This window comes from Streptomyces boninensis, from assembly GCF_048572725.1.
GTDB lineage: Bacteria > Actinomycetota > Actinomycetes > Streptomycetales > Streptomycetaceae > Streptomyces > Streptomyces boninensis.
The window spans coordinates 3,326,988-3,442,330 of the sequence record NZ_CP183837.1 but is presented as its reverse complement, the minus strand read 5'-3'; the positions used below and the strand labels follow the sequence as shown (position 1 = coordinate 3,442,330).

The following is a 115,343-nucleotide window of genomic DNA, read 5'->3' as shown; positions in this document are numbered from 1 at the left end:
GCTTGCCGCGCCGGTAGACGAGGAGCGCGCCCAGCGCCGCCGCCAGGACGAGCAGCCCGAGCACCAGCCCCGCGCCCGTACCGACACCGCCGCTGTCGACCCCCCAGCCGGACGGTGCGCGGCCCCGGGCGTCCTTGGTCGCCTGGTCGACGAAGGAGGTGAGCTGGGCGGAGGGGTCGCCGCGCTCGCTGTCCCGTACGGCGCCGAGGAGGTTCTCGCGCGCCTGCGGGGACATGACCCGGGGGTCGGACCCCGCGCCGAACTCGCTGCCGCGCTGCACCGCATAGACCCCGGCGATCCCGGTGGTGGCGCGCAGATTCCGCGCCACCTCCCCGCGGAACGGCTCCTCGTCGGGCAGCACCGCCACGAACACCGGCTTGCCGGCGTCCTTGATCGAGTCCGCCATGGCATCCTGGCGGGCCCGCGACATCTGCCCCCGGGCGTCCGGGTGCACGTACACCGGGCTCTTCTTCAGCGCGTCGGCCACCGACCGCAGGTCGTCCTGGGTGGTCGTCTGCGCCTGCGCCGTGCCGCCGGCAAGGCCGCCGAGACCGGCGAGCAGCGCGAGCAGCAGAACCGGCAAAAACCGTACAAAACGCTTCATGAGTTCATCCTACGCAGGCTGCACCATCGTGTACCCCTCGTCGAGCAGTCGAGGCAGGTAGTGCTCGAGTGCGTTGACGGTCTGAAGGCGGTCCCCGCCGCCGTCGTGCGACAGCACGATCGCGCCGGGCTGGGCGCTGTCCAGGACCCTGCTGGTGATCGTCGTCGCGGGCGGCTGCGGCACGGTCCAGTCCAGGGTGTCGACGGACCACTGGAAGGGCTCCATCTGCAGCGCCGCGCAGATCTTCAGGCCGCGCGCGTCCCACATCCCGTACGGCGCACGGGCCAGTCGCGGCGGCTGCCGCAGCACCTTGTCGATCACGTCGCAGGTGCGGGAGAGCTCCGTGCGGACCCGGCCGGTCTCGATGAGATCCAGCTGGGGGTGGGTGTACGAGTGGTTGCCGATGACATGGCCGTCGTCGGCGATGGCGCGCAGCAGGTCCGGGTTGTCGGCCACGTTCTCGCCGATCACGAAGAACGTCGCGCGCACGCCGTGCTTCCGCAGCACCCGCAGCACCCCCGGCGTATTGCCAGGGTGCGGGCCGTCGTCGAAGGTCAGGGCCATCTTGTGGCCGCTTTCGCGGAGCGTCTCGAAGGCCTGGGGGCGGACGGCGACGGGGCGCCAGGGGGCGCCGAGGGGGGCCTGGGCGGGCTGGTGCATCGGGCCGCCGGTGTTGGGGGCGAGGCGGTAGGCGCTTTCCGGGTGCGCCGCGGCAGCGCGTGGGGCGGCGCCGCCGGGCTTGGGGTCCGTGGCGCCGCCGAGGCCGGCGTTGGAGCGCGGGGTGTGGGCGCTGCGGGCCTCGACGAGGCTGAAGCCGCCGGCGAGGCCCAGGGCGAGGGCGGTGCGGAGCGCCGTGCGGCGGCCGGGCAGGCGATCGGCCCATTTGTCATATTTCATGACGTATGGGTCTCACGGTGTGGCGGGGCGCGGGATGAGCGACACGCGTGTTATTGGCAGAGCACTCGGCTGGATGCGGTCGGCTTGCGGGAGCGGCGGGCTCGGTGTTCTCGCTCACAGTCGGCCGAGGGGTGGCTACCGGGTGGTTACTCTGACCCCCGTGTTCCGGACCATGCTCAAGTCGAAGATCCACCGCGCGACGGTGACGCAGGCCGACCTGCACTACGTCGGCTCGATCACGATCAGTGAGGACCTGATGGAGGCGGCGGACCTGCTGCCCGGCGAGCAGGTCGATGTCGTGGACATCAACAACGGGGCGCGGCTGACGACCTACGTGCTCACCGGTCCGCGGGACTCGGGGGTCATCGGGATCAACGGCGCCGCGGCGCGATTGATCAGCCCAGGCGACCTGGTGATCATCATCAGCTACGGCGTGGTCGAGGACGCGGAGGCCAAGGCGCTCCAGCCGCGCATCGTCCATGTGGACGGGGACAACCGGGCGGTGCTGCTGGGCTCGGACCCGGGCGAGCCGGCCCCTGGCGCGGACGCCCGCCGCGGAGACGTGCGCGAAGACTGAGCCCGCCCATCCCCGTCACTGACGGCAATGGGCGGGCGGGTGGGCTTGAAAGGTGCCGTCAGGCCCCCTGCACGGCCTCGATGTCGAGCGAGATGGTGATCTTCTCGCTGACCGCGGCGCCGGCCGGGCCGCCCGTGATGCCGAAGTCCTTGCGGTTGATCTCCGTCGAGCCGGACAGGCCGATCACCTTGCCGCCCTGGAGGCCGTCGCCGAAGCCGCCGAGCTCGACCTTCAGGGTCACCGGCCGCGTTACGCCGCGCAGCGTCAGCTCGCCGTCGACCAGGAAGGTCTCCTCGTCCTCGGCGCGGACGCCGGTGGAGCGGAAGGAGAGGGTCGGGTGGTTCTCGACGTCGAGGAAGTCCTCGGCGCGGACGTGCCCGTCGCGCTGCTCGTTGTTCGTGTTGACCGACGCCGCCGGGATCGTGGCCGTGACCGTGGACTCAAGGGGGTTCTCGGCGGTGACGATCGTGCCCTCGACATTGTCGAAGCGGCCGCGGACCTTCGAGATGCCCAGGTGACGGACGGTGAAGGAGGCGTCCGAGTGGACCGGGTCGATGGTCCAGGTGCCGGTCAGGTAGCCAGGAATGGTGGTAGCGGTGGTCATAATGAGCTCCTCGTGGTTGTTTAACTCTCATCTAACCTAACACTCGATGGTTGAGACTTCAAGCAGTGGTTATGCTGGACGCATGAATGAGAGTGAGACGCGCTGGCTGACAGCGGATGAGCAGAAGATCTGGCGCAGCTTCATGCAGGCGTTCAAGGACTTCAACGCGCACCTGGACCGGCAGCTGCGCCGCGATTCCGGGATGCCGGTGGCGTACTACGAGATCCTGGTGATCCTCTCCGAGTCGTCCGACCACAGCCTGCGCATGGGAGAGCTGGCCGAGCTGGTCCGCTCGTCGCGGAGCCGGCTGTCGCATGCGGTGGCCGCGCTGGAGAAGGCCGGCTACGTGAGCCGATGTCCGGCCGACGGCGACCGGCGGGGGGCCGTGGCGCGGCTGACCGCGGAGGGGATGTCGGCGCTGGAGGAGGCCGCGCCCGGGCATGTGACGGAGGTGCGGGAGCGGCTCTTCGACCCGCTGACGCCGGAGCAGGTGCGGGCGCTCGGGGAGATCGCCGAGGCGGTGGCCACCGGGATGCGGCCCGTGTGCGAGAAGGCGCTTGCCGAGGACGCCGAGGAAGCCGTGGCCGTTACGGAAGTCTGACGGCCTCGCGCGGGGGCTGGTGCCGGGCAGGGGGCGGTGCTCGAATCGAGGCATGGAGACAGAGCGGGGTGCACCCGTGGGGCGGCGGATCGTCCTCGGGATGCTGGGACTCGGGGCCGGGGCCGTGGTCGCGGCGCCGTTTCTGCAGCGGCAGGCCGAGCGGGGGCTCGGGGCCGTAGCCGACAAGGATCCGACCGGGGTGACCGGGCTGCTGCCGAACGGCGGCGGATTCCGCTACTACTCGGTCGCCAGCGGGGTGCCGCACCGGGGCGAGCAGGACTACCGCCTGGTGGTCGACGGCCTCGTCGAGCGGAAGGCCTCGTACACGCTGGGGGAGCTGCGCGCGCTGCCGCAGACGCGGATCGTGCGGGATGTGCAGTGCGTGACCGGGTGGCGGGTGCCGGAGACGCCCTTCGAGGGGGTGCGGCTGTCCCGCATCCTCGATGCGGCGGGGGTGCAACGGCGGGCCACGGCCGTGCGGTTCGAGTGCTTCGACGGCACGTACAGCGAGAGCCTGACGCTGGCGCAGGCGCGGCGGGCCGATGTGCTGGTGTGCCTGCGGATGCAGGACAAGGCGCTCGGCCATGCGCACGGCGGGCCGGTGCGGCTGTATGTGGCGCCGATGTACTTCTACAAGTCCGCGAAGTGGCTGAGCCGGATCGAGCTGACCGAGGACGTCGAGCCGGGCTACTGGGAGCAGCGCGGGTACGACGTCGATGCCTGGGTCGGCCGTTCCAACGGGCGCGACGATGCTCCAACGGTCTGAGCGGGTCCGGCGGTTCAGCGCCGGCGAGAGGTGGGTGCACCGCGGCACGGCCGGGCTGATGGGGCTGTGCATCGTGACGGCGGCGGTGTTGTACGTACCGGTGCTGGCGGAGCTCGTCGGGCGGCGGCGGCTCGTCGTGCTGGTGCACGAGTGGAGCGGGATGCTGATGTTCGCGCCTGTGCTCCTCGGGCTGGCCTCCCGTGCCTTCCGGGCGGACCTGCGGCGGCTGAACCGCTTCGCGGAGCACGACCGGCGGTGGCTGCGGGCGGCGCTGCGGCGGCGGATGGAGCGGGGCGAGGCGGGGAAGTTCAACGCGGGGCAGAAGGTCTATGCGGCGTGGGTGGCGGGGGCCGGGCTGGTGATGCTCGGGACGGGGATCCTCATGTGGTTCACGGACCTGGCCGGGCTGCGATGGCGGACCGGGGCCACCTTTGTGCACGACTGGCTGTCGCTGGGGCTCGGGCTCGCGGTGGTCGGGCACGTGTGGATGGCGGCGGCCGATCCGGAGGCGCGGCGCGGGATGCGTACGGGACGGGTGGACGCTGCCTGGGCGCGGCGGGAGCATCCGCTGTGGGAGCCGGACGAGCGCCCGGCCGTGGACTCCGGCGCGAAACCGGCCGTCACTTCCGGCGCGGAAGCAGACAGAACGGGTGGCCCGCCGGATCGGCCATGACGACCCAGCCCAAGTCCGGATTGTCCTGCAGCGGCGTCGCCCCCAGCGCCTCCGCGGCCGTACGAGCCGCGGGCAGGTCGCCGACCGCGATGTCCAGGTGCGCCTGCTGCGGATGCGCCGGGTCCGGCCAGCGCGGCGGACGGTAGTCGGCGGCCCGCTGGAAGCACAGCGGCAGGCCACCCGCCGGCGGGTGCAGCGTCGCGAAGTCGTCGTCGAGGCCCCAGCGCGGGTCGGGGCGGTTGACCTCGCCGCCGAGCAGCCCGCCGTAGAACTCCGCCAGCGCGCGCGGATCCGGGCAGTCGAGCACGATGCATTCCAACTCACCGATCATGTCCGGAGCGTATCTGGCTACCATCGGCGGGCATGACGATCGATACCAGCGCCATACCGCCCCACACCCTCCTCGCCGAGCGCCTGCCGGACGGAAACCGCAGGTGGCTGCACGTCGCCCCCGATGGTCTCCGCGAACTCCCCGATGCCCTCGGCCTCGGCGACCTGCTCGGCGGTGACGCCGACGCCTTCACGGCCGCCCTCGCGGCCGCCGCCCCCGTCGCCCACCGGGAGGTCGAGCCCGCCGCCCCCGTCGACCCCGACACGGAGGTGTGGGCGGCGGGTGTGACGTACACCGTCTCCCGCGAGGCCCGGATGGAGGAGAGCGAGCAGTCCGCTGACGTCTATGCGCAGGTGTACGACGCCGAGCGGCCCGAGCTGTTCTTCAAGGCGACCGGCTGGCGGGTGAGCGGGCCGGGGGAGGCTGTCGGCGTACGGGCCGACTCCACCTGGGATGTGCCGGAGCCGGAGCTGGCCATCGTCTGCGCCGCGTCGGGGGAGATCGTCGGGGCGACGGTGTGCAATGACGTCAGCTCGCGCTCGATCGAGGGCGAGAACCCGCTCTACCTGCCGCAGGCGAAGGTCTACCGGGGCTCCTGCGCGGTCGGCCCCTGGATCCGCCTCAACGAGGGCGTCGGCGACCTGCGGGCGCTGGCGATCGAGGCCGCCATCGAGCGCGAGGGCGCTCCGCTGTGGAAGGGCGACACCACGACGGCGCGGCTGCACCGGACCCCGGAGGAGCTGGCCGACTGGCTGTTCCGCGGCGACGACTTCCCGCGCGGCGTGGTGCTGTCGACCGGCACCTCCGCGGTGCCGGGCCCGGAGCTCACGCTGGAGGCGGGCGACCGGGTCACGATCGACATCGAGGGCATCGGCCGGCTGGCTAACCCGGTGCTGCGCGGAAAGGCCGGCTTCGGACGGTAATGCGGGGCCACGCTCACCGCGACGGTGAGCGTGGCCCACGACTAGTCTCCCGCCGGGGCGTCCCTCCGCGGCAGCACGAGCAGCGCCCCCGTCACCGGGTGCGGCAGGACCTCCACCGGCTGGCGGTAGACCTTGGTGAGCAGTGGCTCCTCGAAGACCTCCGCCGGTGGTCCGGCCGCGGCGACCTGGCCCTCGTGCAGCACGGCGACCCGGTCCGCGTACGCCGCCGCCAGGCCCAGGTCGTGCAGCACGACGACCACCGCCGCCCCCTCCGCGCGCCGGTCCCGGGCCAGCCGCAGCACCAGTTCCTGATGGCGAAGGTCCAGCGCGGCCGTCGGCTCGTCGAGGAGGAGCAGGCCGGTGCGCTGGGCCAGCACCCGCGCCAGCGCCGCCCGCGCCTTCTCGCCGCCGGACAGGGCGGTGAAGGGGCGGTCGGCGTAGTCCGTCAGCTCGGTCGCGGCCAGGGCCGCCGCCACCGCCGTATCGTCCTCGTCCTCCGCGGGCGTGCCGCTCCAGGGCGCCCGCCCCATCCGTACGACGTCCGCCACCGTGAACGGGAACGACACCGCCGCGGCCTGCGGCAGCACCGCGCGGCGCAGGGCGAGTTCGGGCGCGGACCAGGCGGCGGCGGGGCGGCCCGCGATGCGTACCTCGCCCGCCTCCGGGGCGAGGTCCCCGGCCAGGGCGGCCAGCAGCGTGGACTTCCCGGCGCCGTTCGGGCCGACGAGGGCCAGGACTTCGCCGGCCGATACGGACACGTCGACGCCGTGCAGGACCGTACGGCCGCCGAGGGCGACGCGCAGCCCGGCCGCCTCGGCCGCCACCGCGCCGGGGGCGACCGGCTCCGGAATCCGCCGGGACCGCCCCGCGGACAGCAGCGTGCGGATCATGCCCAACCCCCCTGCTTGCTACGGGTCCTGCGCAGCAGCCAGAAGAAGAACGGGCTGCCGAACAGCGCCGTCAGCACCCCGAGCGGCAGCTCGGCGGGCTCGGCCGCGGTCCGGGCCGCCAGGTCGGCGGCGACCAGCACCAGCGCCCCGCCGACCGCGCTGAACGGGACCAGGAACCGGTGCCCGGGGCCGGCCGCCATCCGCAGCAGATGCGGCACCAGCAGCCCGACGAAGGTGACGATCCCCGCCACCGCCACGGCCGCCGCCGTCAGCAGCGCCACCACGAGGACCAGGGTCAGCCGCAGCCGCTCCACGTCCACGCCCAGGTGCCGGGCGGGGCGTTCGCCGAGGGCGAGGAGGTCCAGCTTGCGGGCGTACCAAGGGGCGATGATCAGCCCGAGCGCCGCGCACGGCAGCACGGCGAGGACCTTCGGCCAGGTGGCCTGCGACAGCGAGCCGAGCTGCCAGAAGGTGATCTGGGTGATCTGGGCGTTGTCGGCGAAGAAGATGAACAGGCCGATCAGCGCGCCCGCGAAGGCATTCACGGCGATGCCGGTGAGGATCAGCGTCACGACCTCGGTGCGGCCGCCGGAGCGGGAGAGCACGTACACGAGCAGCACGGTGATCAGGCCGGCGACGAACGCGCAGGCGGTGATCGTCCAGTTGCCGAAGAAGTTCAGCCCGAGGGAGATCGCGCCCACCGCGCCCACCGCCGCGCCCGCCGAGATGCCGATCACGCCCGGCTCGGCGAGCGGATTGCCGAACACGCCCTGCATCAGCGCCCCCGCGCACCCCAGCGACGCCCCGACCAGCAGCGCGAGCACGACCCGCGGCAGCCGTACATTCCACAGCACGCTGTCCGGGACCCGGTCCAGCTGCGAGCCGCCGAGCCCGGCCCGGTGCGCCATCGAGGCGATGACATCGCCGGGCCCGATCGCGTACGCCCCCGTGCCCGCGGCCACCACGGCGGTGGCGAGGGTGACGGCGATCAGCGCGACGCCGAGGACCAGGGCGCGGCGGTTGCGCCGGGACGGCGCGGGCGCCTTAGGGCCTGGCGCGTCTTCCGGGCCGGTGCTTTTCTCCGCCACGACCGTCGCCATCAGCCGTCCTTGTGGATCTGCGCGACGAGGTCGGTGAGGACCTCGTCCGTGCGCGGGCCGTAGCTGAGCAGCACGCCGTCGTCGATGTGCGCGACCCGCTTGTCGATGCCGGCGGGGGTCTGGGCGATGCCGGGGATCTTCAGCAGCCCTTCCATGCCGTCGACCGACTCAAGTCCCTTGGTCATGACGAGAATCACATCCGGGGCGGCCTTGGCCAGCGCCTCGCTGGTGATCGGGGTGAAGTCCTTCTTCAGGCCCGACTCCTTGCCAGCGTCGATGCCGCCCGCGGCCTCGATCAGCGACGAGGCGCCGGAGTCGGCGCCGCCGAGGAGATAGACGGAGGCGGTGCCGCGCAGGTAGAGGAAGGCGACCCGGGGCTCCTTGCCCTGGTGATCAGGGATCTTCTGCTGCACCGCGGCGATCCGGTCCTCGCTGCGGGTGCGGAGCTTCTTGCCGTTCGCCGTGACGCCCAGCGCCTCGGCCACCGCGTCGATGCGCTTGCCGACGTCGGTGAGTTGCTTCGCGGGTTTGACGACCACGACGGGTATCCCGGCGGCCCGGATCTGCGAGATGGCTTCCTTCGGCCCGGTCGTGGTCTCGGTGAGCACCACGTCCGGGCGCAGCGACAGCACGCTCTCGGCCGACACATCGTGCCCGTGGGTGACCACCGGCAGCTTCTTCGCCTGCTCGAAGGTGGCCGTGATGTCGCGGGCCACCACCCGCTTTCCGAGGCCGAGCGAGTAGACCAGCTCCGAGAGCGAGCCGGTGAGCGGAACGATCCGGTCGGCCTTGGCCACCTTCACCTTGCGGCCGTCGGCGGAGTGCACGGTGGCGGGGAGGTCCGGCTTCGCGGTGGCGGCGATCGGCTCGACGCGGTCGGCACGCTGGTCCGTTTTGCCGCCATTGCCGCTCTTGCCGCCGCCCGCCGCGTCGGCTGACGCACCCCCGCCGCCGCCACAGCCCGCCAGGGCCAGCGCCAGCACGGCTGCGGCGGCAACGGCGCGCGTCATGCGCGCCGTTCTTGAGCAATTCAGCCGCTTCACCGGACCTCCACGTCACGTTCTCGGGGGCCGGGGCTTCCGGCCTGCCGCCGGATAGCTTAGGTTAGCCTTGCCTAAACGACCAGATCGGAGGGGTGATCCGATGCCGCGGCGCAGCCTGCCCGCCTTCCTCGCCACCGCGCTCGCCGCGCTCGTCCTAGCCGCCCTGCTCCCCGCGTCCACGGCGCAGGCCGAGTCCAGGACAGTCTCCGGTGGGCGGCTGGACTGGGGCATCAAGAGCTCGTTCCTCTCGTACGTCACCGGGCCCATCGCGCAGGGCAGATGGACGCTGCTCGACAATGCGGCGAGCGGCTTCCGCTTCCACTCCGCGACGGGCTCGTACGACCCGGACACCGGCTCGCTGACCGCGGCCTTCACCGGCGGTGTGCGCTTCACCGGGCACAAGAAGGGCGGTTCGTACCAGCTGGACATGACCCTCCGCCGCTTCACCGTGAAGATCGCCGGCGGCAAGGGCACCCTGCACGCCGACGTGACCAGCAAGGACCGCAAGAGCGGCCAGGTGAGCAGCCAAAGCCAGGTCGCGCTCGCCAACCTGGGCGTCTCCGGCGTGAACATGCGCGGCGGCGGCACCCCCATCGCCCTGAACCGCGTCCCGGCGACACTGACGGCGGCGGGGGAGAAGGCGTTCGCCGGCTACTACCCGGCGGGTACGGCAATGGACCCGCTGAGCCTGTCGGTGGACGTAAAGGCGGCCTCGAAGAAGAACCCGCCCAAGCCCTCCGCCTCACCCACCGACGAGGACAAGGACGCCAAGCCCGCGGCCGACGGCAAGCTCCACGACGGCGCCGTCGACTGGGGCGTCCGCCGCACCTTCCGCGAGTACGTGTCCGGGCCGGTCGCCAAGGGCAAGTGGGCGGTCAGCGACGGCGCCAGAGACGGCGGCGCGCTCTTCCGCTTCGGTGCGGGCGCGGGCTCGTACGACGCCAAGAAGCAGCGGCTCGACGCGGACTTCACCGGCAAGCTGCGCTTCACCGGCAAGCACCTCGACCTCGCGCTCAGCGGCGTCGGCGTCGAGGTAGCCAAGGGCAAGGGCACGCTCTCCGCCGACGTCACGGCGGAGGGGAAGACCGACAAGGGCGTGCCGCTGGTGACCTTCGACGCCGGTGCGCTCAAGGCCAAGGACGGCATGGTCGCGGTCACGGAGGCCAAGACCGAGCTGACGAAGCAGGGCGCGAAGGCCTTCGGCGGCATGTACCCGGCCGGGACCGCGATGGACCCGCTGACCGTCTCCGCCGCCCTGGACAAGGACGCCGAGCTGCCCGCGCTGCCGGACCTGGGCAGCGACGCGGCGCCGAGCGCCACGGCCAAGGCGAAGGCGCAGGCCGCGCCGAAGACCGAGCCCGCCGGCTCGTCCGGCTCCAGCGCGCTGCCGCTCTCGCTCGGCGGGGCGGCGCTGCTGCTCGCGGCGGCGGGCGCGGGCGCGTATGCCGTACGCCGCCGGAAGGCCGCCGCGGCGGGCGCCGACGGTGCCTCGGACCCCGGCATCAACTCCACCTCGACCGACGACTGACACCCAAGGAGCACCTCACCCATGACCGCCACCACCAGACGCCTCGCGATCGCCGTCGCCTCGGCCGCCGTCCTCGGCGCGGGCGCGCTCACGCTCCCCGCCGTGGCCGCCGACGCCCCCGCCGCCGGGCCCGCGGCGATCGACCTCACCGACGGCACGCTGAAGTGGGGGGTCAAGGAGTCCTTCCGCAAGTACGTCACCGGCATCGCGGCCGGCGAGATAACCGTCGCGGACGGCGCGGAACAAGCGGCGGACAACGGTCCCTTCACCTTCACCGGCGGCACCGGTTCGTACGACCCGGCGACGCACGCCGTCGACTCGGCCTTCAAGGGCAGCGTCCGCTTCACGTCGAAGGCCCACGGCTTCGACATCAAGCTCGCGGACCTGAAGCTCACGACGGAGAACGCGACCGCGGGGGCCATCACCGCCGACATCACGGCGGCTGGGGAGACGAGCGAGGACGTGGAGCTCGCGGACCTCGACCTGTCCGGCGTCAAGCCGGGGCAGGGCGAGGGCGGGGCGATGACCTTCGCGGACATCCCGGCGAAGCTGACGGCCAAGGGCGCGGCTGCCTTCAACAACATGTACGAGGAGGGCGAGACGCTCGACCCGGCGACGCTGAGCGTGAAGGCGGCCTCGGGCGGTTCGTCGGGCGGCAGCGGCAGCGGTGGTGCCACGGGCGGCAGCACGGGGGGCAGCACCGGCGGTGACGGTGGCGCGACCGGCGGCTCGACAGGCGGCTCGACCGGCTCCGGCGGCACGGACGCCACCGGCGGCTCCACCGGCGGCTCCGGCTCGACCGGCGGCGAGGAGCCCGAGCAGCCCGCCGACGGCGCGATCGTCGACGGCCGGCTGGACTGGGGCGTGAAGGAGTCCTTCCGCAAGTACGTCACCGGGCCCATCGGCGGCGGCAAGGTCGAGCTGGGGGACGGTGCCGCGAAGCAGGGCGAGGGGTACCGGTTCCCCGACGGGAGCGGCCAGTTCGAGGCGGAGACGCCCGGTCTCGACGCGCGCTTTGCGGGGACGGTGCGGTTCCTCGCGCACAAGGAGGGCGACGCGTACGCCCTGGACCTGAAGTTCAGCGACCTGCGGGTCGAGGCGGACGGGACGGGCGCGGCGCTGGTCGCGGACGTGTCGTCCAAGGACCGCGAGTCCGGCAAGGTCACCAACAGCAGCGACGTCGAGGTCGCCGACCTCTCCACGGACGCGGGCAAGCTGACGGCGAAGGACGACATCGTCGAGCTCAAGGCCGTACCGGCGAAGCTCACCGCCGACGGCGCGAAGGCCTTCGGCGGCTTCTACAAGGAGGGCGACGCCCTCGACCCGGTGAGCGCGGCCCTGTCGCTGGACGAGGACGCGCAGTTGCCCGGCGGCGGCTCGGGCGGCTCGGGGGGCTCCGGTGATTCCGGCGGCTCCGGCAGCGGCGGTACGGGCGGCGCAGGCACGGTCGGCGGGTCCGACCCGCTGGCGTCGACCGGCGCGGGCCTGCCGGTCGGCGGGCTGCTCGGCGCGGGTGCGGCGGCCGCCGCGCTCGGCGGGGCGGCGGTGTACGCGGCTTCGCGCCGCCGGAATCGCGCCGAGGCCTGAGACGCCGCCTTCGCGCCGGGTCCTGAGACTGCGAAGCGCGCCCGGTGATCCGACAGTCACCGGGCGCGCTTCGCGCGCTTCCGGGCGCGCAGGCCGTCAGCCGAAGGTCTTGCCCGCCGCCGCGATCAGCCGCTCCATCCGGTTCAGCTGGTCATCCGGCAGCACCGGCTCGTCATCCATGGACCAGAACGCCTCACCCACGCCCAGCTCCACCAGCCGCGGCAGATCGTTCTCCGCCACCTGCTCCGGCGACCCGGTGAGCGGCGCCCGCTCCCCCTCCGCCACATCCGCGTCGCTCAGCGAGCCATTGACCCGCACCAGCACCGGCAGCGCGCCCTCCTCGCGCCCCACCTCCCGCTCCGCGGCGCGGAAGGCCGCGATCCCCTGCGCCGGTCGAGCGTCGCGAAGCTCCGCGCGAGCGCGTGGACGTCCTGGCCGCCGCGAACGCGAGCACCTCCAGCGGTGAATAGACCTGGTGGTACGCCGCCGGGAGTTCGAATTGCTGCGCGCCCAGCCCCACCGGTCCGCGCCGCGGATCCCTCCCCGCACACATGTCGCACGCATGCCACCCGCACCCCCGGGGCAGGCGGCGCTTTGAGCCTGCTGGCCCTGGCCGCCCCCGCGGCCGCACCCCCAAAGGGCTGAACACAGGCCTATCCGGCATGTCACATGCACCGCGCGGGAGCTACCCGCCGTATGTCTGATCTGCCGAACGGATGAAAGGCAAGGCGAATAGTGACGGAAAAACGGGTGGAGGAAGCGTCGTCCGCCATGGCACACGGTAAGCCCCACACCGACATGGTGGTGTTCGGCGTGACCGCCGCGCTGACCCTGGCCTTCGTGGTCTGGGGCGGGGTGGCGACGGATTCGCTGGAGAGCGTGTCCACCACACTGCTCAACGGCGCGATCCACAACGGCGGTTGGGCATTCGTGCTGGCGGCGACGGGGTTCGTCATCTTCGCGCTGTGGCTGGCGTTCAGCAAGTACGGCAAGATCACGCTCGGGCCCGAGGGCGAGGAGCCGGAGTTCCGTACGGTCTCCTGGGTCGCGATGATGTTCAGCGCCGGCATGGGCATCGGCCTGATGTTCTACGGCGTGAACGAGCCGCTCACCCACTTCGTGGACCCGCCGCCGAGCACCCACGCGGCCGACGCCCCCGCGGCGCTGCGCGAGGAGACCTCCCTCGCCACCACGCTCTTCCACTGGACCCTGCACCCCTGGTCCATCTACGCCGTCGTCGGCCTCGCCATCGCGTACAGCACCTTCCGCCGCGGCCGGCGGCAGACGATCAGCGCCGTCTTCACCCCGCTGATCGGCGAGAAGCACGCCAACGGCGGCTGGGGCAAGGTCATCGACATCCTCGCCATCTTCGCGACGCTGTTCGGCTCCGCCGCCTCCCTCGGCCTGGGCGCGCTGCAGATCGGCAGCGGCGTCAAGGAGGTCGGCTGGACGAAGGAGACCATCGGGGAGAGCCTGCTCATCACGATCATCGCGGTGCTGACCGCCGCGTTCGTGCTCTCCGCGGTCTCCGGCGTGGAGAAGGGCATCCAGTGGCTGTCGAACATCAACATGGTGCTCGCCGCGCTGCTGGTCCTCTTCGTCTTCATCGCAGGGCCGACGATCCTGCAGCTCAACCTGCTGCCCACGTCGCTGGGTTCGTACTTCGGTGAGCTGCCACAGATGGTCTCCAGGACGGAGGCGACCGGCGGCAAGGCGGTCGCGGACTGGCTGACCAGCTGGACCGTCTTCTACTGGGCCTGGTGGATGTCCTGGGCGCCGTTCGTCGGCATGTTCATCGCGCGGATCAGCCGCGGCCGCACCATCAAGCAGTTCGTCGGCGGCGTGATCCTGGTGCCGAGCGTCGTCAGCCTGATCTGGTTCGCGGTCTTCGGCGGTACGGCGATGGACCTGGAGGCCAACGGCAAGAACCTGACGGGCGAGGCCACCGCCGAGGGGCAGCTGTTCAAGGTCCTCGACCAGTACCCGATCGCGGGTGTGACGACGCTGCTGGTGATGATCCTGGTCGGCATCTTCTTCGTCTCCGGCGCGGACGCGGCGTCCATCGTCATGGGCACGCTGTCGCAGAAGGGCACGATGGAGCCGACGCGGATGGTGGTCATCATCTGGGGCGTGCTCACCGGCGCCGTGGCCGCGATCATGCTGCTGATCGGCGGCGGCGGCGACCAGGCCCTGACCGGCCTGAAGAACCTCACCATCCTCGCGGCGGTGCCCTTCATGCTGGTCATGGTCGGCCTATGCGTCGCCTTGCTCAGCGACCTCCGCCACGACCCGCTGATCGTCCGCGGCGAACACGGCGAACGGCTGGTGGAGGAGGCGGTCTTCGCCGGACACGAGAAGTACGACGGCGACTTCGAGCTCACCATCGCCCCGACCGAGGGCGAGAACGGCGAGGTCGGCTACCCGCCGCCGGAGGACCGCCCGTAGCTTACCGTCATCTTGACGATAAGCGGGTCCCCCGCTACGTTCACCGGCAACACGAACGAGTGGGGGACCCATGGCCGACATCACCCGGCGCCTCGGCTGGCGCCACCTGCGCTCCGCGCCCACCGCCCACATCCGCCACCTGCGCCGCGGGCGCACGGTCCACGACGGTACGGGCCTCAGCTTCTGGTTCCGCCCGCGCACCGCCGCCCTCTCCGAGGTCCCGGTCGACGACCGCGAGCTGGCGATGACCTTTCACGCCCGCACCCGCGACTTCCAGGACGTCACCGTGCAGGCCACGGTCACCTACCGGGTCAGCGACCCGGCCGTCGCGGCCACCCGCATCGACTTCTCCATCGACCCGGACACCGGCGCCTGGCGCGGCAACCCCCTCGAACAGCTCGCCACCCTCCTCACCGAGACCGCCCAGCAGCACGCCCTCGACGTCCTCGCCCGCACCCCGCTCGCAGAGGCGATGGCCGACGGCGTCGCGGCCGTACGCAACCGGGTCAGCGGGGCGCTCGCCGACGAGCCGCGGCTGTCGGCGACCGGACTGGAGCCGGTGGCCACCCGCGTCGTCGCCATCCGCCCCGAGCCCGAGGTGGAGCGGGCGCTGCGCACCCCGGCCCGTGAGCAGATCCAGCAGGAGGCCGACCGGGCCACGTACGAGCGCCGCGCACTCGCCGTCGAGCGGGAGCGGGCCATCGCCGAGAACGAGCTCTCCAACAAGATCGAGCTCGCCCGCCGCGAGGAGCAACTGATCGCCCAGCAGGGCGCCAACGCCCGCCGCGACGCGGAAGAAGACGCGGCGGCCGACGGCGTCAGGGCCGAGGCCGAGGCGGCCCGCACCGTACGGCTGGCGCAGGCCCAGGCGGCCGCCGCCCGGGAGACCGGCGAGGCGAAGGCGCACGCCCAGGCCGAGTGGCTGCGCGCCCACACCGAGCTGAGCGACGCCACCCTCCAGACCCTCGCCACCATCCGCCTCGCCGAGAACCTGCCGCGCGTCCGCAGCCTCACCCTCACCCCCGACGTCCTCACCGGCCTCCTCAGCCGGCTCGCGAACGCCCCGGAGGAGGAGAGCCGCAGGTGAGCCTCGCGCCGCGCGCGGTGCTGGTGCACCGCACCACCGAGTACGCCAAGCTGCAGGCCCGGCACGGCAGTCCGGGCCAGGCGAAGTTCTTCCTCGCCTCGCGCGGCGAGTCCCCGGCCCCCGCCGCCGCGGCGGACTCGTCCGCCCGTACCGCCCTCGACGAGGTCGCCCACGCGATCCCAGCCGACTGGCGGCGGGCCCGGGTGGAGCGCTCCGACCTGGACCGCTTCCTGTTCTCGCCGGAGGACGTGGTCGTGGTGGTCGGGCAGGACGGGCTGGTGGCGAATGCCGCCAAGTACCTGTCCGGGCAGCCCGTCATCGGCATCGACGCGGAGCCGGGCCGCAACCCGGGCGTGCTGGTACGGCACCGGGTGGCCGACGCGGCCAAGCTGCTGCGCGCGGCGGCCCTCCCGCACCCCACGGCGGACGAGCTGACCATGGCGGAGGCGGTCGCGGACGATACGCAGCGGCTGCTCGCCCTGAATGAGATCTATCTCGGCCAGCCGACCCACCAGACGGCGCGCTACGTCCTGCACGCGCGGGGCGCGGACGACCCCGGCGAGCGCCAGGCCTCCTCGGGCCTGCTGGTCGGCACCGGCACCGGCGCCACGGGCTGGCTCCGCTCCCTCTGGCGGCAGTCGGGCAGCCGCCGGAGCCTCCCGGGGCCCACGGATGCCGAGTTGGCGTGGTTCGTACGGGAGGCGTGGCCGTCGCCCACGACCGGGGCCGAGCTCGTGCAGGGCGCGCTGGGCGCGGGGGAGCGGCTGCAGGTGACCGTCGAGTCCGATCGGCTCGTCGCCTTCGGGGACGGGATCGAGTCGGATGCGCTGACGCTGACCATGGGGCAGCGGGTGAGTCTTGGCCGGGCGCGTACGACGCTGCGGCTGCTCGTCTGAAGCGCCGCCATAGGCATTGACATGACACCGACAGGAGTGGCCTGATGGAGTCACGCCGGCGTGGGAGCGCTCCCACCCACCGGCGTACCCCCCAGTGAAGGAAGGTCACATGAGACCCAGAACCCGGTTAAGTGCCCTGCTCGCGGCCGTAGTCGCCGTCCTGTTCGGCCTGCAGCTGCTGCCCGCGCAGGCCGAGCAGGCGACCGGCCTCACCGTCCGCGACGGGCGGCTGGTCGAGAGCACCGGCAGCGACTTCGTCATGCGCGGCATCAACCACGCGCACACCTGGTATCCGGACCGTACGAAGTCGCTCGCCGACATCAAGGCCACCGGCGCCAACACGGTCCGCGTCGTCCTCTCCGACGGCCACCGCTGGTCCAAGAACAGCCCCGAGGACGTGGCGGCCATCGTCGCGCAGTGCAAGGCCAACCGCCTCATCTGCGTCCTGGAGGTCCACGACACGACCGGTTACGGCGAGGACGCCGCGGCCGGCACCCTGGACCACGCCGCCGACTACTGGATCGGCCTGCAATCCGTCCTCACCGGCGAAGAGAACTACATCGTCATCAACATCGGCAACGAGCCCTGGGGCAACACCGACCCCGCCGGCTGGACCGAGCCGACCAAGGCCGCCGTCAAGAAGCTGCGCGCCGCCGGCTTCGAGCACACGCTGATGGTGGACGCGCCCAACTGGGGCCAGGACTGGCAGGGCGTCATGCGCGCCAACGCCAAGTCCGTGTACGAGGCCGACGCCACCGGCAACCTGCTCTTCTCGATCCACATGTACAGCGTCTACGACACGGCCGCGAAGGTCGACGACTACCTGCAGGCCTTCGTGGACGCCGGACTGCCCATCGCCATCGGCGAGTTCGGCGGCCCCGCCGACCAGTGGGGCGACCCGGCCGAGGACGCCATGCTGGCCGCGGCCGAGCGGCTCGACCTCGGGTATCTGGCATGGTCCTGGAGCGGGAATACGGATCCGATCCTGGACATGACGACCAACTTCGACCCGAACCAGCTCACCGCGTGGGGCGAGCGTGTGATCAAGGGGCCGGACGGGATCGCGGCGACCTCCAAGGAGGCCACGATCTATCAGTGACGGCGAGAGGTGCCTGAGGGGCTGCGCGGCCCCTCAGGCACCCGCCCGTCACGCAGTCGCGAAGCGCGTCAGCACCCGCTCCGGCCGTACGGACGGCAGCGCCTTGCGGAAGGCGCGGTAGTACGCCAGCTCCTCCTTGGACCGCAGCTCGGTGCCGCCCGCGGCGCCGCGCCCGGCCGCGAACTCCGCCGCGCTGATCCGCTCTTCCCACACCGGCGCGAAGAGATCCTGCGCGCCGCTGCCCGTACCGAACTGCACCTTGCGCCGCCACAGCAGCGGCTCCGGCAGCCAGCCGGCGAAGGCGCGGCGGAGGTGGCCCTTTTCCATCGGCCCGGCCGCGTACTCCTCCATGCCCTTCATCGACGCCGGCAGCGACATTGCGTGCGCGATGACGGTGGTGTCGAGGAACGGGACCCGGGCTTCGAGGCCGTGCGCCATCGTCACGCGGTCGCAGCGCTGCAGGTTCAGGCCGTGCAGGCTGCGGAGCGTCCGCTCCAGCTCGCGTTCGAGCTCCTCCGGGGCGGCGTGTGCCTGGTGGTAGTAGTCGTATCCGGCGAAGAGTTCGTCCGCGCCCTCGCCGGTCAGGACGGCCTTTACGTGCCGGGAGGCGAGCTCCGACAGGAACCAGTTGGGGACCGCGCTGCGGATCAGGCTGGCGTCGAAGGACTCGACCGACGCCACCACCTCGTCGACGGCGTCGATCGCCATCCGCCCGTCGAAGACGGCCTCGTGGTGCTCCGTGCCGAGGAAGGCGGCGGCCTCGCGGGCGGCCAGGAGGTCGGGCGATCCCGCGGTGCCGACCGCGAAGGTCTTCAGGCGGCGGCCCTGCTCGGCGTATTCGTTGGCGGCTATGGCGGCGACCAGGCTGGAGTCGAGGCCGCCGGAGAGGAAGACGCCGACCTCCACATCGGCCATCAGATGCCGCTTCACGGAGTCGACGAGCACCTCGCGGGTCGCCTTCTCGGCGATCTCCGGTGCCAGGTCCGACCACTCGCGGGCCTGCGCGTCCCGCGTCACCGCGTCGGCGAAGCGGACCACGCCCTGCTCAGGGGTCCAGTAGCAGCCGGGCGGGAAGGACTCGACCGCGGGCTGCGCCGGGAGCGGGAAGGCACGGATCTCGGAGGCGAAGTACACGTGGCCCTCGTGCCGGGCCCAGTACAGCGGCTTGATGCCGAGGCGGTCGCGGGCGGCGACGAAGCGCCCGTCGGGGCCGGACGCGCACAGGGCCCACATGCCCTGCAGCCGCTCCAGGCCCGCGGTGCCCTGCTCGCTCAGCAGCGCGAGGGCGGCCTCGCTGTCGGAGGAGGTGGAGAAGTCGTACGCGGAGACCTTGTCGAGGGCGGCGCGGATGTCGGCGTGGTTGTAGATCTCACCGTTGCAGACCAGAGCCCAGGAGTCCGGGTCGCCGAGGGGCTGCCGGCCCCCGTCGAGGTCGACGATCGACAGGCGCGTGTGCCCGAGCCAGGCGCGCTCGCCGACCGTCCAGTGGTCGCTGTCGTCCGGACCGCGGTGCGTGATGCCCGAGAGCATGGGCACGCCCGCGGTCACGATATGGGAGGGATCACCACTCGTTTGATCAGCACAGTTAGCTTCGCTGTACACAGCTGCAATGCCACACATGCCCATCGACCTTAGCGGGTACAGTTACCGACAGATCGTCGGCAAAAGCATTGACTTAGGTAAGCCTAACCAAAGAAGATGGCCCTCATGGAGACGACGCCCTTTTCGGTCCGCCTGCGCACCGAGTCCCACGAACAGCACACCGAGGCAGAGACCTCGACCTTCATGTCCGACCTCCTCGGCGGCCGCCTCGGCGTCGACGCCTACGCCCGCTACACCGAGCAGCTCTGGCACGTCTACAGCGCCCTGGAGGGTGCCTCGGACCAGCTGGCGGACGACCCGGTCGCGGGTCCGTTCATCCAGCCGGAGCTCGCCCGCGTCCCGGAACTGGAGCGCGATCTCGACTTCGTCGCGCCCGGTTGGCGCGGCACGGCCCCGCTGCCGGCGACGCAGGCGTACGCGGACCGGATCGCGGAGTGCGCCGCGAAGTGGCCCGCCGGATATGTCGCGCATCACTACACCCGCTATCTCGGCGACCTCTCGGGCGGCCAGATCATCCGCGGCACGGCGGAGAAGACCTGGGGCTTCGAGCGCAAGGGCGACGGCGTCCGCTTCTACGTCTTCGAGCAGATCGGCAACCCCGCGGCGTACAAGCGCTCCTACCGGGAGCTGCTGGACCGGCTGCCCCTGGACGAGCTGGAGCAGCGCCGGGTGGTAGACGAGTGCAAGCGGGCCTTCGCGCTGAATACGGCGATGTTCCACGACCTCGGGGCGCAGTTCCCGCGGAGCGCGTAACGCGATAGGAGGATTGTTCAACGATTGGTAGAGTCGGCGGTCCGTCGCCCGCCGAGGAGCCCGATCGTGAACGACACCGACACCCTGGTCGCCGCCTGCGCCGAGCGCGCCAAGGCCGCCGCCGCGTCCCTCGTGGGCGCGGCGGACGCCGCCATCGACAGTGCGCTGCGCGGCATGGCCGAGCGCGTGCGCGCCGCGGAGGGGGCCCTGGCCGCGGCGAATGCCGAGGATCTCGCCGCCGCCGAGCGGAGCGGGATGTCGCCCGCGCTGCTCGACCGGCTGCGCCTCGACGCGCCCCGGCTGGAGGCGATGGCGGCGCAGCTGCTCGCCCTCGCCGACGTGCCGCACGACCCGCGCGACCGTGTGGTCGAGGAGCGCCCGGACGGGCTGACGCTCCTGGAGCGCCGCCTTCCCGTCGGCGTGATCGGCGCCAACTTCGAGGCCCGGCCGAACGTCACCGTCGACATCGCCTCCCAGTTCCTGAAGTCCCGTAACGCCGGCGTCCTGCGCACCGGCTCCGCCGCCCTGCGCTCCGCCCAGGCGCTGGTGCAGCAGGTCATCGCCCCCGCGCTGAGCGCCGCCGGGCTCGACCCGGACGCGGTGCAGCTGGTGCCGAGCGAGGACCGGGCGGCCGCGTACTCGCTGGTGCGGCTCCCCGGCACGGTGCCGCTGGTCATCCTGCGCGGCAGTGGCGACAGCACGCGCGACCTCGGCAATGAGGCCGCCAGGCACGGGGTGCGGACCCTCGCGCACGCCGACGGCGGCGGCGTCCTGTACGCGGGCGCGGCGGCCGACGCCAAGGCGCTGCACGAGCTGATCGCGGCGAGCCTGGACCGGCTGGGCGTCTGCAACCGGCTCAATCTCCTCCTGCTGGACCGCAGCCGCTACGACGAGCTGCTCCCCGGCGTCGTCGAGGTGCTGTCCGGGCTGGGCATCGATGCGTCCCTCCCGCCCTTCGACCACCCCCGCGGCTACGAGTGGGCGCTGGACGACGACCGCTCCGCGACGGTGACCATCGACGCCGCCGACGGCCCGCTCGACGCGGCCCGGATCGCCAACGAGGACACCTCGGGCCTCGCCGCGTCCGTGGCGACGGAAGACGCCCAGGCCGCCGCCGACTTCATGAACGCCTACACCGGCTCCGGCGTCTTCTGGAACTCCAGCACCCGCCTCCTCGACGGCTTCAAGCTGCTGCGGCTGCCCGAGACCGGCATCAACCTCGACCGGGTGCCCGGGCCGCGCGGCCCGGTGAGCTTCCGCGATCTGTATCTGCGGCAGCACGTCGTGGTCCCGACGGCGTGAAGCCGACCGACTTCACGGCGGCGCTGGCGGACGGCCGCGAGCAGCTGGCGCGGACCAGTACGGCGGAGCGGGTGGCGGGGATTCTCCGTACGCGGATCGCCGACGGGCTCTTCCGGCCCGGGACGCGGCTGTCGGAGGACGCCATCGGGGAGGCGCTGGGGGTCTCGCGCAACACGCTGCGGGAGGCCTTCCGGCTGCTCACGCATGAGCGGCTGCTGGTGCATGAGTTCAGCCGGGGCGTCTTCGTACGGGAGCTGACGGCGGCGGACGCCGCCGAGCTGTACCGGCTGCGGCGGCTGCTCGAGTGCGGGGTGCTGCGGGAGCTGGGGCCGGGGCCGTACGACGTGCGGGCGCTCGCGGCCGCGGTCGCCGAGGGGGAGCGGGCGGCCGCGGCGGCGGACTGGCAGGCGGTCGCCACCGCGAACATCCGCTTTCACCGGGCGCTGGTGGCGCTGGCGGGCAGCCCGCGCATGGACGAGCTGATGGGCGCGGTGCTGGCCGAGCTGCGGCTGGCCTTTCAGGTGGTGGCCGCGCCGCGGGAGCTGCACGAACCGTTCGTCGGGCGGAACGCGGCGATCCTCGCGGCCTTGCGGGCCGGGGAGGCGGGGCGCGCGGAGGCGCTGCTGGGGGCGTATCTCACGGAATCGGGGGAGCTGGTGGCGCGGCTCTTCGCGGCGGTGGGCTCGTAGCCGGGCGGGATTTCCCAGCTCTTAGAAGCCTCTTAAAGGCCGCCGCCAGCCTGGCGGCATGCCGAGTCCGCGCCATGCCCGCACCGCACGCCGACCGCGCCGACGCCTCGCCCTGTGGGGCGGCGCCGTGGCACTGCTCGCCGTGGCGGGCGGGGGTGCCGTGGCCGCGTATGCGGGGCTCAGCGGCAATATCGCCACCACCGATCTGCACGATCGGCTGGGGGCCGACCGGCCGCGGTCCGGGGCCGGGATGAACATCCTGGTGCTCGGATCGGATTCCCGGGCCGGGGCCAATAGCTCGTACGGGTCCGGGGTCGAGGGCGCCAGGTCCGACACCGCGATGCTGGTGCACGTCAACGCCGGGCAGCAGCGGGCCTCGGTGGTGAGCATCCCGCGGGACACCATCGTCCGGCGGCCGTCCTGCCCGCTGGACGACGGGAAGAGCGCGCCCGGCGAGCGGGCGGCGATGTTCAATACGGCCTACAGCGTCGGCGGGAACGCCTGCACCGTGAAGACGGTGGAGGCGATGAGCGGCCTCCGCGTCGACCATGTGATGGAGGTCGACTTCAGCGGCTTCAAGCATCTGATCGACGCCGTCGGCGGGGTGAAGGTCACGGTGGACCAGGACATCCACGACCCCAAGAGCGGCCTCGACCTCGACCGGGGCACCCACCGGCTGCATGGCGAGGAGGCGCTTGCCCTGGTCCGTACGCGCTACGGCATAGGCGACGGCAGCGACCTGGGGCGGATAAAGCTGCAGCAGAAGTTCATGGCGGCGCTGGTCAAGCAGCTGAAGTCCGAGGGCCTGCTCGCCAATCCGGTCCGGCTGTACAAGGTGGCGGACGCGGCCACCTCCGCGCTGACCACGGACGAGGAACTCGGCTCCCTGAGCGCGCTGGTGGGGCTGGGGCGCAGCCTCAAGGGCGTCGACCCCGACGACGTCGACTTCCGCACGCTGCCGGTGGGGCCGTATCCCGCCGACCCCAATCGGGTCGAGCCGCTGGAGCCGGACGCCGGCCGGCTGTGGCAGGCGCTGCGCGCGGACAAGAAGCCGTAGGGCCTCAGACGTCGCCGAAGAGACGGGGGCCCAGCTCGTGCCAGGTGTTCAGGCCGGGGAGTTGGCCGGCTCCTTCCGGGCCCCAGGTGCCGCGGGCGTACGGCGCGGGAGGGGCGGCCGGGTCGAGCACGGGCTCGGTGATGCGCCAGCACTCCAGGACCGTTGGGTAGAAGGCGAAGGTTTCCGGGTCGCCCTCGATCGCGCTGCTGAGGATGTTCTCGTACGGGAGCTGCTGCCGGCCCATCACCTTCGCGAAGTCGACGCCGACCGGGATGCGGACCGGCTTCATCCCGGCCTCCGGCTCGCGGACCATCAGGTCGGCGCGGAAGCCGGTGTCGCCGTCGATGCGGAAGCGGATCAGGTTCGGAGGGATGTCGCCGGCCGTGCCCGTGCCCGCGAACAGCTCCAGCGGCGGCCGGCGCAGCTCCACCACCACCTCGGTGGCGGTGACGGCGAGGGCCTTGCCGCTGCGGATGAAGAACGGGACGTCCGCCCAGCGCCAGTTGTCGATGAAGAGGCGGGTGGCGAAGTACGTCTCGGTCGTCGAGCCGGGGGCGACGCCTTCGACCTGCTGGTAGCCCTCGTACTGGCCGCGGACCGTGGCCGCCGGGTCCATCGTCCTGGCCGCGTGCAGCACGCGCCACTTCTCCAGGGCCTGGGCGCGGGCGTTGGCGACGTTCGGCGGGTCCATCGCCAGGTACGCCAGGACCTGCAGGAGGTGGTTCTGCACCACGTCGCGCAGGCAGCCGACGCCGTCGTAGAAGGAGCCGCGGCCGGCGACGTCGAAGTCCTCGGCGAGAGTGATCTGCACGTTGTCGACGTAGGAGCGGTGCCAGATCGGGGCGAGGAGGGTGTTGGCGAAGCGGGAGACCATCAGGGACTCGACCGCGGTGTTGCCGAGGAAGTGGTCGACGCGCAGCAGATGCGCCTCGTCGAAGTACCTGCTCAGCTCTACCTGCAACTGCTGCGCGGAGTCCAGGTCGTGGCCGAAGGGCTTCTCCACGATCAGCCGGGAGTTGCGGTTCAGGCCCGCCTTGGCGAGCGCGGCGGCGACCGTGGTGAAGAGGGACGGCGGGATGGCCAGGTAGTGGGCGAGGAAGCCGAGGCCGTCGACCGCGTCGCGGAGCCGTACGAAGGTGTCGTCGGCGGTGAAGTCGCCGGTGACGATGGACAGCTGGGGCGCCAGCCGGGCGAAGACCGCCTCGTCGAGGTCCGTGCCCGCGGCGATGATCGCCTCGCGGGCGTGCGCCCGCAGCGCGTCGTCGTCCCAGTCGCCGGCGGCGACGCCGATGACGGGGACGGTCAGCTTGCCCGCCTCGGTGAGGTGGTAGAGCGCGGGGAGCAGCATCTTCTTCGCGAGGTCGCCGGTGATGCCGAAGAGGACGAGCGCGTCGGCGTCCTCCAGGTCGGAGGCGGGGAGGAGGGCGTTGGCGGTCATCGGCGCGCCTCGTCTCCGGCCTGCCCGGCGTGCCCGGCGTGCCCGGCCTGCCCGGCGTGCCCGAAGCGCTCGTGCAGCGCCGTCTCGATCTCCTCCGGGTCGCGGCCGCGGGTCTCCGGCACGTACTTGCTGACGAAGAAGAACGCCACCGCGCAGATCGCCGCGAAGATCCAGAAGGTCTCGCCCTGGCCGATGGCGCTCGCCAGCGGCAGGAAGGCGAGGCTGACGATGAAGTTGGAGATCCAGTTGACGGCCGTGGAGGCGGCCGAGCCCTCGGCCCGTGCGGACGGCGGGAAGATCTCGCCGATCAGGGTCCAGAAGAGCGGGCCGAGGCCGCTCGCGAAGGCGGCGATGTAGATCACCATGAAGAGGAGGGTGAGGAGGGAGTTCATGCCCGTCACGAAGGCCAGGCCGAGGAGGAAGACCGAGATGGCCATCACGGCGAGCGACACCAGCAGCAGCGGGCGGCGGCCCGCCCTGTCGACCAGGCGGATCGCGACGATCGTCATCAGGAAGTTGATCACGCCGATGGCGACCGAGTAGAGGATCGAGTTCGAGGCGCTGAGGCCGGTCTGCTCGATGATGGTGGGCGCGTAGTAAATGATCGTGTTGATGCCGCCGAACTGCTGCACCGCGGCGAGCGTCAGCCCGACGATCAGCGCCGGGCGTACATCCGGGGCGAGCAGCCGCTTGCTGCCGGAGCCGGCCTGCTTCGCCGCCGCCTGGCTCGCCCGGTCGTCCGCGATCGCCTTCTCGGCGCGGGCGACCAGCCGGTCGGCGGTGGCGTCGTCGGTGAGCTTCGCGATGCCGCTGCGGGCCTGCTCCTTCTGGCCGTGGGCGATCTGCCACTGCGGCGACTCCGGCAGGAACCACAGCGCCGAGACCACCAGCACCAGCGCCGGGACCGCGCCCACCGCGAACATCGACCGCCACGCCTCGCTGCCCGCGAAGACGAGGTTGACGCAGTACGCGACCAGGATGCCGATGGTGATCATCAGCTGGTTGAGGGTGAGGAGGCGGCCGCGGATCTTGATCGGCGAGATCTCCGACAGATACACGGGCACCGTCGCGGAGGCGGCGCCGACCGAGAGGCCGAGCACGATGCGGCCCGCCATCAGCGTGAGGTAGCCGCCGGCCAGGGACACGATCGCCGTACCGATGAGGAACACGACGCCGATCAGGCCGAGCGCCTTGCGCCGCCCCAGCCGGTCCGACAGCTTCCCGGCCCAGGTGGAGCCGAGAGCCGCGCCGATCAGCAGGACGCTGACCACGCTGCCCTGCTGGAAGGAGTTCAGGCCGAAGTCGTCCTTGATGTAGAGCAGCGCGCCGGAGACGACACCCGTATCGAAGCCGAAGAGAAAGCCGCCGACCGCGATCGCGGCCGCCCAGGCGGTGATCTTCCGCTGCGCCGCCGCCGGGATCTCGATCGGCTGCGTCTGGGTGAGCGGCCCTTCGGTGCCGGGTTCCCGGGAGAAGCCCTGAACCATGACGCGTCCTCACTGCCGGCGGACACCCCCTGACGGTCATGGTCGCCGCGCGCGGCCGCCGCCGGGCAGCGGGGGAGGGCTGATCGGGTGACGGGGCGGGCATGTCACATCCGCGGCCGGTGACCCGTCTTACGGGCAGCGGGCACTGCGCGAAGGGCGGCGGCTATGGGGCGGGCGGCACAGGGGAACGGCCACGGGATCGTCATCGGCGGGAGCCTTGCCGGGCTCGCGGCGGCGCGGGCGCTGGCGAACTTCATGGACCGGGTGACCGTGATCGAGCGCGACCCGGTGCCGCGCGGGCGGCGGCGGGGCGTACCGCAGGCGCGGCATCCGCATGCCCTCACGACGGCCGCCCAGGCGGGGCTCGAGGTGCTCTTTCCCGGCATCCGCGAGGATCTGGTCCGCGCCGGTGCCGTGCCCATCGCGCTGCCGGAGGACGTGCTGGTGCTGGGTCCGGCCGGCTGGCTGCCGCGCTTCGACTCCGGTCTTACGCTGCTGAGCGCGGGCCGCGATGTCATCGACGCGACGCTGCGGGACCGGCTGCGCGCCGACCCCAAGGTGTACTTCCTGTCCGGACACGAGGTCATCGGCCTGCGCCCGGGACGGCAGGACACGGTCACCGGCGTGTGGGTGCGCGGGCGCGACCGGCACGCGCCCGACGGGTGGGGCCGGCGCGGCCTCATCCCCGCCGACTTCGTCGTGGACGCCTCCGGGCGGGAGTCCCGCAGCCCGCGGTGGGTGGCGGAGCTCGGCTACGAGCCGCCCGCCGAGACGCTCCACCCGGCGCGGGCCGTGCACGCCGCCGCGGCTTTCGCCCCGCCGCTCGGTCATGTCGCCGACTGGAAGGCGCTGTGGCTGATGGGCGGGCCCGGGCAGCCGGCGGCGGGCGTGCTGCACCCCGTCGACGGCGGCCGCTGGTCGGTCGCGCTCCGTACCCCGCAGGGCGCGCCGCCGCCCGCCGGTCACCGGGAGCTGCTGCGCGCCGCGGCCGGCCTCCGCCACCCCGTGCTCGGGGACGTACTGGAGTCGGCCACCCCGCTCGGCCCGGTCTACCGCTTCAGCGGCACCGACAGCCGCTGGCGGCACTACGAGAAGCTGCGCCGCTGGCCCGACCAATACCTCGTCGTCGGCGACGCCCTCGCCGCCCTCGACCCCGCCCACGGCCAGGGCATGACGCTCGCCATCGAGGCCGCGCTCATCCTCGACAGCATGCTGGCGGCGCACGGCACGGCGATCGGCATCACGTACCGCCTCCGCCGCGCCCTGGCCCGCGGCCTCGCGCCCGCCTGGCGCACGTCGATACGGCACGCGCGCCACGAACCGCGCCTCGCGACCCCCGCCACCAGAAGCGAGGCCGCCGCCCGCCTCCTCCTCGCCCACCAGGAAACCGCCACCACCCACCCCCTCCGCACCTCCCTAGCCTCCGCCCTGCGCCCCCTCACCCCACCGTCCACGACCCCACCCAGCCGCACCCACGGCCCGCCGGAACGACCTGTGGCTGCCGCCGACTTGCAGCGGCTAAGGTCCAGCTGAGCGATCGCTCAGGAAAGGCGGGGTCCGGTGGCAGTCATCGACGCATGGATGCAGCACCCGACGGTCCGGCACGCGAACCACGACATGTTCGCGTCGCTGCGCCGGTGGACGGGGATGGCGCTGCTGGAGGAGGAGCTGCCGGTCAAGGCCACGGTGGCGGCGCTGGCCGAGGCCGACGTCGAGGTCGGGCTCTCCTCGGCCTGGTACGGGCCGCAAGGGCCGCTGATCAGCAATGACGAGGTCGCCGCCTTCGCCGCCCGCTCGGACGGCCGGCTGCGCGGCGTGGCGGGCGCCGACCTGACCCGCCCCGTCCAGGCCGTACGGGAGCTGCGCCGGGCCGTCGAGGAGCTCGGCTTCGTCGCCCTGCGCATCGTCCCCTGGCTGTGGGAACTGCCGCCCACCGACCGCCTCTACTACCCGCTGTACGCCGCCTGCGTCGAGCTCGACATCCCGTTCTGCACCCAGGTCGGCCACACAGGGCCGCTGCGGCCGTCCGAGACCGGCCGCCCCATCCCGTACATCGACCAAGTCGCGCTCGACTTCCCCGAGCTGACCATCGTCTGCGGCCACATCGGCTACCCGTGGACCACGGAGATGATCGCGGTCGCCGACAAACACGCAAATGTCTACATCGACACCAGCGCCTACACCGCTCGCCGCTACCCGACCGAGCTCGTCGACTACCTCCGCGGCCGCGGCCGCCGAAAGGTGCTCTTCGGCTCGAACTACCCCATGATCATGCCCACCCAGGCACTGGCCGACCTCGCCGGCCTCGCCCTGGACGAGGAGACGACGGAGCTGTTCCTGTCCGGCAACGCGCGTCGGGTCTTCAAGCTGTGATGAGGGATGATCACGTCATGACCACCTCGAACGACGCCGCCGCAGCCACCGGCATACGCCACTACACCGCCTTCTCCACCACCCCGGCAGGCGGCAACCGCGCCGGCGTCCTCCTCGACGCCGCCGGCCTGGACGCCGCCGCGATGACGGCGATCGCCGCCGAACTCGGCTATTCGGAGTCCGCCTTCCTCACCCCCGGGCCCGACCCGGACGACCCCCGCTCCTTCACCCTCCGCTTCTTCAGCCCGAAGGCGGAGGTGGACTTCTGCGGCCACGCCACCGTGGCCACCGCCGTGGCGCTCGGCGAGGAGCACGGGACCGGCGATTTCGCGCTGCACACGCAGGCGGGGCTGGTGCCGGTCAGCGTCCGGGAGGAGGGCGGGGTGCTCAAGGCCACGCTCACCAGCGTCGCGCCGCGGGTGGACAAGGCCGAGCAGGCCGATGTCGCCGAGGCCCTGGCGGCGCTCGGCTGGCAGGCGGGCGAGCTGGACGCCGCGCTGCCGCCGCGCATCGCCTTCGCGGGCGTGCGCCATCTTGTCCTGGCCGCCGCGACCCGGGAGCGACTGGCCGATCTGGACTACGACTTCGACCGGCTGCTGGCCCTGATGCGGCGGCTCGGCCTGACGACGGTGCAGCTGGTGTGGCGCGAGTCGGCGACGGTCTTCCACGTCCGCGACCCGTTCCCCGTCGGCGGCGTCGTCGAGGACGCGGCCACGGGCGCCGCGGCGGCGGCCTTCGGCGCGTACGCCCGCGAACTCGGCCTGGTCGCGCCGGACGCGACGCTGACCCTGCACCAGGGGCACGACATGGGCCGCCCGTCGCTGCTGGAGGTCGAGCTGCGGGCGGGCGAGGAGCAGATCCGGGTGTCCGGGGCCGCGGTCCGGATCTGAATCGCAAGCACGCGAAAGGCCCAGCGGCCGCGAGCCGCTGGGCCTTTGTGCGCTTGTTGCGTCAGTTGATCAGCTGCCGTTCGCGACGCGGCGCCGCCGCCTCCCGCCAGGCCGGGTCAGCGGCCCGGTCCGTACGGGACAGCTTCGCGCCCTCCACATCCAGGTCGGGCAGCAGCCGGTCCAGCCAGCGCGGCAGCCACCAGGCGCTCTTGCCCAGCAGCGCGAACAGCGCGGGCACGATCGTCATCCGGACGACGAAGGCGTCGAAGAGCACCGCGGCCGCGAGGCCGAAGCCGATCATCTTCACGAAGTCGTTGTCCTCCACGATGAAGCCGGAGAAGACGCTGATCATGATGACGGCCGCCGCGGCGACCACCCGCCCGCCGTAGTGGAAGCCGGTGACGACGGCCTCACCGGGCCGCGCCCCGTGGACGTACGCCTCCCGCATCCGCGTCACCAGGAACACCTCGTAGTCCATGGCGAGTCCGAAGACCACACCGATCATGAAGATCGGCATCGTGCTCATGACCGGGCCCGGCTGGTCGACGCCGAAGACCTCCGCGAGCCAGCCCCACTGGAAGACCGCGACGACGGCGCCGAGCGCGGCGGTCACCGAGAGCAGGAAGCCGAGCGCGGCCTTCAGCGGTACGAGGATCGAGCGGAACACGACCATCAGGAGCAGGAAGGCGAGGCCCACGATCAGGGCGAGATAGGGCAGCAGCGCGTCGTCGAGGGTCTTGGAGAAGTCGATGAACATCGCGGTCTGCCCGGTGACCAGGACCTCGGCGCCGGTGTCGGAGCGGAAGCCGGGCGCGAGGCCGCGGATCGTACGGACGAGGTCCTCGGTCTCGGCGTCGGTGGGGCCGGTGTCCGGGACGACGTTGAGGATCGCGGTGTCGCCCGCCTGGTTGGCGGTGGCCGGGGTGACCGTGGTGACGCCGTCGACGTCGGCGAGGCGCTTGCCGATGGTGTCGGCCGCGGACTTGGCGTCCCGGCCCTCGACGGTGATCATCAGCGGCCCGTTGAAGCCGTCGCCGAAGGAGTCCGACAGCATGTCGTACGCCTTGCGCTGGGTGGTGTCCGCGGCCATCGTGCCCTCGCCCGGCAGGCCGAGCTCCAGGCTCGCGGCCGGTACGGCGACGGTGCCGAGGCCGACGACGGCGATCAGCAGCACGGCGACCGGGTGGCGCAGCACGTAACGGGCCCAGCGGGAGCCGAGGTTGGGCTTGCGGCGGGCCTCCTTCGCGGCCCGCTTGGCGGCCTTGCGCTGCTGGCGGGCGGTGAGCGGCTTGCCGGAGAAGTGCTTGCGGTCGCGCCGGCGCAGCACCTTGACCGGGGCGAAGGCGAGCAGCGCGGGCACGAAGGTGAGGGCGACGAGCACGGCGACGGCGACGGTGCCCGCGGCGGCGAGGCCCATCTTGGTGAGCATCGGGATGTTCACCACGGCCAGCCCGGCGAGGGCGACGATGACCGTAAGACCGGCGAAGACGACCGCGGAGCCCGCGGTGCCGACGGCCCGGCCCGCGGCGTCGGCGCGGTCGCGGCCCTCGGTGAGTTCGGCGCGGTAGCGGGAGACGATGAACAGGGCGTAGTCGATGCCGACGGCGAGGCCGAGCATCATCGCCAGGGTGGAGGTGGTGCCGGACAGGCCGAGGGTGCTGCCGAGAGCGGTGATGGCGCTGATCCCGATGCCGACGCCGATGAGCGCGGTCAGCAGCGGCATTCCGGCGGCGACCACCGAGCCGAAGGTGAGGATGAGGACGACGGCGGAGATGATGATGCCGATCTGCTCACCGGTGCCGCCCATCGCGGCGTCGACCTTGACGGCGTCGCCGCCGGCTTCGGCTGTGACGCCTGCTTTACGGGCGTCCGCCAGCGCGTCGTCGAGCGCCTCGTGCGCCTTGTCGCTCACCTCGGCGGCAGGAACCCTGTAGGTGGCGACGGCGTAGGCGGTGGAGCCGTCCTTGCTCACCGCCTTGGTCCGGTACGGGTCGGTGACCGACACGACCTGCGGCGACTTCTCCAGCTGCGCCACCAGCGCCGCGACGTGCTCGCGCTGCGCGGATCCGGCGATCTTCTCGCCCGCCGGCGCCCGGACCACGACCCGCGCGCTCGCTCCCTCGGCGCTCGCGCCGGGGAACTTCTTCTCCAGCAGGTCGAACGCCTTCTGCGACTCCGTCCCCGGCATCGAGAAGGTGTCGGCGGGCGGCGTCGGGGCCGTGGAGGCGGCGAAGCCGGCGCCGCCGAGGACCACCACCCACAGCAGCACCATCAGCCAGCGGCGCCGGAAGGCGAGGCGGCCCAGTTTGTAGAGGAAGGTAGCCATGGCAGGGAACTCCTGTCGGGTGGGGAGGTCGAGGTCCTGATGGCCACGGATCCTGCGCCCGGCCGCTTTCAGCGCGGTCTCAGGTGCCTTTCAGCGGGCGGGCGGCAACGGCGGTCCGCTGAAAGCGGGTTGCGAGCCACGCCAGGGTGAGCGCGGTCAGGGCGGCGCCGAGCCACAGCACGCTGGTGGCGGAGGCGGCGTTGACGGCGAAGCCGCCGAGGAGGGCGCCGAGGGCGATGGACAGGTTGAACGCCGAGACGTACAGCGAAGACGCGGCCTCCGTCGTGTCCGGGGCGGCCTTGAGGATCCAGGTCTGGAAGGTGACCGGGACCGCGCCGTAGCCCAGGCCCCACAGGACGAGGATCGCGGCGGCCGACACGGCGGTGGTGTCGGTGACAGCGAGGATCGCCAGTGCGGCGGTGATGACCGCGGTGAGGCCGAGGACGGTGTGCCGGAGCCGGCTGCCTATCAGGGCGCCCGCGACGAAGTTGCCCGCGATGCCCGCGATGCCGAAGGCCAGCAGCAGCGGACTGATCATGCCGTCGGCGATGCCGTCGCCGAGCAGCACGGGGCGGACGAAGGTGTACGCGATGAAGTGCCCGGTGATCACCAGGAAGGTCATGCCGATGCCGACGCGCACGGCGGCGTTCGTACGGAACACGCGGGCCAGGTCGCCGAAGCCGATGGTCTGCTCCGGCGTCACCTTCGGCATCAGGAAGACGATGAAGGCCAGGGAGATGAGCCCGAGCACGCCCACGGCCGCGAACGCCGTGCGCCAGCCGCCGAGATCACCGATCAGCGTGCCGGTGGGCACGCCGAGCACGGACGCGGCCTCGACGCCGCCGAAGATCACGGCGGTGGCGCGCGGCACCTGCCGCTCGGGCACCAGCCGTAGCGCGATGCCACCCGCCAGAGACCAGAAGCCGCCGACGCTGATGCCGATCAGGAAGCGGGCGGCGAGCACGACGGCGAAGCTGGTCGCGAAGGCGGAGGCGAGGTTGGCGGCGCCGACGAGGCCGATGAGGACGGCGAGGACGAGGCGGCGGTCGACCTTGCCGGTGGCGACGGTGACGACGGGCGCGGTGGCCGCGGCGACCAGGCCGGGGACGGTGACCATCAGTCCGGCGGTGCCCGCGGAGATGTCCAGGGAGGAGCCGATGGGGGTGAGGAGGCCGACGGGGAGCAGCTCGGAGGTCATCAGGGCGAAGATGCCGAGGGTGACGGCGAGGACGGCGAGCCAGCCTTTGACGGGGGAGGGAGCGAGCGTTGTCATGCCACGACCGTAGGAACGGAATCGCACCTCTGTATGGTTCATTTCCATGGCAGATTCATGGGTCAATTTGCATCTGGAGCTGGCCGGCCCCGGCACCGTACGGGCCCGCCTGATGGCCGCCCTGCGCGAGGCCATCCGCTCCGGGCGGCTGGCCCCCGGCACCCGGCTGCCCCCGTATCGCGCCCTGGCCACCGACCTCGGCATCGCCCGTAACACGGTCGCCAAGGCCTACGCCGAGCTGGTCGAGGAGGGCTGGCTGACGGCCCGGCAGGGCTCGGGCACCCAGGTCGCGCGCCGGGCCGAGCCGCTGGACCCGCGTCCCGTACGGGGGCCGGCGCGGCAGCCGCGGCGGCGCGTATCGCACGATCTGCTGCCGAGCTCGCCGGACGCGGCGGCGTTCCCGCGCACCGCGTGGGCCGCGTCAGCGCGGCGGGCGGTGGGGGCGGCGCCGGCGGAGGCGTTCGGGGTCGCGGATCCGCGGGGGCGGCCGGAGTTGCGGAGGGCGCTCGCGGAGTATCTGGCCCGGGCCCGTGGGGTGCGCACGGAGGCGGACCGGATCGTGGTCTGCGCGGGATTCGCGCACGGTCTCGAGCTGCTGGCGGGGATTCTCGAGGGGCCGGTGGCCGTCGAGGAGTACGGCCTGGACTTCCACCGGGACATCCTCACCGGCAGCGGCCTGTCGGCCATGCCGCTCCCGGTGGACGCGGGCGGCGCGCAGGTCGAGGAGCTCGCGGTGACCGGCGCGCGCGCCGTCCTGCTCACGCCGGCGCACCAGTACCCGCTCGGCGGCCCGCTGCATCCGCACCGCCGCGCCGCCGTCGTCGACTGGGCCCGCGCGCGCGGCGGGCTGGTCCTGGAGGACGACTACGACGGCGAGTTCCGCTACGACCGGGAGCCGGTCGGCGCCGTGCAGGGCCTCGACCCGGACCGCGTCGTGTACTTCGGATCGGTCAGCAAGAGCCTGTCACCGGCGCTGCGGCTCGGCTGGATGGTGCTGCCGGGATGGCTGGTGGACCGGGTGCTGGCGGTGAAGGGGCCGCGCGAGCGCTGGTCGGGCGTCGTCGACCAATTGACTCTCGCCGACTTCATCGCCTCGGGCTCGTACGACCGGCATCTGCGCCGCACCCGGAAGGTCTACCGTCGCCGCCGCGACCAGCTCACCACCACCCTGGCCGAGCAGGCGCCGCACATCAGCGTCACCGGCATCGCCGCGGGCCTGCACGCGGTGCTCCAACTCCCGGACGGCACCGAGCAGTCCACCCTGCGCTCCGCCCACCGCCTCGGCCTGGCCCTGGACGGCCTGGCCCTCTACCGCCACCCCGCGAGCACCTCACCGCCCCGCGACGGCCTGGTCATCGGCTACGGAACCCCGGCGGAACACGCCTTCACCGCCGCGCTTGAGGCCCTGTACCTGGCGCTGCCACCTGCCGCAGCACCATGAGCGAGTCCTCGGGGGCCGCCACCATGGCGAAGGGGAAGCGGTCGAGCTCGAGGCAGAGCGCGACATCGTCGGGGTGCACGCCCTGCCGCACCCCCTCTGCGAGTTCGGCGGCGGCGCGGGAGGCGGCGGCGCGGCGGAGATACGGGCCGGGGTCCTCGACCCCTTCAACTCTCTGCGCGATGTACTGCGCACACGCGAGATCTTCCTCGGCCCGCCCGCCCTCGCCGGTGACGACGTACGTGACGCTGTCACCGCCGCGCGCCCGCAGCAGCCCCGCCGTCGCCTCCGCCACCACGAAGCTCGCGCACAGCACCAGCGGCGCGTCCTTGACGGCGAGGGCGCCGACCGTACCGGCCGTGGTCTTCTGCACGACGGTCCGCCCGCGGAGGTCGATGGACCGCAGCAGCCCGGGCGAGTTGACGGCATCGAAGCCGTCCGCGGGCGGCCCGTCCTTGACCGCCACCCACTCCGGGTGCCGGGTCTTGAGCGCGCGCGCCGCATCCAGCGACTCGGCCAGAACGATCTTCTCGGCCCCCTGGTTGAAGGCCCAACCGGCCACGGTGAAGGCCCGCATGACGTCGACCACGACGGCCACGGAAGGAGTTTCGATCAGATCGTCCATACCGGAAAACAGAGCGTCCATCCGGCCATGATCGCGCACCGGATCAGGGCGGGCCGTCGGGCCCACCGTCGTGATGAGTTCTCGCGCCCGCGCCCGTCTCATGTACGACAGGACATGACCGGGTGGAAGGATGAGGCGATGACGAATGCGGGTGGGCTTGCCGAGGTTGATGAGACCGCGTTCTCGGGGATGGCGGAGCGGCATCGGCGGGAGCTGCATGTGCACTGCTACCGGATGCTCGGGTCGTTCGAGGACGCCGAGGACACCGTGCAGGAGACCTTTCTACGGGCCTGGCGGCGGCGGGAGACGTACGCGGGGCGGTCGACGTTCCGGGCCTGGCTGTACCGGATCGCCACCAACGCCTGCCTCGACCTGCTCGCCAAGCACCGGCCCGAGCCGGCCACCGGCGGTGAGGTGCTGTGGCTGCAGCCCTACCCGGACCGGCTGCTCAACGAGCTGCCCGCGGCAGCGGCGGACGAGCCGGAGACCGTCGCCTTCGCACGCGAGACGATCGAGCTGGCGCATCTGGTCGCGGTGCAGCACCTCGCGCCGCGCCCGCGGGCCGTACTCATCCTGCGCGACGTGCTCGGCTGGCCGGCGAAGGACGTCGCGGAGCTCCTCGGCGACTCCGTCAACTCCGTGAACAGCGCCCTGCAGCGGGCCCGTGCAGGGCTGCGCGAGCACCTGCCCGCCGAGCGGCAGGACTGGACCGGCGGCGAGCAGGACGCCGGCACCCGCGAGCTGGTGCGCCGCTTCACCGACGCCAGCGTGGCCACGGACATCGACCGGCTCGCCGCCATGGTGCGCGACGACGTCCGCACCTCGATGCCGCCCACGCCGGGCCTGCAGGTCGGCCGCGACGCGGTGGTCGACTACTGGGTCGAGAGCGGCTTCGCCGACATGACGGGCCTGCGCGCCGTCCCCACCTCCGTGAACCGGCAGCCCGCCGTCGCCTTCTACCACTGGCGGCAGGAGGAGGGCGCGTACCTGCCGCTGACCCTCGACGTCCTGCGCGTCACCGGCGGGGCGATCACCGAGATCACCACCTTCCATGACGACCAGTTCCCGCGGCTCGGGGTGCCGGAGCGGCTGGCGGCGGACGGCACGGAGTAGCGCAGGGCGGGGGCGCCGGTGCCGTCACCGGTCCTTCGCCAGGGCGACGAGGTCGGCGAAGAGGCCGCCCGCGTGCGTCAGTTCCTCGTACGTGCCCTCCTCGATGACGCGGCCCTCGGCCATGACGAGGATGCGGTCGGCGAGGCGGGTGTTCTCGAGCTGGTGGGTGACGACGATCGTCATCCGCTCCGCGGCCGCCCGCTTGATCTCCGTAAAAATTGCGTGCTCGCCGCGGGCGTCCATCTGGGAGGTGGGCTCGTCCAGGATCATCAGCGGCGTCCGGCGGTACAGGGCGCGGCCGCAGACCAGCCGCTGCCACTGGCCGCCGGAGAGTTCGGCGCCGCCCCACAACTCCCGGGCCAGCAGGGTGTCGAGGCCCTTCGGCAGCTTCTCGATCGGCTCCCGCATGCCGACGGCGTCGACCACGTCCCATACGGGCTGGTCGTCCAGGGTCCTGGGCTGGCCGAGGGTGATGTTCTCGCGGGTGCGCAGCGGCCAGCAGGCGAAGTTCTGCGGTACGAGCGCGGTCCGCCGCCACACCGCCTCGGGGTCGGCGCCGGCCAGGTCGGTGCCGTCCCACAGCACGCGGCCCTTGTCGGCCAGCAGGACGCCGGTGATCAGCTTGGCGAGGGTGGACTTGCCGGAGCCGTTCTCGCCGACGATGGCCAGGATCTCGCCGCGGCGCAGGGTGAGGGAGACCCCGGCGACGGCGGGCTCGTCCTTGCCGGGGTAGCGGTAGGCGACCTCGTCGAGGCGGATCGCATCCACGCGCTCCGGGATGGTCGCTTCACCGCGCCGCGGGGCGCGCTCGTCGGCCATGTCGAGGAAGGAGCGCATGTCGGCCAGGTAGAGCGAGGTGTGGAAGAGCGCGGCGCCGTTCTGCACGAACTGGGCCAGCGCCGCGAGGGTGGTCTGGACGGCGACGACGGCGGTGGCCGCGACGGGCAGGGCGACGCGGCCGGTGGTGGCCAGCCAGGCGAGGGTGGCCCAGGTGCCCAGCAGGAAGAGCCCGCCCAGGGCGCTGGTCGCGAGGACGATGCGCAGCATCCGCGGAGCCGCCTTGAGCGTGCGCCGGTCGATCCGGTCGGACAGCGCCCGGTACCAGTAAATGAGGTAGCCGGTCATGCCGTTGGCGCGGACCTCGTCGCCGTAGCGCGAGTAGGTGGCCCACCAGCGCATCATCGAGCGGACGTTGCGGTCGCCCACGTTGAGGTAGTGGGTCTCGTAGTCGACGCGCGCGGACAGCACCGCCCCGGCGCCCGCCGGGAGTACGGCCAGCAACAGCAGTGGCAGCATCAGCGGATGCAGCGCGGTGATCACGCTGCTGGCCGCGACCATGCGGATCAGCGCGGACAGGAACCGCTGCCCGTCCTGCACCATCAGCCGCGAGCGGGTGACGCCGATCTCTGCGGCCTCCTGCCGGTCGGCGAAGCCGTCCTCGCCGTACGCGGAGGCCTCCACCCGGCACACGGCGGCGACGAGCGCGATGTCCGCCTCGGTCATCAGCAGCGGCGTGATCCGCCCGTCCGCGTACGAGGACAGGGCACCGCTGATCCGGCCGGCGCCCGCGGCCGCCGTCACCACGATCAGCGCGGGCAGCGCGCCGTGCAGCCGTTCGGATACGGTGCCGGCGCCGAGGACATGCGTCATCGCCTGCGCGGTGAAGCCGAGCACCACCGCCGCGGCGGCGCCGGTGAGCAGCTGGCACACCAGGAGCAGCACGACACCGGCCCGGTCGACGGCCCACGCCATCCGCGCGGTGTGCGCCAGCACCCCGGGCAGCCGCCGGCACATGGCCCCGAAACTGGCCTCGGCCAGCGGATTCTTCCCGAACTTCCCCTCGAAGGTGATGGTGGCCGGCGGTGGCGGGGGCGGCGTCTGCCCACTAGCGGTCGAGGTGTCGGTCACAGTCACCTGCATCCCTCCTGGAGGGTCGGTGCCGTACCTGGATGGCTCGGCGGTGCCCGGCATAACGACGCGGCAGTGGAATAGAACGCGCTCGAATTCGGACGTCCTCGACCCCTGACGGGCCAAGGGTTCGTACGCGCGAGGGCTGCGGTGAAGCCCCCGCCGGGCGGCGCGGAGTGGCCGAATCGCCGCGCTTCACGATCCGGGAATACGGATCCGTGCCCGGCGTTTGTACCCGGAGGCGGATCGAGGACATGGGGAGATCACGCGATGCGGGCGGTGCGGTTTCACGAGTACGGCGGGATCGATGTGCTGCGGGTGGAGGAGGTGGCGCGGCCGGTGCCGGGGCCCGACCAGGTGCTGGTCGAGGTCCGCGCGGCCGGGATCCAGCCCGGCGAGGCGCATATCCGTACGGGCGCGCTGCACGCGCGCTGGCCGGCGGGCTTTCCGTCCGGGCAGGGCAGCGACCTGGCCGGCGTGGTGGTGGACATCGGCCCGGAGGCGCGCGGGTTCGCCGTGGGCGACGAGGTGCTCGGCTTCACCCACCGGCGGGCCAGCCATGCGCAGTTCGTCGCGGTCGACGACGTGCACGTGGTGTCGCGTCCGGCGGGGCTGTCCTGGGATGTGGCCGGGGCGCTGTATGTGGCGGGCACGACCGCCTACGCCACCGTGTTCGCGGTGGACCCGGGGCCCGGCGACACGGTCGTCGTCTCCGGCGCGGCGGGCGGCGTCGGTTCGCTGGCGGTGCAGCTGGCGCGGCGGGAGGGTGCCACGGTGATCGGGCTGGCGAGCGAGCGCAACCATGGCTGGCTGCGGAAGCACGGTGTTGTCCCGGTGGCGTACGGGCCCGGGGTGGCCGAGCGGATCCGGGAGGCGGCGGGCGGCGGCGGGGTCGACGCGTTCATCGACACCTTCGGCGACGGCTATGTGCAGGTGGCCGTGGACCTGGGCGTGCCGCCGGAGCGGATCAACACGATCCGCGACTGGCGGGCGGCGGCCAAGGTCGGCGCGCGGACGTACGGCGAAGGCGCGGCCGCGAGCGCGGTCGTGCTCGGGCAGCTGGCCCGGCTCGCCGCCCGGGGGCAGCTGGAGGTCCCGATCGCCGCCACCTACCCGCTGGAAGAGGTGAGGGACGCCTACCGCCTGCTGGAACAGCAGCCCACCCACGGCAAGATCGTGCTCCGGCCCAACGGCTGAACTGCCCAACGACTGAACCGCCTTACGGCGTCCGCGACCAGGCGTCCGTGCGGTCGCGGGAGACGATCCGGAAGACCGGGCTGTGCGGGCGACAGTGGCTCTCGCCTGTGTCGCCCGCTTCGGTGTTCGCCCGAGGTGCCTTGCCGGTCAGCGGACCGGGACGTCGGCCTCGGGTCTGGGGGTGGCGGGGCGGCGGCCCGAGGTGCCGAGTATCAGTGCGGCCATGATGGCGGTGCCGGCGAGGATGCCGATGCCGCTGATGGCCGTTGGCAGGCTCGGGGAGAGGACCGATTCGTCGTTCAGGGCCTGCATCAGCAGCAGGGCGAAGAGGCCCGCGTACGCGACGGCGCCCAGGCAGACCAGCCGGGTGCGTACGGCCTGACGGCCCAGCAGCGGACGGCGTTTCGCGAGCCGCTGCAGACCGAGGGCCAGCAGCGGCAGCGCCTGGAGCGCGTGCACGCCGGCGAAGTGCGGCACCCGCAGATCGCCGCCGCCGGTCTCCCAGCCGGTGAACGGCATCCGGCCCCCGCCGTCCGCGCCGATGGTGTGCGACCCGACGACGGCCAGGTCCGCGCCATGGTCGAGCGCCTGGGCCTGGTCGGGAGTGGGTGCCGTCATCAGGTAGCCGACGGACATTCCCGCCAGCGAGACGACGAAGCCGAGCCGGACCGCCCACGCGGCCGCCGGTTCCAGCCGCTGCCCACGGGCCAGGAACAGCCCGAGCAGTGCGGTGAGCAGCCAGCCGATGTAGGCGGCGCCGCCCATGGCGCGGAAGACGGTCTCGTCGAAGGCGGTGCCGGTGTTGAAGTGGCTCGGCACGCCGCGGATGGCCTGGAGCACGATCAATGCGGTCTCCGGCACCAGGAAGAGCACGACCACGGCGGTGCCGGACCACCACAGGGTGCGCCGCCAGCGGCGTACCCGGGACATCAGCCACGCGAGCGTGGCGGCGTACAGGGAGAAGGAGATGGCGAATTTCAGGGGCTTGAGCCAGTTGTTCTCGCCCAGTACCTCGCGGTCCGAGATCAGCACTCCGGCGAGGCTGAATACGGCGAGCAGCGCCATCGCAAAGGCGCAGAGTGCGAGGGGCCGATGGGCGGAGAATGCGGGGCGGGGGTCGGCCGGGCCGCCCTCGGACTGGTGATCAGGCAGCGGCGATCGCAAAGCGACTCCTCTGGGTGTGGGGGGTCTTGCCTTACCCAGGGAGCGTCACTGGCTGCGCTATACAGATGTTATCTATGGCCGGATTTAGGTCGTATTTGCGGGCGCGACCGGGTTATTCGCTCCGGATCGGGGCTGAAAAAGATCGGCTCACCCCCGCGGCAAGTTCCGCGGCGAGCTCGCGGACCGCGCCGAGGCCGGCTTCGTGACGGCCGCCGGTGTCGAGGAGGCGTTTGACGAAGGCGGAGCCGACGATGACGCCGTCGGCGAAGGCGGCGACCTCGGCGGCCTGGGCGGCGTCGGAGACGCCGAGGCCGACGCACACCGGGAGGTCCGTCGTCGCCCTGGTGCGCCGGACCAGGTCTTCCGCTTGCGCGCCGACGGACTGGCGGGTGCCGGTGACGCCCATCAGCGATGCCGCGTATACGAAGCCGGAGCCCGCTGCCGTGATCTTTGCCAGGCGGTCGTCCTTGCTGGACGGGGCGACGACGAAGACCGTGGCCAGCCTGTGCTTTTCCGCCGCCGCCCGCCACACCGCCGACTCCTCGACCGGCAGGTCGGGGAGGATGCAGCCCGCGCCGCCCACCGCCGCCAGGTCCTCCGCGAAGCGCTCCGTGCCGTAGCGGTCGACCGGGTTCCAGTACGTCATGCACAACACCGGCTTTCCGGTGCGGCGGTGGACCTCGCCGACCGTACGGATGACGTCCTTGATGCGCAGGCCCTGCTTCAGCGCGATGTCGTCCGCCGTCTGGATGACCGGGCCGTCCAGCACCGGATCGGAGTGCGGCAGGCCGACCTCGACCACGTCGCAGCCGCCCGCAAGCATCGCCGTCATCGCGTCGATCCCGCGTTCCACATCGGGGAAGCCGGCCGGGAGATAGCCGATCAGCGCGGCCCGGTTCTCCGACTTCGCTCGCGCCAAGGCGGCGTCCAGCAGTGCGATGTTCCCGGTCACAGAATCGTTGAATGTCACCGCGCCCCCTCGGAGTACAGCCCGAAATAGCGGGCGGCAGTATCCATGTCCTTGTCGCCACGTCCGGAGAGATTGACCAGCACGACGCCCTCCGGGCCCAGTTCCTTACCCAACTCCAGAGCCCCCGCCAGCGCATGCGCGCTCTCGATCGCCGGGATGATGCCCTCCGTACGCGACAGCAGCCGCAGCGCCTGCATCGCCGCATCGTCGGTTACGGCCCGGTACTCGGCCCGCCCCGAATCCTTCAGATAGGCGTGCTCCGGGCCGACGCCCGGATAATCCAGCCCCGCCGAGATCGAGTACGGCTCGGTGATCTGCCCGTCCTCGTCCTGCAGCACGTACGACCGCGACCCGTGCAGGATCCCCGGATCCCCGATGCTCAAGGTGGCCGCGTGCTCGCCCGACGCGATGCCGTGCCCGGCCGGCTCGCAGCCCACCAGGCGCACCGACGCGTCGCCGATGAAGGCGTGGAACAGCCCGATCGCATTCGAGCCGCCGCCGACGCACGCCACCGCCGCGTCCGGGAGGCGGCCGATGCGCTCGGTGAGCTGCCGCCGCGCCTCGACGCCGATGATGCGGTGGAAGTCGCGCACCATCGCGGGGAAGGGGTGCGGGCCCGCCACCGTGCCGAAGAGATAGTGCGTGGAATCGACGTTGGCGACCCAGTCGCGGAAGGCCTCGTTGATCGCGTCCTTCAGCGTCCGGCTGCCGGACTTCACCGCGATCACCTCGGCGCCGAGCATCCGCATCCGCGCCACGTTCAGCGCCTGCCGCTCCGTGTCGACCTCGCCCATGTAGATCGTGCAGTCCAGGCCGAACAGCGCACATGCCGTCGCCGTGGCCACCCCGTGCTGTCCTGCACCGGTCTCCGCGATCACCCGGCTCTTGCCCATGCGCCGCGTCAGCAGCGCCTGACCGAGAACATTGTTGATTTTATGGGAGCCGGTGTGATTCAGATCCTCCCGTTTGAGGAACACCCGCGCGCCGCCGGCGTATTCGGCGAACCGGCCAGCCTCCGTCAGCGCCGAGGGGCGGCCGGTGTAATGGGACAGCAATGCGCCCAGCTCAGCGGCGAAGGACGCGTCGGTTCTCGCCTTGTCGTACTCGACCCCGACCTCGTCGACGGCGGCGACCAAAGCCTCGGGTATGAACTTGCCGCCGAAAGCGCCGAAATAGCCCTCATCGGTCGGTATCCGGGCCTCCGGGTCGGGGGCGAACAATCGAATTTCAGACATGCGGGCATGCTCCTTTACGGTTGGGTGATCAAGTCGCGCCCGGCCGCCACGAGCGCCGCCGCGGCCGCCCGCGGGTCCGCGCCCGTCACCAGGGACTCGCCGACCAGGACGGCGTCGGCCCCGTGTTTCGCGTACGCGATCAGGTCGGGCGCCCCGCGCACCCCGGACTCGGCGACCTTGACGATGCCGTCCGGGATCGCCGGCGCGATCCGCGCGAAGGCCGTGCGGTCGACGTCAAGGGTCTTCAGGTTCCGCGCGTTGACGCCGACGACCCGCGCTCCGGCCGCGACCGCACGCTCGGCGTCGTCGGCATCGTGGACCTCGACCAGCGGCGTCAGGCCGATCGACTCGGCCTGCCGGATCAGCGCGGCCAGCTCCTCCTGCTCCAGCGCCGCGACGATCAGCAGCACGAGGTCCGCGCCGTACGCCCGCGCCTCCCACAGCTGATACGCCGTGAGGATGAAGTCCTTGCGCAGCACCGGGACATCGGCCCGCGCCCGTACCGCCGCCAGATCGGCCAGCGAGCCGCCGAAGCGCCGCTGCTCGGTCAGCACCGAGATCGCCGCCGCTCCGGCCGCCGCGTAATCCGCCGCCAGCGCCGCCGGGTCGGCGATCGCCGCCAGCGCGCCCTTCGACGGGCTGGCGCGCTTCACCTCGCAGATGACCGCCGTACCGGGCCCGCGCAGCGCGGCCGCCCCGTCGAGCGGTCGTGGGGCGCGGGCCGCCAGCTCCTTCAGGTCGGCCAGGGCGACCCGTTCCTGCCGCCCGGCGAGGTCCGCCAGGACCCCTTCAATGATCTCGTCAAGCACACTCACGCGGAGGTCCCTTCCAGGTGGTCAAGAGGCATCTCGCCCGGCAGCGACACCGGGGTTCAGGGAGAATTGCGGACACCGCTATACGGCGGTTATGCGCAGGGGTTATGCACCGTCGTGGGCCGAGTACATGGGGTGACCGGCGCACCTGTGTTCGGTAGGGTTGCTCGCGGTGGCTCGGGGGACTGCCGTCGTAGGCCAGGGGAGGCCAGTGTGGGGGGACGAATCGAATTCGGGATTCTGGGGCCGCTTACGGTGACCGGGGCAATGGATTCGATGGCCGTCAGGGGTGCCCGGCAACGGACGATTCTTGCCCTGTTGTTGTTGCGCCCGGGACAAGTGGTCCCGGCCGACGTGTTCATCGACGAAGTGTGGAACGACTCGCCACCTGCGACCGCAAGGACGCAGGTGGCCATCTGTATCGCGGGGCTGCGCAAGATGCTGCGGGCCGCGGGCGCCGACGAGGAGCTGATCGTCACAGCCCACCCCGGATACCGCCTGGACATCGACCCGGGAAACGTCGATGCCGGCCGGTTCGATCAACTGGTGGCGCGGGCCGCGGCGGACGCGGCCGCAGGCCGGACGCAGCAGGCCGGCGAGGCGTACGACGAGGCGCTCGCGCTCTGGCGCGGCTCGGCGCTCACCGGCGTCACCGGGCTGCTCGTCGAGGAGGAGGCGGCCCGGCTGGAGGAGCTGCGGCTGACCGCGTACGACGACGGCACCGAAGTCAGCCTGTCGTTAGGGCGACATGCCGAAGTGCTCCCCGATCTCGCGGCGATGGTCCGCGAGCATCCGATGCGCGAGCGGCTGCACCACCATCTGATGCTGGCGCACTACCGGTCGGGGCGGCGGGCCGAGGCGATGGAGGCGTACCGCGACGCGCGCCGCCTCTTCTCCGACGAGCTGGGGCTGGAGCCGGGGCCCGAGCTGCAGGAGCTGCACCAGGCGATCCTGCGCGACGATCCCGACCTGCAGCTCCCCGGCGATCAGCGGGAGGCCAAGGAATGGTCGCCCGAGCCGGAGCGAAGACGGCTGATCCCGAACGAACTCCCCCCGGACGTCCCCGGCTTCACCGGCCGCGAGGACGAGCTGACCCGGCTGGACGGCCTCCTCGAAGCGGCCGGCGAGGGCGGCTCGCCGAGGGTGGGGCTGCTCACCGGCGTCGCCGGCGTCGGCAAGACCGGGCTGGCGCTGCGGTGGGCGCACCGGGTCGCCGAGCACTTCCCCGACGGCCGGCTCTTCGCCGACCTGCGCGGCTATGACGTAGGCAATGCCAACGCCACCGCCCACGATGTGATGAGCCGGTTTCTGCGCTCGCTCGGCGTCCCCAGCGAAGAGATCCCCGCGGAGCCCGAGGAGCGCGTCCCGCTGTACCGCAGCGTCCTCGCCGGGCGGCGGGTGCTGATGGTGCTGGACAACGTCCGCACGCTCGCCCAGGTGATGCCGCTGCTGCCGAGCAACGGCTGCGTGGTGCTGATCACCAGCCGGGAGCCGATGGAGTCCGTGGTCACCTGGCCGCCGTCCGCCCGCATCCGGCTCGGGCTGCTGGCCGCGCCCGAGGCCGCCCAGCTGCTCGGCCGCCTCGTGGGGGAGGAGCGGATCGCCTCCGCCCGGGCCGACGCCGCCCGGCTCGCGGAGCTCTGCGACCGGCTGCCGCTGGCGCTGCGCATCGCCGGCGCCCGGCTCGCCTCCAAGCCGCACTGGACCGTACGCCATCTCGTGGGCCGGCTGAGCAATGAGCGGCGGCGGCTGGACGAGCTCAGCCAGGGCGAGTCGCAGGTACGGGCCAGCCTCGCCCTCAGCTATCGCTATCTGCCCGGCGAGGCCGCCGAGCTCTACCGGCTCCTCGGGCTGCTGCCCGTACCGGACTTCGACGCCTGGACCGCCGCCGCGCTGCTCGGACCCGGGCTCACCGAGGACTGCGTGATGGATGCGGAGCGGCTGCTGGAACACCTGGTGGACGCCCAGCTCGTCGACGTCACGGGCAGCGACGGCGGCGGCAGGCTGCGCTACCGGCTGCAGAACCTGCTGCGGCTCTTCGCGCACGAGCGCGCCGTGGCGGAGGACTCGGCCGAGAGCCGGGAGCAGGCGCTGGCGAAGGTCTTCAGCTCCTACCTCACCCTGGCCGTGCATGCACACCAGCGGGAGTACGGCGGCGACTTCGACGTGCTGCACGGCAGCGCGCCCCGGTGCGAGGTCGACGCGGAGCTGCTCGAAGAGCTGCTGCCGCAGCCGCTGGAGTGGTTTGAGCGGGAGCGGCTGTCGCTGCGCGCCGTGGTGGAGCAGGCGGCGGGCAGCGGGCGTGACGAGCTCGCCTGGGAGCTGACCATGCTGATGCTGACGCTCTTCGAGACCCGCAACTACACCGACGACTGGCGGATCTGCGGCACCCGCGCCCTCGCGGCGGCCGAGGAGGCCGGCAACATCCGCGGCCAGGGCGCCATGCTGCACGTCCTGGGCGCCCTGGAACTCCGGCTCCGCCGGCTGCAGCAGGCGGCCGACTGCTTCACCCGGGCCCGCGAGCTGTTCGAGAGCGCGGGGGAGGAGCACGGCAGGGCGCTGGTGCTGCGCGACCTCTCCGTCCTCGACCGGATGACCGGCGACCTCGACCGGTCCGTGGAGCGCCTGACGGAGGCGAGCGAGATCTTCCGCACTGTCGGCGACCTGTCCTCGCTGGCGTACGCCCTGAACAGCCTCGCGCAGACCCGGCTGGAGCAGGCCGATCCCCAGGAAGCGCTCGACCTGAGCCTGGAGGCGCTGCGGGTCGCCGAGTCCTACACCTTCGCCGACAGCCGCTCCGCGGCGCTCGCCATCTACCGGGCCGGCCAGGCCTATCTGGCCCTGGAGCGGCCGGCGGAGGCGGAGTCGTCGTTCCGCCGGGTGCTGCGGATCGTCGAGGTCAAGGGAGACCTGGTCGGACGCGCCCACGGGCTCCTCGGTCTTGGCGAGGTGCTGATCGTCAAGGGGGACGAGGCCGGGGCGCGGTCCGCGCTGACCGAGGTCGCCGAGACCGCCGAGCGCATCGACAGCCCGCTCGTCGGCGGGCGGGCGCGGCTCGTCCTGGCGGAGGCCGAACGCGACGCGGGACGCGAGGCCGATGCCCGGCAGCATCTCGAGGCCGCCGCGGAGATCTTCGAGCGGGTGGGCGCGCCGCTGCTGCTGGAACAGGCCCGCCGGGCGCTGGCGGAGCCGGACGAGGACAGCATGGAGGGCGCGCTGGCGTGATCACCCGGCGGCATGGAGCCGGAGTATAGGAGCCGTCCGTAGCGTCGTGGCCCATGCCAGCCAATACGCAGACGCCGACCTTCGCCGTGATCCCCGGTGCCGACGTCGACCGAGCCCTCAGCGGGCGGCACCGGGAGGTCACCGGGATCATCGAGGACGCCTACCGGTTGCACGGAGCGGGCGGGACCGTGAACCCGCCCTCGTACTTTCTGCGCTTCCCCGACCGCCCCGACTCGCGCATCATCGCGCTCCCGGCCTCGGTGGGAGGCCGCACCGCCGTCGACGGCATCAAATGGATCTCCAGCTTCCCCGGCAACATCGCGACAGGGCTGCCCCGCGCCTCGGCCGTCCTCATCCTCAATGACCCGGCCACCGGATACCCCCTGGCGTGCATGGAGTCCTCCATCATCAGCGCCTCCCGTACGGCCGCGTCCGCGGCGCTCGCCGCCCGCACGCTGAGCGCGGCGCGCGGCGTCCGCCCGGCGCGGATCGGGTACGTCGGGACCGGTCTCATCGCGCGGTACGTGCACGCCTACCTGGCCGGCACCGGCTGGGAGTTCGACGAGATCGGGGTGCACGACCTCAAGGCCGAGTACGCGGAGCAGTTCGCCGGCAGCGTCGGCGGCGGGCGGATCACGGTGCACGACAGCGCCGAATCGCTGATCCGCGGCAGCGACCTGGTCGTCTTCGCCACGGTCGCCGCGACGCCGCATGTGGACGACCCGGACTGGTTCGCCCACAACCCGCTCGTGCTGCACCTATCCCTGCGCGACCTGAGCACCGACGTGGTGCTCTCCGGCGCCAACTACGTGGACGACGTCGAGCACTGCCTGAAGGCGAACACCTCCCCGCACCTGGCCGAACAGCGCCTCGGCCGCCGCGACTTCCTCGCCGGCACCCTCTACGACGTGCTGACCGGGACCGCCGGGGTGCCCGCCGGGATGCCGGTGTTCTTCTCCCCGTTCGGGCTCGGCGTGCTCGACCTGGCGCTCGGCAAATACGTCTACGACACCGTCCAGGAGGCCGGACGGCTGGACCTGGTGGACGGCTTCTTCCACGAGACCCGCCGGTACGGCTGAAAGGGCCCCAGAGCGATGACCATGCACACCACGACCACCTACGACCGGGTGCTGGAGCTCCTCGACAGCGCCGGCTGCGACTACCGCGAGGTCGAGCACCGCGCCGAGGGCCGCACCGACCTGGCCAGCCTGCTGCGCGGGCATCCGCTGCGCCAGTCCGCCAAGTCCATCGTGCTGCGGGTGGCGCTGGGCCGTAAACGCTCGGCCTATGTGCTCGCCGTCGTGCCCGGCGACCGCCGCGTCGACCTGGCCGCGGTCGCCCGTACCGCGGGCGGGGCGCGGGCCGGCTTCGCCGACCGGGACACCGCCGAGCGGCTGACCGGGTGCGTGAGCGGCTCGATCGTGCCGTTCTCCTTCGACCCGGCGCTGCAGCTGGTCGTGGATCCGCAGCTGCTCGAAGAGGACGAGATCTGGTTCAACGCGGCCCGCCTCGACCGGTCCGTGGCGATATCCGGCCGCGACTACGCGGAGCTGGCCCGGCCGCTGGTCGCCGCCGTCGCGGAGCGGCAGCAGCAGCCCGCGGCATAAGCGGCATGAGTGGAAGGTGATGGACCCCCATGACAGTTGTTCATGAACAGCCCACAGGACCGCCGGCCGCGCCCGCGCGCACCCCGCCGCCGATCCAGGTGCGGGTGACGGAGCGGACCCTGCCCGCCCACGCGCCCCTGGACCTGTACACCACGGCCCGCCGTCGGCTGGGGCCCGACGTCTACCTCTTCGAAAGCCCCGAGGGGCCCTGGCAGGACAGCGGCACCGCCGTCGTCGGCTTCGGCCGGCTCGCCGAGATCCAGGTGCACGCCGGCAGCATCACCGTCACCGGCACCGAGCGGATCGCGGCCGCGGTGCGCGCCGCCGCCGACCGCCTCGGCATGGCCGCGCTCGGCCCCGGCAGCCGCCTGATCGACTCGCCCGACCAGGTCTGGGAGCTGCTGCGGGCCACCCAGCACAGCTTCGAGCTGGACACCGCCCGCCCGGAGGGCGAGTTCGCCTTCGGCTTCCTGGCCGCCTTCGGGTACGGATCCGCCTGGCACATGGAGCGGCTGCCGCCACGGGAGACCTCGGGCCCCGACATCGTGCTCACCCTCTTCAGCGACACCGTCTGGTACGGGCCCGACGGCGCCGTGCGGCATCTGCGGGCGGCCTCCGCGGACTTCGGCGGCTGCGGCTTCGACCCGGCGGACGGGATCCCGGGCGGGGCCGAGGACGCGGAGGTCCCCGAGGCCCCTGCGCCGGAGTCGGTGCGCGACAGCCTCACCCGCGAGGAGTTCCTGGCCAGGACCGAGCGCAGCCTGGAGCACATCAGGGTCGGCGACATCTACCAGATCCAGATCGGCCACCGCATCGACGTCCGCACCGGCCTGCGGCCGCTGGACGTCTACCGGCGGCTCAAGTCCCGTAATCCCTCACCGCACATGTACCTGGTGCCGCGGGCGGGCGACACCCTCATCGGCGCCAGCCCCGAGCTGCTGTTCCGGATCGACGGCACTCGGATCGAGATGCGGCCCATCGCCGGCACCACCCCGCGCGGCCCCGACGAGGACGCCAACCGGGAGCGGGTGGCCGTGATGCGGGCCAGCGAGAAGGAGCGGGCCGAGCATGTGATGCTCGTGGACCTGTGCCGTAACGACATCGGGCGGGTGGCCGCGGCGGGCAGCCTCGACGTGCCCGTGCAGCAGACGGTGGAGGCCTTCTCGCACGTCTTCCACCTGGTGTCGGTGGTCGAGGGGCGGCTCGCCCCGGGCGCCGACGTGTGGTCGGCGGTGCGCGCGGTCTTCCCCGCGGGCACCGTCACCGGCACGCCCAAGATCCGGGCGATGGAGCTCATCGAGGAGATGGAGCACACCCCGCGGGACATGTACGCGGGCGCGGTGGGCCTGGTGGACGTGCGCGGCTGGAGCCGGCTCGCGCTGTGCATCCGCACGGTCGTGCACGACGGCCTCGGCTACCGGACGCAGGCCTGCGCGGGCATCGTCGCCGACTCCGAGCCGGAGGCGGAGTGGCGGGAGACGCTGCACAAGATGGGCGCCGCCTACTGGGCGCTGACCGGGGAGGAGCTGCTGCCATGAGAGTGCTGCTTGTCGACGCGTACGACAGCTTCACCCACATCATCGACCAGTACCTGCGGATGCTGGGCGCCGACACCGACGTCGTCCGGTCGCATACGGCCACCCCGCAGGCGCTGGCCGCCCGGCAGCCGGACGCGGTCGTCCTCGGCCCCGGGCCGGGGCATCCGCGGGACTCCGGGCATGTGGAGCTGGTGCACGCCTTCGCGGGCCACGTGCCGCTGCTCGGGATCTGCCTGGGGCATCAGGCGATCGGACTGGCCTACGGCGGCCGGGTCGCGGTGGCCGAACGGACCCGGCACGGCAAGACCAGCCCGCTCCGGCACGATGGCTCGGCGCTCTACTCGGGGGTACAGCAGGGCGCGAGTGTGACGCGTTATCACTCCCTTATCGTGGCCCCGGAACTTCCCCCTCAGCTGGCCGCGACGGCCCATGCGGAGGACGACGGAGCCGTGATGGGGCTGCGGCATCGCACCCTCGCGGTGCACGGGCTGCAGTTCCACCCCGAGAGCATCGCCACAGATCACGGCATGCGGATGCTGGGGAATTTCCTCGGCACGCTGCGCGTGCGGGCGGTGGCGTAACCCCTCACAGATACGGAATCTCCGGGCCGGTGGCGTGCTTATCGCCGCCGGCCCGGCCGCGTTGTGCTGCCCCGCCCGGCCGTTATCGCCCGGCGGCAGCGGGCGAAAGTGACGAGATATCAGGTCGAAGCCGCGTCTCCATAGGTTTCTGGCGAACGGAACGAACTCCGGACCTTTCGCTACTAATTGGAGATACGTGATGAACCCCAGCATTGTCGCCCCCGCAAAGTGGATCGCCACCGCCCTTCTCGCCCTGAGCGCGGTCGCCGGCCCGGCCGCCGTCGCCATGGCCGACTCCCCCGCGGACGGCGTGGGCCAGGTGCTCGCCGGGGGCGAGGGCCCCGACCAGGACTGGGGCGTGGCGCCCACCAGTGAGGACCCCGACCAGGACTGGGGTGTGGCCCCGACCAGTGAGGACCCCGACCAGGACTGGGGTGTGGCCCCCACCAGCGAGGACCCCGACCAGGACTGGGGCGTGGCGCCCACCTCCGGCACCCCTGACCAGGACTGGGGCTGACGATCATGGCTGCCACATCCTGGCCGCGCCTGTTGCGTACGCTCCTCGGTGGACACGACCTCGATGCCGCCGACACCGCCTGGGCCATGGATCAGGTGATGCGCGGCGAAGCCACCCCCGCGCAGCTCGCCGGCTTCCTCGTCGCACTGCGCGCCAAGGGCGAGACGGCGGGGGAGCTGGAAGGCCTGGTCCGCAGCATGCTGGACCATGCCGTCCCGATCGAAGTGCCCGGCCGCACCGTTGACGTGGTCGGCACCGGCGGGGACGGCGCCGGCACCGTCAATATCTCCACCATGTCGGCGCTGGTCGCGGCCGGTGCGGGCGCCCGGGTGGTCAAGCACGGCAACCGGGCGTCCAGTTCCAAGTCCGGTTCCGCCGATGTGCTGGAGCAGCTCGGCGTCGTCCTGTCGCTGCCCCCGCACCGGGTGGCCGCGCTGGCCGAAGAGGTCGGCATCACCTTCTGCTTCGCCCCCGACTTCCACCCGGCCATGCGGCACGCCGCCGGCGTCCGCCGCGAGCTCGGCATCCCCACGGTCCTCAACTCGCTCGGCCCGCTGAGCAATCCGGCCCGCCCCGACGCGCTCGCGGTCGGCGTCGCCGACCGGCGCCTCGCGCCGGTGGTCGCCGGGGTGCTCGCCCGCCGCGGCAGCACCGCCCTGGTCTTCCGCGGCGACGACGGCCTCGACGAACTCACCGTCACCACCACCTCCACGGTGTGGACGGTCGCCGAAGGCCAGGTACGCGAAGAGCGCTTCGACCCGCGCGACATCGGCATCGGCCACGCACCCGTGACGGCGCTGCGCGGCGCCGACGCCGCCTTCAACGCCGCCGTCGCCCGCCGGCTGTTGGCCGGCGAGCCCGGGCCCGTACGGGACGCGGTGCTGCTGTCCGCGGCGGCCGCGCTGGCCGCGGACCAACTGCGCGACCGGCGGCCGGCCGACGACCGCGGGCTGACCGAGCGGCTCGCCGACGGAGCGGCGGCCGCGGCCAGGGCGGTCGACTCCGGGGCGGCGGCCGACGTGCTGTCCCGCTGGGCGGCCGCGAGCCGGGCCGGGGCGGTCGTGGCGGCCAAGGCGGCGTGACGAGGCCCGCGTCCGGACACAGAAGTGAGGATGGGATGCAGACCACAGGTGAACCGACCCGCTTCGGCGAGTTGCTCCAACACTACCGAAAACGGGTCGGCTACACGCAGATGGAGCTCTCCGGCTTCTCCACCGTCAGCGTGCGGGCCATCCGCAATCTGGAACTGGGCCGGGCCACCAGCCCGCGCCGCGACACCGTCCGGCTCCTCGCCGACACCCTCCGCCTCGGCGGCGAGCAGCGCGCCGCACTCCTGCTCGCCGCCGGGCACCACGCCGACGACGCCGCCTTCGCCGCGCTGCCCCCGCTCCCGGCCCTCGCCGCCCGGCCCCCGCACGGCCGCGCCGCCGAGGTCGGGCGGCTGCTGGAGTGCCTGCGCGCCGGGCCGCAGGCCCGCGCCTGCGTCACCGGGCTCGGCGGCGTCGGCAAGACCCGGGTCGCGCTCGCCGCGGCCCACGCGCTGCGCACCGAGGACCGGTTGCCGGTGCTGTGGGTGCCGCTGTCCACGGCCGAGGGGTACGGGCCGGACGACGGCCCGCGGGCCGGGGCGGACAGCCGGCTGCCGGCCGCCGTCCGCACCGGACTCCTCGCCGAAGGCGCCGGCGCCGGGACCGTACGGCTGATCGGCGACCGGGCCGCGCTGCTCGTCCTCGACGGCGACGACGAAGGCCGGGTGCCGCCCGGCACCGTCGCGGCCATCCTCGACGGCTGCCGCAACCTGCGCGTACTGGAGACCTCCAGGCGCCCGCGCGGCGGCCGCAGCGACCTCAGCCTGCTGCTGCCCCCGCTGCCGCTGCCGGGCCCCGCACGGGCCGGCCTCGCGCCGGAGGAGGCGGTCGCCGCGGCCGGGCCCGCGCTGGCCGTACTCCTGGACCGGGCCGCGGAGCTGGCCGCCGACACCGGCTCCGGGCCGGAGACCCTCGGGCAGCTGCTGGAGATCTGCGCCCGGCTCGACGGGGTGCCGCGGGCGCTGGAATCCGCCGCCTGCTGGCTGCAGTTGGCGGGCCCCGCCGAGCTGGTACGGACCGCCCGCACCGAGCCGCACGTCCTGGCCACGCCGCCCGCCGCCGGCGACCCGGACGGCCAGTGGGTACGCGAGGCCGCCCGGCACGCGGCCGCCGCCCTGACGCCCGCCCACCGCGCCCTGCTGCACCGCCTCGCCGCCGACGACCGGCACTGGACGATGGCGGAGCTCGCGGCGGCGGCGGGCACCGGCCTCGGCGCGGCCTCCGAAGCCCTGCACACCCTGCTGCACACCGGGCTGGTGCGCCGCACCGCCACCAGCAGGGCGGTCACCTTCGGCGTCCTGAACCTGATGCGCGGCTGCCTGCCCGCGCCGCCGGCCGCCCCCGCCGCACCCCCCGGCCCCCGCCCGTCCCCAGACCAGGAGCAGCAGCATGCCCGTACCGCCCCTGTCCACGCGGCCGCCGGCCGCATCGCCGGCCGGGACCGCCAGGCCGCCTGAGCCGGCGGCCCGCTGGACCGCCCGGGTGCGGCCCGCCCGCGGTGTGCCGCGCGCCCGGGTCATCGCCCTCGCGCACTCCGGCGCGGGTCCCAACGCGCTGCTGCCGCTGCTGCGCCGGCTGCACCCCGACGCCGAGGTGCTCGGCGTGACGCTGCCGGGCCGGGAGCGCCGCTTCGCCGAGAGCTGCGCAGGGCTGGCCGACGACATCGACGGCCTGCTGGCCCGGATCCGGGCCGAACTCGCCGCCGAACCACCGTTGCCCACCGGCTACTTCGGCCACAGCATGGGCGCCGCCCTCGCCGCCGCCCTCGCCCTGGCCGACCCCGGCGGCTGCCGGAAGCTGGTCCTCAGCGGCCACCCCACCCTGGAGTCCCGGGCCGGACGGGCCGAGGACTGGACCGAGGACGACCTGCTCGACGTCATCCGTCTCGGCGGCGGCACCCCCGCGGAGATCCTCGCCGACCCGGTCATCAAGGAGCATCTGCTGACCGTGCTGCGCTGCGACCTGACCCTCGGCCGCCGGCTGGCCGAGCGCAACGCCGGGCGGCCGCTGCCCGTACCGCCGACCGTGCTGGGCGGGCTGGACGACGAACTCGTGCCACCCGCGGAACTGGACGCGTGGGCCGAACGCGTCCCGCTGCGCCGTCGGCTCTACCCCGGCGGCCACTTCTACCTCCTCGACGAGGCCAACCTCGACGCGGTGGCCGCCGAGATCACCGCGGGGCTGCCGCTGCCCGCGCCCGATTACCGCTGAACTGCCGCACCTTGTGCCGCACCACCGCCCCACCCCGGACCTAGCGTCATCGGGGCCGCACTCACAGGAAGCGATCAGGACTGATGACCATGGCTGCCGCAGACGCCACGCCGTCCGCTTTCCCCGTCGCCGGCTCCTGCCCGGGCACCGGGGAGTGCGGGACCGTACGCCATTCGCTGCCGCTGCCCGGCGCCCTGACCGGGGCGCTGGGCGGCAGGACCGACGAGTATCTGCTCGCCGCCGTCCTGCTGCTGGGGCGCAAGTACGCCGATGCCACCGGCTTCCGGGCGGGGGTCCGCCGGGCGGGCCCCCCTGGCCGGAGCACGGACCTGGCCCTGGACATGCCCTCGGATGCCACCTCCGGGGAGCACCTCCTACGGGTCGGGCGGGCCCTCGCCGGTCTCGCGGCCGGCGAGGGCCCTGACGGGGAACGGCCGATGCTGGACTGCGTCCTGGGCGGGCCCGCCGCCCCCGACGCGAAAGCGGCGCTCACCGTATCCGCCGAGCGCACCGCCGACGGCCTCGTCCTGCACGCCGACGCCCACCACCACCTGCTCGACGGCCCCGCCGCCGACCGGGCCCTCGGCCACCTCGCGGCGCTGCTGCAGGCGCTGATCAGCGCCCCGACGGCGACCCTCGGCTCGCTGCCGCTGGTGACGCCGGCCGAGCGGGAGCGGCTGCACGCGCTGCGCGGCCACCGCACCGACTATCCGCACGACGCCTCCGTCTACGACCTGTTCGCCGCCCAGGCCGCCGCCCGCCCCGGCCACCCGGCCGTCGTCCACGACGGCGGCGCCACGCTGACGTACGGGGAGCTGGACGAGCGCGCGGAGGCCCTGGCGGCCGTGCTGCGGGCGCGGGGCGCCGGGCGGGGCAGCCGGGTGGCGCTGCTGCTGGAGAAGACGGACCGGCTGCTGGTCGCCGTGCTCGCGGTGCTGCGGATCGGCGCCGCGTACGTGCCGCTGACCCCCGGACTCCCGGCCGCCCGGCGCGACTTCCTGCTCGCCGACAGCCAAGCCTGCCTGCTGCTGACGGAGGTGCCCGAGGACACCGCCCCGGTCCCGGTCCTCGACCTCAGCAGGCCGTACGCGGCCGCCGCCGGGCTCCCCGAGCCGGGCGCGGGCCCGCTGGACGCCGCGTACATCATGTACACCTCGGGCACCACAGGGAACCCGAAGGGCGTCCAGATCAGCCACCGGGCCGTGGTCCGGCTGGTGACCGGCACCGACTACGCCGAGCTGTCGCCGGAGACCGTCGTCCTGCAGACCGGCGCCGTCGCCTTCGACGCCACCACCTTCGAGTTCTGGGGTCCGCTGCTCAACGGCGGCACCCTCGTCCTCGTCCCCTCCTGGTGCGTGCTGGAGGCCGCCGAGCTGCGGGCCGCCATCGACCGGCACGGCGTCAACACCCTGTGGCTGACGGCCGCGCTGTTCAACCAGCTCATCGACCAGGACCCGGCCGTGGCCGCCGGCTGCCAGGTGCTGGTGGGCGGCGAGGCGCTCTCCCCGCGGCACCTCGCCGCCGCGCTGGCGGCGGCGCCCACCGCCACCTACATCAACGGCTACGGGCCGACCGAGAACACCACCTTCTCCGTTACCCACCGCATCACCCGCCCGTACCCCGACCGGATCCCGATCGGCACCCCGATCGCCAACTCCACCGCGTACGTCCTCGACCGCGACGGCCACCCGCAGCCCATCGGCGTCGCCGGCCAGCTGCACGTCGGCGGCGACGGCCTCGCCGACGGCTACCTCGGCCGCCCGGAACTCGACGAGCAGGCCTTCACCACCGGCGGCACCGGCGCCCCGGAACGGCTCTACCGCACCGGCGACATCGCCCGCTGGACCGAGGACGGCGTGCTCGAATACCTGGGCCGCGCCGACAACCAGGTCAAGATCCGCGGCTATCGCGTGGAGCTCGGCGAGATCGAGAGCCGGCTGACCGCGCTGCCCGGCGTCCGGGAGGCGGTCGTGCTGCTCCGGCCGTCGGCCGAGGGCCCTCCCGTCCTGTGCGGTTACGTCACCGCCGACACCCCGCTCGACCTGTCCGCCGTGCAGGCGGGGCTGGCCCGCGAACTGCCCGAGCACATGGTGCCGTCCAGGTATCTGCAGGTGGGCGCGATCCCGCTGACCCGCAACCACAAGGCGGACCGCGCGGCGCTGGCCCTCCTGGAACCCGAGGCCGGTCCGCAGCCTGCGCCGGCCGCCCCGGCCGGAACCGCCGATCCCTTCGAGGCCGCGATCGCCGCCATCTTCGCGGAGGTGCTCCAGGTCCCCGAGGTCCACCCGAACGACGACTTCTTCGCCCTCGGCGGGCACTCGCTGCTCGCCACCCGGGTGTGGAGCCGTATCCGCTCCGAGCTGGGCGTGGAATTCGAGCTCCGGCAGGTGCTCGACACCCCGACCGTCGCCGGCCTCGCCGCGAGCCTGCGCAGCGCCGCCCAGGCGGCCGCCGCGGAGCCCGCCCGGCCCGCGCTGATCCGCCGTACCGCCTGAGCCCCGCAGCTTCACAACTCCCGCCCACACACCGTGAATTCAGAGGTTTCGGCATGAAGACTGACCAGCCTTCCGGAGCAGCCAACTCCTACCCGCTGTCCTTCGCCCAGCAGCGGCTCTGGTTCTTCAACCGGCTGGAGGGCCCCAGCGCGACGTACAACGTGCCGATCCTCGCCCGGATCGACGGCGACCTGGACGTCGGCGCCCTCCGTGCCGCGCTCGCCGACGTCGTGGCCAGGCACGAGGTGCTGCGCACCGTCTTCACCGAGGAGGACGGCGAGCCCCGGCAGCGGGTGCTGCCCGCGGCGTCGGCCGCGCTGCCGGTGGACGTCACAGAGGTGCCGGCGGACCGCCTCGACGCGGCGCTGCGGGCCGAGGCCGAGGTGCCCTTCGACCTCGATGAGGGACCCGCCGTCCGCGCCACCCTCTTCCGCACCGCCCCCGGCCGGCAGGTGCTGGCCCTGGTGCTGCACCACATCGCCTGCGACGGCTGGTCCGTGAACCCGCTGCTGCGCGACCTCGGCGACGCCTACGACGCCCGCCGCGCGGGCCGGGCTCCGGGGTGGGCGCCGCTGCCGGTCCAGTACAGCGACTTCACGCTCTGGCAGCGCGATCTGCTCGGCGCCGCCGACGACCCGGACAGCCTCGCCGGGCGGCAGCTCGGCTACTGGCGCAAGACCCTCGCCGACCTGCCCGAGGAGCTGCCGCTGCCGTACGACCGGCCGCGGCGGCAGGTCGCGAGCCTGGACGGCGGGGACGCCGCGTTCCACATCCCGGCCGAGGTGCACGCCGCGCTGCTGCAGATCGCCAGGGAGACCCGCAGCACCCTGTTCATGGTCGTACAGGCCGCCGTCGCCGCCCTGCTGACCAGGGTCGGCGCCGGGACCGACATCCCGCTCGGGATCTCCGTCGCCGGCCGCACCGACCAGGCCCTCGACGAGCTCGTGGGCATGTTCGTCAACACGTCGGTGCTGCGCACCGACACCTCGGGCGACCCCGGCTTCCGCGAGCTCGTCGGGCGGGTCCGCGAGAGCAGCCTCGACGCGTACTCCCGGCAGGACCTGCCGTTCGACCGGATCGTCGAGGACCTGAACCCGGTCCGGCACCGGGCCCGGCACCCCCTCTTCCAGATCGGCCTCGAACTGCACAGCGGCGGCCGCGAACTGCGCCTCGGCGGGCTGGACACCAGCGTCGAGTTCATGACGATGCCGGTGGCGAAGTTCGACCTCTCCGTGGTGCTGCGCGACCGCACCGCCGCCGACGGCACCCCGCTCGGCATCGACGGCACCCTGGAGTACGCCACCGACCTGTTCGACGCCGGCACCGCGACCGCGCTCACCGAGCGCCTGGTCCGCTTCCTCACCGCCGCCGTGGCCGACCCGGATGCCCCGATCGGCGCCGCCGCCATCCTCACCCCGGACGAGCGGGAGCGCATCGACGGGTGGAACGCCACCGCCCACGAGCTTCCCGAGGGCACCATCGGCGACATCTTCGCGGCCCGCGCCGCGAACACCCCCGACGCGACCGCGCTGGTGGCCGGCGACACCACGCTGACCTTCCGCGAGCTCAACGCCTGGGCCAACCGCCTCGCCCACCACCTCATTTCCATGGGGGTGGCGGCCGACTCGGTGGTCGCCGTGGCCATGCCCCGCACCGCGGAGGCGATCGTCGCCTGGCTGGCCGCCATCAAGGCCGGCGGCGTCTACACCCCCATCGACCCGCAGTACCCCGCCGACCGCATCCGCCGGGTCCTCGCCGACGCCCGCCCCGCCGTCCTCGTCACCACCGAGGACATCGCCGCGAGCATCGGCGCCGCCGGCCAGCTGCCGCCGCTGGTCACCGACCACCGCCAGGCGGGCCGCCCCGAGCACGACCCGGCGGCCGCCGACCACCTGGTGCCGCTGCGCCCCGACCACGCCGCGTACATCATCTACACCTCCGGCTCGACCGGGCTGCCCAAGGGCGTCACCGTCCTGCACCGCGCGCTGGTCAACCTGTGGACGTACCACACCGGCATCACCTTCCCGCCGCCGTCGGGCCCCGGGGACCGGCTGAAGGTCGCGCTGTCCGCCTCGCTGGCCTTCGACACCTCCTGGGAGGGCGTCCTGGCCATGGTCGCCGGGCATGAGCTGCACCTCCTCGACGAGCTCACCCGGCGCGATCCGCGGCTGCTCGTGGAGTACGTCGCCGAGCACCGGATCGGGCAGCTCGACGTCACCCCGAGCTTCGCCGCCCAACTCCTCACCGAGGGGCTCCTCGACGGCGACCACGCCCCGCGGACCCTGATGCTCGGCGGCGAGGCCGTCGGCGAAGCGCTGTGGGAGGAGCTGCGGGCGGCCCGCGGCACCGACGTCTACAACTACTACGGGCCCAGCGAGTTCTGCGTCGAGGGCTCCGGCTGCGCCCTGGCGGACCACCCGGTCGCCGGCATCGGCCGGCCCGTGCACAACACCGCCGTCCACATCCTCGATGAGCATCTCAACCCGGTCCCGCCCGGCGTGCTCGGCGAGATCTACCTGGCGGGGGCCAACCTGGGCCGCGGCTACCTGGGGCAGGCCGCGCAGACCGCCGCCCGGTTCGTCGCCAACCCGTTCGGGGCGCCGGGTGAGCGGATGTACCGCACCGGGGACCTGGGCCGCTGGACCGCCGACGGCTATCTGATCTTCGCGGGCCGCTCCGATGACCAGGTCAAGCTGCGCGGGATCCGTATCGAACTCGGCGAGATCCGCACCGCGATCACCGCACACGACGACATCGCCGACGCCGCCGTCATCGTCCGCGAGGACACCCCGGGCGACCGGCGCCTGGTCGCCTACCTCGTACCGGCCAAGGGCGCCGAGCCCGAGGTGGCGCTGCTCCGCTCCGAACTCGGGATCCGGCTGCCCGAACACATGATCCCGTCCGCGTTCGTGGTGCTGGACGCGCTGCCGCTGACCCGCAACGCCAAGCTGGACACGCGCGCCCTGCCGGTGCCGGACTACGGCTCGGGGTCCACAGGGCGTGCACCGCGCACCGAGCGGGAGATCCAGGTGGCCGAGCTCTTCGCCGAAATCCTCAAGATCGACTCGGTGTCGCTGGACGACAACTTCTTCGAGCTCGGCGGGCATTCGCTGCTGGCGACCAGGCTGGTCAACCGCATCCGCACGGTGCTGGGCGTCGAGGTGAACCTGATGAAGCTCTTCGGCAGCCCGACCGTCGCCGGCGTCGTCGAAAGCCTCGGCGACGCGACCGCCCCGGCCGCCCCCGCCCGCCCGCAGCTGGTCCGGCGCGCGTCCTGACAGCCCGACCACGAAACCCAGGAGGCCCGCCGTCATGACCCCCGAGATCGACGACTACTTCGACCGGCTGAAGGCCGAGCACGGCGCCGCCTCGCTCGACCGCGTCGAGGAGATGCTGGAGCCCGGGCGCCGCAGCGACCGGCGGCACCCGCTGCAGCAGGCCGCCAAGTGGGTGCTGCCCGGCATCCCGCAGGTGCCCTGGCACGACCCGTACGGCTACGCCGAACTGCTGCCGGTGGTCACCGCCCTGGAGGACGGCCACGCGGAGATCAAGGCCGAGCAGGAGCTGGCCTGGGAGCGGCGCCGGGCCGCGTTCTCGGATTACGAGCACTACCTGGTGCGGCAAGAGAACTGGCAGGCGCTGTACGTCTACCGGGACGGCGCCCTCAACCCCGACGCCGCGGCCGTGGCCCCCACCGCGTACAAGGTGATCGAGGAGCACGCGGTCGAAACCGGCGTCATCTGCCCGCTGCTGGAGTCGCACTTCTCCACCCTGCTCCCGGGCGCCGCCATCAAGCCGCACTGCGACCTGTGGAACTTCAGCATCAACCTGCACCTGGCCATCGACATCCCGGCCGGCGCCGCGATCCGCGTCGCCGACGAGACCAGGGAGTGGGAGGAGGGCAAGTGCCTGCTCTTCGACTACTCCTTCGAGCACGAGGCGTGGAACGGCGGCGAGCGTCCCCGCACCTGCCTGCTCGCCGACCTGTGGCATCCGGACACCACGCTGCCCGAGCGGGCGGCGCTGACGATGCTGATGACCGAGATCCAGAAGATGATGGCGGGGTGAGGGGATCATGATGTCTGCCCTCGCCCTCACCGACCTGGCCGATCCGCAGCTCTTCACCGACCCCGGCCACCACCGCGTCTTCCGCTACCTGCGCGACCACGCCCCGCTGCACTGGAACCCGGAGGGCACCGAGCCCGGCTTCTGGTCCGTCACCCGGTACGAGGACTGCCTCGCCGTCCAGAAGGACGGCGTCACCTTCAGCTCCGCCGGCACCAACACCCTCGGCGCCCAGCGCTGGACCGGCGACGAGGGCTCCGGGCGGATGCTCACCCACGTCGACGGCCCCCGCCACACCGAGCTCCGCCAGCTGGTCAACCGCGCCTTCACCCCGCGCGCCATCGGCCGGCTGGAGCCGTACATCAGATCCGTCATCACCGACTCCCTCGACGCCGCCCTGGAGCAGGGCGAGGTCGACTTCGCCGACACCGTCGCGCTGCTGCCGGTGGCCTCCATCGCCGCCCTCCTCGGCGTACCCAAGGAGGACTGGCGGCCGCTGCTGTCCCTGACGACCGCCGCCTTCGGCTCCGCCGACCAGGACGTCCAGCTCTCCCCGAGCGCCCGCGCCGCCGCCGCGGCCGCGCACGCCCAACTGCTGCTCTACTGCCAGGACCTGATGGACCAGCGCCGGACCGCACCCCGCGACGACGTCGTGACCCGGCTGGTCGAGGCCCAGCGCAGCGGCAAGCTCACCGAAGAGGACGCGATGCTCTTCTTCGACCTGCTGCTGCTCGGCGGCAACGAAACCACCCGGCACGGCGCCGTCGGCGCCCTCCTCGCCCTCGTCGACCACCCCGCGCAGTGGCGGCGGCTGCGCGCCGACCGCTCCCTGCTCACCCCGGCCGTCGGCGAGGTGCTGCGTTACGTATCGCCGAGCAAGCACGTCCTGCGCCGCGCCGAACGGGACGTGGAGCTGCACGGGCAGACCATCAGGGCCGGACAGGACGTGGCCGTCTGGCACTTCTCCGCCAACCGCGACGGCCGCGCCTTCACCGACCCCGACGTCTTCGACCTGTCCCGAGGCGGCGACGTCCCGCATCTCGCGCTCGGCTCCGGGCCGCACTACTGCATCGGGGCCGCGCTGGCCTCGCTGGAGCTGCGGCTGTTCCTGGACGAGCTGTGCAACCTGGTCGGCTCGGCGGAGCTGCTCGAACCGCCCGTCCGGCTGGCCTCCACCGTGATCAGCGGCTTCAAGCAGGCCCGGGTCGCGCTTTCGAGAACGGATGCCCCCTGATGGCCGAGACCACCGCCCTTGCCCCGAAGCCCACCGCCCCGGAGCCCGACCGGCCCGCATCCCTGTGGCGCAGCCGCAACTTCCTGCTGCTGTGGAGCGGCCAGACCGCCGGCGAGCTGGGCGCGCAGCTCTCCACGGTCGCCGTGCCGCTGCTCGCCGCCACCACCCTGCAGGCGACCGCCTTCCAGATCTCCCTGCTCACCTTCCTGTCCTGGCTGCCGTATCTGCTGTTCTCGCTGCCGGCCGGGGTGCTCGCCGACCGGGTCGACCAGCGCCGCCTGATGATCTGGTGCGACCTGGGCCGCATGGCCCTGATGGGCTCGCTGCCGGTGGTCGCGATCGCCACCGACCTGACCCTCTGGCACCTGTACGTCGTGGTGGGCCTCACCGGCGTGCTGACCGTGCTGTTCAACATCGCGTACAAGAGCAAGCTGCCGCGCCTGGTGGCGGCGCAGCAGCTGGTCGACGGCAATGCCAAGCTCTCGATGAGCAAGGACTTCGCCGAGCTCGTGGGCCCAGGGCTCAGCGGCGTGCTCATCGGTCTCATCGGCGCCACCAGGACCTTCTTCGGCAACGGACTCGCCTTCCTGGTCAGCGCGGTCACCCTGTGCTGCATCAAGGAGCCGCCGGGGGCCGCCGGCCCGGTGGCGCGGGAGGACGCGGACCTTGCGCCGCTGCGTACGCAGATGACCGAGGGCCTGGCCTTCATCCGGCGGCAGCCGATCCTGCGCCGGATCCTCGCCTGCACCACCACCTCCAACTTCTTCGTGATGGCGGCCGGTTCCATCGAGGTCACCTTCATGGTGCGGGAGCTGCACGCCCCGGCCTGGGCGGTCGGCCTCGTGTTCAGCATCAGCGCCGTCGGCGGCCTGGTCATCGGCGCGCTCACCCAGCGCATCTCGCGGCGGGTGGGGACGGCCCGGATCATCTGGGTCGCCATGGCCGTGCCGGGGCCGCTGTATCTGCTGATGCCGCTGGCCCGGCCGGGCTGGGGCGTGCTCATGTACGGGCTCGGCCTCGCCGCCTTCTCCGCCAACGCGGTGCTCTACAACGTGGCGGCGACCTCGTACCAGCAGTCCATCACCCCCACCCGACTGCTCGGCCGGGTCAATGCCGCCTTCCTGTGGGTCTGTTACGGCGCCATTCCGCTCGGCGCGCTCACCGGCGGCGTGCTCGCCACCGTGGCCGGGCTGCGCACCGCCCTGCTGATCACCGTGCTCGGCACCTGGAGCGCCGCGCTGTTCGTGTACTTCTCGCCGCTGCGCCGGATGCGGGACTTCCCGGAGTATGCGGCGGGCCCGGCACCGGACGAAGGACGCTGACGCCACCCGTGCCCGGCCACCCCGAACGCCCGCTGTACGGCAGAACCCGGGAGCTGGCGGAGCTGCTCGCCGCCCTCACCGAGGGCGGGCCGCGCACCGTGGAGGTGACCGGCTTCGCCGGCGTCGGCAAGACCGCGCTGGCCCGGGCCGTGGCGCTGCGGGCCGGGCGGGACACCGGCTGGCCGGTGCACTGGGCGACGGGCCCGCCGCCCGCGGCCACGGCGGGCGGGCCGGCCCCGGCCGGCCGCCGGGAGCCGCCGCTGGTGGTGCTGGACGACCCGGCGGACCGCGACCCGGCCGTCGAGGCGGTGGCGGAACGCTGGCCGCGGGCCCGGATCCTCGTCACCGGCCGCGCCCCCGGCGGCCCCGCCGACCACCGGCTCGCGCTGGCCCCGCTGGGTCCCGAGGGTCCCGGCTGCACCGATCCGGCGTACGAGCTGATGCTGGCGGCGGTCTGCCGGATCGACCCGTCGGTGCCCGCGACCGCGGCGGACGCGCCCCGTATCGCCGAGATCGCCCGGCTGCTCGACGATCTGCCCCGGTCCCTGGAGGCCGCCGCCCACTGGTTCCCGCTCGCCCCGCCCGCCGAGCTGCTGGCCGCGGCCCGCGCGCAGCCGCTGCTGCTCACCGAGCCGCCGTGGCGGCAGGGCGGGCGGCCCGGCTGCGTGGCCGCCGCCGCCCACGCCATCGCCTCGCTGTCCGCGCCGCAGCTGCGGCTGCTGTCCTGGGCCGCCCGGCGGCCGCTGCCCTGGAAGGCGGCCGACGCACAGCTGAGCCGCTGGGAGGCGGGCCAGGCCGTCCGCGAGCTGCTCGCCCGCGGCCTGGTCTGCTGCGCGGGACCCGACCACCTCCGGCTGCTCACCGCCGCGTCGGCCGCCGTTTCCGATGCCGGCCCGGAATTCCGACTGCCGTAGAACTGCCGCCCGCTGTGCCGCAGCGCCGGAATTCCCGTAACTAGCCTTGAAAGGCAGGCCTGCTCTGCGCGAATTGACGGCGCAACGATAAGGAGTGAAGGAAATGGCGAACCCGTTCGACAACGACGAGGGCACCTTCGTCGTGGTGGTGAACGGCGCGCGGCAGCACTCGCTGTGGCCCGCCGACCACCCCGTACCGGCCGGCTGGTCCCCGGTGACCGCCGCGGGAAGCCGCCGCGAATCCCTCGACTACATCGAGCAGAACTGGACCGACCTGCGCCCGGCGCACCTCATCGCGTAAAGGAGTCAATACCTTGTCAGGAACGGTCCTGGAAGCTCCGCAGGCGCCGCCGCGGATATTCGAAAGAGCCCGTACCAGCAGGCGCGATCAGGCGGTATTCATCGGGAAATTGGCCATTGCGCTCTGCTGGGGCGCGGCCGGTGCGGCGCTGGTGCTCGCGGGGCACCCGCTGACCCTTGCCGCCGGAATGCTGCTGCTCGGCGCCCTCTATCCGCACATGGTGGAGCTCCAGCACCAGTGCCTGCACCACTCCGCCTTCCGCAAAGGCCCGCCGCACCGCGCCGCCGGCGTGCTGCTCGGCCTGCCCATGCTGGTCTCGTACAGCCACTACCGGGTCCGTCATCTGCAGCACCACCGCTTCCTGGGCACCGACCAGGACACCGAGTTCTTCGGCTTCGACACCCGCGGGCCGCTCACGTACGGCGCGCTGGGCCGCGGCCTGTTCGACTACGCCAGGATCGCCGCCGTCCTCCGCGACAGCGGCCGCGCCTGGCGCGGCACCTGGGAGTACGACGCCGGCCGGATCTCGCGGAAGATGCGGGCGGCCAGCAGCGCCGAATACCGGCTGATCGGCGCCGTGGTGGCGGCCGCCGCCGCGCTGTCCCTCATCGGCTACGGCACCGAGGTGCTGACGCTGTGGCTGCTGCCGATGCTGCTGATCTCCACCCCGCTGCACTTCCTCGTCGAGCTGCCCGAGCACATCCGCTGCGACAGCGACACCACCGACGTGCTGCGCAACACCCGCTCCATCAGCGGCAGCTGGTTCAGCACCTGGTACACCAACGGCAACAACCTGCACGTCGAGCACCACGCCGCCATGGCCGTGCCCATGCAGCGGCTCGGCGAGCGGCATGCGGAGGTGCTCCGGCACGCCAAGCACACCGACCGCACCTACTGGGCCTTCTTCCGCATGGTGCTGCGCGAGCTCACCACCGGCCGCATCCACCGCACCGCCGCGAGGACGGAGGCCCCATGAACCTCGCCGACCTGGTCCACCGGCCCGCCCCGGGGAAGCACGGCCCGGCGCCGGACGGTTCGCCGCCCGCGCTGCTCAGCGCCGACGGCGAGATCGGCTACGCCGAGCTGTGGCGCCGGATCGACGCCGCCCGGGCCGTGCTGACCGCCCGCGGCATCCGGGCCGGTGACCCGGTCGGCCTGTACTTCCACCGCTCCGCCGACTACGTCATCGCCCTGATCGCCGCCTTCGCGCACGGCGCCGTCGCCGTCCCCCTCGACCCCGAATACCCGGCCGAGCGCATCGACTGGATGCTCACCGCCGCCCGCCCCCGCCTGGTCCTGCGCGGCCGCGACACCGCACCGCACCCGGACGAGGACCGCGAGCCGGCCCGCTGGACCACCCTCCGCACCGCCGGCCGCGACACCGCTGCCCGCCGTGACGCCGTCACCGGCCGCGACGCCAACCCCGCCGCCCCCGCCCCCTTCTTCGACCCCGGCGACTCCCCCCACCCCGCCATGATCCTCTTCACCTCCGGCTCCACCGGCCGCCCCAAGGGCGTCCGCCTGCACCACCGGGGCCTGGTCAACCGGATCCGCTGGGGACAGCGGCAGTACGCCTTCCTCCCGGGCGACCGGGTCCTGCACAAGGCGTCGGTCTCCTTCGACGCCTCGCTGCACGAGATCTTCGCCCCGCTCGGCGCCGGCGGCACCCTGGTCATCGCCCCGCCGGGCCTGCAGTACGACAGCCTCGGCCTGGCCCGCCTGATGCAGGACGCGCGGGTCACCGCCGCCCACTTCGTGCCGTCGGTGCTCCGCTACCTCCTCGCCGAGCCCGAGCTCGCCGACTGCCTCGACCTGCGCCTGCTGTTCTGCGGCGGCGAGGCGCTGCCGATGGATCTGGTACGGGAGTTCCGCCGCACCCTGCCCGACTGCCTGCTGTTCAACCAGTACGGGCCCACCGAAGCCTCCGTCAACGTCTCCTACTGGGACGCCCGCGAGGACCACGGCGGCCCCGTCGCCCCCATCGGCAGGCCCGTCGACGGCGCCGCCCTGCACGTCCTGCACCCGGACCTGACGCCCGTACCGGCCGGCGGCACCGGCGAACTCTGGGTCGGCGGCACCCCCGTCGCCCACGGCTACCTCGACGCGGGCCGCACCGCCGAACGCTTCGCGCCCGACCCGTTCGCCGGGCGCGGCACCACCCTGTACGGCACCGGCGACCTCGTCCGCCTGCACCCGGCCGGCTACCTCGAGTACCACGGCAGAACCGACGACCAGGTCAAGATCCGCGGCGTACGGGTGGAGCCCGGCGAGGTCGCGGCCGTACTCGCCCGGCACGGCAAGGTCCTCGACGCGGTCGTCGTCGCCGAGCCCGGCCCGGAGACCCGCCTGATCGCCTACGTCGTCCCGGCCCCCGCCGCCGCCCTGGCCCCCGATGAGCTCCGCGCCTACGCGGCGCAGGCGCTGCCCCCGGCCCTGCGCCCGGAACAGACAGTGCTGCTGCCCGAACTGCCCCGGCTGGCCGGCGGCAAGGTGGACCGCGCGGCGCTGCCCCGGCCGGCGACGCCCGCCGCCGCGGCCTCGGCGGCCGGCCCCGAGCCGGCCACCGCCACGGAACGGCTGCGCGAGATCTGGCGGCAGACCCTCGGGGTCGCGGCCGTCCACGACGACGACAACTTCCACGCCCTCGGCGGCCACTCCCTGCTCGCCCTGCGCATCGCCGGACGCGCCCGCGCCGCCACCGGCCTGGAACTCCCGCCCAGCAGCCTGCTCCGCGCTCCGGACTTCGCCGGCTGGGTCCACGAGACCGCGGGCCTGGAGGTGCGAGCTCAATGAACCCCACCCCGCTCTCCGACATGCAGCGCTCGATGCTCGCCCACGAGGCCCTCGAAGAGCTGCCCATCTACACCATGCCGCTCGCCTTCGAGGTCACCGGACCGGTCGACCCCGATCTCCTCGAACGGGCCCTGCACCACGTGATCCGCCGCCACCCGGTGCTCCGCGCCCGCTACGACGGCACCGACGCCCACGACCTCGGCGACGGCGCCCCGCTGCCGCCCCTGGTGCGCCCCGCCGCGTCGGCTGCACCCGGCCTCGCCCCCGCCCTCGCCGCCTTCCTCAACACACCGTTCGACCTTTCCCGGGAGGTGCCGGTACGGGCCGCCCTCGCCGCCACCGGACCCGACCGCCACCAACTCGCCCTGGCCGTCCACCACATCGCCGGCGACAGCATCTCCCTGGCCCTGCTGCTGCGCGAACTCGGCGCCGCGTACACCGCTCTGAGCCGTGAGGGACGGCCACCGCACGCACCGCCCGCCGCCGACTTCTTCGCCCACGCCCGCGCCGAACAGCAGGACTCCGGGCCGGCGGCGGCCGACTGGTGGGCCGAGCGGCTGAGCGGCATCCGCCCGCAGCCCTTCCCGCGCCGGATCCCGCCGCCGGAGGCGGACCGCTGCACCCTCATCTCCCGCGACCTCGGCCTCGACGCCGACGACACCGCGGGCGTGCGGGAGCTGGCCCGTACCGCCGAAGTGTCCCCGGCCGCGGTGCTCTTCGCGGCGGTCTCGCACGCGATCGCGGAGCCCGGCGCCACGGAGACCGTGATCGGCCTGCCCACCGCCCTGCGGGACCGGCCGGAGCTGGGCGCCGCGATGGGCCCGCTGCTCAACACCCTGCCCGTCCGCACCCCGCTCGCCCCCGGCGCCACCGCCGCCGGCGCCGTCCGCACCCACGCCGCCGCCATCGAGGAGTCCCTGGCCCGCAAGGACCTGCCGTACTCGCGGATCGTGCGGGCGGCCGGCATCCGCCGCTCCTTCGACGCGGCACCCCTCTTCCTGCACCTCGTCAACATCGACTGCGAGCCGCTGCGGCTGCGCCTGGACCGGGCCCGCTGCACGCTGCTGCCGGTGCCCCGCACGTGGGTGGTCTTCCCCGCGCACTGGGAGTTCGGGTGGGGCCTGGTCGGCAATCTGTGCGGTGAACTCCGGCTGTCCGCCGATGCCTTCACCGACGACCACGCGGACACGCTGGCCGGCCGCTTCCGGCAGGCCCTCGACGGGCTCCTGACGGACCTTCCCCAAGGACGAGTGATGACGACCACCTCTAAGGACGCGTGATGACCACCACGACGCCACTGGCCGACACCCTCAGGTCGTTGTTCGCCGAGACCCTCGGCCGCTCCGGGTTCGGCGACGACGACAACTTCTTCGACCTGGGCGGCGACTCCCTCGCCGCCATGCGCATGGTCACCAGATCCCGGTCGGTGCCCGGACTGAAGCTCACCGTCCGCACCCTCTTCCGCAACCCCACCGTCGCCTCCCTGGCCCGCGCCCTGGACGACACGGCCCAGGCCCCCGCGCCCGCCCTCGGCGCCATCTCCCGCCCGGAGCACCCGCCGCTGTCCTTCGCCCAGGAAGGCCTGTGGTACCTGGCGCTGCTGGGCGGCCCGAGCCCCGTCTACAACGTCCCGGTCGCGGTGCGCCTGTCGGGGGAGCTCGACCCGGCCGCCCTCGAAGCGGCCCTCGGCGACCTGGTGGCCCGCCACGAACCGCTGCGCACCATCTATCCGGAGCTGCGCGGCGTCCCGTACCAGAAGGTCCTCGCCCCGGACGCGGCCAGGCCGGTGCTGCACACCGCCGCCTGCCCGCGCGCCGGGCTCGCCGAAGCCGAGGCGGCCGCCGCCCGGCACTGCTTCGACATCCTCGCCGCGCCGCCGCTGCGCGCCACGCTGCTCACCGTCGAGGACGAGCCCGGCGCTTACGTGCTGATGCTGGTGCTGCACCACATCGCGGGCGACGGCTGGTCCATCCGCCCGCTGGTCCGCGACCTCGCCGAGGCGTACGCCGCCCGCCTCGCCGGCCGCGCCCCGCAGCCGCGTCCGCTGCCGGTCACATACGCGGACTTCACCCTGTGGGAGCGGGACACCGCGGCCCGCACCCTCGAATCCGGGCTGGCCTACTGGCGCCGGGCCCTGACCGAGCTCCCGGAGCCGCTGCCGCTGCCCGCCGACCTGCCGCGCCCCGCCACCGCCTCCCACCGCGGGGCCGCGGTCCCGGTCAGCGTGGACGCCGCCCGCACCGGCGCCGTCAAATCCCTGGCCCAGGAGACCGGGAGCACCGTCTTCATGGTCCTGCAGACGGCGCTGGCGCTGGCCCTCACCCGCGCGGGCGCGGGCACCGACATCCCCATCGGCACCCCCGTCAGCGGCCGCACCCACACCGACCTGGACGACCTGGTCGGGCACTTCGTCAATCTGCTGGTGCTGCGCACGGACACCTCCGGCGGCCCCGCCCCGCGCGAGCTGCTGGCCCGGGTCCGCGAGGCCGGCATGGAGGCGTACGCCCATCAGGACGTGCCCTTCGACAAGCTGGTCGAGGCGCTCAACCCGCGGCGCAGCCCGGCGTATCACCTGCTGGTGCAGGTGGTGCTGGCCTTCGGCGGCGGGGCGTATCAGGAGGTGTCGATGCCCGGGCTGCGCGGCCGGACCGGGCAGGTGCCGCTGGCCGCGGCCAAGTTCGACCTGGGCCTGCATCTCGACGAGCTGCCCGACGGCACCATCGGCGGGCATCTCGGATACGCCACCGACCTGTTCACCGCGGACACCGTGGCCGGCCTCGCCGGGCGCTTCCACGACGCCCTCGCGGAGCTGACCGGGCCGGCGGACAAACCGGTTGACGGCGGCACGGAGGGGCTCGGAGCATGAGACGGGTGGACCTCCCCATGACACCGGAATCCGTCGTAGCGCTGCTCGCAGAACCCGCCCGGCTGCGGGTGTTCTCCGCGATCGTCCTCGGGGCGGCCTCGCTGCCCGCCGTGGCCGAGGCGGCCGGCACCTCCGCGAAGGAGACCGCCGCGGCGGTGGGCCGGCTGCGGGCGGGCGGTCTGGTCACCGAGGCCGGCGGCGCGCTGGCGGCCGACGCCCCGCGCTTCAAGGACCTGGCGCGGGACAGCCGCACCGCCGCGGCCGCGGAGCCCGAGCGGCACGGCTATGGCGATGAGCAGGTCGAGGCCCTGCTGCGCACCTTCGTACGCGACGGCCGGCTGGTGCAGCTGCCCGCCCAGTGGGGCCGCCGCCGCATCGTGCTGCAGCACCTGACGCACCAGTCCTTCACCGCGGACGTCAGCTATGACGAGGGCGCCGTCAACGAGAAGCTGAAGGCCTGGTGCGAGGGCGCCGGCACCGACCATGTGACGGTCCGCCGCTACCTCGTCGACCTCTGCCTGCTCGGCCGCGAGGGCGGCCGGTACTGGCTGCGTACGGACATCCAGCCCGCGCTGTAGGACGCCCGCCGCGGCCGTCGGCGAATGCCGCGGCACTGCCGGTCCGACTGCCGTAACGACCCCCTGCGCGCCGCTTAGCGTGGCGTGACGCCCACTCCTGCTTCCGGCCGGCTCCGTGACCAGAGGAGATCCCGTGTTCCCGTCGTCCTACGCACAGCAGCGGCTGTGGTTCCTCAACCGGCTGGAAGGGCCGAACGCCACCTACAACGCGCCGCTGACCCTGCGGCTGGCCGGCCGCCTCGACACCGCCGCGCTGGGCGCCGCCTGGCGCGATGTCCTTCAGCGGCACGAGAGCCTGCGCACCGGCTTCGCCGAGGAGGACGGCGCGCCCCTGCAGGTCGTCCACCCGGCCGACGACCCCCGGCTGGCGCCGGTGCCCGCCGACTGCGCGGCCGCGGACCTGGCGGCGAAGCTGGGCGACCTGCAGTCCGCCCCCTTCGACCTGGCCGCCGAACTCCCCGTGCGGGCACACCTGCTGACCGTAGGCGCCGAGGACCATGTGCTCGTCCTGGTCATGCATCACATAGTCAGCGACGGCTGGTCCATGGCGCCGCTGCTGCGCGACCTGGCCCAGGCGTACGCCGCCCGCGCCGACGGCCGCGACCCAGGCTGGGAGCCGCTGCCCGTCCAGTACGCCGACTACACCCTCTGGCAGCGGGACCTGCTCGACGGCGGCGAGGACCCGGGCAGCCTGCTCAACCAGCAGCTCGGCTTCTGGCGGCAGACCCTCGCCGGCCTCCCCGAGGAGCTGGAGCTGCCCGCGGACCGCCCCCGCCCCGCCGCCGGCACCCACCGGGGCGGCCAGGTCTCCTTCGACCTCGGCCCCGAACTCACCGCCCGGCTCCGGGAGACCGCCGCCGCCCGCGGCGCCACCCTCTTCATGGTGCTCCAGGCCGGCCTGGCCGCCCTGCTGACCCGGCTCGGCAGCGGCACCGACATCCCGCTCGGCACGGTCGTCGCCGGCCGTACGGACGAGGCGCTCGACGATCTCGTCGGCTTCTTCGTCAACACCCTGGTGCTGCGCACCGACACCTCGGGCGACCCCGGCTTCGCGGAGCTCCTCGACCGGGCCAAGGCCGCCGATCTGGCCGCCTACTCCCATCAGGACGTGCCCTTCGACCGCCTGGTCGAGGAGCTCAACCCGGTCCGCTCCCGCTCCCGTCACCCCCTCGTCCAGGTCTCCGTCGAGCTCCACTCGGCCGACGGCGCGGCCGCCGACTGGCCGGGCCTCACCTGCACGGAGCTCCCCGCCGACCTCGGCGGCGTCGCCAAACTCGACCTCACCTGGGACTTCTTCGAGACGGCCGGCACCGTCACCGGTGAACTCGCCTATGCCACCGACCTGTTCGACGCCGAGACCGGCGAACTCCTCGCCGTACTCCTCCGCCGGCTGCTCTCGGCCGCCGCCGCCGACCCGGCCACGCCGTTGTCCCGGCTCCCGATCCTCACCGCGGAGGACCGCCACGACCTGCTGGTCAGCCGGCACCGCGCCCAGCATGCCGACCTCACCCACGGCGTCGTCGCCCGCATCCGCGAGCACGCCCAGGCCCGGCCCGCCGCCCCCGCGGTCACGGGCCCGGACGGCGGCACCCTCGACTACGCCACCCTCGTCGGCCGCGCCGGCGCCCTCGGCCGCCGACTGCGGCCCGGGCCCGAGGCGGCCCGCGGCTTCGTCGCCGTCCTCGCCGACCGCGGCCCCGCCGCCGTCACCGCACTGCTCGGCATCCTGGGCGCAGGCTGCGCCTACTTCCCGCTCGACACCCGCGCCCCGCTGGCCCGTAACGCCGACCGGCTGGCCGACACCCGGGCCGCCCGCATCGTCACCGACCCCGCCAACGAAGGCCGCGCGCGGGAGATCGCCGCGGCCGCGGGCCACGCCGTCGACGTCATCGTCCTCGGCCCCGACGCCGCCTCCGACCCCCTCGACGACCTCCCGCCGATCGCGCACGGCCCGGACGACCTCGCGTACGCCATCTTCACCTCGGGCTCCACCGGCCGCCCCAAGGGCGCGATGGTCGCGCACCGCGGGCTGGTCAACAATCTGCTGGGCGAGGCCGAGGCGATCGGCATCGACGGCGCCGGGCAAGTCGTCGCGTCCAGCGCCCCGCTGACCTTCGACATATCGGTGTGGCAGATGCTCACCGCGCTGATCTTCGGCGGCCGGGTGCAGGCCGTGGACCAGGCCACCGCCCGCGATCCGCGCGCCCTCTTCGCGCAGGTCATCGCCTCCGGTACGACCGTCCTCCAGGTGGTGCCGAGCCTGCTGCAGGCGGCCCTGGACGACTGGGACGCCCGCGGCGGGGCGCCCGCACGGCTGCCGCTGACCGCGCTGGCCGTCACCGGCGAGGCGCTCCCAGGCGATGTGGCCCGCCGCTGGCTGGCCCGCTATCCGGAGGTGCCGCTGGTCAACTGCTATGGCCCGACCGAGTGTTCCGACGATGTCACCCAGGCCGTCATCACCGCCGCCACCGCCCCGGACGGGGCCCGCAGCCCGATCGGCGCCGCCACCCGCGGCATGGCGCTGTACGTCCTCGACGAGCACCTGGGCCTGGTCCCGGCGGGCGTGTCGGGCGAGCTGTACATCGGCGGTACCGGCGTCGGCCTCGGCTATCTCGACGACCCGGGGCGCACCGCCGCGGTGTTCGTGCCCGACCCGTTCTGCCCGGAACCGGGGCGCCGCATGTACCGCACAGGCGATGTGGTGCGGTATCTGCGCGACGGGCAGCTGGAGTTCCTCGGCCGCCAGGACCACCAGGTGAAGATCCGCGGCCACCGGATCGAGCTCGGCGAGGTCGAGTGCGCGATGCGCCAGGTCCCGGGCGTACGGGACGCGGCGGCCGCGGTGGTCACGGGACCGGCCGGGCAGCGCATGCTGGCCGGGTACTACACCGGCGACGCCACCGGGGACGGGATCCGTACGGCGCTCGCGGCCGGGCTGACCGACGCGATGGTGCCGGCCGTGCTCACGCCGCTGACCGCCCTCCCGCTCACCCCGAACGGAAAGCTGGACCGCAAGGACCTGCCCGCACCGGACCTGGCCGCGCGACCCGCCGGCCGGGAGCCGGGCAACGCCCGGGAGAAGGAGCTGTGCCAGGCCTTCGAGGAGGTCCTCGGCATCACCGGCGTCGGCGTCGACGACGGCTTCTTCGACCTGGGCGGACACTCGCTGCTGGCGATCCGGCTGCTCACCGAGGTCAACCGTCGGCTGGGCACCGACCTCCCGGTCGGCGCGGTCTTCGAACGGCAGACGCCGGCCGCGCTCGCCGGGCTGCTCGACGGCGACGGCGCCGCGCCGGTGCACGCCGGTCCCGCGGGTGCCGAACTGGCGGCCGACGTATGGCTCGACGAAGACATCCGCGCGACCGGCCCGCTCGTCCACGACGCCACCGGCGGCGGAGCACCGCGGCACATCCTGCTCACCGGAGCCACCGGATTCCTCGGCGCGTACGTGCTGCGCGACCTCCTCACCCACACCGACGCCACCGTGCACTGCCTGGTCAGGGCCGCGGACGAGCGTGCGGCCCGGCGGCGTATCGAGGAGGCGCTGGCCGGCTACGGGCTGTGGGACGAGGCGCAGGCCGACCGGATCGCCGCCGTCCCCGGCGACCTCGGCAAGCCGCTGCTCGGCCTGTCCGCCGAGCGCTTCGACGCGCTTGCCGGGGAGGTGGAGCTGATCCTGCACAACGGCTCCCGGGTGAACCTGATGGACTCCTACGACCGGCTGAAGCCGGCCAACGTCGACGGCGTCCGCGAGATCCTGCGGCTGGCCGTACGGCACCGCACCAAGCCGGTCCACTACGTCTCGACCATCAGCACGGTCGTGGCCGGACCGGACGACCCCGCGGTGCTGCCCGAGTCGTGGGTGAGCGATCCGGCGCTGATCGACCCGTACGGCTATGTGCGCAGCAAGTGGGTGGCCGAGGGCATCCTGCGGATCGCGGGGGAGCGGGGGGTGCCGGTCGCGGTGCACCGGCCGTCCCGGATCGCCGGGGATTCGGCGACCGGGGCGGTCGGCGGTGATGACGCGTTCTGGCATTACGTGCGGGCCTGTGCCGAGCTGGGTGCCCGGCCGGCGGCGGACGCGGCCGGGGACCCGCTGCGCGAGAACATGGTGCCGGTGGACTTCGTCTCCCGCGCCTACGTCCACCTGGCGCTGACCGGCCCGGCGGACGGCCGGGTCTACAGCCTGGTCAACTCGGCGCAGACCGAACTCGCCGCCGTGCTCGACAAGGTGCGGGCGGCCGGGTATCCGATGGCGGAGATGCCCTTCAGCGAATGGCTCGACCTGCTGCGAAAGCGCGCCGCCGGGCAGCCGTCGGGGCTGCCCGGCGCGGCCGGCAGCTCGGTCCCCGCGGTCGCGCTGCTGGCCGGCACCAGCGGTGACGCGCCGGGCCGCTACCCCGATGTCTTCGACCGGGACAACCTGCTCCGCGGCCTGGCCGGCACCGGAATCGCCTGCCCGCCCACCGATGGCGGCCTGATCGACCGGTGGCTGGGCTGGTTCGGCCGGACCAGCTTCCTTCCGGTACGGGGATGATGCCGGGGACCGGCCGGCTCCGGGGCGGCGTCGGCGCGCGGGCACGCCGGGCGGTCGGCGGGCACCCGGCGCAGCCACGTGAGGGCCGGGCCGGTGGCCGCCGTGGTCGCCAGGGCCATCAGCACCAGGATCGTGAAGACGCCCTCGCCGATGACGCCCATGCTGAGGCCGACGTTCAGCACCACCAGCTCGGTCAGACCGCGGCAGTTCAGCAGGACGCCGAGCGACAGCGCGGTACGCCACGGCCGGCCCGCCGCGCGTGCCGCCACCGCGCCGCCGCCCAGCTTCCCCAGCATCGCGACCGCCAGCACGGCCGCCGTCCACAGCAGCAGCACCGGGTCGGCGAGCAGCCCGATATCGGTGGCGAGGCCGGTCTTCACGAAGAACAGCGGCAGCAGCACCGGCACCACGACCACCCGCAGCCGCCGGGCGCAGCGCTGCACGATCCGGGACTCGCGCGGCACGACCAGGCCGAACACAAAGGCCCCGAAGACCGCGTGCACCCCGATCCGGTCCGTGGCCAGCGCCGACAGGCACAGGCCGCTGAACAGCAGCACCAGCACCAGGGCTTCGGCCGCCGGAGTGTCGTCCCGCCGGGCCTGCCACCGGGCCGAGCGGGCGAGCACGGGACGTACGAAACCGAGCAGCAGCGCGGCGAAGGCGGCGGTCAGCGCCGCGGTGGTGACCGCGTCCAGCGGCGTGCCGCCCACGCCGATGGCGGCCACGGCGGCGAGCAGGCACCAGGCCATGACGTCGTCGACGGCCGCCACCGCGATCGCGAGGGCGCCCAGCGGGCCTCGGTAGAGGCCCTTCTCGGTGAGGATGCGGGCCAGTACGGGGAAGGCCGTAATGCTCATGGCCACGCCGATGAACAGCACGAACGGCAGCCGGTCGACCCCGTCGGGCGCCAGCGACGGATACATGGCCAGGGCGAGCAGCCCGCCGAGCGCCATCGGCACGGCGATGCTGGTCTGGCTGACCAGCACGGCGGTGCGCCCATGGCCGCGCAGCGCCTGCAGGTCGAGGCCCGCGCCCATCAGGAACATGTAGCAGAGCAGCCCGAGTTCGCCGAGCGTGCCGAGGTGCGGCACGACGGACTGCGGGAGCAGCATCTCCTGCCCCTCGGGCCACAACCACCCCAGCAGCGACGGGCCGAGGAGAATGCCGGCGGCGATCTCGCCGACCACCGGCGGCTGTCCGATCCTGCGCATGGCCGCGCCGCCCGCCTGCGCCGCCAGCAGCACCACGGGCACCGCGAGCAGCACGGCGGGCATCGCGTCAGCCCCCGGCACGGGTGCCTCCCGGCAGCGCGGCGGCGGCAGGGGTGGGCTCCAGCGCCGGGCCCGCGATCGCGTCCGACCAGCGGGCGTACTGCCGCAGGCCGTACAGCAGCGGTCCCGGAGCGTCCGGGAACACGGTGACGCGGCGGACCTCCGCGAACACGGCCGTGTGGTCGCCGGCCGGCACCGTGTGCACCACCGTGCAGTCGGCGATGGCGCGGGCGTCGGCGGCCAGATGCGGCCCGGCGGCGTTCAGCGGCAGCCGCCAGTCGGTGCCGCCGAACTTGTCGGCCGTACCGGACGCGAACCGGTCGGAGGTGGCGCGGGCGTCCTCGTGCAGCAGGTTCAGCGCGAACCGGCCGCTGTCCAGCGCCGCCTGCGCCGTCGGGCTGGCGGTGCGCAGGCAGACCACGAGCGTCGGCGGCGCCAGCGCGACGCTGGCGAGCGAGCTGCAGGTCATGCCGGTGGGCTCGGCGCCGGCGCGCAGGGTGGTGAGCACGCTGACGCCGGACGGGAAGCCCGCCATCAGCGGGCGTATGTCGGGACGGTCGGTCATGGGTTCTCCCCGGGTGGTGGGCTGGGCGTTGAGTGGGCTGGGCTCGGGTACGGCGCGGCCCGGCAGCCGGGCAGGTCGATGTCCGGGTGCCGGGCCGTGCGCGGCGGCCGTGCGCTGCCGCTACTTGCCGTGCAGCTCCCGCAGGTGGTCGTACGCGCTGGGCAGCTGGTCGATCATCTGCTGCTGCTCCCGCTTGACCTGGTCGAAGAGCGACTGGGCGCCGGCGACGGACTCCGGCTTGTGGTCCAGGACGGGCAGCGGGGCGTCGGGGACCAGGCCGAGGCCCGCGAAGATGCAGTAGTACGAGCCGTTGGTCCAGAAGTTGTGGAACTCGGCGTCGAAGTTGCCGTAGTACGTCGACTCGTCCGCGACCGGCGCGTTGATGGGCAGGCCGGCCCGGTAGGCGCGGATCTTCTTCTGGATGTTCTCTGGCAGCGTCAGCTCCTTCTGCGCCCGCCAGAACGGGCTGTCGTTGCGCGGGGCGTAGTAGAAGTGCGCCTGGATGAAGTCGCGGGTGTCGTCGAACATCTCCTCGATCTCGTTGTTGAACGACTCCAGCAGCGCCGGGTTGAAGGTGCGGTCGGGGAAGTGCTTCGCCAGCTGGTAGATGGCCGCGGTGATGAAGTAGATGCCGGTCGACTCCAGCGGCTCCAGGAAGCAGGAGGACAGGCCGATGCTGACGACGTTCTTCACCCAGGCGCGGCGGTTGCGGCCGACCCGGAAGCGGACGTGGTTGAACTGCGTCGTCTCGGGGTCCAGGCCCCACATCTCGCAGAACTCGGCGGTGGCCTCCTCCTGCGAGGTGAACTTGCTGGAGTAGACGTAGCCGGTGCCGAAGCGGCCGGGCATCGGGATCTTCCACGCCCAGCCGGACTTCATGGCGATGGCCGAGGTGTACGGCTCCACGCCATTGGCCTCGTCGTCGTGCGGTACGGCGGTGGCCACCGCGCGGTCGGTCATCAGGTGGTCGCTCATGTCGACGAACGGCTCTTCCATCGCCTTGTTGATCAGCAGCCCGCGGAAGCCGGAGCAGTCGATGAACAGATCGGCTTCGAGCAGATCACCGGACTTGGTGCGGAGCGCGGTGACGTAACCCCGCTCGTCCTTGAGCACCTCCGTCATCTCGTCCTGGATGTGCCGCACCCCCTGCTTGCCGGTGGCGAAGCGGCGCAGGAGGTCCGCGACCAGGGCGGCGTCGAAGTGCCAGGCGTAGCGGGTGGCGGCGGTGCCGTCGGGGAATATGGGCGCCTTCTTGGCGTCCATCGCCGGCGGCTCGCGGAAGCAGGCGTAGTCGAAGGGCTCGGCGGTGGCGCCCTCGTGCTTGCGCTTGTACCAGTAGTGCGAGAGCGGGGTGCGGTCGTGCTCGGGCAGGATCCCGAACGGGTGGTAGAAGTGGTCGGGGCCGCCCTCGGGGAGCTCGCGGGCGGTGGCCTCGCCGGTCCCCTCGGTCCGCCAGTTCACGAAGCGCACCGCCATCTTGTAGCTGGCGTTGCACTCGCGCATCCACTCCTCCTCGGGGATGCCGAGGTAGTCGAAAAGCACCCGGTGCAGGTTCGGGACGGTCGCCTCGCCGACCCCGATCCGCGGGATGGCGGGGGCCTCCAGGACCGAGATGTCGACCGTCCCCTGCAGCGCTTTGCCGAGGTAGGAGGCGGTCATCCAGCCGGCGGTGCCGCCGCCGAGGATGACGACCTTTTTGATGCGGTTGTCCGAGCCGGTCATATGCGGGTTCCTCCGTGCAGAGTCGTTGCGGACCGGAAGGTGATCCGCACCATTGAGTCCAAGGTGAACGCCGCTGCTATGCCTCGACTATTGGAGCAATCACCGCTCGGCGGCCTGCCTTTTGGCGGACCGGCGTATGGCTGGCGTATAGCGGGCCCGCTGACCGTGCTGCCATGCCCTACATAGATGGACGGCTGAAAGGCATCCTCTCGACGATCGGAGGCACCCCTCTCATTGAGCTCGAGCGGCTGCTGCCCGGAACCGACTTCCGGGTCTACGCGAAGGTGGAGCGGTTCAATCCCGGCGGCAGCATCAAGGACCGCTCCGCGCTCGGCATGGTGCTCGGCAAGCTGGCCGCCGGGGTGCTGGTGCCCGGTAAATCCACGGTGGTGGAGTCCAGTTCGGGAAATCTCGCCATCGGCCTCGCTCAGCTGTGCGCCTATGCGGGACTGCGGTTCATCTGCGTCGTGGACAGCCGTACCACCCGGCAGAACATCGCGATCCTGCGGGCGTACGGCGCCGAGGTCGACATCGTCACCGAACCGGATCCGGTGACCGGCGAGCTGCTGCCGCAGCGGCTGCGCCGGGTCGCCGAGCTCACCGACCGTATTCCGCACGCGTTCTGGCCCGACCAGTACGCCAATCCGCAGAACCCCAACGCGCACCGCACCACCATGCGGGAGATCGCCGAGGCCCTCGACGGCCGCGTCGACGAGCTGATCGTCGCCGCCGGCACCAGCGGCACCCTCGGCGGCTGCGCCGCGTACATCCGCGAGCACGGCCTCGGCACCACCGTCAACGCCGTGGACGCGGCGGGCAGCGCGCTCTTCAACTCCCCGGTGCAGTGCACCCGGCTGATCCCGGGGCACGGCGCCTCGGTGCGGCCGCCGCTGCTGCGCACGGCCGACGCCGACCGGGTGGTGCACGTCAGCGACCTGGACTGCGTGGTCGGCTGCCGGCGTCTGGTGCGCCGGGAGGCGGTGCTCGCCGGCGGCTCCTCCGGGGCCGTGGTGGCCGCGCTGGAGCGGCTCGCGCCGCAGCTGAGACCCGGCGCCAACGTGGTGCTGATCCTGCCCGACGGCGGCGACCGCTATCTCGACACGATCTACGACGACGCCTGGGTCGAACGGCACTTCGGCGACGTCGCGCACCTGTGGAAAGAGCCCGAGGCGCCCGCGTATAGGGCACCGATAGCAGAGCCCAGCACTCTGGCCGTATAAGCCCCGTCAAGCCCGTACCGCACACGCACACAGGAGGCAGCAATGACCACCCAGGTTCCCGCGCTCGAGGACGGCGTCAAGGACGAGATCAAGGACATCGTCTGCGACATCCTCGAGCTCGAGCTCGACGAGGTCACCGACACCAGCCTGTTCAAGGAGGAGCACGACGCCGACTCGCTGCGCACCATCGAGATCCTGGCCTCGCTGGAGCGGGTCTTCGGGGTCTCCCTGGAGCAGGCCGAGCTGAGCCGCATGACCAACCTGGCCGGTGTGTACGCCGTGGTCGCGGAGGCGCAGGCACAGTGACAGCGAACCGCGTGGTGATCACCGGTCTCGGCGTGGTCACCAGCATCGGCACCGGCGTCGAGGCCTTCGCCGAGGGCCTGAAGTCCGGGCGCAGCGGGGCCGCGCCGATCACCGCGTTCGACACCACCGGGTTCGCGCACGCCAACGCCTGCGAGATCACCGGCTTCCGCCCGGAGGAATGGATCCGCGAGCAGCCGGCCGACCAGCTCGGCCGGGCGGCGCAGTTCGCCGTCGCGGCCGGGCGGATGGCGGTCGCGGACGCGGGGCTCACCGCCGGGGACGTGCGTGCCAGGCGCTCCCTGGTGTCGATCGGCACCACCGACGGCGAGTCCCGCGACCTCGACCACCTCGTCGGCCGGCAGGTCGCCGAAGGCCGGGACCAGCTGGACGAGACGGTGGCCCGGCGGGTCTGGCCCGGCCGGCTGTCCGCCGGGATCGTCCGCGAGCTCGGTCTTACGGACGTGGAGACGGTCACCGTCCCCACGGCCTGCGCCGCCGGCAACTACGCGGTGGGCTACGGCTACGACGCCATCTCCTCGGGAGATGTCTCCATGGCCCTGTGCGGCGGCGCCGACGCGCTCTGCCGCAAGACCTTCACCGGCTTCTACCGCCTGGGCACCATCGCCCCGGACGTCTGCCGCCCCTTCGACGCCGACCGGCAGGGCATCCTGACCGGCGAGGGCGCCGGGGTGCTGCTGATGGAGTCGCTGGAGTCGGCGCTGGCCCGCGAGGCCCGGATCTATGCCGAGGTGCTCGGCTACGGCCTGTCCTGCGACGCCAGCCACCCGGTCGCCCCGGACCGCGACAGCATCGCCCGCTGCATCACCGCCGCGCACCGCAACGCGGGCGTGGACCCGGCCGACGTGGACTTCATCTCCGCGCACGGCACCGGCACCAAGGCCAACGACGTGACCGAGGTCGCGGCGATCCGGCAGGTGTTCGGAGTGCAGCTGCCGCGGACCGTATCCATCAAGTCCATGATCGGCCACACCATGGGGGCGGCCAGCGCCCTGGCCTCCGCGGCCTGCGCCCTGGCCCTGCAGGAGGGGTTCATCCCGCCCACCATCAACCACCGCAGCACCGATCCCGAGTGCGGCGTGGACTGCGTACCCAACGAGGCGGTCGAGGCCGAGCTGCGCGTGGTGCAGAACAACGGCCTGGCCTTCGGCGGCAACAACGCGGTCGTGGTGATGGGCCGGCGCCCGGACCTCCCGTCGCCGGCCGCGGCGGCGTGAGCCGGATCCGAGCTGGAGAGGAGAGCAGACAGATGCTGGTCATATCCGGATGGGCGGTGACCTCCCCGTACGGGCTGGGCCGCGAACCGTTCGCGGCCGGCCTGCGGTCGGGCGGCAGCGCGCTTTCGCCGCTCGACGGAGGGGTGGCGGGCGCCGGTTACGAATCCGCGGGGCTGATCCCCGGCTTCGACGCCAGGACCGTGCTGGGCCGCAAGGGCACCCGCTCGATGGACCGGGCCACGGCCATCGCCGCGGCCACCGTCGGGCTGCTGCTCGATGAGTACGGGGCCGGGCTCGACGCCGCGCCCGAGGAGACCGGGCTGGTGCTCGGCACCTCCGGCAGCGTGCAGTCCATCATGGACTTCACCGAGTCCGCGCTGACCGGCGACAAGCCGTATCTGGTGGACCCGGCCAGGTTCCCCAACACGGTGATGAACTGCCCGGCCGGGCAGAGCGCCATCCGGCACACCCTCAAGGGCCCCAACGTCACCGTCTCCGGCGGCGCCGTCACCGGCCTGCTCGCCGTGAACTACGGCTCGCGGCTGCTGCGTGCCGGACGGGCGCGGGCGCTCGCGGTAGGCGCGGTGGAGGAGTTCTCCGAGCAGCGGGCGCGGCTCGAATGGGCCGCGGACCACGGCGGGGAGCTGCCGTGGCCGCCGGCCGAGGGTGCCGCGCTGTTCCTGCTGGAGGAGGAGGCGGACGCCCGCGCCGCGGGCCGCGACCCGATCGCCGAGGTCATCGGCTCCCGCTTCCGTGCCTTCACCGACCCGGCCAGGGCCGGCGAGGCGCTCGAAGCCTGCGTCGCCGATGTGCTCAACGCCGCGGGCAGCTGGGCGGAACACATCGCCTGCGTCGCCCCCAGCTGCCCCCCGGGCCGGCTGGGCAAGCAGGAGCTGCAGGCCCTGGAGGGCCTCGGCGCGCCCCGCGTGGAGGTGCGCCCGCTGATCGGCGACGCCACCGCCGCGGCCGCCGCCTTCCAGCTCGCGGCCGTCCTCGCGGGCGCCGCGGCAGACCCGTCGGCGGCCGGAAGGCCCGCACTGGTCACCGCCGTCGACCGCGACGGCACCGTCGGCGCCACGCTGCTGCGGCCGCTGTGACCTGAGGCAATCAACCCAGAAGACGAGGAAGGCGGCATTATGCCGGAGCAGACGGAGGCCGAAGGGCGGCCGGTGGCGCTGGTCACCGGCGGCTCGCGGGGCATCGGCCGGGAGGTCGTCGCCGCGCTCGCCCGCGACGGGCACGATGTGGCGCTGTGCTATCGCGCCGACGACGCGGCGGCCGAGGCCGCGGCGAAGGAAGCGGCCGGGTACGGCGCCCGCACGCTGACCGAGCGGATCGACGTCACCGACCGGGAGCAGGTGCGGCAGTTCGTCCGCCGCACCGAGAGCGAACTCGGTCCGGTGGCGGTGCTGGTGACCGCCGCCGGCATCGTCCGCGACGCCCACCTGGCGATGATGGCCGACCAGGACTGGGACGACGTGGTGCGCACCAACCTCGACGGCACCTACAACTTCTGCAAGGCCCTCGCCCTGCCGATGATGAAGCGCCGGCACGGCGTGATCATCACGCTGTCGTCGGTGGCCGCCGCCGGGCAGGCCACCCAGACCAACTACTCCGCCTCCAAGGCCGGGATCATCGGCTTCAGCAAGGCCCTGGCCAAGGAGGCGGGCCGGACCGGACTGCGGGTCAACGCGGTCGCCCCCGGCTTCATCGAAACCGATATGACGGCCGGCCTGTCCGGCAAGTACGCCGACAAGATGCGCGAGCGCATCCCCCTGGGCCGGTTCGGCACCGCGGGCGAGGTGGCCGAGCTGGTCGCCTTCCTCGCCTCCGACCGCGCCGCGTACATCACCGGGCAGGCCCTGTGCATCGACGGCGGCCTCGTCGTCTGAAGCCCGCAACGCATCCATATCCATCCGGAAGGGAGCACCACCATGGCCGTGCGCGCCGCGTCGCCGCGGTTCTACTTCAGCCTGCGCAGCCCGTACAACTTCCTCGCGCTGCACGACCTGCGGCGCGATCACCCCGGGCTGCTGGAGCAGCTGACCTGGCGGCCCTTCTGGGAGCCGGACGAGACCGGCGCCAAGCTGCTGGCCGAGGTCGGCGGCGAATTCCCGTATGTGCCCATGTCGCGGGCCAAGCAGTTCTACATCCTGCACGACGTCCGCCGGCTCGCCGCCGAGCGCGGCCTGAAGATGACCTGGCCGGTGGACCGCGAGCCGTGGTGGGAGCCCGCCCATCTGACGTGGTTCCTCGCCGAGCGGGCGGGCCTTGGCGTCGAGTGGGTGGACCGGGCCGGGCAGGCCCGCTGGATCGAGGGCCGCGACATCTGCGACCCGGACGTGGTGGCGGAGCTCGCCGCCGAGGTCGGGCTCGACGTGGATGAGGTACGGGCCGCCCCCGACGACCCGGGGGTGCGCGCCGAGGCCACCCGGGCGCTGCTCGACATCCACCGCGACGGGGTGTTCGGCGTCCCGTACTTCGTCTCCGGCCGCAAGCCCTTCTGGGGCCTCGACCGGGTGCCCGCCTTCGCCGCGGAGCTGGCCGGCGGCAAGAGCCCGGTCGCCGCCGAGCCGAAGGCCGCCGTCTTCGCCGGCGCCACCAGCGACCTCGCGCACGCGGGAGGCTGCGGATGAGCACCCCGACCGTGGTGGCGCAGATGCCGCTCACCACCATCCAGCAGTCCATGTGGACGGCCTATCAACTGGTCCCGGACTCCAGCTCGTACAACATCGTGATGCCGCTCAGGCTCTACGGCCCCGTGGACCCGGCCGCGATGGACCGGGCGGTCACCGCCGTCGGCGAGCGGCAGGAGCTGCTGCGGTCGGTGTTCACCGCCGACGCCGACGGCACCCCCCGCTGCACCGTCTCCGACCGGCCGCTGGTCCGTCTTGAGCTGCGGGACCTGGACGGCGCCGACGAGGCCGAGCTGCACCTGGCCGCCGAGGAGGCGGGCGCCCGCCCGTTCCGCCTCGAACAGGGCGCCTTCCGGGTGGTGCTGCTGCGCCGCTCCGCGACCGACTGGGCGCTGGTGACCTCGGCGCACCACATCGTCAGCGACTTCACCTCGCGCTGGCTGCTGGTGCGCGATCTGCTCGACGCCTACGCCGGGTTCGCCGAAGGCCGGGAGCCCGCGTGGCGCCCGCTGACCGGTTCGTTCGCGGAGCACGCCGCCGAGGAGGAGCGCTACACCGCCTCCCAGCCGGGCGAGAGCGCCGCCGAGCGGTGGCGGTCCTCCGTGGCCGGCTCCGCCGCGGCCGAACTGCCCCTGGACCGGCCGCGCCCCGCCGTCCGCTCCTACCGGGGCGGCACCGTGGTCCGCCAGCTCCCGGCGGCGGCCGTCGACGGACTCGCGGCAGCCACCGGCAGCAGCACCCCGTTCGCCTTCCTGCTCGGCGTCTTCCAGTCCCTCGTCCACCGCTGGACCGGCCAGGACGACTTCCTGCTCGGCGTGCCCGCGACCAGCCGCATGGGGCGCAAGCAGCGCGACATCATCGGCTGCTACCTCAACACCATGCCGGTACGGGCCGAGTTCACCGGCTCGACGACCTTCGCCGACGCGGCCGCACAGGCCGGCGAGCGCGTCATGCGCGGCATGACCGCCATCCGCTACCCCTGCGGCCTCGCCTTCCCGCGCGCCGTGCTCTTCCGCGCCGCGCTGTTCCTCGTCCAGATGGACCGCATGGACCCGCCGGTGCCCAACGTGCCGCCGGGCTCGGCCGAGGGCGCGGCGATCGAGCGGGCCGGACTGCGGATCGCGCTGATCGACGTACCCCAGCAGGAGGGGCAGCTCGACCTGCTGCTGCGCCTGGAGCAGACCCCGGAAGGCATCACCGCCGTCTTCTCGTACGACACCGACGTGCTGGACCGCGCCTCGGTGGAGCTGCTCGCCGACGGCTTCGAGCGGCTGCTCGCGGCCGCGGTCGCCGCCCCCGACACCCGGATCGCCGACGTCGAACTGGCCGCCGCGGACCAGGAGACGGACGGCTGGGACGACTTCGAATCCTTCGAGAACGCATGGGACTACCGATGACACTCACCATCGCGGTGGCCGGCGCCGGCCTCGGCGGCCTCGCCACGGCCGCCGAACTGCACCGCAACGGCTTTCACGTGCAGGTGTACGAGCGCGGCCGGCGGCTGCGCGAGCAGGGCGTCGGCATGCACCTGGGCCCCAACGCCGTCCGGCTGCTGCTGCGCCGCGGCCACGGCCCGCGGCTGCGCACGGCCGCCGTGCGCCCCCAGGCCCTGGAGGTACGCGCCTTCCACGACGGCTCGCTGCTGACCCGGCAGGAGATGGGCGCGGGCTGGGAGCGCCGCTTCGGCGCCCCGTACCTCACCGTCCACCGCGGCGATCTGCACCGCATGCTCGGCGCCGGACTGCCCGGCCGCCAGGTGCACACCGGCGTCGAACTCACCGGCTACGAGGAGGACCGGGACGGCGTCCGGCTGCGCTTCGCCGACGGCGGCGAGGCGCGGGCCGATGTGCTGATCGGCGCCGACGGGGTGCACTCGGTGGTCCGCCGGGCGATCACCGGCGGCGAACAGCCCGTGTACTCCGGCAATGTGGCGCTGCGCTGGCTCGCCGACGCCGACCTGGTGCCGGAGCTCGACCCGGGGCAGATGTACATGTTCGCCGGGCCCGCGGGGCGGGTGCTAGCGTATCCGGTGTGCGGCGGCTCGGCGTTCACCTGCGTCGTCGTGGTGCCGCGCGCGGCTCCCGCGGACGAGTCCTGGACGTCCGCCGCCACACTGGACGAGCTGCGGGCGGCGGTGGCCGGCTGGGCGGAGCCCGTACAACAACTCGCTTCAGCTGCCCGCGAGGTGCGCAGCTGGGCGCTCTTCGACCGGGACCCGCTGCCGCGCTGGTCCACCGCCCGTACGACGCTGCTCGGCGATGCCGCGCACCCCATGCTTCCGCACCACGGCCAGGGCGCGAACCAGGCCGTCGAGGACGCCGTGACGCTCGCCGCCTGCCTGGACCAGTCCGACGGCTCGGCCGCCGGGATCGAGGCGGCGCTTCAGCGGTACGAGGAGCTGCGCCGGCCGCACACCGCACAGGTGCAGCTGGGCTCCCGCGACGGTGCCCGCCCGCAGCGGCCCACTGGCGGCAAGGCCGACCTGGCGGCAGACGTCTCCTGGGTGCTCGGCCACGACGCCGACGCGGCCGTTACGCCTGCGAGGGAGGTGGCCGCTGCCTGACCCCGGACCCTACGACACCCCTTCAAGGGCCCCCGCCGACCTCCCGGCGGGGGCCCCTTCCGTATGCCCGCATGCGGCAACTGCCCGATATAGGCGGGCCGTAGCGGGGCGGCACAGCATGAGCGCATCCGAACGCAGCCTTAGGAGTGCTCGATGAGCGAACAGATATCCGAAGAGCGCTGGGTCGTCGTGCTCAACGACGAGGAGCAGTACTCGATCTGGTGGGCCGACCGGGAGCTGCCGGGCGGCTGGCATGCCGAAGGCACCGAGGGCACCCGCGACGAGTGCCTCGCCCGTATCGACGAGGTCTGGACCGACCTGCGCCCGCTGAGCCTGCGCCGCCGCATGGCCGCGGCCGCCTGAGCCCCCGCCCGCACCGCCGACCGACGAAGAGGAGCTGGACGTGAACGACCGTACGCAGGCGGAATCCGTGCCCGGCCGCCGACCGCCGCTGCTGCCCGAGCTGTTCGCCGCGCAGGCCGCCCGCACCCCGCACGCGCCCGCGGTCGTCCGCCCCGGCGAGGAGACGATCCGTTACGGCGATCTCCACGAGCGCGCCCTGCAGCTGGCCGGCCGGCTCGGCGAGCTGGGCGTCACGCCCGGCGAGCCGGTCGGCGTGTGCCTGCCCCGCACCCCCGACCTCGTCGCCGCGCTGCTCGGCGTGTGGCTGGCGGGCGGCGCCTATGTGCCGCTCGACCCGGCCCATCCGGCCGGGCGGCGGGCGCTCGTGGTCGCGGACGCCGGGGCCCGGCTGATCGTCGCCCAGCGGGAGACTGCCGGGCTCGCGGCGGAGGGCAATGCCCGCGCCGTGATCATGGAGGACCTGGCGGACGCGTACAGCACCCCGGACGCCGCCGCCGTGACCGTGCCCCTGGACCCGGCGCAGCCCGCCTATCTGCTGCACACCTCGGGCTCCACCGGGCGCCCGAAGGGCGTCGTCGTACCGCATGCGGGGATCGCCAACCGGGTGCGCTGGCTGGCGCACCGGCATCAGCTCGGCCCGGACGACCGGATGCTGCTGAAGACCACCGTCGGCTTCGACGCCGCGGGCCTGGAGCTGTTCGCGCCGCTGATCAGCGGCGGCAGTGTCGTACTCGCGCCCGAGGGCGCCGAGTTCGACCCGGCCGCGCTGCTGCGGGCCGTCGCCGACGGCGGCGTGAGCGTGCTGCAGGGCGTGCCGTCCGTGTACGGGCGGCTGGCCGACGAGTCCGGCTGGGCGGACTGCACGCGGCTGCGGCTGCTGTTCAGCGCCGGTGAGCCGCTGCACGCCGAGCTGTGCCGGCGGCTGCTGAAGCTGGCGCCCAGCGCCGAGATCTGGAACACGTATGGCCCCACCGAGGCCAGCGTCGACATCACCGAGCACCGCTACGACCCCGCGCAGGAGACCGGCCCGGTCCCGATCGGCAAGCCCATCGGCGGGCTGCGGGTGCGGGTGCTCGACGCCGCCGGGCGCGAGGTCCCGGCGGGCGTGCCGGGCGAGTTGTACGCGGGCGGGGCCGGGCTCGCGCTCGGCTACTGGGGCGCCGGTGGCCGTACCGCCGAGCGCTTCGTGCCCGACCCGCGAGGCCCCGAGGGCGCCCGGCTCTACCGCACCGGCGACCGGGTGCGGCGGCGCACCGACGGCGTACTGGAATACCTGGGCCGGCTCGACGGCCAGCTGAAGGTCAACGGCGTCCGGATCGAGCCCGGCGAGGTGGAGGCGGCGCTCGCCGCGCACCCGTGGGTGCGGGCCGCCGCGGCCGGCGTCAGCGACGACGGCTCTGGCGGTCGCCGTCTGGTCGCCTGGGTGCAGTCCCGCGGGGAGCAACTGCGCCCCGACGAGCTGCGGATGTTCCTGCGCCGCACCCTGCCCGACGCGATGGTGCCGCAGGTCTTCGTGCCGGTCACCGAGTTCCCGCTCACCCCGAACGGGAAGATCGACCGGGCGGCGCTGCCCGACCCGGCCGCGGAGGCGGCCCCCGGCGGCCTGGTCCCGGTCCGTAACGCCGCCGAGCGCCGCGTCGCCGAGGAGTGGTCCGACCTGCTCGGCACGCCGGCCGACGAGATCGGCGCCCTGCACGACTTCTTCCAGCTGGGCGGCTCGTCGCTGATGCTGACCCGGCTGGCGGAGCGGCTGTCCCGCGCCGCCGGCGGCCGGATAGAGCTGCGCCGCCTTTTCACCGCCACCACCGTCGCCGACCAGGCCGAGCTGATCGCCGCCCCGGCCGCGACGGACCCCGCCCCCGAAACCCGCCAGGACGCGGTCCCGCGCACTCCCGCGGGCCTGCCGCTGTCTCCCGGCCAGCAGGGCCTGTGGCTGCTTGACCGGCTGCGCCCCGGCACCGGCGAGTGGACCGCGCCGGTCTTCATCACCCTCCCCGGGTCGTACGAGGACGCGACCATCACGGCCGCCCTTGAGCAGCTCGCCTCCCGGCACGAGATCCTGCGCACCCGGTACGAGCTGCGCGGCGCCGAGCCGGTGCAGATCGCCGACCCGCCCGGGCACCGCCGGGTGCCGGTGCGGTTCGCCCGTGCGCAGAGCGCCGCGGCGCTGCGCCGGGTGGCGCAGGAGGAGTTCGCCGCCGGATACGACCTGGAGCACGGCGGCGTATGGCGGGCGGCCGTGGTGCGCGGCGAGGACGCGGTGACGGTGCTGCTGAGCATCCACCACATCGCCTGCGACGGCTGGTCCTCGGTCGTGCTGGAGCGCGACCTGAAGGCGCTGGCCGCCGCCGTGCACGACGGTACCGAGGCCGAGCTGCCGCCGCTGCCGCTGCAGTACGCCGACCACGCCGTGCACCAGCGCCGGGCCCTCGCCGCGGGCGCCGCCGAGACCGAACTCGCCCACTGGCGCGAGACCTTGGACGGCCTCACCCCGCTCGACCTGCCCGCCGACCGGCCGCGCCCGGCCACCCGCGACGGCAGCGGCGCCGCGCACGTCTTCACCGTGCCCGCCGCCATCGCCGAGCGGGCGGCCCGGATCGGCCGCGAGCGCGGCGCCACCCTGCAGCAGACGCTGCTGACCTCGTTCGCCGCCCTGGTGGCCCGGCTCACCGGCCGCTGGGACGTGCCCGTCGGGGTGCCGGTGGCCGGCCGGGAGCGGCCGGAGACCGCCGACGTCGTCGGCTTCTTCCTCAACACCCTCGTGCTGCGCTGCGAGGCCCCCGCCGACGCCCCCTTCACCACCGCGGTCGAGCACGTCCGCGACCGGGCCAGGGAGGCCTTCGCGCACCAGGCGGTGCCCTTCGACCGGGTGGTCGAGGAGCTGGGCGCGGGTGGCGACTCCGCCAGGACGCCGCTGTACCAGGTGATGTTCGACCTGCACGAGGAGGGCCGCACCGGCACCGCCGTGGCGGCGGGCGAGCTGCGCGCCTTCCGCGACGCCTGGCGCAGCGCCCGTACCGACCTCACCCTCGTCGTGCAGCCGCAGCCGGACGGCAGCCTGCTCGGGATGGTGGAGTACGCGACCGCGCTGTTCGACACGGCCACCGTCGAGCGGTTCGCCGACTGCTGGCTGCGGCTGCTGGAGTCCGTCACCGACGACCCGCAGATCACCCTGGACGCGGCCGAGATCCTGCCCGACGGGCTGCGCGCCGAGATCCTGCGCAGCGGCGAGGGCACCCCCGCGGCCGCCGTGGAACCGGGCGAGAGCTCGGTGTTCGCCGCCATCGTCGCGAGCGCGGGCCGCGACCCGCGGGCGACCGCGGTCGTCTGCGGCGACGAGGAGTGGACGTACGCGCAGCTGCTGCGCCGCGCCGCCGGCTACGCGCGGCGGCTGACCGAGCTGGACGCCGGCCCCGAGGCCACCGTCGGCGTCATGCTGCCCCGCACCCCCGAACTCCTCGCCGCGCTGCTGGGCGTCTGGCAGTCCGGGGCGAGTTACGTCACCCTCGACCCGGCCGCGCCCGACGACCGGCTCGGCTATCTGCTCGCCGACGCGGGCGCGCACGCCGTCATCGCCGACCCGGCCGGGGTGCGAAGACTCACCGGGCTGCACGCCGCGCCGGGCATCGGCGCGGACGAGCAGCTGCCGGCCGGCCCGGCGCGGTACCCGGGCTGCGACCCGGACCGCCAGGCGTACGTGATCTACACGTCCGGGTCCACCGGGCGGCCCAAGGGCGTGGCGGTGAGCCACGGTTCGCTGCTGCGGATGCTGTCCGCTGCCCGCGCCGACCTCGGCTTCGGGTCCGGCAGCACCTGGCTGGCGCTGGCCCAGCCGACCTTCGACATCTCCTGCACGGAGCTGTTCCTGCCGCTGCTGGCCGGCGGCCGGGTGGTGCTGGCCCGCGAGTGCGAACTGGGCGACCACGGCGCCCAGCTCGCCCTGCTGGACACGCACGCGGTCAGCCACATCCAGGTCGCCCCGCCGCACTGGCAGATGCTCATCGACGCCGGCCTCGGCGAGCGGCCCGGCCTGACCGGCCTGACCGGCGGCGAGCCCACCCCGCCCGCCCTCGCCCGCGAACTCGCCCGCCGCCTGGGCCGGTTCGTCAACGAGTACGGGCCCACCGAGACCACCATCGCCGCCACCCGCTGGCAGGCCGACGAGGCCGCCCGCGCGGTGCCCATCGGCCGCCCGTACCCGCACGTCACCGCGCGGGTGCTGGACAGCAGGTTGCGCCCGGTCCCGTACGGCACCACCGGGGAGCTGTGCATCGGCGGCGGGGGAGCCGCGCGCGGCTACCACGGGCGGCCGGGAATGACCGCCGCCGCCTTTGTGCCCGACCCGTACGGTCCTGCCGGGTCCCGGCTCTACCGCAGCGGCGACCTCGCCCGGATGCGGCCCGACGGCACCCTGGAGTTCGCGGGGCGGGCCGACGGGCAGGCCAAGGTGCGCGGCCGCCGGGTGGAGACCGGCGAGGTGCAGGCGGTGCTCGCCGGACACCCGGGCGTCGCCGCCGCGGTCGTGACCGTGTACGGCAGCGGGCCCGACGCCGCGCTGATCGGCTACTGGGTGCCGGGTGCCGGGCCGCTGCCCGGCGACGGCGAGCTGCGCGACCACTGCGCCGGGCAGCTGCCGGACTACATGGTGCCCGCGCTCTTCGTGCCCATCCCGTCCGTGCCGCTGACCCGGCACAACAAGGTGGACACCGCCGCGCTGCCCGCCCCCGACCTGGCCGCGGCGCTCGCCGACGAGCCGTACACCGCCCCCGAGGGACCGGTGGAGGAGGCCATCGCCGCGATCTGGGCCGAGGTGCTCTTCGGCAGCGAGCACGCCGAGCGGCCCATCGGCGGCCGGCAGGGCTTCTTCCGGATCGGCGGCAACTCGGTCCGCGCCGCCCGCGTGACCGCCCTGATCCAGGACGAGTTCGGGGTGGAGCTGCCGCTGCGCGCCGTCTTCGAGCGCCCCACCGTGGCCGGCCTCGCCGCCGCCGTGGAGGAGGCCGTCGCCGCCGAGATCGCGTCGCTCAACGACTCCGAACTCGCCTTCGCCCACCAGGAGTACCAGCCGTGAGTGCACCCCCGATCAGTGCCGACCAGCAGGAGCGGATACGGGCGGAGCTGCTGCGCCGCCGCCTCGCGGGCCGCGGCGGCCGCCGGGCCGGAGCCGGGCGCATCCCGCCGGCCGACCGCGGCGCGCCGCTGCAGCTGTCCGCCGGGCAGCGCAGCCTGTGGTTCCTGCACCAGCTCGACCCGGACAGCCGGGCGTATCTGCTGCCGATCGTGCTGCGGCTGTCCGGCGCGCTGGACCTCGCCCGGCTGCGCGGGGCGGTCAACGCCCTCGCCGCCAGGCACGAGATCCTGCGCACCCGGTACGTACTCGACGGCGGGCAGCCGGTGCAGGTGGTGGACCCGGCGGGGGACGTGGACTGGCAGGTCGTCGAGATGCCCGGGGTGCCGGGAGAGCGCCGGGACGCCGAGGCCGCCGAGTTCGCGCACGCCGCCGCCGAGCCCATGGACCTGGCGGCGGAGCCGCCGCTGCGGGTGAGGGTGCTGCGGTTCGGGCCCGACGACCATGTGCTGGTCGTCGTCCTGCATCACATCGCCGCGGACGCGCCCACCCGGCCGCTGCTGCTGCGCGACCTAGGTGCCCTGTACCGCGGTACCGAACTGCCGCCGCTGGCCGTGCAGTACGCCGACTACGCCGCCTGGCTGAACACCCGCCAGGCAGGACCCCGCGCCGCCGAGCGGCTCGACTGGTGGCGCCGCGAGCTCGACGGCCTCGCCCCGCTCGAACTGCCCACCGACAGGGCACGGCCCGCGGTGCGCGACGACGCGGGCGCGGTGGCCGGCTTCGAGGTGCCGCCGTGGCTCGCCGCCCGGCTGCGCGCGCTGGCGAAGGAGGCGGACGGCACGCTCTTCATGGTGCTGCTCGCCGCCTTCCAGGTGCTGCTCGGCCGGTACGCGGGCACGCAGGACGTCGCCGTCGGCACCGCCGTGTCCGGGCGCGGCCGGGAGGAGCTCGCCGGCATGGCGGGCTACGCGTACAACAGCCTGGCGCTGCGCGCCCGCTGGACCGGCGACCCGGCCTTCCGCGAGCTCCTCGCGGCGGGCCGCGGCCGGGTCCTCGACGCCCTCGACCACCAGGACGTGCCCTTCGACCGGATCGCCGACGAGCTCGAACCGCAGCGGGACCTGTCCAGGACCCCGCTGTTCCAGGTCATGTTCGACCTGGCCCCCGACGGCGCGGGCAGCGGCCTCGACCTGCCGGAGGTCACCGCGCGGCCGGTGCCGGCCACCGGCCGGATCGCCCGCTTCGACCTCACCCTGCACCTGGCGGAGCGGCCGGACGGCGGCCTGACCGGGTCCCTCGAATACGCCACCGCGCTCTTCGACGCGGCCACCGCCGAGCGCCTCACCGGCCACTACACCCGCCTGCTCACCGCCGCCGCCGAGCACCCGGACGCGCCGCTGTCCGCGCTGGAGATGCTCTCCCCGGCCGAGCGTTCGCTGCTGCTCGACGGCCCGGCCGAGCCGGTGGGCGGCGGCGAGCCGGTGGACCTGGCCACGCTGCTCCCGGTGCCGCAGGGCATCGCCGCGCAGATGGCGGCCACCCCGGACGCCACCGCGCTGGTGCACCCCGGCGGCAGCGTCACGTACGCCGAACTGGACGGCCTCGCCAGCGCCTTCGCCTGCCGCCTCGCCGGCCTCGGCGCGGGCACGGACGACACCGTCGGAGTGCTCCTCGACCGCGGGCCCGACCTCGTCGGCAGCCTCCTCGGCTGCTGGCGGGCGGGCGCCGCCTACCTCCCGATCGACCCGGGCTATCCCGACGACCGCATCGCCTACATGCTCGCCGACACCGGCACCCGCCTCGTCGTCACCGAGCGCAAGCACGCCGACCGGTTCACCGGCACCGGCGTGCGGCTCATCGTCGTGGACGACCCGGAGGAGCGGGCCGCGATCGAGGCGGCGCCCGCTTCCGTACGGGACGGACTCCCGGCCGCGACCGACCCCGACCAACTGGCGTACGTCATCTACACCTCGGGCTCGACCGGCCGCCCCAAGGGCGTCCTCGTCACCCACCGCGGCCTCGCGGGCTACCTCGGCTGGACCGCCCGCGCCTACGCCAAGCACCCGGGCGGCGCCCCGGTCTTCTCCTCCATCGCCTTCGACCTCGGCGTGCCCAACCTGTACACCCCGCTGCTCACCGGGCAGCCGGCCCACCTGCTGCCGCAGGACTTCGAGGTCGACCAGCTCGGCGCGCTGCTCGCCGCGGGCGGCCCGTACGGCTTCATCAAGCTCACCCCCGGCCACCTCGACCTGCTGCAGCAGCAGCTGACCGACGACCAGATCGCCTCCCTCGCCGGGCTGGTGATCGCCGCGGGCGACGCCTTCACCGCCCGCCTTGCCGAGCGCTGGGCGGCCTCGGCGGGCGAGCACGGCACCAGGCTGGCCGCCGAGTACGGGCCCACCGAGATCACCGTCGGCAACTCCGCGTACTTCATCGACGGGCCTGTCCCCACCGAGCTGGTCTCCATCGGCCGGGCCATCCCGCACACCACCATGTACGTCCTCGACGACCGCCTGCGCCCCCTGCCCATCGGCGTCACCGGCGAGGTGTGGATCGGCGGCATCGGCCTGGCCCGCGGCTATGCGAGCCGGCCCGGGCTGACCGCCGAGCGTTTCGTCCCCGACCCGTACGGCCCGCCGGGCGCCCGGCTCTACCGCACCGGCGACCTCGCCCGGGTGCTGCCCGACGGCGGCCTCGACTTCGTCGGCCGAGTCGACCACCAGGTCAAGCTGCGCGGCTACCGCATCGAGCCCGGCGAGGTCGAGGCCGCGCTGACGGGGCATCCCGCGGTGGCCGAGGCGGTGGCGCTGGTACGGGAGGACAGTCCCGGCGACAGGCAGCTGGTGGCCTATCTGGTGCCGGCGCCGGACGCCGACGCGGCCGAACTGGCGCCGCAGGCGCTGCGCGAGCGGCTCGGCGAAGGGCTGCCCGCCTACCTGGTGCCGTCCGCGTTCGTGCTGCTCGACGCGCTGCCGCTGACCGGCAACGGCAAGCTGGACCGCCGGGCGCTGCCCGCCCCGGGCCGGGGCGCCACCGCGGTCGGCGAGCACACCGCCGCCCGCGACGACGCCGAGCGGGTCATGGCCGGGGTCTGGGCCGAGGTGCTCGGCCTCGACGAGGTCGGGGTGCACGACAACTTCTTCGACCTGGGCGGCGATTCGATCCGCGCCGTCGCACTGGTCGGCGCGCTGCGCGCGGCCGGCTGGGAGACGTCCGTACGCGATGTCTTCGAGCACCGCACCGTGGCCCGGCTGCGCGCCGCGCTCGGCGACGCGGGCGCGGCGGCGGACGCGGGGCACGGCCCGGTGGCGCCGTTCGCGCTGATCTCCGCCGAGGACCGGGCCGCGCTGCCCGCCGAGGTCACCGACGCCTATCCGCTGTCGCGGATCCAGGCCGGAATGCTGATCGAAATGCACGACGTCAGCGGCGAGAACCGCTACCACAACATCACCTCCTTCCGGATCCGCGACGAGCTGCCCTTCGACCCGGAGGCCTTCCGCCGCGCCTGCGCGCTGATCACCGAGCGGCACGAGGTGATGCGCACCGGCTTCGACATGACCGGCTACTCGCAGCCGCTGCAACTGGTGCACGCCACCGCCGCGTTCCCGGTCGTCCACGAGGACCTGCGCGGCCTGCCCGAGCAGGACCGCGAGCAGGCGCTCTGGGACTTCTGCGACCGTGACCGGAGCGAGCTGTTCGACCTGGCGCGGCCGCCGCTCATGCGGATGGCCGTGCATCTGCTGGACGACGAGAGCTGGTGGCTGTCGATCACCGAGTGCCACCCGGTGATCGAGGGCTGGAGCTATCACTCCCAGCTGATGGAGCTGCTGCGCGCCTACCGCCGGATCCGTACGGACGAGGAGCCCGAGCCCGCGCCCGTACAGCCGAAGGTGCGCTACGCCGACTTCATCGCTGCCGAACTGCGGTCCCTGGACGGCGACGGGGACCGTGCGTACTGGCAGGGGATCACCGGCGGATACGAGAAGTTCACGCTGCCTCCCGGCTGGGACGGCGAGGCGGCCGGGGACGACGAGCGCTGCCGCATCGACATCCCCCTCGACGACGTCGAGCCGGGGCTGCGGGCGCTCGCCGCCGCGGCAGGGGTGCCGTACAAGAGCGTGCTGCACGCCGCGCACGCCAAGGTGCTGTCGCTGCTCACCGCCTCGGACGCCTTCCGCGGCGGCATGGTCGCCGACGCCCGGCCCGAGGAGGCGGGCGCCGAGCAGGTGTCGGGGATGTACCTGAATTCGGTGCCGTTCCCGTACCGCCGCCCCGAAAGCACCTGGGGGGAGCTGGCGCGGCAGGTCTTCGACGCGGAGATCTCGCTGTGGCCGCACCGCCGCTTCCCGATGCCCGCGATGCGCGCCCCGGGCGGCGACCGGCATCTGATCGATGTCCTCTTCCACTACCTGGACTTCCACCAGGTGGACACCGAGCTCATCGACATCATGGCGAGCAGGGACGACAGTCCCAATGAGTTCAAGCTGGTCGTGGGCACGCCTGTGCGCGGGCATTTCTCCATCGCCTCCCGCCCCGGCATCCTCGCCCAGGCGGCGGCCGGGCGGCTGGCCGCGCTCTACCGCGCGGTCTTCGCCGACATGGCCGCCACCGGTACGGGGGGCGACGCCCGCGGCGGCTACCCGGAGGCGGCCGAGCGCCGCCGGCTCGCGGCGCCGCCGCTGCCGTACCCGGACCCGCCGCGCGATGTGCTCGCCGCCATCGAGGAGCAGGCCGCCCGCACCCCGCGGGCCATCGCCGTGCGCGGCCCGGACGGCGCCGAGCTCAGCTACGCCGGGCTGCGGGCCCGCGCAGGCCGGATCGCCGCCCGGCTGCGCGGCCTCGGCGCCGGGCCCGGCGGCCGGGTGGCCGTGCTGCTCGACCGCGGCCCCGACCTGGTCGCCGCGCTGCTCGGCGTCTGGCAGGCGGGCGCCGTCCAGGTGCCCCTCGACCCGGACACGCCCGTGGACCGGATCGCCGCCATCGCGGCGCGGCTCGGCCTCGACGCGGCGGTGACCCAGCCGGAGTACGCCGCGCGGCTCGACGGCGCGGGCGTGCTGCTGCTCACCGAGTGGGTGACCGACGACGAGCCCGCCGAGCCGCCGCTGGAGGCGTACGACGCCGACCGGTCGGCGTACATCCTGCACACCTCGGGATCCACCGGCGAACCCAAGGGCGTCGAGGTCAGCCATGGCGCGCTGGCGCACTATCTGGACTGGGCGGTACGGGAGTACGCGGCCGCCGGCGGCGGCGCCCCGTACTTCACCTCCGCGGGCTTCGACCTCGGAGTCCCGGCGCTGTACGCGCCCCTGATGACCGGGCAGACGGTGCGGATGCTGCCGCAGTGCTTCGGCCCGGCCGAGCTCGGGACGCTGCTCGCGGCGGGCGCGCCGTACGCCTTCGTCGGGCTGACGCCCGGGCATCTGGCGCTGCTGGAGGACGAGTTGAGCGACGCCGAGCTGGCCGGTCTCGCGGCCGTCGCGGTCTGCGCCGGCGACGCCTACCCCGCCGACCAGGCCCGCCGGGTCGCCGCCCGGATCGCGGCCGCCGGGGGCGGGATGCGGCTGGCCACCGAGTACGGGCCGACCGAGGCGACCGTCGCCGCCACCGCGGGCCCGGCCCCGGCAGGGCGCGGCGGGCGGGCGCTGGTGCCGCTGGGCTCGGCGCTGCCGGGGGCCGTCGTGCGGCTCCTGGACGGCGAGCTGCGGCCGGTGCCGGACGGCGTCACCGGCGAGGTGTGGCTCGGCGGCGCCGGGCTGGCCCGCGGCTACGCCGGGCAGCCCGCCGCGACCGCCGCCGCCTTCCGCCCCGACCCGTACGGGCCGCCGGGCACCCGGCTCTACCGCACCGGCGACCTGGCGCGGCGACTGCCGGACGGGACGCTGGAGTTCGCGGGCCGGGCCGACGGCCAGGTGAAGATCCGCGGCCACCGGGTGGAGCCCGGCGAGGTGGAGGCGGTGCTCGCCGCCGACCCCGCCGTGCGTGCCGCACTCGTGGCGGCGCTGCCCGCGGCCGACGGCGGGCAGCGGCTCGCCGCCTGGGTGGTGCCGGAGGACGGCGCCGCGGACTGCTCGCCGCGCGCCCTGCGCGACCGGCTGCGCCGCCTGCTCCCCGCGGCCGCGCTGCCCGGCGTGTTCCGTACGGTCGACCGGCTGCCGCTGACCGGCAACGGCAAACGCGACCGCGCCCTGGTCGCGGACCGCGCCGCCACCGCCGCCCAGGACCTGACCAGCACCGCACCGCGCACCACCACCGAGAGGGTGCTGGCGCAGGTCTGGGCCGAGGTGCTCGGCCTCGACGAGGTCGGCGTGCACGACGACTTCCGCGACCTCGGCGGCGACTCGCTGCTCGTACCGCCGCTGCTGCTCGCCGCCCGCAACGCAGGCCTCGACCTCGACCTCGCCACGGCGCTGCGCCACCACACCGTCGCCCGACTCGCCGCCGCGCTGGACGCCCGGCGCGCCCCGCAGCAGGAGGAAAGCTGACCATGGCCGTGTTCCCTGAAGACGCGTTCCACGAGGCGCCACCGGTGCGCCATCTGATCTCGGTCGACGACCTGAGCAATGCCGAATTACGGCGGGTCGTGGCCCGCGGAGCCGAGTTCTCCGCGGGCACGGCAGGGCGGCCGCGGCCGCTCGACGGGCTCGTCGCCGGGGTGTACTTCGCCAAGACCTCCACCCGCACCCGTACCGCCTTCTCCTCCGGAGCGCTGCGCCTGGGCGCCTCGCTGCTCACCTACGGCCCCGGCGACCTGCAGCTCAACACCGGCGAGACCACCGAGGACACCGGCCGGGTGCTGTCCGGCATGCTCGACATACTCGTCGCCCGCACCGCGGGCCCCGAGGCGGAACTGCGCGGCTGGGCGGCCCAGCAGCGGATGGCGGTGGTCAACGCGATGACCGCAGAGGAGCACCCCACCCAGGCGCTCACCGACCTCACCACCCTGCAGCGGCACTTCGGCCGTATCGAAGGGCTGCGCGTCCTCTACGCCGGCGAGGGCAACAACACCGCCGCCGCGCTGGCGCTCGCGCTGACCCGCTTCCCGGGCGTCGAGTTCGAGCTGCGCACGCCGCCCGGCTACGGCCTCGCCCCCGACATCGCCGCCAGAGCCGCCCGCTGGGCGGCGACGAGCGGCGCCACGATCACCGAGCGGCACGACATGGACGCGCTGCCCGACGGCTTCGACGTCATCTACACCACCCGCTGGCAGACCACCGGCACCAGCAAGCCCGACCCCGACTGGCGGGACATCTTCGCGCCGTTCCAGGTCAACGCGGGCCTGTGGGAGCGCAGCCCGGGCGCGGTGTTCATGCACGACCTGCCCGCCCACCGCGGCGAAGAGGTCACCGCGGAGGTGCTCGACGGGCCGCGCAGCATCGCCTTCGCCCAGGCGGAGAACAAGCTGCACAGCGCCATGGCGGTGCTGGAGCACGCCCACGCCTCGGAGGCTGGAGCGGACACGCTGCGGCTGCGCCCCGCCGCCGCCCGCGTGCCCGTGGCCGCCCGATGAGCGCCACCGTGCAGCCGGACGCCCCGGCGGTCGCGGCCGAGCCCGTGCCGCTGCGGCGCAACCGCGACTTCCGCATGCTGTGGGGCGGCGCCGGACTCTCCCTGCTGGCCGGCCGCGCCACCGCCGTCGCCTACCCGCTGACCGTGCTGTGGGCCACCGGCTCCCCGCGCGACGCCGGCCTGGTCTCGACCGCGCTGCTGCTGCCGCAGCTCCTGGTGCAGCTGCCCGGCGGAGCCCTCGTGGACCGCTGGGACCGGCGCCTGATCATGCTGCTCTGCGGCCTCGGCCAGGCCCTCGCCGTGGGCACGGTGGCGGCGGCCGTGCTGACCGGCCACATCTGGCTCTGGCTGCTGATCATCGCCGCCTTCGTCGAGGGTACGTTCGGCGTGCTGCACCAGCTCGCCGAAAGAGCCGCGGTGCCCGCCGTGGTGCCGCTCGACCAGCTGCCCGCCGCGCTCACCGGCAACGAGGCCCGCACCCGCGGCGCCTCCATCGCCGGACAGCCACTGGGCAGCGGCCTGCTGGTGATCGGCGCCGCGCTCCCGTACGCGGCCGCCTTCCTAGCCCAGCTCGGCTCCGTGCTCTGCCTCTTCCGCGTCCGCGGCCGGCTGCAGAGCGAGCGCGCCGGGCCGCGCGGGAAGCTCGGCACCGAGGTCCGCGAGGGCCTGCGCTGGATGTGGCGGCAGCGCTTCCTGCGCGCCGTCATGGCCGCCGTCGCCGTGTCCAACGTCCTCTTCCAGGCCCTCAACCTCGCCGTCATGACCGGCATCCAGGACGCCGGCGGCTCCCAGTTCTCCGCCGGCGTGGTGCTGTCGCTCAGCGGCGCGGGCGGCCTGGTCGGGGCACTCTCCGGCGGCTGGTGGCTGCGGCGCTGCCCGCTGCCCGCGCTGGTCATCGGCGGCCTGGCCGTGTGGGCGGTGCTGATGCTGCCGGTGGCCGTGCTCACCGACCCGTACCCGCTCGGCGTGCTCTTCGCGGCCAGCGGCTATGTGGGCGGCGTCTTCAACGTGGCGGGCGGCGTCCTGATCGCCCGCTGCGCCCCCGACCACATGCGCGGCCGCGCCAACTCCCTCGCCATGCTCGTCGGTTCCGGCGCGATGGCGGCGGGCCCGGTGGCCGGCGGCCTCGCCCTGGAGGCGACAGGACCGGCCCGTACGGTGCTGGCGCTCGCCGCCGCGATGGCCGTGACCGCGCTGGTCGCGGCGTGCTCGCCGGGCGTACGCATGGGCCCCCCGACCCCGCCGGACCAGCAGCGGGACTAGCAGCGCGACCAGCGGCAGGACCGTATAGGCCGCGCATAGCGCGCGGCGCGACATTGGACACCGCAAGAGGGAACACCAGCCCGAGCCCGACGTACCGAAGGAGAACCCCGATGTCCCAGCGCACGGTCGACAGGAGAGGCGTCCTCAAGGCCGCCGTGGGCGTGGCCGCCGCGGCCGGCACGGTGACGCTGGCCGGCACCGCGCCGGCGGTGGCCCATGGCCGCGGGCGCCACGAGAAGTACCCCAAGGTGCCGGGCATGGTGGGGGACCGGAAGGCGAATGAGTTCTGGTACCAGTACGACGAGATGTCGTACTACACGCCGACCCCCGAGCTGCAGGCGGCCGTCGGCGCCGTCGTCGCCCCGTTCGGCAAGTTCGAGGAGATCTGGGACAGCTGGCTGAAGCTGTACCAGGGCCGCAAGTACCCGTACAGCTTCGCCGAGCTGCTCGCCCCCAACCGGGACGCGCTGAAGGTCATCTCGGACGCCCAGCGCGAGGTCTTCTCCCGCTTCTACGGCCGCGACCCGCGCGGCCTGGTCTTCGCCTTCCAGGAGTACGGCCAGGGCACGCTGTACGACCCGCGGCGCGGCGAGGGCCAGAAGGTCCACATGATGAACTACACGCCGCCCAACCCCACCCACGCCTACCACCGCTGGCACCCGTTCCTGCGCGCCTTCCAGATCATGGACGTCGACCGCCACTACTGGACGCAGGTGCACCGGCTCGTGGGCACCGCCTGGGAGCTGCAGTCCATCGCCCAGCCGGTGACCGACCGCAACGACAACCCGCACCTGCCCCGCCGCCAGGTCCGCCACGTCACCAACAAGTGGCTGCGCCGCCCGGCCCGCCACTTCGACGCGGCCTTCGCGGTCTTCCCGTACCCGGCCGACATGGGCCGCTGACGACCGCCTGGCCCTCCCGCAATTCCGCAATTCCGCACCTTCGCAACCAGCTCGAGGAAGGCACAGCCCGCCCATGTCCGAAACCGCAGCTTTCGCCCCGTCAACTCCCCGTACCGGCGTCTGGCTGATCGGCGCCCGCGGCTCCGTCGCCACCACCGTGGTGGCCGGCGCGGCCGCGGTGCGGGCGGGCATCGCCTCCCCCGACGGATGCGTCACGGATCTTCCCCCGTTCCGGGACGCTTCCCTGCCGGCCCTCGCCGACCTGGTGTTCGGCGGCCACGACGTCGCCGGCATACCCCTGCCGGCGAGGGCCGGCCACCTCGCGGACGCGGGCGTGCTGCCCGCGGGCATCCGCGGCGAGGCGGTCACCACCTCCCTGACCGCCGCCGACCGCGAGATCCGCGACGGGTCGCGCCGGGCGGGCGAGCCGCAGTCCGCGGCCGCCGCCCGGTACGCGGCCGACATCACCGACTTCAAGGAGCGGCACGGCCTGCGCCAGGTCGTGGTCGTGAACGTCGCCTCGACAGAGCCACTCCCCGAGCCGGACCCGGCGCACCTGACGCTCGCCGCCCTGGAGGAGCGGCTGACGGCCGGGGACGAGGCCCTGCCGGTCAGCTCCCTCTACGCATATGCCGCCTTCCAGGCCGGCTGCGCCTACGTCAACTTCACCCCCTCCGCCGGCGCTTCGCTGCCCGCGCTGGAGGAGCTGTCCCGCGACCGCGGCGTGCCGCACGCGGGCCGGGACGGCAAGACCGGCGAGACGCTGGTCAAGACGGCGCTGGCACCGATGTTCGCGCAGCGCGCCCTGGCCGTCCGCTCCTGGTCCGGCACCAACCTCCTCGGCGGCGGCGACGGCGCCACCCTCGCCGACCCGGCGGCCGCCCGCGCCAAGACCGAATCGAAGCAGCGCAGCCTGGAGCAGACCCTCGGCCACCCGGTGGAGGGCGAGGTCCACATCGACAACGTCCCCGAGATGGGCGAGTGGAAGACCGCCTGGGACCACATCGGCTTCACGGGCTTCCTGGGCGTACGCATGACGATGCAATTCACCTGGCAGGGCTGCGACTCGGCGCTTGCGGCGCCGCTGATCTTGGACCTCGCGCGCCTGGCGGCGCTGGCCGCGCAGCGCGGCGAGCGCGGCGCCCTCGCCGCGCTGGGCTTCTTCTTCAAAGACCCGGCCGGCAGCGCGGAACACAACCTCACCCGCCAGTACGACGCCCTCACGTCCTGGGCGAACGCCCCGGTGGGGGCCCTGCGATGACGCGCGCCGCGCGCTGGCGCTCGCGCTTGCGGGACTACGCCGAACTGGTCCGGGCCCCGGCGGCGCTGACGGTCCCCGGCGACGTGCTGGCAGGCGCGGCGGCGGCCGGTGGCCGCCCGGGTCTGCGCGTGGCAGCCCCCGCGGCGGCCTCGGTGCTCCTGTACTGGGCAGGCATGGCCCTGAACGACTACGCCGACCGCGAGGAGGACACCAGAGACCGCCCGGACCGCCCGATCCCGTCGGGCAGGGTGAGCCCGGTGGCAGCCTTGACGACAGCCACGGCTTTGACGGCGACGGCACTGGCGATAACGGCGACAGCAACAGGCCGCCGGACGATGCTCCGCCGCACCCTGCCGCTGGCAGCAGCGGTCTGGTCGTACGACCTGGGCCTGAAGCACACACCCCTGGGCCCACCGACAATGGCCACGGCCCGAGCCCTGAACGTCCTGCACGCAGCGAGCCCGACCCACCGAGCCCTGCCCGCGGCGGCGTCGGTAGCCGCGCACACGCTGGCGGTGACCCGCCTGAGCAGGCACGAGGTGTCGGGAGCCCCGGGCAGGGAGCCATACACGGCGCTGGCGGTGACAGCAGCGGTGGCTGCTTACGCAGCCTCTCCGGGCGCAATTCCGGGCGCAATTCCGGGCGCAATTCCGGGCGCAGACCGGGCCGCAGCTCCGGGCGCAACTCGGGGCACAACTCCGGGCGCAGGCCGCGCCGCAACTCCGGTGGCAGGCCGGGGCACAACTCCGGGCGCAGCTCCGGGGGCAGCCGGGTACGCAATTCCGGGGGCAGGCGTCCCGCATGGCGGGACGGGTGGGCCCGGGACGTTTCCGGCAGCCGCCAACGCAGCCCGCACCGCGCACTACGCGCGCGCCGCGGCGGCAGCCACCTTCGCCATCACCTGCGCCCAGGCGCAGCTCCGCGCGGCCCACACGCCAAGCCCCGACAGCGTCAAAGCCTCCGTACGCACCGGCATCCACGCCCTGCTGCCCCTCCAGGCAGCCCTCGCCGCGCGAGCCGGCGCACCGGCCACAGCGATCGCCCTCACCACCGCGCTGCCCACCGCCGCGCGCCTAGCGCGAAGGGTGTCCCCGACATGACCACAGACCTCCGCTTCGCCTACGGCACCAACGGCTTCGCCGACCACCGCCTGACCGACGCCCTCCACGTCCTCGCAGACCTGGGCTACCAGGGCGTCTCCCTGACCCTCGACCACCACCACCTCGACCCGTACGTCCCGGACACCGCAGACCAACTCGGCCGCGTACAGAAAACCCTGGCCGCCACCGGCCTAGCGGTAGTCGTGGAAACCGGCGCCCGCTACCTCCTCGACCCGTGGCGCAAGCACCGCCCCACGCTCCTCACGGCCGACAAGGCCGATCGCGCACGCCGCCAAGACCTCCTCCGCCGCGCGATAGACATCGCCTCCGAACTCGGCGCCGAATGCGTACACCTGTGGAGCGGCACCCCCGACCCACAAGACCTCCCGGACGACGGCGGCGTGGACGACCTCTGGCGCCGCCTCGCCGACGGCATCGCGCGGCTGCTCCCCGCCGCCGAGGCCGCGGGCCTCGACCTGGCCTTCGAGCCGGAGCCCGGCATGCTCGTCGCCGACCGCGCCGGCTACCGCCGCCTCACCGGCCTGCTGGGCAAGCCGGACCGGCTGCGACTGACCCTCGACATCGGCCACTGCCGCTGCCTGGAGCCGCTGCCGGTGCCGGCGTGCGTACGGGCATCGGCCGCCGACCTGGCGCATGTGCAGATCGAGGACATGCGGCGCGGCGTGCACGAGCACCTGCCCTTCGGCGAAGGCGAGATCGACTTCCCGCCGGTACTCCGCGCGCTGGCCGACGTCGGCTATCGCGGGCTGGTCTCGGTCGAGCTGCCCCGCCACAACCACGCGGCCACCGAACTCGCCCGCCGCAGCCTGGAGTTCCTGCGCACCACGCAGCAGCAGGCCCATCAACTTCCGCCGCAACAGCCGAGGGAGGCCGTATCCACATGACCAGTCCGACGCTCGCACCCCCCGCCGGCACCGTCCACGACGAGCTGACCGCCCGCACCCTGCGCGAACGCCTCGACTCGGCCCTCCCCGAGCAGCTGCGCGACCGCCTGCACGCCGACCTCGCCGCCGTGGCCGCCCAGGGCCCCGGTGCCCTCGACGACCTCTTCCCCGCGGCCGGGCGCCGCTACGGCCGCGCCCCGCTGCCGGGCTGGGCCGGCTGGTCGGTCCCCGATGCGGTACGCACCCGGCTGCTCGCCGCACTGCCGCTGACCGGCCCCGCCCTCGCCGCCGAAGCCAACAGGCACTACGTGCAGGGCGACGCCGCCGAACGCAGATCGGTACTGCTGGCCCTGCCGTTCCTCCCCGTGGCCGACGCCGCGGTAAGCATCGTCGCCGACGCGGTACGCACCAACGATGCCCGGCTCCTCGCAGCAGCCCTCGGCCCGTACGCAGGCCGTCACCTCGACCAGGAGAGCTGGCGCCAGGCAGTGCTGAAGTGCCTGTTCACCGGCGTCCCCCTGACCCGCGTGGACCGGCTGCACGACCGCCGCGACGCCGAACTCGGCCACCTGGCCCAGGGCTTCGCCGCCGAACGCAGAGCCGCCCACCGCACCGTCCCCGACGACCTGTGGCTCATAGCAGCCTGACCCAAGCACCCACCCGTATTCCGCCCGGAGGCCGATGGCCATGCGCATCTTCGACCCGCACATCCACATGACGTCGCGCACCACCGACGACTACCGCGCCATGCACGCCGCGGGGGTGCGCGCGATCGTCGAGCCCGCGTTCTGGCTCGGCCAGCCGCGCACCTCGCCGGGCAGCTTCGCCGACTACTTCGACTCGCTGCTGGGCTGGGAGCCGTACCGGGCCGCGCAGTTCGGGATCGCGCACCACTGCACGATCGGCCTGAACCCCAAGGAGGCCAACGACCCGCGCTGCACGCCCGTACTCGACCTGCTGCCCCGCTATCTCGCCAAGGACGCGGTGGTCGCCGTCGGCGAGATCGGCTTCGACTCGGCGACCGCCGCCGAGGAGCACGCCTTCGCCGCCCAGCTCGACCTCGCCGTCGCGCACGGCCTGCCCGCGCTGGTGCACACCCCGCACCGCGACAAGGCGGGCGGCACCCGCCGCTCCCTCGATGTGGTCAGGGCCAGTGGCATCGACCCGGCCATGGTGGTGCTCGACCACCTCAACGAGGTCACCGTCCGCGAGGTGGCCGGCACCGGCTGCTGGATGGGCTTCTCCATCTACCCGGAGACGAAGATGACGCCAGAGCGGATGGTCGCCCTGCTCATGGAGTACGGCACCGAGCGGGTGCTGGTGAACTCCGCCGCCGACTGGGGCCACAGCGACCCGCTGCTCACCCGCGCCACCGGCGAGGCGATGCTCGCCGCCGGCTTCGACGAGGACCAGGTGGACCGGGTGCTGTGGCGCAACCCCGTCACCTTCTACGGGCAGTCGGGCCGGCTGGAGCTCGCCGACGGCACCGGGGCGCAGGCCGCCGGCCTGTACGCCGGCAACTCCATCGCCCGCGGCGGGAGCTGAGCCGGAATGAGACTGACCCACCGCGACGGCTCCACCGTCCACCTCGCGTACTGCACCAATGTGCACCCGGCGGAAACCCTCGCCGGCATCACGGCGCAGCTCGACGACCATGCCGTACGGATCAGGAGCGAGCTCGCGGCCCCCCGCCTCGGCGTCGGCCTGTGGCTGCCCGCGGCCGCCGCGGCCGAACTCGCCGCCGACGAAGCCGCCGTCAAGCGGCTGCGCGGCGAGCTGACCGACCGCGGCCTGGAGACGGTCACCCTCAACGGCTTTCCGTACGGCGGCTTCCACGACCCGGTCGTCAAGCACGCCGTGTACCACCCGGACTGGAGCGAGCCCGCCCGCCTCGACTACACCCTGAACCTCGCCCGGGTGCTGGCCGCGCTGCTGCCCGACGACGCCGCCCGCGGCTCCATCTCCACGCTGCCGCTGGGCTGGCGGCACACCGCGGCCGAGCCGTGGACCCCGAACCGGTGGCGCGCCGCGCAGCGCCAGCTGCACGCGCTGACGACCGGCCTGAAGCAGATCGAGGCCGACACCGGCCGTACGATCCGCGTCGCCTTCGAGCCCGAGCCGGGCTGCGCCGCCGAGACCCTGGGCCAGGCCGCCGAGCTGCTCGTCGGCACCGACCCGGGCTATCTGGGGCTGTGCGTCGACACCTGCCACCTGGCGGTGGCCAACGAGGAGCCGGCGCCCGCCATCGCGTATCTGCGCTCCCGCGGCGTGCCCGTGGTGAAGCTGCAGGCCTCCGCCGCGCTGCAGGCCGACCACCCGGCCGAGCCCGCGGTCCGTACCGCGCTGGAGAGCTTTGTCGAGCCGCGCTTCTTGCACCAGACCAAGGAGTCCCGGGAGCCGGGCCGGATCACGGCCGCCGCCGACGACCTCGACGAGGCGCTGGCCGGGAAGCTGCCCGGTGAGGCGCCCTGGCGGGTGCACTACCACGTGCCGCTGCACCGCGAGCCGGAGCCGCCGCTGCGCAGCACCCGGCCGGTGCTGCGCGAGACGCTGCGGGCGCTGTACGACGACGAGCACCCGGTGTGCGACCACTTGGAGGTCGAGACGTACACCTGGTCGGTGCTGCCCGAAGCGCACCGCCCCGGCACCGCCGGTGAGCTCGCCGCCGGCATCGCCGCCGAACTGTCCTGGACGGCGGCCGAACTGACGGCACTCGGACTGCGGCAGGAGTCGGAATGACGAACAACGGCGCCCCCGTCGCGGTCCTGTGCACCGTCGGCCTCACCCCCAGGGTGCTGGCCCATATGCCGCATGTGCGGGCCATCGGCGAAGCAGGCTTCACCGCCCGCCTCGACACCGTCTTCCCCGCCGTCACCGGCAGCGTGCAGGCCACCCTGACCACCGGCCTGCTGCCGCGCGACCACGGCGCGGTCGGCAACGGCTGGTACTTCCGCGACCACGGCGAAGTGATGATGTGGCGGCAGCACAGCGGCCTCGTCGCGGGCGAGAAGGTGTGGCAGACCGCCCGCGCCCGCGACCCGCACCACACCTCCGCCTATCTGTGCTGGTGGTGGGCGATGGGCGCCGGCGCCGACACCGTCCTCACCCCGCGCCCGGTCTACCACTACGACGGCCGCAAGTCCCCGGACTGCTATACGGTCCCGGCCGGACTGCGCGACGAACTGACCGCCCAGGGCGGCGAGTTCCCGCTGTTCAACTACTGGGGCCCGACCGCCTCGATCCGCTCCACCCAGTGGATCGCCGGCGCCGCCCGCTATGTGGTCGACACCCGCCGCCCCGACCTGACCATGATCTATATCCCGCACCTCGACTATGACCTGCAGCGCTACGGCCCCGACAGCCCGCAGGCGGTACGCGCCGCCCGCGACGCCGACGCCGCGCTCGCCCCGCTGCTGGCGGAGCTCAAGGACCGCGGCACCACCATCGTGGCCCTCAGCGAATACGGCATCACGCCGGTGCACCGGCCCGTGGACATCAACCGGGTGCTGCGCCGCGAGGGCCTGCTGAAGGTGTACGCCCAGCGCGGCATGGAGTACCTCGACCCGTACACCTCCCGCGCCTTCGCCGTCGCCGACCACCAGGCCGCGCACGTCTACGTCGCCGACCCGGCGGACGTCTCCCGGGTGCAGCAGGTGCTGAAGTCCGTGGCCGGCGTCGACGAGGTGCTCGGCCGCGAGGAGCAGGCGAACTACGGCATCGACCACCCCAACGCCGGAGACCTGGTGGCGGTGGCCGAGCCGGACGCCTGGTTCACCTACTACTACTGGCTCGACGACCAGCGGGCGCCCGACTTCGCCCGCGGCGTCGACATTCACCGCAAGCCGGGCTACGACCCGGCTGAACTGTTCTTCGACCCGGCGGTGCCGGCGGTCAAGGCGAAAGCCGCGCTGGCAGTGCTGCGGAAGAAGGCCGGGATGCGGGCACCGCTCACGGTGGTGCCCACCGATCCCGGCTGCGTGAAAGGCAGCCATGGACGGCTGCCACAGGACGACCGGGACGGGCCGCTACTGCTGTGCTCCGCCCCGGCGTACGAACGGGTCCGCTACCACGCCACCGAGGTGAAGGACTTGCTCCTGCGCCTCAATGGACTGGCATGAGACCGGCCGTGCCCACAGGAGAACGAGAGGAGGGCAGATGGGACTCGGACACATCGACCATGCAGCGGACCTGGGAGACGTGCGTGTCCCGGCATCGGCGATCGCGGCGGTGGACCGGCTGCGGACGAAGGGCGAGGTCCACGTGTGGTGCTGGCAATTGCGGCAGCGCACGGATCCCGGCGACTTCGACCTGCTGGATGAGGTGGAACGCGGCCGGGCCTTACGGTTCCGGCTGCCGGAAGACGCCGCGGCCTTCACCAGGACCCGGGCGGGCGCACGGCGCGCCGTCGCCCGGCTGCTGGGTGTCCGGCCGGATGAGGTACGTATCGGCCGCCGGGTGTGCCCCGGCTGCGGCGACCGCGAGCACGGCCCGCCGGCCGTGGTGCGGCCGCCGGTGCCGCTGGCGGTGAGCCTGTCCCGTACGTCAGGACGCGGAGTCCTGGCGGTCGGGGCGGGGGACTGGATCGGAGTCGACATCGAGGCGCTGCGGCCGGTGGAATTCGGCGAGCTGTCCGAGATGGTGATGGCGCCCGAGGAGCGTGCGCACCTGATGGCGCTCTCCGAGGGCCCGGAGCGCACGGCGGTGTTCCACCGCTGCTGGACCCGGAAGGAAGCCGTCGTGAAGGCGGCGGGGGTGGGCCTGCTGGGCATGCCCCTGCACCGGATGGACGTGCGTCCTGCCGAGGCCCGGCCGGTGACGGTGAGCCATCTGCACCACGGCGAGCTCACCCGCTGGCAGGTGCGCGACCTCGACCTCGGCGACGACTGGGCGGCGGCGCTCGCCCGGCCGCTGGACGGCAGCACACTCGGCCCGGTGATCCGGCATCCGGAGGCTGACTGAGGAGGAGAGGTGCCATGAGAAAGCCGCCGGCCGGCCACGCGAAGTGGCCGGCCGGCGGCTTCTTTTTGATTCAGGAGCGGCGAAGTCTGACGGCCAGCGCGACGGCCGCCGCGGCCCCCACGCAGGCGTAACCGGCCACCACCCACCAGGCGGGGGCACGCCCCGCCGTCAGCCCGTGCACCAGGGAGGCGATCCAGGCGAGATACGACAGGCCGTGCAGCAGCCGGAAGGGGCGGATCCAGCGGCGGGCCGCGAAGATCCCGCGCCACAGGCCGACCGCGGTGGCCGCGACGAAGAGCAGCGCCGCCAGCGCGCCGAGCGCCACCAGCTCGTCGCCGTAACCGAAGACATCCCCGGGAGCCACCCGCCCGGCCGCCGACTTCACCGCTATATGCACCACCAGGAAGACGAGCCCGGCGAGCCCGGCCGCCCGGTGCGCGTGCTGCAGCCAGGTGCGCAGCGTGGCCGGCAGCAGCCGGCGGAAGGTGGTGGCCAGGCCGAGCGTCACCGAGCCGGTGAGCGCCAGCAGCGCGCCCACCCCCGCGTAGAGGTCGGCCAGCTCCCGCAGCCGGCCACCGGCGAGCGCGCCGACGGCCACCGCGGCCCCGCAGGTCAGCGCGCCCGTGGCGAGCACGCGTGGCCCCGGCGGCGGGGAGATGGGCGGTCCGGAGCGGCGGGGGCCTGCCGGGGGTGTCGCGGCCGGCTGCGGTCTGGTTACGGGGACGGTGCCGGTGTCGGTCATCGCGGGCTTCCTTCGCTCGGGTTCGCTTCGGCGACTGCGTCGCGCCCAGGCTTCCGGACCGCCCCACACGCCCCCTATATCGCGGAGCCGCCCGATATGGGGCGGATATAGACCGCTGCGGAAAGGTCACGGAGTGATGCGCATCTGCCCGCAGGAAGGCGGTAGTTGCGCCCCAGCACCCCCCACCGACGTATAGAGAGGAATGGGCGGCGCAATGATGACCGAGACAGGCAACAGGACCGCGCAGCGCACCACGACCGGCACCACCCAGGGGTCCGCGGTGCGGCTGGACGCCGTCACCAAGGAATACGGCAAGGGCGGCCGGGCGGTGCGGGCGCTTGACGGTGTGTCGGTGTCGATCGCACGCGGTTCCTTCACCGCCGTGATGGGGCCCTCCGGCTCCGGCAAGTCGACCTTTCTGCACTGCGCCGCCGGCCTGGACAAGCCCACCAGCGGCTCCTCCTACATCGCCGACACCGAGCTCAACGGCATGAACGAGACCGAGCTGACCAAGCTGCGCCGCAAGCGCGTCGGCTTCGTCTTCCAGGCCTTCAACCTCGTGCCCGCGCTGACCGTACGGCAGAACATCGAACTGCCGCTGCGGCTCGCGGGCGACCGCCTCGGCCGCGACTGGCTGAACGAGATCCTGCAGCGCGTCGGCCTCTCCGGCCGCGCCACGCACCGCCCGGCCGAGCTGTCCGGCGGCCAGCAGCAGCGCGTGGCCATCGCGCGGGCGCTGATCACCCGGCCCGATGTGATCTTCGGTGACGAGCCGACCGGCGCGCTGGACACCGTCACCGCCAAGGAGGTGCTGTCGCTGCTGCGTTCCTGCGTGGACGGCACCGGCCAGACGGTGGTCATGGTGACGCACGACCCGATGGCCGCCTCGTACGCGGACCGGGTGCTCTTCCTCGCCGACGGCCGCATCGCCGGCGAGCTGTACTCCCCGACCGCCGACGCGGTCGCCGAGCGGATGACACACCTGGGGGCGTGGGCCTGATGCTCCGGTACGCACTGCAGACGCTCCGCGCCCGAAAGGGCGGCTTCATCGGGGCATTCCTGGCGCTGTTCTGCGCCGCCGCGCTGGTGACCGCCTGCGGCATCCTCCTGGACACCGGGCTGCGCGGCACCATCGGCACCGAGCGCTTCGCCGGCACGCCGGTGGTGGTCGGCGGCGACCAGAACGTCCACCAGACCACGATCAAGGAGAAGAAGGGCAAGAAGAAGGTCAAGCACAAGGCCAAGCCGCTGGCCGAGCGGGTCTGGCTGAAGGAGTCCGAGATCGGCAAGCTGCGCGGCGTCGAGGGCGCCCGCGCCGTGATCCCCGAGGTCACCTTCCCGGCGTCCGCCGTCGCCGACGGGCAGGTCGTGCCCGGCGTCGACGACAAGCCCAGCTACGGGCACGCCTGGGACTCCGCCGCCCTCACCCCGTTCAAGATCACGGACGGTACGGCGCCCAAGTCGGACCGGGACGTCGTCATCGACAGCGAGCTCGCCGGGCGGGCCGGGATCAAGCCGGGCCAGAAGCTGACCGTGCAGGCCACGGGCGCTCCGCAGGAGTACCGCGTCGCCGGCATCGCCACCGCGACCGGCGGCGAACTGAAGCAGCAGACCTCGATGTTCTTCGCCACGGCCGAGGCCGAGCGGCTCTCCGGCCGCCCCGGCCAGGCCGCCGCGGTCGGCCTGCTGCCCAAGAAGGGCGTGGACGGCGACGAGCTCGCCGCCCAGGCCGAGAAGGCCCTGGCCGGCACCAAGGCGCAGGTGCACACCGGCGGCGAGCGCGGCCCGGCCGAGTTCCTCGACGCCTCCAAGGCGCGGGTGAAGCTGGTCAGCATGGGCGGCGCCATCGGCGGCACCTCGCTGCTGGTCGCGGTCCTCGTCGTCGTCGGCACCTTCGCGCTCAACATCCAGCAGCGCTACCGCGAGCTTGCCCTGCTGCGGGCCGTCGCCGCGACGCCGAAGCAGGTGCGCAAGCTGATCGGCCGCGAGGCGCTGTTCGTCGGCGCCGCCGCCGGGGCGCTCGGCTCGATCGCCGGGCTGCCGGTGGCGTACTGGCTGCACTCGAAGTTCATCGACTTCAAGGCCATCCCGGAGACCCTCGAAATGACGGTGAGCGTCTTCCCGTTCTTCGCCGCCATCGGCGCCGCGCTCCTCGGCGCCTGGGCCGCGGCGCGGCTCTCCGCCCGGCGTACGGCCCGTATCCGGCCCGCGGAGGCGCTGTCCGAAGCGGCCATGGAACAGCGGCACTTCGCCTGGGGGCGGCTGCTCGCCGGGCTGCTCGTCCTTGCGGGGGGCATCGTGCTGCTCGCCGTCCTCAGCATGCTGCACACCGAACCAGCCTCCTCGCCGGTGACGTTCCTCTGCGTCGTCGTCCTCTCGGTGGCCGTGTCCCTGCTGGGTCCGGTGCTGGTACGGGCGGCCGTCGCCGTGCTCGGCGTGGTGCTGCGCAGCTCCCGGGTCGGCGGCCACCTCGCCGCCGCCAACGCCCGCGCCGGCGCCCGCCGGCTGGCCTCCGCCGTCACCCCCCTCGCCCTGCTCGTCGGCATGGCCTGCACGGTGCTGTTCGTGCAGACCACCATGGGCGGCGCGTCGACCGCGCAGGCCCGGGACGGCAACCGCGCCGACTGGGTCGTCGCGGGCGGCGTCGGGGTGCCGGACGAGGCCGCCGACAAGCTGCGTGAGGTGTCCGGCGTCTCCGCGGTCACCCAGGTCGTGCAGTCCCAGGTACGGGTCGGCCTCGACAAGTACCCGGTCCAGGGCGTCAGCGCCGAAGGGCTCAGCCGCACCTGGGACCCGGATGTGGTGGAGGGCAGCCTGAAGGGCTTCGGGAACGGCAGCATCGCGGTCAGCGAGATCGCCGCCGACCACCACAAGCTGCACCCGGGGTCCACGCTCAAGCTCACCCTCGGCGACGGCACCGTGAAGAAGCTGAAGGTCGCCGCCGTCTACTCGCGCGGCCTCGGCTTCGGCGACATGACGCTGTCCCACGAACTGCTCTCCCGCCACGTCGACAACCCGCTGTCCTCTTCGGTGCTGGTGAAGGGCACGGCCGACCGCGAGCAGCTCGCCGCGGCGCTGAAGGGCTTCCCGGGCCTCGGCGTGCTCGACCGCGCCCAGGTCGACGACGTACGGGCCGAGGTGGCGCAGTCCAACGCGGAGGTCAACTACGTGGCGATGGGCCTGATCATCGCCTTCACCGCCATCGCCGTCGTCAACACCCTGTGCATGACGGTCTCCGACCGCAGCCGCGAATTCGCGCTGCTGCGGCTGGTGGGCACCACCCGGCGCCAGGTGATGGGGATGCTGCGGATCGAGTCGCTGCTGGTCTTCCTCATCGCGGCGGTCCTCGGTACGGCCATCGCCTTCGCGGTCCTGACGGCGTTCAGCATCGGCATGACCGGCGCCGCACAGCCGTCGGTGGACCCGCTGATGTACGTGGGCGTGCTCGGCTTCGCCGCGGTGCTGGCGCTGCTGGCCACGCTGGTCCCCGGCCGCTTCGCCATGGGCGGCCGCCCGGCGGATGTCATCGGCTCGCGCGAGTAGGACCGCGCCCGGGCCGTACGCGCCAAAGGGGCCGGCCCCCGGGGAGATTCCCCGGGGGCCGGCCCCTTGCGCTGCCGCCTGGCGGCTCGGCCTCAGCCGAGCACCGCCCCGCCGCCCGGCCGGTCGACGCGGCTGCGGCGGTGGTCCAGGTGCGCGTACACCCGCTGCAGCCACCGGTCGGTGCCGTCATAGCGCGGCGTGAACGGCGTCCGGCCGTGCACCGCCATCCGGTTGTCGACCACCGCGAGGTCGCCGGCGCGCATCTCGTGCGCCGACAGCACCGCCGCGAAGGCGTCCCGCAGCTCCGCCATCGCCTGCCCGGCCTCGTCGTCGAGGGGGTGGGTGGCGGCGAAGTCCACCAGCACGTTCGGGTCGTCCTGGGCGCCGTTCAGCACCGCGTGCGCGGGCGTCACCCCGTCCAGGGTCCCGAAGGACGGCGGCGGCTCGGTGATGAAGCGCGGTGCGGCGAGGATGGCGCGGGCCCGGTCGGACACCAGCGGCAGCGCCCGCCGTATCGACGAGGTGGACAGCCGCGCGAGGCCGCCGGGATCGCCCCGTACGCACAACAGGCCGACATAGTCCGGGCGGTTCTCGTGGAAGGCGTTCTCCACGTGCATCTCCAGCTGCACGGAGCCGGCGTTCGACTGCTGGGCCTCCTGGCCCGGCACCGGCACCACGTTCTGCACCAGCGCCCCGGTCTTCTCGTTACGGAACGCGATGACTTCGCCGAGCTGCAGCATCGCCATGGTGACGAGTGCGGCGGCGGTCGTCGGGACGCGCTCCACGGAGCCCGGCACCGACGGCGTGGGCGGCAGCGCGGAGTCCGGCGGCACCGGCAGGTCGCGCACCAGCAGCACCCCGTCGCCTCCCGGGTCGTGCCGGAAGGTGCGCAGGGCCGCGAGCAGCCGTCGCGGCAGCATGGCCGAGGCCTCGCGCGCGGCCTCCAGCCAGCGCGGATCGTCGATCCGGCCTGGCGGTACGGCGGTGAGTCCGGCGGCGACGCCGGCGAGTTCATCGTGCTCGGCCCCGGTCAGC

The 115,343-nt window shown here is 73.5% G+C and carries 89 protein-coding genes and 2 pseudogenes (2 of these 91 cut by a window edge); 67 read left to right on the top strand and 24 right to left on the bottom strand.

What is annotated here, in order from left to right:
- On the bottom strand, positions 1 to 604 hold the beginning of the coding sequence (locus tag ACNNMR_RS15535) for a hypothetical protein (RefSeq protein WP_419995198.1). Its footprint begins 740 nt before the window's first position; only the first 604 of its 1,344 coding nucleotides appear in the window; its start codon is at positions 602 to 604; its stop codon lies off the left edge, out of view.
- 9 nt (positions 605 to 613) lie between these two features.
- Positions 614 to 1,501 carry a polysaccharide deacetylase family protein gene (locus ACNNMR_RS15530; RefSeq protein ID WP_419995197.1) on the bottom strand — a complete coding sequence of 296 codons (888 nt, stop codon included), beginning with the start codon at positions 1,499 to 1,501 and terminating at the stop codon, positions 614 to 616.
- Positions 1,502 to 1,661: 160 nt separating this feature from the next.
- Between ACNNMR_RS15530 and panD the strand changes: the two genes are divergently transcribed.
- Positions 1,662 to 2,078, top strand: a complete 417-nt coding sequence (gene panD / locus ACNNMR_RS15525) for an aspartate 1-decarboxylase (RefSeq protein ID WP_419995196.1) — start codon at positions 1,662 to 1,664, stop codon at positions 2,076 to 2,078.
- A gap of 58 nt (positions 2,079 to 2,136) precedes the next feature.
- Here the strand turns inward: panD and ACNNMR_RS15520 are convergent, their stop codons facing one another.
- Positions 2,137 to 2,682 (bottom strand): YceI family protein, encoded by a 546-nt coding sequence (locus ACNNMR_RS15520; RefSeq protein ID WP_419995195.1) that lies wholly within the window; start codon positions 2,680 to 2,682, stop codon positions 2,137 to 2,139.
- Between the two features lie 82 nt (positions 2,683 to 2,764).
- On the opposite strand from ACNNMR_RS15520, the gene ACNNMR_RS15515 reads away from it, so the two are divergent.
- From ACNNMR_RS15515 to ACNNMR_RS15505, 3 genes are read left to right on the top strand one after another with little or no spacing between them, the layout of a single operon-like run.
- Positions 2,765 to 3,283, top strand: a complete 519-nt coding sequence (locus tag ACNNMR_RS15515) for a MarR family winged helix-turn-helix transcriptional regulator (RefSeq protein WP_419995194.1) — start codon at positions 2,765 to 2,767, stop codon at positions 3,281 to 3,283.
- Between the two features lie 52 nt (positions 3,284 to 3,335).
- A complete protein-coding gene (locus tag ACNNMR_RS15510; protein ID WP_419995193.1) occupies positions 3,336 to 4,049 on the top strand; it encodes a molybdopterin-dependent oxidoreductase in 714 nt (237 codons plus the stop codon).
- Positions 4,033 to 4,722: a cytochrome b/b6 domain-containing protein gene (locus ACNNMR_RS15505; RefSeq protein ID WP_419995192.1), complete on the top strand. Its 690-nt coding sequence runs from the start codon at positions 4,033 to 4,035 to the stop codon at positions 4,720 to 4,722. The genes ACNNMR_RS15510 and ACNNMR_RS15505 overlap by 17 nt, the downstream gene beginning before the upstream one ends.
- On the opposite strand, the gene ACNNMR_RS15500 is transcribed toward ACNNMR_RS15505, so the two are convergent.
- The gene (locus ACNNMR_RS15500) at positions 4,670 to 5,053 is read right to left on the bottom strand and encodes a VOC family protein (RefSeq protein WP_419995191.1); all 384 of its coding nucleotides are present in this window, start codon (positions 5,051 to 5,053) and stop codon (positions 4,670 to 4,672) included. The genes ACNNMR_RS15505 and ACNNMR_RS15500 overlap by 53 nt on opposite strands.
- A gap of 32 nt (positions 5,054 to 5,085) precedes the next feature.
- Here ACNNMR_RS15500 and ACNNMR_RS15495 point away from each other — a divergent pair, with 32 nt between their 5' ends.
- Positions 5,086 to 5,976, top strand: a complete 891-nt coding sequence (locus ACNNMR_RS15495) for a fumarylacetoacetate hydrolase family protein (protein WP_419995190.1) — start codon at positions 5,086 to 5,088, stop codon at positions 5,974 to 5,976.
- Between the two features lie 41 nt (positions 5,977 to 6,017).
- Here the strand turns inward: ACNNMR_RS15495 and ACNNMR_RS15490 are convergent, their stop codons facing one another.
- The 3 genes from ACNNMR_RS15490 to ACNNMR_RS15480 are packed head-to-tail and all read right to left on the bottom strand — an operon-like array spanning position 6,018 to position 8,976.
- The gene (locus tag ACNNMR_RS15490; RefSeq protein ID WP_419995189.1) at positions 6,018 to 6,866 is read right to left on the bottom strand and encodes a heme ABC transporter ATP-binding protein; all 849 of its coding nucleotides are present in this window, start codon (positions 6,864 to 6,866) and stop codon (positions 6,018 to 6,020) included.
- The gene (locus ACNNMR_RS15485) at positions 6,863 to 7,966 is read right to left on the bottom strand and encodes a FecCD family ABC transporter permease (protein ID WP_419995188.1); all 1,104 of its coding nucleotides are present in this window, start codon (positions 7,964 to 7,966) and stop codon (positions 6,863 to 6,865) included. Before ACNNMR_RS15485 ends, ACNNMR_RS15490 begins: the two co-directional genes overlap by 4 nt.
- Positions 7,966 to 8,976, bottom strand: coding sequence for a heme/hemin ABC transporter substrate-binding protein (locus ACNNMR_RS15480; RefSeq protein WP_419995187.1), 1,011 nt, complete (start codon positions 8,974 to 8,976; stop codon positions 7,966 to 7,968). The genes ACNNMR_RS15485 and ACNNMR_RS15480 overlap by 1 nt, the downstream gene beginning before the upstream one ends.
- 133 nt (positions 8,977 to 9,109) lie before the next feature.
- Between ACNNMR_RS15480 and ACNNMR_RS15475 the strand changes: the two genes are divergently transcribed.
- The gene (locus tag ACNNMR_RS15475) at positions 9,110 to 10,537 is read left to right on the top strand and encodes an HtaA domain-containing protein (protein ID WP_419995186.1); all 1,428 of its coding nucleotides are present in this window, start codon (positions 9,110 to 9,112) and stop codon (positions 10,535 to 10,537) included.
- A 21-nt stretch (positions 10,538 to 10,558) separates the two neighbouring features.
- Positions 10,559 to 12,124 (top strand): HtaA domain-containing protein, encoded by a 1,566-nt coding sequence (locus ACNNMR_RS15470; protein ID WP_419995185.1) that lies wholly within the window; start codon positions 10,559 to 10,561, stop codon positions 12,122 to 12,124.
- 96 nt (positions 12,125 to 12,220) lie between these two features.
- Here ACNNMR_RS15470 and ACNNMR_RS15465 read toward each other — a convergent pair whose 3' ends face one another.
- Positions 12,221 to 12,475 (bottom strand): hypothetical protein, encoded by a 255-nt coding sequence (locus tag ACNNMR_RS15465; protein ID WP_419995184.1) that lies wholly within the window; start codon positions 12,473 to 12,475, stop codon positions 12,221 to 12,223.
- A 420-nt stretch (positions 12,476 to 12,895) separates the two neighbouring features.
- Between ACNNMR_RS15465 and ACNNMR_RS15460 the strand changes: the two genes are divergently transcribed.
- The 4 genes and pseudogenes from ACNNMR_RS15460 to ACNNMR_RS15445 form a co-directional block, all read left to right on the top strand.
- Positions 12,896 to 14,569 (top strand): BCCT family transporter, encoded by a 1,674-nt coding sequence (locus ACNNMR_RS15460; protein ID WP_419995183.1) that lies wholly within the window; start codon positions 12,896 to 12,898, stop codon positions 14,567 to 14,569.
- A gap of 70 nt (positions 14,570 to 14,639) precedes the next feature.
- The gene (locus tag ACNNMR_RS15455; protein ID WP_419995182.1) at positions 14,640 to 15,656 is read left to right on the top strand and encodes an SPFH domain-containing protein; all 1,017 of its coding nucleotides are present in this window, start codon (positions 14,640 to 14,642) and stop codon (positions 15,654 to 15,656) included.
- The gene (locus tag ACNNMR_RS15450; RefSeq protein WP_419995181.1) at positions 15,653 to 16,552 is read left to right on the top strand and encodes a hypothetical protein; all 900 of its coding nucleotides are present in this window, start codon (positions 15,653 to 15,655) and stop codon (positions 16,550 to 16,552) included. The genes ACNNMR_RS15455 and ACNNMR_RS15450 overlap by 4 nt, the downstream gene beginning before the upstream one ends.
- A gap of 109 nt (positions 16,553 to 16,661) precedes the next feature.
- Positions 16,662 to 17,645, top strand: a pseudogene (locus ACNNMR_RS15445) (glycoside hydrolase family 5 protein); the annotation flags it as partial.
- 54 nt (positions 17,646 to 17,699) lie between these two features.
- Here ACNNMR_RS15445 and asnB read toward each other — a convergent pair.
- Complete coding sequence (gene asnB, locus ACNNMR_RS15440) at positions 17,700 to 19,271, bottom strand: asparagine synthase (glutamine-hydrolyzing) (RefSeq protein WP_419995180.1); 1,572 nt, start codon at positions 19,269 to 19,271, stop codon at positions 17,700 to 17,702.
- A gap of 87 nt (positions 19,272 to 19,358) precedes the next feature.
- On the opposite strand from asnB, the gene ACNNMR_RS15435 reads away from it, so the two are divergent.
- The 4 genes from ACNNMR_RS15435 to ACNNMR_RS15420 all read left to right on the top strand — a co-directional run bounded on the left by ACNNMR_RS15435 (position 19,359) and on the right by ACNNMR_RS15420 (position 23,054).
- Positions 19,359 to 20,006, top strand: a complete 648-nt coding sequence (locus tag ACNNMR_RS15435; RefSeq protein ID WP_419995179.1) for a heme oxygenase (biliverdin-producing) — start codon at positions 19,359 to 19,361, stop codon at positions 20,004 to 20,006.
- Positions 20,007 to 20,072: 66 nt separating this feature from the next.
- Entirely contained in the window at positions 20,073 to 21,308 is a 1,236-nt protein-coding gene (locus ACNNMR_RS15430) for an aldehyde dehydrogenase family protein (protein WP_419995178.1), read from the top strand.
- Complete coding sequence (locus ACNNMR_RS15425; protein ID WP_419995177.1) at positions 21,305 to 21,997, top strand: GntR family transcriptional regulator; 693 nt, start codon at positions 21,305 to 21,307, stop codon at positions 21,995 to 21,997. Before ACNNMR_RS15430 ends, ACNNMR_RS15425 begins: the two co-directional genes overlap by 4 nt.
- Positions 21,998 to 22,055: 58 nt before the next feature.
- Entirely contained in the window at positions 22,056 to 23,054 is a 999-nt protein-coding gene (locus ACNNMR_RS15420) for an LCP family protein (RefSeq protein WP_419995176.1), read from the top strand.
- 4 nt (positions 23,055 to 23,058) lie between these two features.
- Here the strand turns inward: ACNNMR_RS15420 and zwf are convergent, their stop codons facing one another.
- Together zwf and ACNNMR_RS15410 are read right to left on the bottom strand one after the other, a co-directional pair.
- Complete coding sequence (gene zwf / locus ACNNMR_RS15415) at positions 23,059 to 24,492, bottom strand: glucose-6-phosphate dehydrogenase (protein ID WP_419995175.1); 1,434 nt, start codon at positions 24,490 to 24,492, stop codon at positions 23,059 to 23,061.
- On the bottom strand, positions 24,489 to 25,979 hold the full coding sequence (locus tag ACNNMR_RS15410) for a sugar porter family MFS transporter (protein ID WP_419995174.1): 1,491 nt from the start codon (positions 25,977 to 25,979) through the stop codon (positions 24,489 to 24,491). Before ACNNMR_RS15410 ends, zwf begins: the two co-directional genes overlap by 4 nt.
- Positions 25,980 to 26,144: 165 nt before the next feature.
- Between ACNNMR_RS15410 and ACNNMR_RS15405 the strand changes: the two genes are divergently transcribed.
- Genes ACNNMR_RS15405 through ACNNMR_RS15395 form a run of 3 tightly spaced genes read left to right on the top strand, consistent with a single transcriptional unit; the run spans position 26,145 to position 29,242 of the window.
- Complete coding sequence (locus ACNNMR_RS15405; protein ID WP_419995173.1) at positions 26,145 to 27,512, top strand: FAD-dependent oxidoreductase; 1,368 nt, start codon at positions 26,145 to 26,147, stop codon at positions 27,510 to 27,512.
- Between the two features lie 27 nt (positions 27,513 to 27,539).
- Positions 27,540 to 28,352, top strand: a complete 813-nt coding sequence (locus tag ACNNMR_RS15400) for an amidohydrolase family protein (protein ID WP_419995172.1) — start codon at positions 27,540 to 27,542, stop codon at positions 28,350 to 28,352.
- Between the two features lie 17 nt (positions 28,353 to 28,369).
- Positions 28,370 to 29,242 carry a PhzF family phenazine biosynthesis protein gene (locus ACNNMR_RS15395; protein ID WP_419995171.1) on the top strand — a complete coding sequence of 291 codons (873 nt, stop codon included), beginning with the start codon at positions 28,370 to 28,372 and terminating at the stop codon, positions 29,240 to 29,242.
- Between the two features lie 61 nt (positions 29,243 to 29,303).
- Here ACNNMR_RS15395 and ACNNMR_RS15390 read toward each other — a convergent pair whose 3' ends face one another.
- Positions 29,304 to 31,568 carry an MMPL family transporter gene (locus tag ACNNMR_RS15390; RefSeq protein ID WP_419995170.1) on the bottom strand — a complete coding sequence of 755 codons (2,265 nt, stop codon included), beginning with the start codon at positions 31,566 to 31,568 and terminating at the stop codon, positions 29,304 to 29,306.
- A 79-nt stretch (positions 31,569 to 31,647) separates the two neighbouring features.
- The gene (locus tag ACNNMR_RS15385) at positions 31,648 to 32,841 is read right to left on the bottom strand and encodes an MFS transporter (protein WP_419995169.1); all 1,194 of its coding nucleotides are present in this window, start codon (positions 32,839 to 32,841) and stop codon (positions 31,648 to 31,650) included.
- Between the two features lie 46 nt (positions 32,842 to 32,887).
- On the opposite strand from ACNNMR_RS15385, the gene ACNNMR_RS15380 reads away from it, so the two are divergent.
- Positions 32,888 to 34,282, top strand: a complete 1,395-nt coding sequence (locus ACNNMR_RS15380) for a PLP-dependent aminotransferase family protein (protein ID WP_419995168.1) — start codon at positions 32,888 to 32,890, stop codon at positions 34,280 to 34,282.
- Here ACNNMR_RS15380 and ACNNMR_RS15375 read toward each other — a convergent pair.
- On the bottom strand, positions 34,227 to 34,925 hold the full coding sequence (locus tag ACNNMR_RS15375) for a 2-phosphosulfolactate phosphatase (RefSeq protein ID WP_419995167.1): 699 nt from the start codon (positions 34,923 to 34,925) through the stop codon (positions 34,227 to 34,229). The genes ACNNMR_RS15380 and ACNNMR_RS15375 overlap by 56 nt on opposite strands.
- Positions 34,926 to 35,042: 117 nt before the next feature.
- Between ACNNMR_RS15375 and ACNNMR_RS15370 the strand changes: the two genes are divergently transcribed.
- A complete protein-coding gene (locus ACNNMR_RS15370) occupies positions 35,043 to 36,017 on the top strand; it encodes an RNA polymerase subunit sigma-70 (protein ID WP_419995166.1) in 975 nt (324 codons plus the stop codon).
- A 24-nt stretch (positions 36,018 to 36,041) separates the two neighbouring features.
- On the opposite strand, the gene ACNNMR_RS15365 is transcribed toward ACNNMR_RS15370, so the two are convergent.
- Positions 36,042 to 37,931, bottom strand: coding sequence for an ATP-binding cassette domain-containing protein (locus tag ACNNMR_RS15365; protein ID WP_419995165.1), 1,890 nt, complete (start codon positions 37,929 to 37,931; stop codon positions 36,042 to 36,044).
- A gap of 264 nt (positions 37,932 to 38,195) precedes the next feature.
- Here ACNNMR_RS15365 and ACNNMR_RS15360 point away from each other — a divergent pair, with 264 nt between their 5' ends.
- The gene (locus ACNNMR_RS15360; protein WP_419995164.1) at positions 38,196 to 39,122 is read left to right on the top strand and encodes an NADP-dependent oxidoreductase; all 927 of its coding nucleotides are present in this window, start codon (positions 38,196 to 38,198) and stop codon (positions 39,120 to 39,122) included.
- 147 nt (positions 39,123 to 39,269) lie between these two features.
- On the opposite strand, the gene ACNNMR_RS15355 is transcribed toward ACNNMR_RS15360, so the two are convergent.
- The 4 genes from ACNNMR_RS15355 to trpC all read right to left on the bottom strand — a co-directional run bounded on the left by ACNNMR_RS15355 (position 39,270) and on the right by trpC (position 43,306).
- Entirely contained in the window at positions 39,270 to 40,286 is a 1,017-nt protein-coding gene (locus ACNNMR_RS15355) for a hypothetical protein (RefSeq protein WP_419995163.1), read from the bottom strand.
- A 112-nt stretch (positions 40,287 to 40,398) separates the two neighbouring features.
- Positions 40,399 to 41,238 (bottom strand): tryptophan synthase subunit alpha, encoded by an 840-nt coding sequence (trpA, locus tag ACNNMR_RS15350; RefSeq protein WP_420000370.1) that lies wholly within the window; start codon positions 41,236 to 41,238, stop codon positions 40,399 to 40,401.
- A 14-nt stretch (positions 41,239 to 41,252) separates the two neighbouring features.
- Positions 41,253 to 42,491, bottom strand: a complete 1,239-nt coding sequence (trpB, locus tag ACNNMR_RS15345; RefSeq protein WP_419995162.1) for a tryptophan synthase subunit beta — start codon at positions 42,489 to 42,491, stop codon at positions 41,253 to 41,255.
- A gap of 14 nt (positions 42,492 to 42,505) precedes the next feature.
- Complete coding sequence (gene trpC / locus ACNNMR_RS15340; protein WP_419995161.1) at positions 42,506 to 43,306, bottom strand: indole-3-glycerol phosphate synthase TrpC; 801 nt, start codon at positions 43,304 to 43,306, stop codon at positions 42,506 to 42,508.
- 264 nt (positions 43,307 to 43,570) lie between these two features.
- On the opposite strand from trpC, the gene ACNNMR_RS15335 reads away from it, so the two are divergent.
- The 22 genes and pseudogenes from ACNNMR_RS15335 to ACNNMR_RS15230 form a co-directional block, all read left to right on the top strand.
- Positions 43,571 to 46,528: a BTAD domain-containing putative transcriptional regulator gene (locus tag ACNNMR_RS15335; protein ID WP_419995160.1), complete on the top strand. Its 2,958-nt coding sequence runs from the start codon at positions 43,571 to 43,573 to the stop codon at positions 46,526 to 46,528.
- Positions 46,529 to 46,581: 53 nt separating this feature from the next.
- Positions 46,582 to 47,607: a 2,3-diaminopropionate biosynthesis protein SbnB gene (sbnB, locus tag ACNNMR_RS15330; RefSeq protein WP_419995159.1), complete on the top strand. Its 1,026-nt coding sequence runs from the start codon at positions 46,582 to 46,584 to the stop codon at positions 47,605 to 47,607.
- Between the two features lie 15 nt (positions 47,608 to 47,622).
- Positions 47,623 to 48,135, top strand: coding sequence for a YbaK/EbsC family protein (locus tag ACNNMR_RS15325; RefSeq protein WP_419995158.1), 513 nt, complete (start codon positions 47,623 to 47,625; stop codon positions 48,133 to 48,135).
- A 29-nt stretch (positions 48,136 to 48,164) separates the two neighbouring features.
- Positions 48,165 to 49,673, top strand: a complete 1,509-nt coding sequence (locus ACNNMR_RS15320; protein ID WP_419995157.1) for an anthranilate synthase component I family protein — start codon at positions 48,165 to 48,167, stop codon at positions 49,671 to 49,673.
- Positions 49,670 to 50,254, top strand: a complete 585-nt coding sequence (locus ACNNMR_RS15315) for an anthranilate synthase component II (RefSeq protein WP_419995156.1) — start codon at positions 49,670 to 49,672, stop codon at positions 50,252 to 50,254. The genes ACNNMR_RS15320 and ACNNMR_RS15315 overlap by 4 nt, the downstream gene beginning before the upstream one ends.
- A 199-nt stretch (positions 50,255 to 50,453) precedes the next feature.
- The gene (locus ACNNMR_RS15310) at positions 50,454 to 50,771 is read left to right on the top strand and encodes a hypothetical protein (RefSeq protein WP_419995155.1); all 318 of its coding nucleotides are present in this window, start codon (positions 50,454 to 50,456) and stop codon (positions 50,769 to 50,771) included.
- 5 nt (positions 50,772 to 50,776) lie between these two features.
- Positions 50,777 to 51,853: an anthranilate phosphoribosyltransferase gene (trpD, locus tag ACNNMR_RS15305; protein ID WP_419995154.1), complete on the top strand. Its 1,077-nt coding sequence runs from the start codon at positions 50,777 to 50,779 to the stop codon at positions 51,851 to 51,853.
- 35 nt (positions 51,854 to 51,888) lie between these two features.
- Complete coding sequence (locus ACNNMR_RS15300) at positions 51,889 to 53,316, top strand: helix-turn-helix domain-containing protein (RefSeq protein WP_419995153.1); 1,428 nt, start codon at positions 51,889 to 51,891, stop codon at positions 53,314 to 53,316.
- Entirely contained in the window at positions 53,249 to 54,070 is an 822-nt protein-coding gene (locus tag ACNNMR_RS15295) for a thioesterase II family protein (RefSeq protein WP_419995152.1), read from the top strand. Before ACNNMR_RS15300 ends, ACNNMR_RS15295 begins: the two co-directional genes overlap by 68 nt.
- An 89-nt stretch (positions 54,071 to 54,159) precedes the next feature.
- Positions 54,160 to 56,565 carry a non-ribosomal peptide synthetase gene (locus ACNNMR_RS15290; RefSeq protein WP_419995151.1) on the top strand — a complete coding sequence of 802 codons (2,406 nt, stop codon included), beginning with the start codon at positions 54,160 to 54,162 and terminating at the stop codon, positions 56,563 to 56,565.
- Between the two features lie 53 nt (positions 56,566 to 56,618).
- The gene (locus ACNNMR_RS15285) at positions 56,619 to 59,843 is read left to right on the top strand and encodes a non-ribosomal peptide synthetase (RefSeq protein ID WP_419995150.1); all 3,225 of its coding nucleotides are present in this window, start codon (positions 56,619 to 56,621) and stop codon (positions 59,841 to 59,843) included.
- A gap of 34 nt (positions 59,844 to 59,877) precedes the next feature.
- Entirely contained in the window at positions 59,878 to 60,633 is a 756-nt protein-coding gene (locus ACNNMR_RS15280; protein ID WP_419995149.1) for an aspartyl/asparaginyl beta-hydroxylase domain-containing protein, read from the top strand.
- Positions 60,634 to 60,640: 7 nt separating this feature from the next.
- Positions 60,641 to 61,864: a cytochrome P450 gene (locus tag ACNNMR_RS15275; RefSeq protein ID WP_419995148.1), complete on the top strand. Its 1,224-nt coding sequence runs from the start codon at positions 60,641 to 60,643 to the stop codon at positions 61,862 to 61,864.
- Complete coding sequence (locus ACNNMR_RS15270; RefSeq protein WP_419995147.1) at positions 61,864 to 63,186, top strand: MFS transporter; 1,323 nt, start codon at positions 61,864 to 61,866, stop codon at positions 63,184 to 63,186. The genes ACNNMR_RS15275 and ACNNMR_RS15270 overlap by 1 nt, the downstream gene beginning before the upstream one ends.
- Positions 63,187 to 63,194: 8 nt before the next feature.
- Complete coding sequence (locus ACNNMR_RS15265) at positions 63,195 to 64,100, top strand: AAA family ATPase (RefSeq protein WP_419995146.1); 906 nt, start codon at positions 63,195 to 63,197, stop codon at positions 64,098 to 64,100.
- A 103-nt stretch (positions 64,101 to 64,203) separates the two neighbouring features.
- A complete protein-coding gene (locus tag ACNNMR_RS15260; RefSeq protein ID WP_419995145.1) occupies positions 64,204 to 64,401 on the top strand; it encodes an MbtH family protein in 198 nt (65 codons plus the stop codon).
- A gap of 109 nt (positions 64,402 to 64,510) precedes the next feature.
- A complete protein-coding gene (locus ACNNMR_RS15255; protein ID WP_419995144.1) occupies positions 64,511 to 65,377 on the top strand; it encodes a fatty acid desaturase family protein in 867 nt (288 codons plus the stop codon).
- On the top strand, positions 65,374 to 67,194 hold the full coding sequence (locus ACNNMR_RS15250; protein WP_419995143.1) for a non-ribosomal peptide synthetase: 1,821 nt from the start codon (positions 65,374 to 65,376) through the stop codon (positions 67,192 to 67,194). Before ACNNMR_RS15255 ends, ACNNMR_RS15250 begins: the two co-directional genes overlap by 4 nt.
- Entirely contained in the window at positions 67,191 to 68,474 is a 1,284-nt protein-coding gene (locus tag ACNNMR_RS15245) for a condensation domain-containing protein (protein WP_419995142.1), read from the top strand. The genes ACNNMR_RS15250 and ACNNMR_RS15245 overlap by 4 nt, the downstream gene beginning before the upstream one ends.
- On the top strand, positions 68,474 to 70,060 hold the full coding sequence (locus ACNNMR_RS15240) for a condensation domain-containing protein (RefSeq protein ID WP_419995141.1): 1,587 nt from the start codon (positions 68,474 to 68,476) through the stop codon (positions 70,058 to 70,060). The genes ACNNMR_RS15245 and ACNNMR_RS15240 overlap by 1 nt, the downstream gene beginning before the upstream one ends.
- A gap of 17 nt (positions 70,061 to 70,077) precedes the next feature.
- Positions 70,078 to 70,638, top strand: coding sequence for a DUF2087 domain-containing protein (locus tag ACNNMR_RS15235; protein WP_419995140.1), 561 nt, complete (start codon positions 70,078 to 70,080; stop codon positions 70,636 to 70,638).
- Between the two features lie 115 nt (positions 70,639 to 70,753).
- A pseudogene (locus tag ACNNMR_RS15230) lies at positions 70,754 to 74,938 on the top strand (non-ribosomal peptide synthetase); the annotation flags it as partial.
- 95 nt (positions 74,939 to 75,033) lie between these two features.
- On the opposite strand, the gene ACNNMR_RS15225 reads toward ACNNMR_RS15230, so the two are convergent.
- From ACNNMR_RS15225 to ACNNMR_RS15215, 3 genes are all read right to left on the bottom strand, one after another.
- Positions 75,034 to 76,467: a cation:proton antiporter gene (locus tag ACNNMR_RS15225; protein ID WP_419995139.1), complete on the bottom strand. Its 1,434-nt coding sequence runs from the start codon at positions 76,465 to 76,467 to the stop codon at positions 75,034 to 75,036.
- Positions 76,454 to 77,011, bottom strand: coding sequence for a flavin reductase family protein (locus ACNNMR_RS15220; protein ID WP_419995138.1), 558 nt, complete (start codon positions 77,009 to 77,011; stop codon positions 76,454 to 76,456). The genes ACNNMR_RS15225 and ACNNMR_RS15220 overlap by 14 nt, the downstream gene beginning before the upstream one ends.
- A 120-nt stretch (positions 77,012 to 77,131) precedes the next feature.
- A complete protein-coding gene (locus ACNNMR_RS15215) occupies positions 77,132 to 78,733 on the bottom strand; it encodes a tryptophan halogenase family protein (protein ID WP_419995137.1) in 1,602 nt (533 codons plus the stop codon).
- A 173-nt stretch (positions 78,734 to 78,906) separates the two neighbouring features.
- Here ACNNMR_RS15215 and sbnA point away from each other — a divergent pair, with 173 nt between their 5' ends.
- The 22 genes from sbnA to ACNNMR_RS15105 all read left to right on the top strand — a co-directional run bounded on the left by sbnA (position 78,907) and on the right by ACNNMR_RS15105 (position 110,023).
- Entirely contained in the window at positions 78,907 to 79,953 is a 1,047-nt protein-coding gene (gene sbnA / locus ACNNMR_RS15210; RefSeq protein WP_419995136.1) for a 2,3-diaminopropionate biosynthesis protein SbnA, read from the top strand.
- 42 nt (positions 79,954 to 79,995) lie between these two features.
- Entirely contained in the window at positions 79,996 to 80,259 is a 264-nt protein-coding gene (locus tag ACNNMR_RS15205) for an acyl carrier protein (RefSeq protein WP_419995135.1), read from the top strand.
- Entirely contained in the window at positions 80,256 to 81,494 is a 1,239-nt protein-coding gene (locus ACNNMR_RS15200; protein ID WP_419995134.1) for a beta-ketoacyl-[acyl-carrier-protein] synthase family protein, read from the top strand. The genes ACNNMR_RS15205 and ACNNMR_RS15200 overlap by 4 nt, the downstream gene beginning before the upstream one ends.
- Positions 81,495 to 81,526: 32 nt before the next feature.
- Positions 81,527 to 82,591, top strand: a complete 1,065-nt coding sequence (locus ACNNMR_RS15195; RefSeq protein ID WP_419995133.1) for a beta-ketoacyl synthase N-terminal-like domain-containing protein — start codon at positions 81,527 to 81,529, stop codon at positions 82,589 to 82,591.
- Positions 82,592 to 82,630: 39 nt separating this feature from the next.
- The gene (gene fabG / locus ACNNMR_RS15190) at positions 82,631 to 83,386 is read left to right on the top strand and encodes a 3-oxoacyl-ACP reductase FabG (RefSeq protein WP_419995132.1); all 756 of its coding nucleotides are present in this window, start codon (positions 82,631 to 82,633) and stop codon (positions 83,384 to 83,386) included.
- A 42-nt stretch (positions 83,387 to 83,428) separates the two neighbouring features.
- Positions 83,429 to 84,130: a 2-hydroxychromene-2-carboxylate isomerase gene (locus tag ACNNMR_RS15185; RefSeq protein ID WP_419995131.1), complete on the top strand. Its 702-nt coding sequence runs from the start codon at positions 83,429 to 83,431 to the stop codon at positions 84,128 to 84,130.
- Positions 84,127 to 85,527 carry a condensation domain-containing protein gene (locus ACNNMR_RS15180; RefSeq protein WP_419995130.1) on the top strand — a complete coding sequence of 467 codons (1,401 nt, stop codon included), beginning with the start codon at positions 84,127 to 84,129 and terminating at the stop codon, positions 85,525 to 85,527. Before ACNNMR_RS15185 ends, ACNNMR_RS15180 begins: the two co-directional genes overlap by 4 nt.
- Complete coding sequence (locus ACNNMR_RS15175) at positions 85,524 to 86,693, top strand: FAD-dependent monooxygenase (RefSeq protein ID WP_419995129.1); 1,170 nt, start codon at positions 85,524 to 85,526, stop codon at positions 86,691 to 86,693. Before ACNNMR_RS15180 ends, ACNNMR_RS15175 begins: the two co-directional genes overlap by 4 nt.
- 153 nt (positions 86,694 to 86,846) lie before the next feature.
- Positions 86,847 to 87,056 carry an MbtH family protein gene (locus tag ACNNMR_RS15170; RefSeq protein ID WP_419995128.1) on the top strand — a complete coding sequence of 70 codons (210 nt, stop codon included), beginning with the start codon at positions 86,847 to 86,849 and terminating at the stop codon, positions 87,054 to 87,056.
- 40 nt (positions 87,057 to 87,096) lie between these two features.
- Positions 87,097 to 92,127: an amino acid adenylation domain-containing protein gene (locus ACNNMR_RS15165; RefSeq protein WP_419995127.1), complete on the top strand. Its 5,031-nt coding sequence runs from the start codon at positions 87,097 to 87,099 to the stop codon at positions 92,125 to 92,127.
- Positions 92,124 to 98,609: an amino acid adenylation domain-containing protein gene (locus ACNNMR_RS15160; protein WP_419995126.1), complete on the top strand. Its 6,486-nt coding sequence runs from the start codon at positions 92,124 to 92,126 to the stop codon at positions 98,607 to 98,609. Before ACNNMR_RS15165 ends, ACNNMR_RS15160 begins: the two co-directional genes overlap by 4 nt.
- Positions 98,610 to 98,611: 2 nt before the next feature.
- Entirely contained in the window at positions 98,612 to 99,634 is a 1,023-nt protein-coding gene (locus tag ACNNMR_RS15155; RefSeq protein ID WP_419995125.1) for an ornithine carbamoyltransferase, read from the top strand.
- Positions 99,631 to 100,896 carry an MFS transporter gene (locus ACNNMR_RS15150; RefSeq protein ID WP_419995124.1) on the top strand — a complete coding sequence of 422 codons (1,266 nt, stop codon included), beginning with the start codon at positions 99,631 to 99,633 and terminating at the stop codon, positions 100,894 to 100,896. The genes ACNNMR_RS15155 and ACNNMR_RS15150 overlap by 4 nt, the downstream gene beginning before the upstream one ends.
- Before the next feature lie 110 nt (positions 100,897 to 101,006).
- Complete coding sequence (locus tag ACNNMR_RS15145; protein ID WP_419995123.1) at positions 101,007 to 101,798, top strand: Tat pathway signal sequence domain protein; 792 nt, start codon at positions 101,007 to 101,009, stop codon at positions 101,796 to 101,798.
- 73 nt (positions 101,799 to 101,871) lie between these two features.
- Positions 101,872 to 103,059, top strand: a complete 1,188-nt coding sequence (locus tag ACNNMR_RS15140; protein WP_419995122.1) for an inositol-3-phosphate synthase — start codon at positions 101,872 to 101,874, stop codon at positions 103,057 to 103,059.
- Complete coding sequence (locus ACNNMR_RS15135) at positions 103,056 to 104,159, top strand: SCO3242 family prenyltransferase (RefSeq protein ID WP_419995121.1); 1,104 nt, start codon at positions 103,056 to 103,058, stop codon at positions 104,157 to 104,159. The genes ACNNMR_RS15140 and ACNNMR_RS15135 overlap by 4 nt, the downstream gene beginning before the upstream one ends.
- Positions 104,156 to 105,064 carry a sugar phosphate isomerase/epimerase family protein gene (locus ACNNMR_RS15130; RefSeq protein ID WP_419995120.1) on the top strand — a complete coding sequence of 303 codons (909 nt, stop codon included), beginning with the start codon at positions 104,156 to 104,158 and terminating at the stop codon, positions 105,062 to 105,064. The genes ACNNMR_RS15135 and ACNNMR_RS15130 overlap by 4 nt, the downstream gene beginning before the upstream one ends.
- On the top strand, positions 105,061 to 105,711 hold the full coding sequence (locus ACNNMR_RS15125; RefSeq protein ID WP_419995119.1) for an EboA domain-containing protein: 651 nt from the start codon (positions 105,061 to 105,063) through the stop codon (positions 105,709 to 105,711). The genes ACNNMR_RS15130 and ACNNMR_RS15125 overlap by 4 nt, the downstream gene beginning before the upstream one ends.
- A gap of 40 nt (positions 105,712 to 105,751) precedes the next feature.
- Positions 105,752 to 106,609: a TatD family hydrolase gene (locus ACNNMR_RS15120; RefSeq protein ID WP_420000369.1), complete on the top strand. Its 858-nt coding sequence runs from the start codon at positions 105,752 to 105,754 to the stop codon at positions 106,607 to 106,609.
- Positions 106,610 to 106,615: 6 nt separating this feature from the next.
- On the top strand, positions 106,616 to 107,803 hold the full coding sequence (eboE, locus tag ACNNMR_RS15115) for a metabolite traffic protein EboE (RefSeq protein ID WP_419995118.1): 1,188 nt from the start codon (positions 106,616 to 106,618) through the stop codon (positions 107,801 to 107,803).
- On the top strand, positions 107,800 to 109,182 hold the full coding sequence (locus tag ACNNMR_RS15110) for an alkaline phosphatase family protein (protein ID WP_419995117.1): 1,383 nt from the start codon (positions 107,800 to 107,802) through the stop codon (positions 109,180 to 109,182). Before eboE ends, ACNNMR_RS15110 begins: the two co-directional genes overlap by 4 nt.
- Positions 109,183 to 109,219: 37 nt before the next feature.
- Positions 109,220 to 110,023 (top strand): 4'-phosphopantetheinyl transferase family protein, encoded by an 804-nt coding sequence (locus tag ACNNMR_RS15105; RefSeq protein ID WP_419995116.1) that lies wholly within the window; start codon positions 109,220 to 109,222, stop codon positions 110,021 to 110,023.
- Positions 110,024 to 110,093: 70 nt separating this feature from the next.
- Here the strand turns inward: ACNNMR_RS15105 and ACNNMR_RS15100 are convergent, their stop codons facing one another.
- Complete coding sequence (locus ACNNMR_RS15100; protein ID WP_419995115.1) at positions 110,094 to 110,765, bottom strand: hypothetical protein; 672 nt, start codon at positions 110,763 to 110,765, stop codon at positions 110,094 to 110,096.
- Between the two features lie 214 nt (positions 110,766 to 110,979).
- On the opposite strand from ACNNMR_RS15100, the gene ACNNMR_RS15095 reads away from it, so the two are divergent.
- Positions 110,980 to 111,765, top strand: a complete 786-nt coding sequence (locus ACNNMR_RS15095) for an ABC transporter ATP-binding protein (RefSeq protein WP_419995114.1) — start codon at positions 110,980 to 110,982, stop codon at positions 111,763 to 111,765.
- Entirely contained in the window at positions 111,765 to 114,308 is a 2,544-nt protein-coding gene (locus tag ACNNMR_RS15090; protein ID WP_420000368.1) for an ABC transporter permease, read from the top strand. The genes ACNNMR_RS15095 and ACNNMR_RS15090 overlap by 1 nt, the downstream gene beginning before the upstream one ends.
- Before the next feature lie 92 nt (positions 114,309 to 114,400).
- On the opposite strand, the gene ACNNMR_RS15085 is transcribed toward ACNNMR_RS15090, so the two are convergent.
- On the bottom strand, positions 114,401 to 115,343 hold the 3' portion of the coding sequence (locus ACNNMR_RS15085; RefSeq protein ID WP_419995113.1) for a TauD/TfdA family dioxygenase. Its footprint extends 47 nt past the window's final position; 943 of the gene's 990 nt are visible here — the last part of the coding sequence; its start codon lies off the right edge, out of view; its stop codon occupies positions 114,401 to 114,403.

Excerpts from the sequence above, each read along its gene's own strand:
- ACNNMR_RS15235 (WP_419995140.1), top strand. The coding sequence starts at position 70,078 with ATGACACCGGAATCCGTCGTAGCGCTGCTCGCAGAACCCGCCCGGCTG.
- ACNNMR_RS15140 (WP_419995122.1), top strand. The coding sequence starts at position 101,872 with ATGTCCGAAACCGCAGCTTTCGCCCCGTCAACTCCCCGTACCGGCGTC.
- ACNNMR_RS15170 (WP_419995128.1), top strand. The coding sequence starts at position 86,847 with ATGAGCGAACAGATATCCGAAGAGCGCTGGGTCGTCGTGCTCAACGAC.
- ACNNMR_RS15185 (WP_419995131.1), top strand. The coding sequence starts at position 83,429 with ATGGCCGTGCGCGCCGCGTCGCCGCGGTTCTACTTCAGCCTGCGCAGC.
- ACNNMR_RS15150 (WP_419995124.1), top strand. The coding sequence starts at position 99,631 with ATGAGCGCCACCGTGCAGCCGGACGCCCCGGCGGTCGCGGCCGAGCCC.
- ACNNMR_RS15130 (WP_419995120.1), top strand. The coding sequence starts at position 104,156 with ATGACCACAGACCTCCGCTTCGCCTACGGCACCAACGGCTTCGCCGAC.
- ACNNMR_RS15420 (WP_419995176.1), top strand. The coding sequence starts at position 22,056 with ATGCCGAGTCCGCGCCATGCCCGCACCGCACGCCGACCGCGCCGACGC.
- ACNNMR_RS15270 (WP_419995147.1), top strand. The coding sequence starts at position 61,864 with ATGGCCGAGACCACCGCCCTTGCCCCGAAGCCCACCGCCCCGGAGCCC.
- ACNNMR_RS15485 (WP_419995188.1), bottom strand. The coding sequence starts at position 7,966 with ATGGCGACGGTCGTGGCGGAGAAAAGCACCGGCCCGGAAGACGCGCCA.
- ACNNMR_RS15245 (WP_419995142.1), top strand. The coding sequence starts at position 67,191 with ATGAACCCCACCCCGCTCTCCGACATGCAGCGCTCGATGCTCGCCCAC.
- ACNNMR_RS15095 (WP_419995114.1), top strand. The coding sequence starts at position 110,980 with ATGATGACCGAGACAGGCAACAGGACCGCGCAGCGCACCACGACCGGC.
- ACNNMR_RS15395 (WP_419995171.1), top strand. The coding sequence starts at position 28,370 with ATGACCACCTCGAACGACGCCGCCGCAGCCACCGGCATACGCCACTAC.
- ACNNMR_RS15405 (WP_419995173.1), top strand. The coding sequence starts at position 26,145 with ATGGGGCGGGCGGCACAGGGGAACGGCCACGGGATCGTCATCGGCGGG.
- ACNNMR_RS15215 (WP_419995137.1), bottom strand. The coding sequence starts at position 78,733 with ATGACCGGCTCGGACAACCGCATCAAAAAGGTCGTCATCCTCGGCGGC.
- ACNNMR_RS15515 (WP_419995194.1), top strand. The coding sequence starts at position 2,765 with ATGAATGAGAGTGAGACGCGCTGGCTGACAGCGGATGAGCAGAAGATC.
- ACNNMR_RS15300 (WP_419995153.1), top strand. The coding sequence starts at position 51,889 with ATGCAGACCACAGGTGAACCGACCCGCTTCGGCGAGTTGCTCCAACAC.
- ACNNMR_RS15105 (WP_419995116.1), top strand. The coding sequence starts at position 109,220 with ATGGGACTCGGACACATCGACCATGCAGCGGACCTGGGAGACGTGCGT.
- ACNNMR_RS15125 (WP_419995119.1), top strand. The coding sequence starts at position 105,061 with ATGACCAGTCCGACGCTCGCACCCCCCGCCGGCACCGTCCACGACGAG.
- ACNNMR_RS15205 (WP_419995135.1), top strand. The coding sequence starts at position 79,996 with ATGACCACCCAGGTTCCCGCGCTCGAGGACGGCGTCAAGGACGAGATC.
- sbnA (WP_419995136.1), top strand. The coding sequence starts at position 78,907 with ATGCCCTACATAGATGGACGGCTGAAAGGCATCCTCTCGACGATCGGA.
- ACNNMR_RS15090 (WP_420000368.1), top strand. The coding sequence starts at position 111,765 with ATGCTCCGGTACGCACTGCAGACGCTCCGCGCCCGAAAGGGCGGCTTC.
- ACNNMR_RS15455 (WP_419995182.1), top strand. The coding sequence starts at position 14,640 with ATGGCCGACATCACCCGGCGCCTCGGCTGGCGCCACCTGCGCTCCGCG.
- ACNNMR_RS15110 (WP_419995117.1), top strand. The coding sequence starts at position 107,800 with ATGACGAACAACGGCGCCCCCGTCGCGGTCCTGTGCACCGTCGGCCTC.
- ACNNMR_RS15505 (WP_419995192.1), top strand. The coding sequence starts at position 4,033 with ATGCTCCAACGGTCTGAGCGGGTCCGGCGGTTCAGCGCCGGCGAGAGG.
- ACNNMR_RS15135 (WP_419995121.1), top strand. The coding sequence starts at position 103,056 with ATGACGCGCGCCGCGCGCTGGCGCTCGCGCTTGCGGGACTACGCCGAA.
- ACNNMR_RS15370 (WP_419995166.1), top strand. The coding sequence starts at position 35,043 with ATGACGAATGCGGGTGGGCTTGCCGAGGTTGATGAGACCGCGTTCTCG.
- ACNNMR_RS15145 (WP_419995123.1), top strand. The coding sequence starts at position 101,007 with ATGTCCCAGCGCACGGTCGACAGGAGAGGCGTCCTCAAGGCCGCCGTG.
- ACNNMR_RS15310 (WP_419995155.1), top strand. The coding sequence starts at position 50,454 with ATGAACCCCAGCATTGTCGCCCCCGCAAAGTGGATCGCCACCGCCCTT.
- ACNNMR_RS15175 (WP_419995129.1), top strand. The coding sequence starts at position 85,524 with ATGACACTCACCATCGCGGTGGCCGGCGCCGGCCTCGGCGGCCTCGCC.
- ACNNMR_RS15325 (WP_419995158.1), top strand. The coding sequence starts at position 47,623 with ATGACCATGCACACCACGACCACCTACGACCGGGTGCTGGAGCTCCTC.
- ACNNMR_RS15155 (WP_419995125.1), top strand. The coding sequence starts at position 98,612 with ATGGCCGTGTTCCCTGAAGACGCGTTCCACGAGGCGCCACCGGTGCGC.
- ACNNMR_RS15260 (WP_419995145.1), top strand. The coding sequence starts at position 64,204 with ATGGCGAACCCGTTCGACAACGACGAGGGCACCTTCGTCGTGGTGGTG.
- ACNNMR_RS15195 (WP_419995133.1), top strand. The coding sequence starts at position 81,527 with ATGCTGGTCATATCCGGATGGGCGGTGACCTCCCCGTACGGGCTGGGC.
- ACNNMR_RS15315 (WP_419995156.1), top strand. The coding sequence starts at position 49,670 with ATGAGAGTGCTGCTTGTCGACGCGTACGACAGCTTCACCCACATCATC.
- ACNNMR_RS15475 (WP_419995186.1), top strand. The coding sequence starts at position 9,110 with ATGCCGCGGCGCAGCCTGCCCGCCTTCCTCGCCACCGCGCTCGCCGCG.
- ACNNMR_RS15285 (WP_419995150.1), top strand. The coding sequence starts at position 56,619 with ATGAAGACTGACCAGCCTTCCGGAGCAGCCAACTCCTACCCGCTGTCC.
- ACNNMR_RS15410 (WP_419995174.1), bottom strand. The coding sequence starts at position 25,979 with ATGGTTCAGGGCTTCTCCCGGGAACCCGGCACCGAAGGGCCGCTCACC.
- ACNNMR_RS15275 (WP_419995148.1), top strand. The coding sequence starts at position 60,641 with ATGATGTCTGCCCTCGCCCTCACCGACCTGGCCGATCCGCAGCTCTTC.
- ACNNMR_RS15335 (WP_419995160.1), top strand. The coding sequence starts at position 43,571 with ATGGATTCGATGGCCGTCAGGGGTGCCCGGCAACGGACGATTCTTGCC.
- ACNNMR_RS15280 (WP_419995149.1), top strand. The coding sequence starts at position 59,878 with ATGACCCCCGAGATCGACGACTACTTCGACCGGCTGAAGGCCGAGCAC.
- ACNNMR_RS15390 (WP_419995170.1), bottom strand. The coding sequence starts at position 31,568 with ATGGCTACCTTCCTCTACAAACTGGGCCGCCTCGCCTTCCGGCGCCGC.
- fabG (WP_419995132.1), top strand. The coding sequence starts at position 82,631 with ATGCCGGAGCAGACGGAGGCCGAAGGGCGGCCGGTGGCGCTGGTCACC.
- ACNNMR_RS15490 (WP_419995189.1), bottom strand. The coding sequence starts at position 6,866 with ATGATCCGCACGCTGCTGTCCGCGGGGCGGTCCCGGCGGATTCCGGAG.
- ACNNMR_RS15295 (WP_419995152.1), top strand. The coding sequence starts at position 53,249 with ATGCCCGTACCGCCCCTGTCCACGCGGCCGCCGGCCGCATCGCCGGCC.
- ACNNMR_RS15220 (WP_419995138.1), bottom strand. The coding sequence starts at position 77,011 with ATGACCGACCGTCCCGACATACGCCCGCTGATGGCGGGCTTCCCGTCC.
- eboE (WP_419995118.1), top strand. The coding sequence starts at position 106,616 with ATGAGACTGACCCACCGCGACGGCTCCACCGTCCACCTCGCGTACTGC.
- sbnB (WP_419995159.1), top strand. The coding sequence starts at position 46,582 with ATGCCAGCCAATACGCAGACGCCGACCTTCGCCGTGATCCCCGGTGCC.
- ACNNMR_RS15460 (WP_419995183.1), top strand. The coding sequence starts at position 12,896 with ATGGCACACGGTAAGCCCCACACCGACATGGTGGTGTTCGGCGTGACC.
- ACNNMR_RS15510 (WP_419995193.1), top strand. The coding sequence starts at position 3,336 with ATGGAGACAGAGCGGGGTGCACCCGTGGGGCGGCGGATCGTCCTCGGG.
- ACNNMR_RS15180 (WP_419995130.1), top strand. The coding sequence starts at position 84,127 with ATGAGCACCCCGACCGTGGTGGCGCAGATGCCGCTCACCACCATCCAG.
- ACNNMR_RS15290 (WP_419995151.1), top strand. The coding sequence starts at position 54,160 with ATGGCTGCCGCAGACGCCACGCCGTCCGCTTTCCCCGTCGCCGGCTCC.
- ACNNMR_RS15380 (WP_419995168.1), top strand. The coding sequence starts at position 32,888 with ATGGCAGATTCATGGGTCAATTTGCATCTGGAGCTGGCCGGCCCCGGC.
- ACNNMR_RS15520 (WP_419995195.1), bottom strand. The coding sequence starts at position 2,682 with ATGACCACCGCTACCACCATTCCTGGCTACCTGACCGGCACCTGGACC.
- ACNNMR_RS15530 (WP_419995197.1), bottom strand. The coding sequence starts at position 1,501 with ATGAAATATGACAAATGGGCCGATCGCCTGCCCGGCCGCCGCACGGCG.
- ACNNMR_RS15360 (WP_419995164.1), top strand. The coding sequence starts at position 38,196 with ATGCGGGCGGTGCGGTTTCACGAGTACGGCGGGATCGATGTGCTGCGG.
- asnB (WP_419995180.1), bottom strand. The coding sequence starts at position 19,271 with ATGTGTGGCATTGCAGCTGTGTACAGCGAAGCTAACTGTGCTGATCAA.
- ACNNMR_RS15500 (WP_419995191.1), bottom strand. The coding sequence starts at position 5,053 with ATGATCGGTGAGTTGGAATGCATCGTGCTCGACTGCCCGGATCCGCGC.
- trpB (WP_419995162.1), bottom strand. The coding sequence starts at position 42,491 with ATGTCTGAAATTCGATTGTTCGCCCCCGACCCGGAGGCCCGGATACCG.
- ACNNMR_RS15480 (WP_419995187.1), bottom strand. The coding sequence starts at position 8,976 with ATGACGCGCGCCGTTGCCGCCGCAGCCGTGCTGGCGCTGGCCCTGGCG.
- ACNNMR_RS15100 (WP_419995115.1), bottom strand. The coding sequence starts at position 110,765 with ATGACCGACACCGGCACCGTCCCCGTAACCAGACCGCAGCCGGCCGCG.
- trpD (WP_419995154.1), top strand. The coding sequence starts at position 50,777 with ATGGCTGCCACATCCTGGCCGCGCCTGTTGCGTACGCTCCTCGGTGGA.
- ACNNMR_RS15470 (WP_419995185.1), top strand. The coding sequence starts at position 10,559 with ATGACCGCCACCACCAGACGCCTCGCGATCGCCGTCGCCTCGGCCGCC.
- ACNNMR_RS15120 (WP_420000369.1), top strand. The coding sequence starts at position 105,752 with ATGCGCATCTTCGACCCGCACATCCACATGACGTCGCGCACCACCGAC.
- ACNNMR_RS15495 (WP_419995190.1), top strand. The coding sequence starts at position 5,086 with ATGACGATCGATACCAGCGCCATACCGCCCCACACCCTCCTCGCCGAG.
- zwf (WP_419995175.1), bottom strand. The coding sequence starts at position 24,492 with ATGACCGCCAACGCCCTCCTCCCCGCCTCCGACCTGGAGGACGCCGAC.
- ACNNMR_RS15375 (WP_419995167.1), bottom strand. The coding sequence starts at position 34,925 with ATGGACGCTCTGTTTTCCGGTATGGACGATCTGATCGAAACTCCTTCC.
- ACNNMR_RS15385 (WP_419995169.1), bottom strand. The coding sequence starts at position 32,841 with ATGACAACGCTCGCTCCCTCCCCCGTCAAAGGCTGGCTCGCCGTCCTC.
- ACNNMR_RS15250 (WP_419995143.1), top strand. The coding sequence starts at position 65,374 with ATGAACCTCGCCGACCTGGTCCACCGGCCCGCCCCGGGGAAGCACGGC.
- ACNNMR_RS15320 (WP_419995157.1), top strand. The coding sequence starts at position 48,165 with ATGACAGTTGTTCATGAACAGCCCACAGGACCGCCGGCCGCGCCCGCG.
- ACNNMR_RS15240 (WP_419995141.1), top strand. The coding sequence starts at position 68,474 with ATGACCACCACGACGCCACTGGCCGACACCCTCAGGTCGTTGTTCGCC.
- ACNNMR_RS15435 (WP_419995179.1), top strand. The coding sequence starts at position 19,359 with ATGGAGACGACGCCCTTTTCGGTCCGCCTGCGCACCGAGTCCCACGAA.